Origin of the sequence: Methanosarcina sp. KYL-1 (genome assembly GCF_024372725.1) — an archaeon.
Taxonomy (GTDB): domain Archaea; phylum Halobacteriota; class Methanosarcinia; order Methanosarcinales; family Methanosarcinaceae; genus Methanosarcina.
Genome location: NZ_VOUA01000005.1, coordinates 57,672 through 159,157, shown reverse-complemented (window position 1 = coordinate 159,157; position 101,486 = coordinate 57,672). Strand labels below are relative to the sequence as shown.

The window sequence follows — 101,486 nt, the reverse complement described above, 5'->3', positions numbered from 1 at the left end:
TTAATTCAATTTTAGGGGCATATCTAGGCTTACATGGTGGAAAAGACATACGGAGGCAGTTTTTATCCCATATAAAGGTATCGAACAGCCTCGTTTATGAGGAGATGAAAATTAGCGAAGTACTGAAGTAGGTTCCTGAATGTGGCAAAATTACTCGCCATTTCAAGCTGATTTAATCTTTTTATGTTTTGAGTATCCTTTATGTAATCTGAGATGCTGTCCCCAACTTTCTTGAGGGTATCCAACCTCTTAGCACTCATGTTTCTTACCTCTGTCAAATAATATTCTAATAACTGCCAATCCCCGTAGACCTGCCTCGCTTTATTGTCGAGGAAATATTTCACAATAGAATGACCTTTTAGAAGATTTATGTAAACAGAATTCCCTTTATTTTTGTATTCATCTCCTTCCTTGATTTTGTCCCAGTTAAAATAGCCCCTTCTGACAATTTTCATCCATTCTGAAAACTGCTCTGACTGTTTAACAAAAGCCAGAAACCTGAACACAGGAGTAGGAACTCTATAGATATCAAGATCAGGTCCCTGGTTATAATTTGTAAAATGGTACATGCTTATAGAGGGGTTCTCTTCAACCCATCTTTCTTCATATTGGAGAATTATGTCCTCAATTATATGGAAAAGGGCATTAACAGGATTTTTATAACCTTCATCAAAACAACCTCTGTAGCTGTTTGCTGAAATTTGTTTCTGAATGTCCTTTATCGCTTTTTCTGCCCAGTAATGCATCACTTTTTCCGAATTTGAGTGGAGAAGCAAAAGCTTCCCGCAAGCGTAAAAAACTAGAGGTGAAAACTGGACAGCAAGAGTACAGGAAGGGCAGTAATCAGCCCCAGGCTGCCCGTAAGGGAAGAAATTAATCAATGTGCCAGAACCGATGAGAGGGATCTCAGTTTTTGTTCGTATCTCCTGCACATCATGCCTTCCACAGGCTATGCAGTTTCCGGACTCTCCACCTCCATCCAGAAGCTCAATCTGCCCTATCAACTGTTCTAAAGACTCAAGCAGCTTCTGATCCTTATTTTTGACAGAAGGATTGGTAACAGCATTATTCGGAAAAACTGAGTAAAGACTCTTTGCCCATTCTGAAGTAAGATATATGTGAACAACATCACGGGATAATTCGCTCAGGTCTTTTAAATCAATTTTTTCAGGCTTTTTTTTGCCTGACCACTCGCATATAGCCCAGATGCCAGCATCAACGAACGGGTTCCCGGTAAATGTATAAAGTGAACTCTGCCCCATTATAGATACTTCCATACTCAGAAAAATCTTCGCTTTCCATAAAAGGAAATGATAATTTCATATAAAGAAAGACTATTCAAATAAATACGTTTTGTTTTCAATCAAAACTTAAACAATTTAAGAACCTGCATAAATCGAATCTTTCTATTTAGATGAGTCATTGATCCCTCTAAGGTCTGATTTTAACGCTTCCACAACCCGGAAGGACGCCTGGATGAAAAGTTGTTTCAATCCCTCTAAGGTCTGATTTTAACAGTCGTTTTGAACTTCCTAATGAAGGAAGCATCCCGGGTTTCAATCCCTCTAAGGTCTGATTTTAACCTTTACGAATTCGCCGGGGTCTGCTATGCTGGATACGTTTCAATCCCTCTAAGGTCTGATTTTAACCCTATCCAGGTGTCTCCTGGAGATCTCAAAGAGTTTCGTTTCAATCCCTCTAAGGTCTGATTTTAACGGAGTGGTTTCTGGACCATATATCTTTCCAATATCAGTTTCAATCCCTCTAAGGTCTGATTTTAACGGAGAGCCATATGACTTCATGAAAGAGCCGGTGCCGGTTTCAATCCCTCTAAGGTCTGATTTTAACCCGACTGATCCGTGGGCATGAGCACACAATTATCCCGTTTCAATCCCTCTAAGGTCTGATTTTAACGCGGCCCTGGCAGCCTCGTATGCATCCCGGAGGCGTTGTTTCAATCCCTCTAAGGTCTGATTTTAACGATGAAACGGGGCTGTCTGCGGACCTGGTAGATGAGGTTTCAATCCCTCTAAGGTCTGATTTTAACCCGTCTGCTCCGGAGGGCTCAGTCTCGGCCGTGCTTGTTTCAATCCCTCTAAGGTCTGATTTTAACAATTACTTTCGCTGTAGCGGCGTTTGTATCGTCGTTGTGTTTCAATCCCTCTAAGGTCTGATTTTAACGCAGATCGTAAGTCAGTAGACCCTCTGTGAAGTACGTTTCAATCCCTCTAAGGTCTGATTTTAACTTCATCACGAGTCCACTCAAATCCACTGCAAAAAAAGGTTTCAATCCCTCTAAGGTCTGATTTTAACTACCACCCCACGCAGCATGGGCCTGAACGCTTCGTCGTTTCAATCCCTCTAAGGTCTGATTTTAACGTGGATCCCGCCGGCACATACATCCAGCTGATCGTGTTTCAATCCCTCTAAGGTCTGATTTTAACCACGTTCCTGTGAACCCCCGCATTTTTCCAAAATGGTTTCAATCCCTCTAAGGTCTGATTTTAACGCTCGATTCAAAAACGTTCACACTCTCAAATGTGGTAGTTTCAATCCCTCTAAGGTCTGATTTTAACAATAGTATGTTTTGTTCTCCATCTGCTGTGATGTATGTTTCAATCCCTCTAAGGTCTGATTTTAACAAGCCTCTCGATGAAATCACCGTTTCCCCTGAGCCCGTTTCAATCCCTCTAAGGTCTGATTTTAACATAAATTGAATAGGGGAAATGCAGCATTAAGGCGATGTTTCAATCCCTCTAAGGTCTGATTTTAACGCTGATAAGATAAAAAAGTTCTTCAAGGAATACTGTGTTTCAATCCCTCTAAGGTCTGATTTTAACCTGATATTGATTCGTTTTCGTTGTAGATATTGAAACGTTTCAATCCCTCTAAGGTCTGATTTTAACAGGGTATAATCGATTATATTGTTTGCACTGGACAGTGTTTCAATCCCTCTAAGGTCTGATTTTAACCTTTTTCAAATTTCGTGTATAGGTCCTGGGTAAAGTGTTTCAATCCCTCTAAGGTCTGATTTTAACTCAGGGCTGAGTCATATATGCGAAAATCATCTATTGTTTCAATCCCTCTAAGGTCTGATTTTAACCTTTGTTCAGGTACCTTACTCGCCGGAGATGGACAGCGTTTCAATCCCTCTAAGGTCTGATTTTAACGCAAGTGCGACGGATTATTATGTTTCTCCAACGGGAACGTTTCAATCCCTCTAAGGTCTGATTTTAACGATAATTTCCTCTTCGGAACAAGAGGACTTAACCAACGTTTCAATCCCTCTAAGGTCTGATTTTAACGTTGTGATTTTACATGCCACAAATTGACAAAGAAAAGTTTCAATCCCTCTAAGGTCTGATTTTAACCACAAAACGAAGCACTAGCAGAAAAAATAAAAAACCACGTTTCAATCCCTCTAAGGTCTGATTTTAACTTTTTCTAACCTCCCCCCGTGCCATCCGATACCAAGAGTTTCAATCCCTCTAAGGTCTGATTTTAACGCTATAAGCATAGTGGGAGAAATGCAATTATGTATATGTTTCAATCCCTCTAAGGTCTGATTTTAACAGTGCAATTTCTAGGCTTTCGAGATCCTCGTTAATGAGTTTCAATCCCTCTAAGGTCTGATTTTAACGAGGTTGTTCAGTGTTGATTCAGTGTCATACACCCACGTTTCAATCCCTCTAAGGTCTGATTTTAACATGGACCGCACACCCTTGAATATACATATAACGCAAGTTTCAATCCCTCTAAGGTCTGATTTTAACTTTATTAGACCCCTCTGCTCCAATAGGGGTGTTTTGTTTCAATCCCTCTAAGGTCTGATTTTAACGTGGACAGATGGGCCGACAGCTTCCAGGGTTGAAGGTCGTTTCAATCCCTCTAAGGTCTGATTTTAACCGGGATGCTTCCAGGGTTGCTGCTGCTTTGATTTCGGGTTTCAATCCCTCTAAGGTCTGATTTTAACGTAAACATTGCCCATTTTGTGGGCGTACTCTCTCTAGTTTCAATCCCTCTAAGGTCTGATTTTAACTCTACTCCTTTTTACTTGTTTATTAGATACTATGTATGTTTCAATCCCTCTAAGGTCTGATTTTAACTTTGTATACTTCTTTCAAAGCCGGATATGTTAAAAAGAGTTTCAATCCCTCTAAGGTCTGATTTTAACCCCAGATCGACCAGGACCAACCCGGACAGATTGCGTTTCAATCCCTCTAAGGTCTGATTTTAACGTGAGTAATAAACACCTTCTCCTGATTCAGATTGCATGTTTCAATCCCTCTAAGGTCTGATTTTAACCGTCGGTGACGATAATATACTTTATAACATGACTGTGTTTCAATCCCTCTAAGGTCTGATTTTAACAGGGCTTCTTTAAGAGCCTGGACTAACTCCTGATTTAGTTTCAATCCCTCTAAGGTCTGATTTTAACGGTTATACATTTGGAGTGAAGCACGGCAGGGGAAAAAGGTTTCAATCCCTCTAAGGTCTGATTTTAACCCTTCCTCACATCTCCTCATTGCCGACTTGTAATGAAGTTTCAATCCCTCTAAGGTCTGATTTTAACACCGTTATAATCCAGAACATACAGTGTTCTATTTCTGTTTCAATCCCTCTAAGGTCTGATTTTAACTCCCCGCTTTCGAAAACTCCCGAATCATTATAGTACCGTTTCAATCCCTCTAAGGTCTGATTTTAACTATGTTGAAAGACCATTTTAAAACATCGAATCTGTTAAGTTTCAATCCCTCTAAGGTCTGATTTTAACAGTCATTCAATACGATACAATATGTTTCAAGGAGTTGTTTCAATCCCTCTAAGGTCTGATTTTAACAATTTTATTATTGCTGCTATGGCGATAATTGAGATTAGTTTCAATCCCTCTAAGGTCTGATTTTAACGATATATGCGAAGTTGATGATGAAGAAACTGTATGGGGTTTCAATCCCTCTAAGGTCTGATTTTAACGTTGTCACATGGGCCGCAGAACTTTATGCCGGGGATGTTTCAATCCCTCTAAGGTCTGATTTTAACACAATACACGGCGACAAATGCGGCTGTCCATATTGTGTTTCAATCCCTCTAAGGTCTGATTTTAACGCTGAGGATGCCCCGTACAGAATGACGGTGAGGTCTGGTTTCAATCCCTCTAAGGTCTGATTTTAACTTTCAATGCCGCCCTTAAAGTCTGCGCCATAGCTGTGTTTCAATCCCTCTAAGGTCTGATTTTAACTCCGAGTACCCTGGAAAGAACACCCCTTCGACACCAGGTTTCAATCCCTCTAAGGTCTGATTTTAACATTTACTTCGGATGCATGGCATACATAATTAAATATTGTGTTTCAATCCCTCTAAGGTCTGATTTTAACATAGTAAAGCTGGAAGAAGTGTGGGCGTTCGGCATAGTTTCAATCCCTCTAAGGTCTGATTTTAACCGGGCTGAGCCGGTTAAGGTGGTTGTTCCGGAGCAAAGTTTCAATCCCTCTAAGGTCTGATTTTAACGGTATCCCCCCGAGTTTCCTTACTTCCTTCTCAAGCGTTTCAATCCCTCTAAGGTCTGATTTTAACTGTGATACGTTCCCGCAATACATCTTCCCTTTTCTCGTTTCAATCCCTCTAAGGTCTGATTTTAACTGTGTACTAGCAAGCAGCCAGTCCAAAGGATCTTACGTTTCAATCCCTCTAAGGTCTGATTTTAACTTTAACGAGTGAGATTATGACAGAGAAATCAAAAGAGTTTCAATCCCTCTAAGGTCTGATTTTAACCGGGTGCTCCTGTATCGAATGCGGTTGGAATAACGAGGTTTCAATCCCTCTAAGGTCTGATTTTAACCTGCCCGCTTTTCCCTGCCCCCCAGTGCCGCTGAAAAGTTTCAATCCCTCTAAGGTCTGATTTTAACATTGCCCTACGAGACTATCTAAGATATCCGAAGTTTTCACGTTTCAATCCCTCTAAGGTCTGATTTTAACAATAGCTAGTTTTTCCTCTTCGTATCCGTAAATGTGGTTTCAATCCCTCTAAGGTCTGATTTTAACTCCCCGTCTTTTTAGAGCTCATGGGTCAGGTGAAACCCGTTTCAATCCCTCTAAGGTCTGATTTTAACCGGCAGGATTGAACCTCATCACGTTGCTGTAGCCTCGTTTCAATCCCTCTAAGGTCTGATTTTAACGGTAGGTTTCAGATTCAAAGTAATAGGGGTACCAATGTTTCAATCCCTCTAAGGTCTGATTTTAACGTTCTTTATCCGTCTCGATCCCTTCAACGGGATAAAGGTTTCAATCCCTCTAAGGTCTGATTTTAACTGAATGCTTGAGAGGGGATTACTTATATATTGTATTAGTTTCAATCCCTCTAAGGTCTGATTTTAACGATCAGACGTGAAAATACAGTATATAGAATATATACGTTTCAATCCCTCTAAGGTCTGATTTTAACAATATCCTGACATCCCCGGTGAGTGGCTCCGTCCAGGGTTTCAATCCCTCTAAGGTCTGATTTTAACCTGAAAGCACCTACCGGAAGCACCGGGGCTCTTCCGTTTCAATCCCTCTAAGGTCTGATTTTAACTGATTAACAACTCTTTTGGCGGTCCCAACGTTGCCCCGTTTCAATCCCTCTAAGGTCTGATTTTAACTTTGTACTTCTTCGCTACCCTCTTCAGGTCAGACTCCGTTTCAATCCCTCTAAGGTCTGATTTTAACTTGCGGACATCGGAGGTCTCCAGGAAGTGAAGGACGTTTCAATCCCTCTAAGGTCTGATTTTAACGTTCAATGGGATCTGAACAAATGCAAAATCCTACATCGTTTCAATCCCTCTAAGGTCTGATTTTAACGATATTTTTAAGGCTGCTCAGAAAGGAGCAAAATATGTTTCAATCCCTCTAAGGTCTGATTTTAACAAGTATTCTAAAACTCCCGAGATAATCCAATACAGAGTTTCAATCCCTCTAAGGTCTGATTTTAACTTTGTAGAGGTACGCAGGCTCCATAGTCACAAGGAAGTTTCAATCCCTCTAAGGTCTGATTTTAACTAAGAAATTTACCCCGGATTTTATGGTAGTCGGATGCAAAATCCATTAATAAGGAGATGGAAAATTCGGGGATAATGGTGCTGTTTTTGAATATATGTAATTGGGTTCTGCACCATATAAAAGTATCCGTTTTTGGAGGAAGATTTGATGAGGGGATTCGTGGATCGTTCTTTCAGGAGGAGATATATAAAGATCCACGAAAAGATGAGAAATACAGAAAGAAGAGATGGAACCCATCACTTAAATATATAAACGGAAAAATTTAATGTTGAGTTAAGGAAATTACTGGAGGAGTTTGGCCAGACAAGGTTCAGAATATGTTTCCCGTATCAGCTTTAGGGGTTCCGAGCTCTTCTATTCCAAGGTATTTTCTGTCTTTTGAGCTGTAGAATATAATATGGTCTGAGTTATCATTGATCAGCTCTTTAAGCCGGGACCTGACTTTCATTAACTCAGCTTTCGTGAGTTCTCCTTCAAATACACTGTTCTGGACCCAGTTCATGTACTGCCTGAGAAAGGTCCTGACTTTGTTTACCCTTTCGACTCCCACATCATACACTATGACCACGTACATCTTATCACCTCATCCACATGTACATACCATTCTGTCCGGCTTACTGAACTGCCCAGAAATGAATCTTACCACCACATAACAAGAGGCTTGTATTCCTCTGCCCCAATGACATGCTTAGAAAGCTTATAGAGCTCTAACCTGATAAGGCGCTTGTACGAGACGTTTCTGCCCAGGCCTTTGTGCTTGATTGTGGTCTTGAGCTTTTCGTCGTATTCTGTCAGGAAGATTTTCTTGCCTTTTTCGCTGAGCAGCATGTTTCCGATTTCTCCCCTAAAACAGCTGTCGTCCAGCATGTTTTTGTTTACCAGCTTAAAAATGATCCTGTCTACGAGAATAGGCTTGAAGATCTCACTTACGTCCAGAGACAGGGAAAACCTGCGTTCGAAGGGCTCATGCAGATAAGAAATCGTGGGGTTTAGCTGGGTATTGTAGATCTCGGAAAGGGTAGTTGAGTAGACAAGGGAGTTTCCGAAACTTATCAGAGTATTCATTTTATTTTCAGGAGGGCGGCGGGTTCTTTTTATTATCCGGTATTCCTCGGGTAAGATTTCATCAAGTGCGTTGTAATAAAGTTCCCGGATTTTGCCTTCGACCTGCATCATGGAAGGGACGGTTTCTGCACCGTCCAAGCGGGAAAATTCGGATTCTATAGAAGCTACATAACCTTCAACTGTCTCCCTGATTTCCTCCTTGCTCCTTGCATAATACCTGAGGTTCTTCAGGATATTTCCGCAGGCACCCTCGATAAATTTCCCTGCAAGACACAGCCGCCTTTCAGGGTCAATGTAATGTTCAGCCTGCCGGATCACCAGGTCTCCGCTTATCAGGGTTTCCCGCGGGTACATTGAACCCTCGTAGAAGCCGTAATAATTAAAAAAGTGAATAGGTATGCCTTCCTTTGAAAGGTACGAGACCACACCGGATGAAAAAGAAAGATTTCCGTAAGCAAATATCGAACTTATTTTATTTATTGGCAGGATCTTTCTGCCGTCCTTATTTTCAAAGTAGACCGTGTTTTCTTTCCTTTTCAAAATCCCGTCCTGTAAAATATAAAAGTCTTCTCGGATTCTTTTACCCCCTTTGTCTTCTTAAGGTTTCATACTTCATTAGATGGCTTTGTACTTCATTAGACCGTGCTTCGCTGGAAAGTATTCATCAGACTCTTTTCAGGTTTGACCCGCTTAGGTTTGACTCTTTCAGGTTTCGGCTCCACCGCTGTCCCCGCAGAAACAAAATTCCTGGTAAGCACACTTTGGACATATCTTTTTACGCATTGGGAAAGGCATTGGACCAACAACCAGTTTTTTGATATTCTCGATATCTCTTTCTATACCTGTTTCATCTTCGAGGCTCAGTTCAAATTTTTCAGTTTTATTCAATAAAGGATAATTTAAGACCCCGACCGCATCAAAACCTTTTTTCTTGAGGTAGTAAAGGTAAAACAAAAGCTGAGCCCTGTCCGCATCATCCATTTTTTTGCTTTTCTTAACTTCGTGAATCTCAACTTTCTTTCCAGCTTTTACAAAATCAATGCTTATACCGTCAATAGTAACATTTTTTTGATTTTTCCTGTAGCTGTCTTCGTGCAGCACCTTTCCAATGGCCACACTCTCGTTTTCCCTTTCAAGGTTTATATTGTGAGAAAAGAGCCAGAGCTTTGTCGTGCAAATATGATAATAGTTTACCTTGACCCCGGTTATTCGGACAGAGTCAAGAAAAACCTCCGCATTCACATTTGTTTCAGCTTCAGAAATTGAATCCTCCAAATACAAATCCCCCTTTCAAAAATTATATTTGAATCATCATTTACTTTCGACCTTGTTCACCTGAATACCACCCACTTCCAGAATATCCACGCATCCGAAACCCATTGCGTTTTTTTCACCAAGCCCTGCATCATAGGCAAACTCCAGTAGTTTCGGGTTTGCTGACAAAGTAAGGTCCATAAGACTACAGCGTCGGAAATTATTTTCCACTGTCACGCGTTTGGGCTTGAAATTTCTGACACCCAGAACTTCAAAAAAGTCTTTGTCTACTTTTTGCCCATAGAATTCTTCATATCTTGCAAGCAGATTTTTATGCAGGTTCTCATGGAACTTTGAATCCTTTGGATAAAGATCAAACTCAACCAGTCTATCTTCCTGTTTTCTCAGGGTTTTTACATATACTGGAGAAAGGGTCCTGAAAACACACTTATCTTCAAACCTTATAGAAGGAAGTACTTCAATTCTTTCGATCACAAAATTCGTATTGTTCTCTTTATTTCCCAGGAAAAACTCCGGTTCGAGCAAAAGCCCTTCCGCAAAACTCCTTATGAACTCGGGATCAGGAGATGACAGGAAAAAGTGAGCTGCCCGGAAATTCAATCCATTCTTATCCGGGATTCTGTCTTCAAGAATGAGGTTGGAAAACGTATAAAACTTAAACCCCTGCTTGCTGTGAATGGCATTTGCGAGCTCTATATTGGAAGTAGCCAGCTTCAAATAAAGCATCGAGGCAAGCCCATACTGATAATCATAATGAAGCGGACCAGGGGATGCTTTTCTTACACTTATCCTGCATCTCATACAGAACTATTGTAATATTTTGTATATATAGTTGAATGCAGGATCTGAAAAAAATTTGCAATAAATCCAGTAACACCACCTCTCTTAGAGGCTGTCTTAAAATTCAAACCATTTCTACATTTGGATGGTAGGCTTTTTTGGTCTTAAGTTCAGACTGTAAATTAATTACATAAGACTCATTCACCCGATGCATAAAATCAAATGCATTAGACATCATGGTCAAAATTTACACTTTAGACATTTAACGGTTTAACACTACCGATTTTTGATCCAAATCCGTGAGTCCTATTCCAATTGTATAGTCAAATTGAATTTTAAGACACGCTCTTACCCCACCTATTTCCACCCCGCCCTCAAGAGTTTCATATATTATACAAAGAAATAAAAAACAAAATATCTCAAATAAGTCAAAAAAAGACTCAAAATCCTCAAAAAGCCACAAAACTTACTATTAAAAACATCTGAGTGCTCAACCTTTAACATCTTTGAATAAATAGAACAAAATACTTGTGAAAACATTTATGTAATTGGGTCAAGGAGATGGTTCAGCGAACCGGAAATTCCGGCAAGTATGTGAAAAAATTATAAAGGGAGAAAAACGCTCAATCGGGTCAAGGAGAAGGGTAAGGTAAGTCGGAAAACATCGGCTGGCTATGTGAATATTCGGGAGCAAAGGACCAGAGATGCAAGAGGGGTACTGCATCTTAAAAGATCCTTTCTCCCTTATCCCACTCTCTTCTACTTCTACTTTCTTCTACTCCCAACTCTTCATTCATTTTCCTCCAAACTCTGTGATTGCTGATTTCATCTCCTTAGTTTAATCCTTCTGTTACCTTTTTTGCATACTTATGCTGTTTCTTTTGCCCATCTGTTTATCCTTCTGTCCATCGGTTCTTTTGTCCACCGGTTATCCTTCCTTGTCCTTCAACAAGCCCTTTAAGCTGCCTTCATGCATGGTTTCTCAAAGTTTCATATTAAAGCTTCACACTCCATCTCAAGAAATAAGAAACCCGGCCTCCCCATGCAAGCAGCCCGGAAAAAAGCAGAAGCGTCAAAAAACCAAAAATTACGAAAAGCCACAAAAGTTACCACCAAAAATATCTCAGTGCCAACTATTAACACACCTGAATAAATAGAAAAAAATACTTGTGAAAACCATATTTTAATTGGGAGACAGAAAATAGCTTGTATAGACCGGATCTACCGGTAAAATGGGATATATGGGGGGAGAAAGGGAGAGCAAATGCAGTATGGGGGTGCTGTGTTAGTTTGTTTCCTGATTCCTTCTATCTGCCATCTTTCCGCGATAGTTTTTGTCTACTTGTCTATTGCTCATCTGTCTGCTTTCCTCCTTTATTTTTTTATTATCCGAATTTATATTTTATAACCATTTTTTCCATTCCCTTCGCTTATCAATTTAGCTGTCTTTTTCCATCGCCCTGGCCCTCAGGTCTTCAGGGAGTTTTTCGATCGCATACCGGAGTGCAGTCCTGGGCATCTCTTTTTTGTTTTTCATTACGTATTCGAAGACTTCCTGCTGGTGGGGTTTGCTTGCTTCCTTGAGCATCCAGCCGTAGCCTTTCCGGACCAGGTCGTCCTCGTCTTTCAGCAGGTGGTCTGCGATTTTGAAAATGTCTGAAAGGAAATTGCCCCTGCGGGCAGGCAGGACCAGGCTTACGGCTGCAGCCCGCCTGAGCCACCGGTTGTCGGATTTTGTCCAGGCTTTGAGATTTTCGACGTAGGCAGGGAACTGTTCGATAAAGGAGCCTACGGCATGGTTGCAGAGGGTATCACACTTCGCCCAGTTGTTGACATACTTTTCAATCCAGCGCTCAAACATGGGGAAGTCGTCTTCCGAGTAATCTTTTCGTACCAGGTAAGCCCATTCAAAGGCTATGAAAGCTTCTTCGCAGTAGTCCGACTCAAGGAGCTCTTCACAGAGGAAAAAGACTTCTTTTTTGTTTGCTTTGTCTTCTTTGCCTGCTTTACCTGCTTTGCCTGTTTTGTCTGCCCTGGCTGCTTTGACCGTGTTGCTTTCCTGCCCGATTTCTTTGAAATATTTTTTTGCAACTTTTCCCACTGCGGCACTTTTTACCCCGTAGCACTTCACCTCTTCCTTGAAAAAACGCTGGTAACTGCTTTTCGTCTTCTCGTCAACACTCTGCACTAAATCCACCCGAATACTGGAGATGATATCGCCGGTCACATTATATTGTTTATTTGGAGTGTTACATATACTTTATTCACTGCCGGCTGCTGCCCAACTGCCAGCCCGATTATTACCCCGATTTCACCCGAATGTTGCCCGAATGTCGCCCGACTGATTCTATTTTATTGGCCAGGATTTCATGTAAAGTCCGGGAGTCCTTTTCCTACTCCACAGCTTCTGATTCCATTTTTTAATTTGTCGTTGAAAAAATAGAAAAATATTTATAAATAATTCTGAGTAAAATAATTTTGAATTAAAATTTTGAACTTGACAGGACCGGATAGAAGCTTAAGAAACAGGGTTTCGGAAACAGGAATTTAAAAACAAGGAAAAAGGTGAGGAAAATGGCATGGGATGATATTGTCTTTGGGATAGCTACCGGAGGGCTGTACAATATTGGAAAGGCAGCCTACAAGGCAGGGAATGCTGCAGACAGCGCAGGAAAAGCGGCAGAAGAAGCCGGGATGGCCATTGCGGTGATAGGGTCCACCCTTGAGGCTGTGGGAGAGCAGCTCAACTCGCTGCTTGCCGAAGCCGAGGAACTTATAACGATCAGGCGGATGAGCCCGCGGGATGAGGACGAGCTATGGGAAGAAGAAAAAGAACGGCTTTCCGACCTCAGGGAGGAGAAACAGGAAATTGAGGCTGCCCTCAGGGAACTGGGGGTCGAGGACGCGGCACACTTCAGTTTTGACTTCTGGGACATGCTCACGGACTGGAGCAGGATGCTTGAGAGCTTCCGGCTGCTCGCAAGACTTGCGGCAGTCAACACTGAGATTACGGAAATCCTCTACCAGGAACCCGGGGTGCTGACCCAGGGGATCTACAGCGCAAAAGAGGTGCTTGAGCGCTTCAACACCCTGGAACAGCCCCGGATTGAAGATATCCTGGACTCCGTAGATGACAACCTCGAAGTCAGCGAAGAAGTCTTAAAAGAAGTCAAGAAACTTTTTGTCACCAGAAGGAAAGTGCTCATCCCGGAGGCCGGGCTTTCGCCTGCAGTAAAAGAGAAGCTTGAAAGGCTGAAAAATGACAGGGAGTACTTCGAAGCCCTGCTGGGCAGGAAGGACAAACTTGCCCTCCAGTTTGCAGACGCAATAAAAGCACTTCCTGAAAAGGAATTCGAGATCAACAGCAAATGGGTAAAACTGGCCGAGGCAGGACCGGTTATCCCCTGGACTCCCGGAGCCGCTGAAAATGTAACCGACATCCTTGAAGGTGCACATCTTCCGGCAGGCCCTGAGATTTCGGGGCCCGTGGTTTCAGAGTCCCTCAATTCGGAAAGTGCAGGAAAAATCCCGGAGGAAATCCTGAAGGAAAGGCCCGGGGAAACACACGCAGAGAGAGCAGTAGAAGAAGCGGCAGGTGCAGGAAAAGCAGCAGAAAAAATAGCAGGGGAAGTAGCAGGAGAAATAGCAGAAAAAGTAACAGGAAAAGTAACAGGGGAAGTCGCCGATAGAAAAATAGAAAATCTGGCAGGCCAGGTCACAGGGAAGGAGGCAAAGCTTGAAACCAGAACCCTGGAAAGGAATGCACCTGTTCCTGCGGTATCTACTCCAGTGGTATCTGCACCCATGGAAGTACCTGCTCCTGAGGAGGTATCTGCCCCTGACCTGCAGGCAAAAGATGCAGGGCTCGCTCTGAAAAGTGCGGTTCCTGAAAATGTTTCGGAAACCGCGTATGCAAAAATCGACCCGGAAATCCTGAAAGGCCTGAAATTTTCCCTTTCCGGAGCCTCAAAAATCTCTGCAAGGAGCAGGCAGCCCCAGGCCGCAAGGATCTCGGCAAGCCTGAACACGAAGTTTGACGGGTTCCAGAAAAACCTCGATTATTTCAGGGCCCAGACCTCCTTTTATGAACGGCAGGTGCAGAAATTCGAGCGCAGGTCCGATATCCTGAGGTACAGATGGGAAGAAGAGCCGGGCCTCATCCCGCAGACTCTCGAAGAAGTGCACGGAGTGCTTGAGCACCTCCGCACCAAGGAACAGGCAAGAATAGATGCTGTGCTTGACAACCTTAACGAGACCCTCGAAGAAGTGCACGGGGTACTTGAACACCTGCATACCGAAGAGCAGGCAAGAATCGATACTGTGCTTGAAACCCTGAACGAAAACCTGGAAGAAGCCCATGGGGTCCTGGAACAGGTCAGGACCGGGGAACAGCCAAAGGTCGATGCCGTACTCGATACCCTGAACGAAAACCTGGAGGAATCGAGAAAAGCCCTCTCAAAAGTGAACGAATCCCTTGAAACCCTGGACGGAAGCCTCACATTCTTCAAGAAAAACGCTGGCATGATCCAGATGGGCCTGCTGGTGTTCGGAGGGCTCGTGGGCCTGAACCTCTTTTTCGGGCTGATAGTCCTTTTCAGGATGGCTATAGGGCTTTAAAGACCCCAATTACTTTATTTTGCCGGGGCCGGCAGGAGAGAAAAGAGAAAGGCAGGAAAGCAGAGAGAAAAGCAGGAGGGGAAAAAGGAAAAAAACTGAACAGTAAACCTGCCTTCAGAAGCCCTTTCTGCCCCCATTATCCTTCAGATCCCTTTATCTTCTGCTCCTTTTATTCGTCTATGAAGAGGTCGACAAACTCGAATTTGGTTACATCAAAGAGGCCCCTGTCCCCCAGCTTAAGGGCAGGGATCACCAGGAGGGACATGAAGGCCAGGGTCATGAAGGGAGACTCAAGCTGCGTACCCAGCTTCCGGGCTTCAGCGTTTAGTTCCCGGTACCTAGCTGCAACCTCTTCCCCGCTCCGGGTGCTCATCAGGCCTGCAACTTCAAGGGGGAGGTCAAGCAGCCGGCCAGGGGTCCCGGCAACGATGCCCCCTTTGTTTTCCACAAGCCGGTTGACTGCGGCAACAATGTCCTCATCCTTAACGCCAACGGCAATGATGTTGTGGCTGTCATGGGCAATGCTGCTTGCAAGAGCTCCCTCTTTTAAACCGATGTTCCTGATAAAGCCCACCCGGGCAGGGTCGTTCCCGTACCTGCTCAACACGACCAGTTTCAGGAGGTCACGGACAGGGTCCGAAACCAGGTTTCCGTCCTCAACTTTTGGGGTGGCAAGTTCCTGGCCTGTGAGCAGTTCCCCGTCTTCGGCAACGATCACCCGGACTTTGCCGGGGTGGACAGGCAGTTTCACATCCGCAACCGTAATTTTCTCCCTTAAAAACACATTTATCGCAGGGCTTGCTTCGGCTTCAAAAAGGACCTTCCCGGAATCGTAGACGCATTCCCCGCCAATGAAAGTGCGAAGCACCCTGAATGATTCCAGGCTGTCTACAACAATAAAGTCGGCAGGGTCTCCCTCCCGCAGCAGGCCGGAATCAAGCCCGTAGTGCTCCACCGGATTGACAGAGGCTGCCCGGACAAGGTTGTAGAGGTCAAGCCCCTTCTCAAGCCCCCGCCGGATAAGCTTATCGATATGCCCTTCGTAGATCAGGGTGTCCGGGTGGGAATCATCGGTGCACAGCATAACCGAGCCCGGGTACTCGTCGATCAGCCTGTACAGGGCTTCAAAGTTCCTGGCGGCACTTCCCTCCCGGATAAGGATTTTCATCCCGAGCTTTATTTTCTCAAGCGCTTCTTCATAGGAAAAACATTCGTGGTCCGTGGAAATCCCAAAAGCCGCATATTTCTGCAGGTCAACCCCACTCAGTCCGGGGGCATGCCCGTCCACAACTTTTCCGTACTTCTTCGCCGAAGCCAGCTTTGCCATAACCTCGGGCACTTCATAAACCACCCCCGGGAAGTTCATCATCTCGGAAAGGTAGTGCAGGTCTTTCCTGGCAAGCAGCCTGTCAACCGCCTGCGCATCAAGGACCGCCCCCGCAGACTCGAAAGGTGTCGCGGGGACACAGGAAGGGACGCCAAACCAGAACTTAAGGGGAGTTTTCCGGGCGTCCTCAAGCATATAATCGATTCCCTCAACACCCATCACATTTGCAATCTCATGAGGGTCACTTATCACCGCAACCGTGCCCCGGGCAACCGCCATCCTGGCAAAAGCCGAAGGCACTGTCATCGAACTTTCGATATGAACATGGGCATCGACCAGTCCCGGCAAAATAAACGTGTCATTCCCGTGTTCCTTTTCTTCCACGCGGGTGATCTTTCCGTTTTCGACAGTTATTTCACCCTTAAAACGGCGCCTGGCAAGGGCATCAACAACGATTCCCTGATATGTTCTCATGCCTGAGTCATTATTGCTGCAAGTGCATAAAGATTTTCCATTCTACCGAAACATTCCGTTTTCCATTATTAAGGTTCCAGAGATTAAGGTTCCAGAGATTACAGTTTCAGAGATTAAGGTTCCAAAGATTAAGGTTTCCGGATTCTTCCGGCCTATTTACCTCCTGTACCTCCCCCGAAGATAGGGAAGCCCCGAATACCTTTTTCAACTCAAAAAACCGTTTTATTCTTATGCCCGAGGTAACAATCCGCCCCCAGGAGCTCTACGATGCCGAACGCCTCTTTGAGATACTCACGAGCATGGACCTCGAATTCATGGAAGTCCCCATAAAGACCCTGGAAGAAGAAAAACGCTTCCTTCAACTGAATGAGGCTAAAAGGAGAGCCCATTTCGAGTACAACTACACTGTTCTCCTTGACAGGGACCCGGTGGGGGCATGCGGACTCCGGATAGACCAGCATAGGCCCTGGATAGGGGAGATAGGGTACTTCGTGGACCGGGCTTTCCAGGGGCAGGGAATTGCATCGGAGGCGGTCAGGCAACTTGAGGAACTGGGTTTCTGGGAATTCGGACTGCAGAGAATTATGATCCTGATGGACATCCGGAATGAGGCAAGCGAAAGGGTGGCGCAGAAGTGCGGGTACGAAAAAGAAGGGACCCTGAAAAAAATCCACAGGATAGGAGGAAAGTTTTATGACTGCTTCCTGTATGCAAAAACAAGATGAAAACCCGGAAAGGACAGGGCTTTTTTCCTGAAATACTTTTTTTCGGAATGTATTGGAACGATACTGGAACCGCATTAAAGTTGACTGCTTTAGACTAACCCCATTATCTGTATGAGGCTGTTATCATACCAGATGACCATGATATTGTTTATTGTGGCCATTACCCCTAACAATTCTATAATGTGTTTGGTGAAAACCCATTTTCGGGGGAATTTTTTGATTAAGGGAAAGAGTAAGAAAAGGCTGAGAATCAGGACTATTTTTAAGATCAGAAGATAAAAAATACCATACTTTTCAATAATCATGGCCGGAAGAGGGTTAAATTCTCTACCGAAAGGCATAGCATAATAAGTGGAAGCCCAGTCTCCGATTACGTAGAAAACGATGATAAACCGTATCTCATGTAGATAATAAAAGAATGAATCCTTCGAAAACCAAGCTTTCAAGCACACACCCCAGACAAGTCCGTCTTTTTCCCACTGGTAGTTTTATTTTATCGGATGATATAAACGTAAGAAACTAAAATCGATAAAATAATTCTCCGAAGGGATAATCTCCCAAAGTTCCATGATTTTTCAACCCTGATAATGCATCTGAAAAAGGGTTTCTGGAAATTATTTATGTTATTCCGGGTTTACTTTATTTGTATTCCATTTTTATTCCAGAATTTTTTAATATTTATTTCAGAATTTTTTAATATTTATTCCAGAATTTTTTAATTTTTAAATAGACATTTAGAAACTTATGTTGTTTAATTATTTCGAAATTTGCCATTTTTTCGAAAGTTGTTGATTTTATATAACTACATATTAATTTTTAAATTTATCTAAGGAGATATAAAAACATAATTAAAATATAAATAGAGAAACTTGAATAAAAATTGAAAATAAATATTAAAAAATAGAGTTATAAAACTGATATTAAAATCAATAAAACAGAATTATAAGAACAATAACAAGATCACTATAAGAACAATAACAAGATCACTATAAGAACAATAACAAGATCACTATAAGAACAATAACAAGATCACTATAAGAACAATAACAAGATCACTATAAGAACAATAACTTGCGGCCTGAACCTAATTTTATTTCCCGGGCTTCAAAACAGATGATGGCAATGACTGAAAACATACGTAAAATCCTGCAGGAAACTTCTCCGGCCCTGCTGGAACTGAAAAATGTCACGGTTGTCCGGGGCGGAAAGAAGGTTCTTGACTCGGTGTCCCTCTCCATAGAGCCGGGAGAGCATGTGGCAATCATTGGCCCTAACGGCTCGGGCAAATCCTCCCTTATCAAGACTTTTACAAAAGAGTACCACCCCCTGGCAGGAGCCGATGGGCTTGTGTTAAAAATCCTGGGAAAGGAGACCTGGAACGTCTTTGAACTCCGGGAACTGCTGGGGATAGTCTCGGGTGAACTGCAGCAGACCTGCTGCCGGCCAATACTGGCACTGGACGCCGTACTCTCGGGCTACTTCAGCAGCATAGGGATCTACTACAACCACAGGGTCACCCCCGAGATGGAAACAAGGGCCAGAGAAGTCCTCAAGTTCCTGGAAATCCCCTACCTGGCAGACCGGAAAATGAGCGAACTTTCTACCGGGGAAGCCCGGAAGGTGCTTATAGCAAGGGCCCTTGTCCACGACCCCCTGGCCCTTGTCCTGGACGAGCCTGCAAACAGCCTGGACTTAAAAGCGCTGCACACCTTCCGCGAAAGCGTCCGGAAAATAGCCCGCTCGGGAAAGAGCGTTATCCTGGTCACCCATAACCTCCAGGACGTAATCCCCGAGATCAGCCGCGTGGTCCTGATCCGGGAAGGAAAAATCATAAGGGACGGACCAAAAGAAGAAGTCCTGACCGATTCTAACCTCTCAGAACTTTTTTCCCTGTCCGTAAAAGTCCTGGAAAAAGAAGGGTACTACCAGGCCTGGTGCTGAAAAACTGCAGTCTGATCGGGCACTGCAACCTGGTCGGGACCCATGCAGCCTGACCGCTTGCAGCCCGGCTAAAGCCCCTTAGGGGGCAGGCAGACGCTTAAGCCCAGAAAGATGACCGTAAGGTTCCACAAAGAAACCAGAAGCCCGACTCCTGCAATCGTGCCCGTGGTAAAGCGCCAGAGCCGCGGGTAGTGCCTTGTAACCCGGTAGGTCCCAAAAAACAGGCCCATGAAAAGAAATTTCAGGACAAGAATATAGAAGACTCCGTATTTCTCAATCACGAATGCAGTCACAATGTTTACCTCAAAACCATAGTTAAGGGCATAAATCGTAGTTATCCAGTCCCCTATGACGTAAAAAAGGAACACGTAACGTACATCGTATAAGAAAGAAATGAGCTCCTCTTTCTGCAAGCAGTTGAGCATTTACCATCCCCGGTTCCTGAATTCCGAAATCCGGCCCTGGAAAAACGAATTATCTTAACAGAGCCCGGGAAGAAACTCTTAATCCTTCCAGTTTCCATTTTGGCCATCTGAACAGGGCCGTCGGGTTTCCGGCCAATTTTGTAAAATATTTTTGCATGTTAAGATACTTAAGACTAACTATTTTAAAAAGCTTTCTTACGGGTCATTAGAAATAAAAAATCCGGAGGGATCATTAGAAATAAAAAATTCAGAGGAAAAAATACGGATTCCGATGGTTTGTTTGAGGGGGGGATGCAGTATTCATAATATAACTTTGCTTCCTGCTAAGGGTTATTACCCAATTAGTCCAGGATATTTTTTAATAGTAAAATGATGAGCCTATAAACATGACAGTTCTCGGTATAATAGGCTGCAGGATATTTGAGGATGAAATTGTCCATGTTTTTGAAAATGACCCAGAGATTAACAGGATATACCTGGTAGAAAACGAAGAAAACCGGGGCCTTCTGAAAAAGCTTGAAGGTGCGGGGTTTAAACCGGAAGTCATGTCTTACCGTGAAATCAGAGCTGAGCTGAAAAAGAGCAGCGAATTCAGCGTTATTGTCCAGCTCCAGGGAATGGGGCTCCATATAGATCCTGCCCGGCTTAAAAAGGAAACGTACGTAAACGTGAACCTGATATCCCGGCTTGCAGACGGGGTTCTTCTCTTTTATGGGCTCTGCGGGCTGTCATTTTCCAAAATGCAGAAAGATTTCGAGTATATCGGATGCCCCGTAAAGCTGCTTCAGGAAAGGAGCGAAAGCTCACCTGTCAGTCCCCTCGATGACTGTGTTGCAGCAGCCCTTGGAGGCAACACCCGCTATAGAAAAATCCTGAAAAGCCATAGGGACACCTTCTTTTTTACGCCCATGTGGGCTGCGAACTGGAAAGCCGTGTTCGGAGAAGGAGAAAAACTGCTGCAGGACTTTGAATTCACCCCTGCCCACCTCAGAGAACTCGGTTACAGGAAGGTTGCCCGGGTCAGGACCGGGCTTTCATATGAACCCGACTTTGAAAAAAACGTGGAAGAATTCGCAAGGAGATTTGGCCTGGAAATCACCGAACTGGAAGGAGGCACGAAAATCGCAAGGGAATCGTACAGCCAGCTCCGAAACATGCTTATCGGGCCGCTTCAAGCCTGAAATAATATAATTCTAAAGAGCCCGGTACCAAGAGCCCGGTACCTGAAGCGGTCCAAAAAAATCAGTTCCTTTTTTTAAATCCAGATTTTTCTTTATTAGTATCTCGCATCAGTCACTGAAATATACCTGGTGATTCAGCAGTATAATATACCTGGTGATTCAGTAGTATATTTTCATGACCCTCAGGTATATGAAGACGCACGTTAAATAATAATTAGATATTTTTAAAGATGAAAATATTAAAACCCATAAGAGTAGTAAAACCCATGAAAAACCCATAAAGTGGGGCTTAAACGACCTTCAGGGACCTCCTGTCAGCTTTCAGAATAAAAAATAGTGAGTTGCAAGCCAGAGGAGTTAAACATGCCAGTAATGAGTATTATCGGGTGCCGGATGTTTGAAGACGAGATCATGCACCTCATTGAAAATGACCCCGAAATTAAAGAAGTGCTTGTTGTGGAAAACGAGGACTGCGGGGGGATTACGGGAAAACTGACGGACACGGGAATTCCTTACAGGGTGCTACCCCCTGAAGAAATCCCTGAAAAACCCGCCCCGAGCGGGGAAGAGGGGCTTACCCTGCTCGTATACATGCTTGAGCTTGCCCTGCATGCCATCCCCGAAAACCTCAAGAACACCGTCTATTCGAAGGTGGAGCTTATGTCCCGGCACTCGCATGGGATCCTGCTCTTCTACGGGCTTTGCGGAAACGTGCTGGGAAAAATCGAAAAAGACTTGGAGGCCCTGGAATGCCCGATCTCTATCCTCAAAGAAGAAAACGGGGAAATCGTGGATGACTGCATAGGGGCTGTGCTCGGGGGCAGAAAGCAGTACCTTGAAGTCCTGAAAAGCTGCAAGGGCGTGGGTACCTTTTTCCTGACCCCCATGTGGGCTGCAAACTGGAGGGAAATGGTAAGGACCGCAGGTTTGAGCCAGGACCCCGACGATATCTCGATGTCAAAATTCGTCTTTGACTACGCAGGGTATAAAAAAATAGGAAGGGTTGAAACCGGCCTTTTCTATGAGAAAAATTTCGAAGCCTGCGTCCAGGAGTTTGCGAGGCTTTTTGAATTTGAAGTTACGGAAATTAAGGCCACATTAAAACTTGTTGAAAACTGTTATGAAAAAGCAAAGCTCGAAACCTTTGGAAGCCAGAACTGAAAGCCAGAACTGAAAGCCAGAACTGAAAGCCAGAACTGAAAGCCAGAACTGAAAGCCAGAACTGAAAAGCTGGCTTTGCCAGGGTTTCCACATCTCTATTTTTAAGCCTGGTTAATTCCAGAGCCGCTTACCCTGGCTAAGGCTGTTATAATATTCCCGTGAGAGAAGAAAAAATCTGACGGGTTTGGGCTATATAGGGGTGAATGCCGTATATTTATTTAGATTCTTTTTGAAATTAACATCCTTTTTTGATGGATATGTTTTTATATTTCTAAACAAATAAAAAATTGGGGAAAACTGAGCCAAAAAGCAAAAAGGCCTCAGGGGGTTTCAGCCGTGGGAAACAATTTCATCATAATTGCCGGGGAAGAAGCCGGCCCGAAATCGAATAAAATGGGCGGGATCTGGAATGTCATTCACGAAGAAGCGCATACCCTTGCATCCCTTTTCGATTCCGGGGAGCTGAAAGAAGAAGAAGAAGAAGAAGAAAATCCCGAGATCCTGCTTGCCGGCCCCTACTACGGCCACAGGGGAGCAGACTGGAACCGGGGGCTGAACCGGATCACGGACATGGAGGGACTTGGCCCGCTCAGTATCGACGGAAAGCTCAAAGAAGCCCTGAAAATCCTTGAAAATAAGGGGATCAAAATATTTACCGGGGAAAAACAGGTCGGAAAAACGAAGATAGGGTACCTGCAGTTTCAGACTGACAATTTCGGGAGGATCCGGGCTGTGCACAGGGAAAAAGAGGGAACGCTTGAAAACAAGGTCAAATCAGAAGCCTATGAGCTGCTCGGACTTGATTCAATCAAGTACGAAAGTATGGGAAACGGCGCGGAATACACCCATTACCTATCACTTTCCTACGCGATTTCCGAGCTTGTCCGGGTTCTTGTAGGCTCTGCCCCAAAAACCGGGACAGGAATTGAGGCCGGGAAAAACGACACAACGAAAAAAACCATTCCCTGCCCTGCGGTTTCCCTGCACTGTCATGAGTTCGGGTCCTTTTATGCCCTTGCCAGGCTGAAGAAACTGGGAATCCCGGCCTGTACAATAGCTACCCTGCATGCTACCCTTCCCGGGAGGGCCGCCGGGCATAACTCAATCCAGAAAATAAGGAAAAATGACAGCTCCTGGTCCGAGGGGGTTCCGGAAAACCTCGCCGCCCTCGAGGCCCTCGCCTTATATGCAGACACGGTGACTGCCGTGGGAGAATCAACCCGCCAGGAAGCCCGGCTTTTCTACGGGATTTCCGGGATCGTGGTCAGGAACGGGATAACCATTGAATCCGAAAGAATTGACTGGGACAGAAAGGAACGCTGCCTTGAGCAAATTCAGAGATTCCTCTCCGAAAACCTGTACAGGCACTACGGAGGGGAAAGGATCAAACCTGAAAAAATTATCCCTATTTTCACGATTTCCCGGATCGAAGTGGAAAACAAAGGGTATGCGGACCTCCTCGATTCCCTTGTTGCCCTGGAACACATAATAAAAAACAGCATTATGGAAGGCTACCTGGAAGAGGGAATAAGGGTTGTCTGCTTCCTGGTTACTGCCGAAGGCCCCAAAACTAACCTCCCCGAAGATTTCCCAATAAATCTGCCCAAGGAAGTGCTGGTGGGAAACGAACTGAGAGTCCAGCAAATGATAGAAGAACGAGGGCTTGACTGCCCGAAAATGGTAAGAGGCAAGCGCTCGGTTGCAGCAGTTCTCTATCCCCAGATTATCTCGGAGCAGGATGGAGGTCTCTGCATGAAAGTGGAAGATTTCATGGCTGGGTGCTGCGCAGGGGTCTTCCCCTCCCGCTATGACCCCTTCCTGCTCACAGGGCTTGAAGCCGGAAAAGAGGGAACTCCAAGTGTGGTCAGCCGGGTCTGCGGTTTCAGTGATGCCGTAAAAACCATCGAGGCCCTGGGAGAGAACCTGGGGGGAGTGATAGTTGTAGACAACATAGACCTCTCCTATTACGAAACGGTCCTTGAATACGCCCTGGCAGCAAGCTACTTTATCCGGAATTTCGTGGACGACAGGGTGAAGTATAAACTGCTCTGCAGGGAAGCTTTCCTCCTTGCAAAGGACATGGGCTGGGAAAAGCCAACGGAACAGTATTTTGAACTGATAAGCGGCAAAAGGTTCTTCACCCAGGGAAGTTCGACTGCCTCAAAAAAGTAAAAAACTGTAGAAAAGGGTTGGGAAAAGGAATTTGGGAAAAGGAATTTGGGAAAAGGAACTGCAGAAAATGGGGCCCTGGAAAAAGGACTCCGGAAAAAAGATAAAAGAATGAAGCGAAAATTCACTGAGAGGTTTTTTTAATTATGTCAGAGATCCGGAAACATTACTTTCTCCCGGAATACTGCATAATTTCGGAAGAAAGAGCAAAAAGGCCCTCGGACTTTGCAGAGGCTGTAGGGGATTCTGAAGAGTTGGGCCGGGCTAGCTGTGCCTTTTGTGAGGGGGCCGAAGAAATGACCCCACTTGCAACTGCAGTGTATAAGGACGGAAAAATCCTTGTGGACACTGATGAAAAAAGAGTACGTAGCTGGGACTTTCGCTGTTTTCCTAACCGCTACCCTGCCCTCTCCCCGGTTCCTGCCTTTTTTGAGCTTTCCGAAAACGTCTGGGAAACAAGGCCCGGGTTCGGTTTCCATGAAGTAATTGTGGAATCCCCGGTCCATGGAAATAAACTGGCCAATTTTTCCGACAAGGAGCTTTCCGGGCTCATGGGGGTCTACAGGGACCGCACTTCCCACTACCGGGCCCATGAAAATATCCGCTATGTCTCCCTGTTCAAAAACTCCGGGAAAGCCGCAGGAGCATCCCTTAACCACCCGCACAGCCAGCTGCTGGCTCTTCCCCTGCTCCCACCCCTCCTGGAAAAGGAGCTGCACGCCATCCGGGAAGAAGAAAAATGCCCTTACTGCACCCTCCTGGAAAAGGAAAGGACATCCGAACGCCTCATCCGGGAAAACAGCGAATGGACAGCCTTTGCCCCTTACTGTTCCGCGAGCCCCTTTGAGGTATGGGTCCTTCCCAAAAAACACGTCAGCTGGCTGGGGGACTGCAGCGAGGAAGCCCTTTTTTCCCTTGGGGAAATGTTGAGGGACGTACTCCGGGCTTATGAAAAAGTCCTTAAAAACCCGCCTTACAACTACATGTTCTTCCAGCTTTTCGAAACTCCGGAATACCACCTGAACCTGAGGCTGCTCCCGCGGCTCTCCCGAATTGCGGGTTTCGAAATGAACACCGGGATTTACATAAACACCATTTCCCCGGAAAGGGCAGCTTCTTATCTCAAAAGGGAAAGGAGACCCGGGGAATAAACCCTGAAAAGGAAAAGAGATGAAAAAAATAAAGAAACCGAAAGACAAGCAGAAGGACAAAAAAGCTGAAAATACAAAAGAAAAGGCCTGGTCATGTCAAGGAGAGATATAGAAAAAAATACACAGAATAAATTTATCTACGATTAAAAACTAATGAAGTGCAAGGGAGTGGAAGCGCAAGGACGTATATGCGTTTGCATTTTAACTGCACAACCTGCCTGTGTATTTGCATCTTAACTGCACAACCTGCCTGTACCTGGCAGGAGCATAAAGGCAGGGTAATTTCTGGACCTGCCCGAAGACACCCCATGCAGCTTAAAAGGGGTATTAATGCAGGGGAATTAACCGGGACAGCCAGCTTGAAATCAACAATGAGCAAAATATGGCAACCAGGAAGCAGGAACGGCTTAAAATCAGGAGCTTGCAGGTAGAGGGAGAAGCCTGTGGTTCCTTGAGGCAGGGGTGTCCTGAACCTCATTTTGGCAGGGAAGAATAAAGTGAAAAATAAATTTGAAGGAACAAAGTGAGTTTATGAAGAAAATTAGAATTGGAATGTTCTCGTGGGAAAGCCTGTATTCGATACGCGTCGGAGGAATTTCACCCCATGTCTCCGAACTTTCAGAAGCTCTCGCGGCTGCGGGCCATGAGGTCCACCTGTTTACCCGAAGCGATGAAAACACCGATCAGGTAATCAATGGGGTATACTATCACGGGGTAAGCCGGGAGCGGGGCGGAGGAATCGTGGAGCAGATGGACCGGATGTGCGATGCCATGTACTGCAGGTTCCTGGAGGTGAGGGAAAAGGCAGGAGAGTTCGACATCCTCCACGGACATGACTGGCATCCGGTCAATGTCCTCTGCAGGATCAAGGCCCAGTTCGGGCTGCCCTTCGTGCTAACCTTCCACAGCACCGAATGGGGGCGCAACGGAAACCGGCACGGGGACTGGTGGGAAGCAAAAGAGATCTCGCACAGGGAATGGCTTGGAGGATATGAATGTGCTGAAGTGATCACGACCTCGACCATGCTGAAGGAGGAAATCCAGCAGATATACAAAATTCCCGATTACAAGCTATGGGAAATCCCCAACGGCATCAATGTGGGAAAGATAAGGAGAAAAGTAGACGCCGGGAAAGTGAAAACAAGCTACGGGATCCATCCCTGTCTCCCGGTGGTTCTGTTTACGGGGAGAATGTGCTACCAGAAAGGGCCGGACCTGCTTGTGGAAGCCGCAGCAAAGGTCCTGAAGAAACGGGATGCAAGGTTCGTGCTCATAGGAGAAGGGGAAATGCGCTCCCACTGTGAACACCAGGCCCAGAGACTCGGGATCGAAACCTCCTGCAATTTCCTGGGATACGCCCCTGACAATACCGTAATAGACTGGTTCAACGCCTGCGACCTTGTCTGCGTGCCCAGCAGGAACGAGCCTTTCGGGATCGTGGTGCTCGAAGCCTGGGACGCCAGAAAGCCCGTGGTTGCAAGCGATGCGGTTTCTCTCGTGGAAAACTTCAGGACAGGGGTAATCGCACAGAAGGAACCCACGTCCATAGCCTGGGGCCTCAACTATGTCCTCGAAGGGCTCGGGCGCAACCGGATGGGGCAAAAGGGGTACTCCCTTCTCAAAACAAAGTACAACTGGGAAACGATTGCTGAAAAAACACTGGAAGTATATGAAAAGGTAATTTCAGAGGCTTAAGCCAGTAAGTGGGACAAAAAAACGGATGTTGAAAGAAATAGACTACGTTTCCGTGCTCATCCGGGGAATTATCAAAAAGGTTTAAGCGGGCGTGAAGAAGAGTCGCCTGGAAAAAAACGGATAAAGGTTAAGTCCCACTTTCCACACTAAAATTCCAAATTTTCAAATTTTTATCCATCCCTAAAAACCTCATTTAATCTTTTTTCAGGCATATGCACCTAACAGCTCACCTGCATCCGGCCTTCTACATAAAGTGCATCTGGAAGACTAAAAAGATTTGAGGTTCGGCCTTGCAGTTTTCGTTGTTTTTATTCATTCCTGACTTACAAACCGGGTCCAGTAGCATACGGTGTGGGAAAAACGCCTGCATGAAAAGGCAAAAACATAAAAGGTCAGAACAAAAGGTAAAAACATAAAAGGGCACGAACAAAGAGAAAAAACATAAAAAGAAAGTAGAGCTCATGCCATGAGAGCCCTGCTCCCTGCATACGGACCTCAAATTAGAGGATGCGTTATAAAGTAGAAAAGGAAAGGGATAAAGAGCTCAGAAGTCGTCATCACCTTCTTCATCGAATTCCTTGTAGCTGTCACTTCCTACCATTGCAGCTGAGATGGAATCGATTCCGTCGAGCCATTCTGCCACAATCCCATAGGGAAGTTCGGCCATAATCTCTTCAGGCAAGGCGTCTCCTTTGAGCACGGCTGCTCCGCACTGGGCTGTATAATCGAGAGCCATTTCCAGGTCATCCGAAGCTTCGGCTTCGATGGCTGCAGTTATGAGTTCTCCTACGTCTGCACCTTCCTCATAATCGCCCATGAGATAGCACTCAAAGGCAACGACTACCCCCATGAGAGAAGTCTGGACCGAATCGATCATAAGGTCGATGTCTTCGGAAATAGGTTCGACATCTGCAAGTACGATGTCCCGGATTTCTCCGAGAATTTCCAGGGCCTTCTCCGAGGAGAGCATCCCCTTTTCAAAGCGAGCAGTTAGTTTCAGGCATGCAAGGATGACATCGTCAACCATGTTAACGAATATGGCGCTTTCCTTGCTGGGCTCTTCTTCTGACTCCTTGATTTCAAAACCGCTCTCTTTTGCCCGTCCGAGCCAGTTTTCCCAGCGCTTTTGGGTATAGAATTCATAGGGGATCTGGTTCATTTCCTGTTCAGGCACGTATAACACCGCTTCTAACCTTTTTTAATTATTAATTATCAAACTTACTATTACTAAAAGATGTTTATTTAGGTTACCAGGCAAGTTTCACTTTTTTAAGAGAGTAACCGGCCTCACACTGTGCATCGAGGCTTTCCATGACCTCTACAATCTTGCACTTGTCTCCCTTTAAAAGCCCTTCAGGGTGACAGGTCTCATACACACTGCAGCCTCTTTTGCCGCATTTTGGAGACTCATACATAAGCCTTGCCCCGTCAACGGCTTTCCTGGATTCTACGGTAGCCAGGATAGGAGCCCTGCTGACGTCCACGGCAAGCACCCCGCTGTCATGGAGGAAGCATTCGTGGACCTCGTTGTTCCGGATCTTTTCGACCCGGTACCTGCGCCCGGGTTCAAGGTTCAGGCAGGTGTTCTTTAGCCGGCATTTTTTGCATTCCGGCATCTCACCCTTGAATATGAATTCGAGACCTTCTTTTGCAAGCCGTGATCCGATAAGTGTTATTTTGGTATCGCCTTCTGTCATAATATCTCTTCCTTTTGATGATTTTCGGGCCTGTGCCCCTCACGGGCGGTATCCCGTATCTTCTGGTGAATGATGATTATCGTGAGATCGTTTACAATTCCACATCCGGGCGTATTTGAGTTAATCCCGTAAATCTAACCTGAAACGAAACGATCACAAATGAACGGAACCTGCGAAAGCAGGACATTACTACATCATTTTAAATCAATTCGTAAATCCACTGAACCGACATTTAAATTAATTAAACCAATTATTAGATTGATTCTTCCGATTCTTAAATCAACTGAACCGGTTATTGGATTAATTGAACAAGTTCTTAAATCCAGCCCGGATAAATTTTTATATCCAGGCCAAATAAATTTTTAAATTAATTTTGAACTCCAGCTTTAAATCTGTTCTGATAATTTAAACCGATAAATCATTCCCATACATTTATGTCGGTATTTTATTTAAGCAGATATTATTTAAGCAAGTACTATTGCTAGACCCGGCAGCCGATTATTCCCTTTCAGCCTGGGATTCGAAAGGTCACATTAAGGCCTTTATATTCCCTTTCGGCCTTTGTATTCACTTTATGACCTTTGTAACCTTTGCAACCTTCTCGGCAGCCGACCTTGTCAGACCATTCCCGAGGATGGTATAGCGTTCAGGACGGATGCTGTGTGCCTGTAACAGGGCTTCAACTATATATTTATCTTCTATGCCCAGTTCTTCCGCCGTGGACGGAGCGCCTATCTTTTTTAAGGCGTCCCTGATCTCCTGCCAGTTTCCTCCATGCAGATACATCATCATTATGGTCCCGACCCCGCACTGTTCGCCGTGGAGCGCAGGTTTTGGAGCTAGCCGGTCAAGGGCATGGCTGAACATGTGTTCCGAACCGGAAGCCGGGCGAGAGGAACCTGCAATACTCATGGCAACCCCGTTTGAGACCAGAGCCTTTACCACAAGCCGGGCCGAACTTTCGAGTTCCGGCTTGATAGAGTCAGCAGACTCGATAATCACCCGCGCAGCCATGCGGGAAAGAGCTGCCGCATATTCCCCGAAATATTCATTCCTGAGCCTGCTTGCAAGTTCCCAGTCCAGGACCGCCGTGTAGTTGGAAATAATATCCCCGCAGCCTGCAGCAAGGAAGCGGAAGGGGGCTTCCGAAATAATCTCGGTATCCGCAACCACTGCCATAGGGGCCTGCGCCTGCACCGAAGCATTTACCCCATTGTCCAGGACAGAAGCCCTCGAGGACGCAATCCCGTCGTGGGAAGCTGCAGTCGGTACGCTTATGAAAGGAAGCTCAAGCCGCGTGGAAGCAAGCTTTGCAAGGTCTATGGACCTGCCGCTCCCGACCCCGAGGAGGAAGTTCGCCTCAATTTCCAGGGCTTTTTCCATGACCATCTCGACTTCCTCCAGGGTGGCCCTGCAGGTAAGGACGGTTTCCGCACTGCTGCCTGCAGTTTCCAGGAGGTCTGCGACCCTTTTACCCGCAACATTCCGGGTAGTGCTGCCGGTTACGATCAGCGCACTCCCTTTTAGCTTCAGGTCCCTGCAGACATCTCCGATCTCATCCAGGACGCCGTGCCCTACAAGCACATCTCTGGGAAGCTGCATCCATTTTGCGCTGTTTTTGTTTGTGGTCAATTTCATACCCGCTTCATTATTTGATCATGATAAAAGTTTATATATGACATAGTAAGTCGGCTTTATGTGCCCGGGAACTAACCCCTGCCATCCGGTTCCGGGATCGGAACCCTCAATATCACAACCGGCCTGATGAACCTTTTTATCAGGCATCCTGTAGATCGGAACATCACCGGTTTAATCTCCGGCTGCCTGCATCGTCCGGATGCTGCCAGGAATCAATTATCAGTTTGGTCAATATCATTTTGACCAATTATCAGTAAATCAAGTCTTAGTTTGGCCAATTATCAGTTATCAATTCATCTAATTAATTAACTTAATTACTTAATTTATTTGTGTAATCACGCCACATGTTTAAGCGCTGATTGCAACCGAATTTGCACATGGGAATTATAAAAACCTGATTATATAATAAAAGTACACATTTCCTCAGCCAGTTCCGTCCGAATGCCGAATACATACAAACCTTTCCGATTCAAACCTTCCGGTTCACAGTACACCGGGGAGATGGAAGAAACAAACTTAATAAATTCAAGAGATAAGTTCCACTTATGTACACTAAGTATTAATTGTATTAGGATATTGCCATTTTGAACGAGTGATAAGATGAATTTTTCGCTGGATACGATTTCAGATTTTATCAATACCTATTACCTGGACCCCATCAGGACCGATGCCGGATATAACCCGGTAAACACCTTTACCTGGGCGGTGGTGCTGGGAATCTGCATATTCGGAGTATTCAAGCTCCTGGAAAAGCTGGAGGTGAAAATTACCCCCCGCTTTATTGCTTCTGTCCTGCCCTTCGTGCTTGCGGGCTCCTCTCTGCGCGTGCTTGAGGACTCTCCTGCCGGCATCATCAATCCGCCTTTCAGCTACCTGCTTATAACCCCGAACATCTATTTCCTGGTCTTTGCAGTGACCGTTATCTGTCTCTGGATCTCCATCCGGCTTCAGAAAGCAGGGCTTGTAAAGGATTACCATTCCGCCTTTGCAGGTTTCGGGCTCCTTTGGTTTATTGTAAACCTTTTCACCCTGCTGTACTTTGAGGACGTGGTTGCAGCTTACGTGCCCGTCTTCGTACTTGGCGCAGGGACGGGGCTAACCTTTGTTTTCTACAAGATTGCCCGCTACTTCAAATCCGAAATCTTCACTGACCCCCTGAACCTCTCCATCCTCATGGCCCACCTGATGGACGCCTCTTCCACTTACATAGGGGTGGACAAACTGGGCTACTTTGAAAAACACGTTCTTCCCGCCTACCTGATCGAGCTTACGGGCACTGCGCTGGTTATGTATCCTTTGAAGCTTATTATCTTTATAGGGGTCCTCTATGTGCTCGATACCCAGTTTGAGGACGATGATGAGTCCTCCAACCTGAAGATGCTTATCAAAATGGTGATCCTGATCCTGGGGCTTTCCCCTGCAACCCGGAACACTCTCAGAATGATGTTAGGGATCTGAGAGAGAAAAGAGAGAGGGAGAGAAAGAAAAAGAGGGGAAGAAGAGAGAAGAAGGAAAGAAGAGGGAGAGAAAGAAGAGGGAGAGAAAGAAGAGGGAGAGAAAGAAGAGGGAGAGAAAGAAGAGGGAGAGAAAGAAGAGGGAGAGAAAGAAGAGGGAGAGAAAGAAGAGGGAGAGGGGAGAAGAAAACTCAGGAGAAAATCCCGAAAAATCGGACTGGATTCTGAGTTGAAGGCACATGGAGCTGGCAGTAAGATTGAACAGCAGGGAGGAGGTTTGCTGGAGATGAATATGGAGAGAGAGGAAAATTACAATTTACGAGATTCCGATTTAAAGGACTCCGATTTACAGGAGGAGATGGGGAGAGGGGAAGAAACGGAAACCCGGGGAAAAGAGCCGGAAAAAGCAGGACATGGGCCACATGGAGAGGCCTTTTTTACAGGTTCAGGCATGCCTTCAAAAGCAAGGCCTTTTGCGGGGAGCAGCTCCGGAACCGCCGGCTTTTTCGACTACTTTAAGTTTATTCGGCCCTATGTCCTGGTCATAACCCTGGTGTTTTTTGCTTCCGCATTCGCAGGCTATGCCTCTTCCACAAGCTCTCCGGAGATAGGAAAGATGGTTATGGACCAGTTCAATTCCCAGTTCGGGCCACTCCTGCAACTGCACCCCGTTTTAATCATGCTGGTAATCTTCCTGAATAATGCCTTCGTAAGCCTGCTATTCCTGGTGCTGGGGCTTGCCCTGGGAATCCTTCCGGTCCTGTTCATTGCTTTTAACGGCTACGTTGTGGGAGTCCTTTCCAATTTCGTGGCCGAAGAAAGAGGCCTTCTTTTCGTGTTCCTTGCCCTTCTCCCCCACGGAATTGTGGAACTCCCTATGGTCTTCCTTGCCGCTGGAATCGGGCTCCGCCTGGGACACCAGGTATTTTCCGCCCTCCTGGGAAGGCAAACCGAGATTAAAATGGAATTCAAAGAAGGGATCAGGTTTTACTTCCGCTGGATCCTGCCTCTCTTATTCATTGCCGCAGTGATTGAAACATTCATCACGCCCCTGATAATGGAAGTCATTTGAAGAATCGGGAAAAAGGTAAAGCAAAATGCTCCGGGGCTCTTCTACAATATAAAGGGCATACCCTTCAATTTATAAATGATTACTGCTATTAGAAAGGGTTTTAACGGGTAAAACCGTTAATGGAAAAAATCCCTTTACAAACCTGCGGGCAGGCTTAGAAATCAGCACCTAACCCCGCATTCAGTGGGTTTTCTGGTCAAATACCAGCTTCAATATCATAAGCTCCATTCAATATCATAAGCTTCAATATCATAAATATGATTCAATATAATGAAAAAGCTTCAATATCGAAAATAATGTTCGATATTATAAAACTCCAAAATCATAATTAGCTCCTGTAATATCCAGCAATGAAATTCCCCATTGCCATTTACTGAAATATCCAGCAGTGAAATTCTCAATTACCATTTACTGAGAATATCCAGAATGTTATTCACATTACTATCTACTTAAACGATTTAACATCCCCAAATCCGGAAAAAGCCGGGGGACATTATATATGATTGACAGGAAAGAAATTCAGGAAATTGTAGAAGACTATTATGCGTATGCTGATCAGATAAAGGTCGGGACGATTGCCTCCCACTCCGGGCTCGACATCTGCGATGGGGCAGTCGAAGAGGACTTCAACACCCTTGCCGTCTGCCAGGCAGGCAGGGAAAAGACCTACACTGAGTACTTTAAATCCCAGCGGGATTCCTACGGAAAGGTCCGGAGAGGAATCGTTGACGAGGCCGTAATCTATAAAAAATACAACGAAATCCTCCTCCCGGAAAACCAGCAGAAACTGGTTGACTCCCACACGCTCTTTGTCCCTAACCGTTCTTTTACCTCATACTGCAGCATCGACGAGATCGAAGAGAACTTCAGGGTCCCCCTGATTGGGAGCAGGAACCTGCTAAGGAGCGAAGAGAGGAGCGAGCAGCAGAGCTACTACTGGATCCTGGAAAAGGCAGGGCTTCCCTTCCCGGAAAAGCTCGAGTCCCCAAAGGACATCAACGAGCTTGTCATGGTCAAGCTTCCCCATGCGGTCAAGAAGCTGGAAAGGGGCTTTTTTACTGCCTCAAGCTATAAGGAATACCAGGAAAAATCCGAATCCCTCATAAAGCAGGGAGTAATTACCCCCGAAGCCCTTGAAAATGCCAGGATCGAGCGCTACATCATTGGCCCCGTGTTTAACCTGGACATGTTCTACTCCCCAATCGAGCCGAAAATGAGCAAGTTAGAACTCCTCGGGGTTGACTGGCGCTTTGAGACAAGCCTTGACGGGCATGTAAGACTTCCGGCTCCCCAGCAGATGGCCCTCGCAGAGCACCAGCTTACTCCCGAATACACGGTCTGCGGGCACAACTCTGCAACACTCCGGGAATCCCTGCTGGAAAAAGTCTTCGAGATGGGAGAAAAATATGTCAAGGCAACCCAGGAACACTATGCCCCCGGGATTATCGGGCCCTTCTGCCTCCAGACCTGCGTGGACAAAGACCTGAACTTCTACATCTACGACGTCGCCCCGAGGGTAGGCGGCGGGACCAACGTGCACATGTCAGTAGGGCACTCTTACGGCAACTCTCTCTGGAGAAGGCCCATGAGCACGGGAAGAAGGCTTGCCTTTGAGATCAGGCGCGCCCTGGAACTTGAGAAACTTGACATGATCGTCACATAAATTTATTAAGGCTTTCCGGCATTAGTAGATATGAATTGTGCAGGAGACCGTAAACTTTAAAAGTATCCTCGGAATCTGCAGGTTCAAACCACAATAAAAAATTTAGCATTAGAGTAATCCGGATTTCGATTATGCAGGACCGGGACCCGTCCGGGGGACCATTCCGGGGTCCCGAAACTGCTCAAAAACCACCATAATAAATCAGCAAGAATCGGCATAAAATTATATAAAGGACCCACAAAGATCCTTTTCCAGCTCACAATCGTGCCGCAAACTTCGGATTAAGAAGTTATGGATTGGAAAGCTACGGATTAAGAAGTAATTAATTGGATACTGGACATCACGAATTAGAATCACAAATTAGAATCACGGATTAGATTACCAGGACCGAAATTATCAGTATTGGAACCTGCAAGCCCCCGGAATTCAGAAATGCAAAATCCCGCTTACGACCCTATTTCGGAAAAAGACCTGCCTTATAAGATTATCCCATTCTACTGGAGGAAATTACAACTTGAGTCAGCCCTGTGTTAATATCGGCATGGTAGGCCATGTCGACCATGGAAAAACCACGCTTGTTAAAGCCTTATCAGGCGTGTGGACGGATACGCATAGTGAAGAAGTAAAACGAGGAATTTCGATCAGGCTGGGGTATGCGGACTCCACTTTCATGAAATGCCCGAAATGCCCGCTCCCGCAGGGTTACACGGTAGAAAAGACCTGCCCGAACTGCGGAGAGAAAACGGAAGTGCACAGGACCGTATCCTTTGTCGATGCTCCCGGGCACGAGACCCTGATGGCAACCATGCTTTCCGGAGCTGCTATCATGGACGGCGCGGTGCTTGTTATTGCCGCAAACGAAGAATGCCCCCAGCCCCAGACAAAGGAACACCTGATGGCTCTGGACATCATGGGTATGGAAAACATTGTGATCGTCCAGAACAAAATCGACCTGGTCTCAAAGGAAGAGATGATCGAGCACTACCACCAGATCAAGGAATTCGTCAAGGGCACGGTTGCTGAAAATGCGCCCATCATTCCGATTTCTGCCCAGCAGAACATAAACATCGATGTCCTGATCGAAACCCTCGAAGAGCAGATCCCGACTCCGGTCCACAAGGTGGACATGCCTGCCCACATGCTTATTGCACGGTCCTTTGACATCAACAGGCCGGGGACTTCCATAGACGAGATCCGCGGAGGAGTTATCGGAGGCACCCTGACCGAAGGCGTGCTGCACCCGGGAGACGAACTGGAAATCAGGCCAGGGCTCAAGATCACCACTGAAGGTAGCACGAAATGGGTCCCCATCCTTACCACGGTCTCATCCATCCATGCAGGAGCGACCAGGGTGGAAGAAGCAACCCCCGGAGGCCTGCTGGCAGTGGGAACCCTTCTGGACCCGACCCTGACCAAGGGCGACTCCCTTACCGGACAGGTCGCAGGCGCGCCCGGGACCCTGCCCGAGACCAGGCACCAGTTTGTCATGGAACTGCACCTGCTCGAAAGGGTCGTTGGAGTGACCAGGGAAGAAAAGATCAATGAAATCAAGACCAGTGAACCCCTCATGCTCAACATAGGGACCGCCACAACCGTGGGAGTGGTCACAAGCGCCCGGAAAAATGAAGCCCAGGTAGCACTCAAGCGCCCGGTAAGTGCAGCAACCGGGGCAAGGGTTGCCATCAGCAGGAGAATCGATTCCCGCTGGAGGCTTATCGGGGTAGGGGTAATCAAGAGTTGAAGGTCATAATCGATACTAACGGGTTCATGATCCCTGTCCAGTTCGGAGTGGATATCTTCGAAGAACTGAAAAGGCTAGGGTTTGACGAATTTCTCGTACCGGAAGCGGTTGTATTTGAAATTGAAAAGCTCATAAAGCGGGAAAAAGGTTCGGACAAAATGGCCGCAAAGGTCGCCAGGTCCATGCTGGACAGGTGCAAACGCATAAATGTCAGAGGGCCTGCAGACGACATAATCCTGAAGCTTGCGGAAGAAATGGAAGCGGCGGTCCTGACCAACGATATAAGGTTAAAGCACAGGCTTGCTGAAAAGGGGATCCAGGTAGTATCTCTGCGTCAGAAAAACAGGCTGGACCTAGCCTGAAACCCCACCGGGGATTCCTGCAGAGTCGCAATAGATTGTGTTTACGGGTGATTAACAGATGTATAAGATGATGAAACTCGTTGATACGGTCCGCATCCCTCCCACCCTGCTCGGGGAAGATGTGGTGCCCACCGTAAAAAACGCGTTAAGGGAAAAACTTGAGGGGCAGGTTGACAAGAAACTGGGCGCCCTCGTCGCAGTTTGCAAGATCGACGAGATCGGGGAAGGGCATATCCTCGTAGGAGACGGGGCCGTATATTATGACGTGACATTTGAGGCAGTCATGTTTGTACCCGAACTTCAGGAAATCATCGAAGGCGAAGTCGTAGAAGCCGTTGGCTTCGGGGTCTTCATAGGGCTCGGGCCCATGGACGGGCTCCTCCACGTCAGCCAGATCACAGATGACTTCATTTCATATGATGCCAAGAACGCAAGGCTTGTCACCAAAGGCGGGGGTAAGGCCATCTCCGAAGGAGACCATGTGCGGGCCCGGATTGTTGCTGTAAGCATCAATGAGAGAGAACCGAAAGACAGCAAGATCGGGCTTACCATGCGCCAGACTGCCCTTGGGAAACTGCAGTGGCTCGAAGAAGCCCGCAAGAAAAAACAGCCGCATGAAGCTGCAGCCGAAGAGGCTGCCTGAAAAGGAAATTAAACCGGAAAAGAAGAGGATTTGCCATGGCGGAAAGAGTTTGCAGGCACTGTTTAAGGATCCTTGAAGGGCCCTCCTGCCCGATCTGCGGAACTTCGGACCTTGCGGAAGAATGGAGTGGGCTTGTGATTATCCTTGACCCGGAACGCTCGGAAATAGCAAAAAAGCTCGGGGTAGACATCTCGGATAAATTTGCTCTGAAGGTGCGCTGAGTTGAGTGTTCACATCGAACTTCCAAGAGAACTTCGCCCACTTATGAAAAAGCCCCTTGGCACACTCTACACGGGGACGGGCAGGGACACCATAGAGAAGTTTGCCGGAAAGCTCGCAAACCCCACAAAACTTATATCCGTGGGGGATGTTACTACCTTCCACCTGCTCGAAGCCGGGATTGTTCCGGACCTCTGTATCGTGGACAACCGGACCAAAAGGAAACCGGTTTCCGAAGACGTGTCAACCCGGAATAAAGACGGTCTCTACACTGAAGTTTCGGTGGACAACCCTGCAGGAATTATCACCGATGAGTTGATCAAAGCCCTTTCCGGGGCATTTGAATCCAGTACCCCTCTCAGGATCCTTGTCCGGGGAGAAGAAGACCTGGCAACCCTTCCAGTGATCATTATGGCTCCCCTGGGAGCGGTGGTCCTGTACGGGCAGCCCGATGAGGGCGTGGTCTTTGTTGAGGTCACTGAAAAGAAAAAGGAAGAAATCAGGGTCCTTTTCGAAAAGCTTATCGGCCAAAATCAAAATAATGAATTGAATAAGTTACGGAGAATTTTAGATGGACATACGGATTCTTAAAGACAAAAATAACGTACTTTTAAACAGAAGGGAACTGGATTTCATTGTGAAATATGAAGGTTCGACCCCTTCCAGAAGTGATGTCAGGAACAAGCTCGCAGCCCTGTTAAACGCCCCCCTTGAACTGCTGGTCGTCCAGAGGGTCGTCACCGAATACGGTATGCAGGAAGCAAAAGGCTATGCAAAGCTCTATTCAGACGCACAGCGCATGAAGCAGATCGAAAACGAATACGTCCTGAAGAGAAACCCCGCCCCCGGCGAAGAAGCTGAGGAAGAAGCAGAGTAAAGCCTGAGGTGTATGAAAATGGCAGTTAAAGATTACTACAAGGTCGAGGGCGATTCCGTAACGAGACTTAAACAGTTCTGTCCCAGGTGCGGACCCGGCACATTCCTTGCCGAACACAAGAACCGCCTTTCCTGCGGAAAGTGCGGCTACACCGAATTCAAGAAATAACCCGTTTTGCGAATTCATCAAACTTATTTTCCAACCGGCCTGCAGGGGTTTCCTGCGGGCTTTTTTACCTATTTTCAGCTCTTTTTCATAGTTATTTTGAAGTTCAGTCATTTTAAGCCGGATTCAAACCGCATTTAAACCGGATTTTTACTTCAGTATCCGGACTTCCGGGTTTCTATGATTTTGCAGAACCCCATACTCTCACCCTGACTTTCCGCAGATGTTCTTGAAAAAATAACATTTTTCCTGCTATCGCTTTTGAATAATTGCTCAAAAATCTACAATAATTATCTCAACTGAATCCCCGGGAAGCTGGATTTGGAAACCTTCAATGAAGGTACGAGGTCGAAAAGTGTGGGACATTTCAAAAACAAACGTTTGAATAACCAAGGCAATTTTCAGAAAAACCGATAGCGGAAAAAATGACGAAAATTGAAAATACATCTGCGGAAAGTGGGCTCACCGGTCGTGCCTGCACGACCGGCCTTTTCATAGAAATACATCGGAAAAAGCTTGAAAATGTAGCAGGCTCAACTCGATGCCCGGAAGATTTACCCCCAGCAAACGGAAAACCGTTTATGTCTGGAATATTATATTTACATCGTACCGGCAAAGACCTGCAGTGAAGAGAAAGCTGTCAGGCAAGGAGCGGGGTAAAACAATGTCTGAGAAAAACTCAAGGGTAAAAATCATCAGAATAAAGGACATGCACATAGAGAAACTAAAAATAAAGGGTCTGGGGCCAAGACCTTTGATAATAAAGGACCTTACCTTAAAGGATGTCAGGCTGATAATCAGGCTGCCGGCAGAAAAAGAAAATTAAAAAAATTCCTCAGAACACTCCAGCAAAACCTGTGGGTTCACTTCCGAAGGCTAACTTCTCAATAGATAACTTCTCAATAGATAACTTCTCAATAGATAACTTCTCAATAGATAACTTCTCAATAGATAACTTCTCAATAGATAACTTCTCAATAGATAACTTCTCAATAGATAACTCCTCGAAAACTAACCTTCTGAATACCACATTTTTGAAGACCATTCTTTTGAACATACATTTATTAGTTTCATGAATATGCTTTTGTAGAAAACTGGCCGAGTATCCGGAATCAGTAACTCTCTTTTGCACCCATATTTATACCTGCGAGCATATATAATTTGATGTAAATTTTTTTAACCGCAGATTCCAGAGGCCACATGTACTCCCTCTATGCCAGAGCCCTGTACAGTAAAGCCATTGCTCTTTTTTCCCTGAAAAAATATGCCGAAGCCGAGAAACACTTTGAAGAAGCTGTGGAAGAATTCAATACCGTGCTTGAAATAAACCCGGAAGATGCCCAGGCATGGTACTATAAAGGCAACGCCCTGAGTTACCTGAACAGGCCCGAAGAGGCACTGAAAGCTTTTGAAAAAGTGCTTGCCCTTGAGCCGGAAAATATGGAGGCCCTGTACTGTAAAGGGCTTGCCCTTGGCTACCTGAAACGGGCAGAAGAAGCCGTTGAGGCCTTCGGAAAAGTCCTCGAAAAAAAAGAAAAGGATGCCGGGACCTGGCACTACCTGGGACTTGCCTTCCACCAGCTTGGGCAATATGAGAAGGCGCTTTCGGCTTTCGAGAAGGCCCTTGAACTGAATTCCAGAAACCCGGGAGCCCTGTACTATAGCGGGCTTGCCCTGTACTCCCTCGGGAAAAGCAAAAAAGCAGAAGAAGCCTTTGAAAAAGCCCTGGAACTGGAACCGGGGCATGCGGGGGCCTGGGAGGGGAAAGCAAAGGTTTACCTGAGCCTGGGAGAGTTGGAAAAGGCCCTGAGGGCTTATGAAAAGGCCCTTGAGCTGAACCCCGGTTTTTCACCTGCCTGGGCCGGAAAAGGAAAGGTACTGGGAGAGCTAGGGAAACCCGAAGAAGCCCTGGAAACCTTTGAAAAGGCCCTTGCCCTTGAACCCGAAAACGCAGGCTACTGGAGCGAAAAGGGCAGAGTGCTCGGAAAAATGGGAAAATATGAAGAGGCCCAGGAAGCCTTTGAAACTGCCCTTGAGCTTGACAGTTCCCTCCCCGAGGCCCGGCGCAGCCTCGGGAGTGTACTCCTAGCCCTTGCCAGGTATGAAGAAGCGGCCGGTTCTTATAAAAAAACCCTGGAATACGAAGCAGGGGACGCGAGGCTTTGGAAGGGGCTCGGAAATGCCCTTACGGGCCTCCGGAAATATGCCGAAGCCCTGAAGGCTTACGAAAAAGCCCTGGAACTGGAACCGGAAGATTCCGGGACCTTAAGCGGCATCGGAGCCGTGTATTATGAGTCAGGGGAATACGAAAAAGCCCTTGAGGCTTTTGAGAAAGCCCTTGCCCTTGAACCCGAAAATGCCTTCGCCTGGAACGGGAAGGGAAATGCGTGCTGCGAACTCGGGAAGTTTAAGGAAGCCCTGGAAGCTTACGAAACGCTCCTGAGGCTTGACCACGGGAGCCTTCCTGCCCGCTACAACAGGGGAGTTGCCCTTTCCCGGCTTAAACGCCAAAAAAGAGAATATGAGGAAGCCCTTGAAAACCGGCTCCAGATTGCTTTTAAGAAATACCTGGAACTCTCAGGGACGGCCCCGGAAGAAACCATTGATGCCGAAGAGTGGAGATACAGGGGGCTTGCCCTTGCTGCACTCGGGAATTATAAGGAATCCCTGAAAGCCTTTGAGAGTGCATTGAGGCTTGGACAGGGAGACCTTTCTTCCGAGCTGTACAGGGGGCTTGTCCTCATGTACCTCAAAAGATATGAAGAAGCGCTTGAGGCCTTCGAAGCCGCCGAAAAAACCGCAAGCATAGGGATTTCAAGCCAGGCCGGAAGAAAGGCCCTGTTCAAAGTGCTCTGGTGCACTAGAGGCTTTGCCCTTGATGCACTCGGCCTTTACGGAGAAGCCCTGGAAGCCTTCGAACATGCCCGGAAGCTTTCGGGAAACGGAGAGACCTCCTGCCTTGGAAAAGGCATTGTCTTTGCCCACATGGGAGAATGGGAAAAAGCAAGGAAAGCCTTTGGCCGGGTTCTTTCTTCAGATCCGGAAAATATCCCGGCATTGGCCCTGAAAGCCTTTGCCCTCATCCGGATGCAGGAATTCGACAAAGCTGCTGAAACCCTGGAGAAAATTGCAGTCCCGGACACTGAACATGACCTGCTCTCCTGCCTTCAGGGATTTGCCTACTCCAGGCTGGGCAGGTATGAAAGGGCAGTAGAGGCTTACAGGAAAGCCGTTGAGGCAAACCCGAAAAACTTCCATGCCAGAAACGGGCTTGCAGAACTGTATTTCAAACTTGGGAACAGCAGGGGAGCCCTCAAAGAGGTGGAAGCTTCAATAGCCGAAAACCACGAGAATGCTTTTTCGAGGAGCCTGAAAGGCAGGATAGAGCTTGAAGAGCAAGCCTTTGAAGATGCCCTGGAGTCTTTTGGAAAAGCCCTTGCCCTGGACACCGCAGACCCGAAACTCCTGCTCTGGGACGCCTACGCCAGGTACCTCTACGCCGATGTATCCTTCGGGCCGGAAAACCCGCGCTTCAGGCACATGCTTCTCGCTGCAATCGGAAAACTTGAAAAAACCGTCCTTTCCGGGGAAGCTGAATACATAGAATTTAGCGAAGACAAAGAACTCAAATCCCTGTGCCTCTATTTCCTGGGTTTTTTTCACTGGAAAATCCGGTACTTCCACAAAGCTGCAGAAAGGCTCGAAGAAGCCCTGAAACTCGGACCCTCGCAGGAAATAAAAAAGCCTGCAGCCCTGCTCCTTGAAAGCCTCCGCTCAGGCCCCCTGAAGCCTTCCCTGTGGGAATGGTGGCTTGCTTCGAAAAAACACGGCCTGCTCAAAAAAGCAGTTTTTGCAGCCCTCGCCGTCCTTATCTTCAGCCTGCTGCTTTCCCACCCCGCAGCCTCCACCCTCCCGTTCGTATCCTGGCTGGCAGCACCTGCACAGGCTTTTTTCTCCCGCTTTACACCCTTTGGGGCAGTTTCGGTTTCCTGGGCACATTACGGCAGGGAATATGTAATTTTCATTCTGTTTTTGCTCCTTATCCTGCTCTTTCCGGGACTTAGGGCAGCCAGAAAAGGGACTGGAGAGCTCGAACTTGAAACCCTTACCCCGCCTCCTCCGGAGTTCGAGGTGCCTGCATCCCTGCTTGACGAATTTAAAGAGAGGCTTGAAAAGGACCTGCTCTCTCCCGAACTGATGGAGGAACGCATAGAAAAACTGGAGAAATTTTGATCGCTTCGGATAAAACAAAAAAACCACGAGTAAAAACTAAAAACAGCGAGTAAAGCAAACGTATATAAGCCGGCCCCTGCATTATCGAAGGCAGTGACACCAAGCAGAGGAGACGTACTGGAAGGAGGCCGGAAGCCTTGAAAAACACATTTATCCTTGGAATCGAGGGCACTGCCTGGAACCTGAGTGCCGCAATCGTAAACGAAACCGAGATTATCGCTGAGGTCACAGAGACCTACAAACCCGAAAAGGGAGGGATCCATCCACGGGAAGCTGCCCAGCACCACGCAAAGTACGCTGCAAGCGTAATCAAAAAGCTTCTTGAGGAAGCAAAAGAGAAAGGAGTCGAGCCCTCGGACATTGATGGCATAGCCTTTTCCCAGGGGCCTGGCCTCGGGCCCTGCCTCAGGACCGTTGCAACGGCAGCCCGGATGCTTTCTCTCTCCCTTGGAGCCCCCCTCATCGGAGTCAACCACTGCATAGCCCACATCGAGATAGGGATCTGGAGGACCCCGGCAAAGGACCCGGTTGTCCTCTACGTGAGCGGGGCAAATTCCCAGGTCCTTTCCTACATGGGAGGGAAATACAGGGTCTTTGGGGAAACACTGGACATCGGGCTTGGAAACGCCCTTGACAAGTTTGCGCGGGGAGCAGGACTGCCCCATCCCGGGGGACCGAAAATCGAAGCCTGTGCAAAGGACGCAAAACACTACATCCCTCTTCCCTATGTTGTCAAGGGAATGGACCTCTCCTTTTCCGGGCTTTCCACTGCATCCAGCGAGGCCCTGAAAAAAGCCACACTTGAAGACGTCTGCTACTCCTACCAGGAAACGGCCTTTGCAATGGTTGTGGAAGTGGCCGAACGCGCCCTTGCCCACACCGGGAAAAAGGAAGTGCTGCTTGCCGGAGGCGTAGGGGCAAACACCAGGCTCCGGGAGATGTTAAACGACATGTGCGAAGCCCGCGGTGCAAAGTTCTACGTGCCCGAAAAGCGTTTCATGGGGGACAACGGGACCATGATCGCCTACACCGGGCTTCTCATGTATAAGTCGGGGAATGTCCTCTCCCTCGAAGAGTCCAGGGTGAACCCCAGTTTCAGGACTGACGACGTGGAAGTGACCTGGATCCGGGAAGAAGAGATGAAGAGAGTCCCGGAAATCACCCCCGAGGCATTCCTGAAAATCCCATCCGGGGAGATGCTGGACAGCGGGGCCGAAGCCGTCGTCTACCTCGAAGAAGGGCCCGAAGGGAAGAAGGTGCTCATCAAGGAAAGGGTCCCGAAAGTTTACCGGTTAAAGGAAATTGACGAAGGGATCAGGAAAGAAAGGAACAGGACCGAAGCCCGCCTGATCTCAGAAGCCCGGCGTGCCGGGGTCCCTACTCCGATAATTTACGATGTAGAGGATTTCAAGCTCAAGATGCAGTATATCGAAGGGGCTCCCATAAAATACCTTATCAATCCCGAGCTTTCCGAGAAGGTTGGAGAACTTGTAGGAAAACTACACAGCGCAGGAATCGTACACGGAGACCTGACCACCTCAAACCTCCTGCTCGCAGGCGACAAGCTTTACCTCATAGACTTCGGGCTTTCCTACTTTGAAAAAAGCCTGGAAGCCAGGGGCGTGGACGTCCATGTGCTCTTCCAGACTTTTGAAAGCACCCACAGGGACCACGAAGCCCTTATCGAAGCTTTCAACAAAGGATACGGAAGTACTTTTATAGGTGCAGGGGATGTACTGAAGCGAGTTGAAGAGATTAAAAAGAGGGCTCGCTATGCGTAAAATAGTCTTTGTTACGGGTAATAAGGGCAAATTTGCCGAGGTCAGGGACATCCTTTCAGCCCGGGGAATCGAGGTTATCCAGGAAAAAAACGGCTACCCCGAACTCCAGGAAGAGGAACTGGAACCGATTGCGGCTTACGGGGCGCAGTACGTTTCAAATAAACTAAATATGCCGGTGATGGTGGACGACTCCGGCATTTTCATAAAGGCCTTAAACGGCTTTCCGGGCCCTTACTCCCGCTATGTGGAGGACAACCTGGGAAACCTTAAAGTGCTCAAACTTCTGGAAGGAGAGAAAGACAGGGCAGCATATTTCAAAACCGTTATCGGATACTGTGAACCGGGAAAAGAGCCCCTGGTGTTTCCGGGAGTCGTGGAAGGAAAAATAGCATACGAAGAGCGTGGGACCGGCGGCTTTGGGTATGACCCCATCTTTGAGTACCACGGCAAAACCTTCGGGGAACTGGGAGACGCCGAGAAGAACAAGATTTCTCACAGGCGCAGGGCCATCGACAAGTTTCTGGAATGGCTTGACAGCCAGAGCCTGGAAAACTGAAATGCCAGTTATCCAGTTCTCTCAGTTTTTCTTTCAGTCTTTTTCTTCAACTTTTTTTCTTCAAGTTTTTTAATTAAGTTATTAATATACCCGCTCTTTTTTCCAGTTTCTTCTCATTTATTTTCCGGTTTCCCTGGGAGTTTCATCTTCAAGTTTGCGGCTGAGCATGTCAAGAGCTAAACTGAGCTGGTTAAGGCCCATTTTCAGGGCAACCATGATGATCTGGTTGTTCGAAGCATGGCGGAACTGCCTCTTTATCGTAAAGAGGTCCATTATGCACTGCTGGTCAAGCACAAGGGGGGCTTCCAAAAGTTCTTTAGAAGTTGGTATTTTCTCCGCGGCCGCAGATTTTCTGGGCTCTTCTTTCCGGTCTTCCTCCGGTTTTGCCCCGACTGCAGCTTCGGGCATCTGCCCCTGGTAATGTTCCATCTGCTGAAGACAGAAAGTCAGGCAAACGTTTTTTAAGAATTCTTCCACCTCCATATCGTTCAGGGCAGCATACTTTTTGAGATCCTTAAGCTGCTCATCCGAAAAAGGGATGCAGAGCAGGTTTTCGTCACATTCCTCGTTTATTCCAAGCCCTCCATATCTTGATCCTTTAATTTATTTATTTATTTATTTATTTATTTATTTAGCTTCCAAAAATTTCTTAGTATTTCAAGCTTTCCTTCTTTCCTTCTTTAATACTTATCTGTCCTTTATCCTTCAACTTTTCCTTTTGCGCATTTATATACAGAAAATAGTTATATAGAAGAGAAAGAGGGAACTGGGCTAAAATTTTTTTACCTGAGACCACATATTCTTCAGGAGATGAAACGTTTCTTCTCCGACACCCGGGCCGCAGACACGATTCCCCTTAAACTGGTAGTTTACATGGGGCTTCTTGCCGCTGTTTTGCTGCTCCTGGCCCAGGCCTGGCAGGGCGCATCGCCCCTGCTGGAGGAAGCGGAGGTCAAAGCCCAGGTAGAAGACGCCGCTCTTTCCCTTCGCTCGATCCAGGGTGGGTACGCGCGGGAACTTGAAGACAGCCGCAGTCCAGAAGGAAGCATGTGCACCCTTACTTTCTCCCTCCCACCCTCGGTCAGCTACCTGAGTTTCGGGGTTGACCCTGACCCTGACTGCAACGGGAACTTCAGCGACTCGGAATGGACCCTGGAAAACAATACCCTGATTTACCAGTATAAAAACGGGATCAAAAACCGGATTCTTATGGAGGGAGAAACTGTTCGCTTTGCTGCAGGTTTTCCGGACAAAGATGGGAAGTGGGCCCCTGCAAAAAACCCGGGAAACAATGAAACGTCTCCGGCCCCTGAAGCAGAAGGAGTTGTGATCGAATACCCGGTTTCAGGCGAATTCGTCTTCGAACTGGTTTATGAAGACGGAAAAAGGTATACAATGTCTCATTTCTGAAAACCGGAGATGAAATTCATAGGTAGGAAATCAGCACGGCCCGGGCCGGAGCCCCGTCACAGCCTTCGATTTTCAGAGGGAGGCAGATAAAAAAGTAAATCCCGGCCTCCACCGAACTGAGATCCAGGCACTCAACAATATTAATTCGGTTTGAAAGCAGTGTCCTGTGGGCAGGAAGGGGTTCCGAAGCGAGGCTGTCCACTGAAAAATTGTCGATTCCGACGGTCCTGAAACCTTTTTTAACGATCAGGGCCGCTCCGCTTTCATCGAGGTAAGCGGAGTCCTCAAACCCCTCTTCAGCCTCCGGCATTCCATCCCGGGGGCCTGCGGCCTTCAAGCCCTTTTCTCCCCTAAAAAGCCGGCCTTTTGTTTTCAGGAGGAGGACTTTTGCACACCCGAAAACAGCTGCTTTTTCAAATTCGGCTTTGAGAATCTCTTCTTTCAGTGCACCTTTCACAGAAGATAAGTCGAGTACCAGGGCCTCCCCCACCAGGCCTTCGAGCTCCAGTTTATCAACCGCCAGCCCGTTCTGCAGGACGTGGGAAGGAGCATCAACATGGGTACCTGTATGGCTCCCGAAACTGAGCCTGGACACTGCACACCCCTCCTTTTCAAGGGTGCAGACTTTTTCTACGAAAGGCACCGGGTCTCCGGGAAAGACCCGGGTAGAGGGAGAAAGGGGGACGGTAATATCAATGATTTTTCTCCTGATCGGCATGTTTTCCAGGCTTGGCACCTCACTTCAGGTCTCATTCTAATTCCAGGTTTCAGCGAAATCAAGTTTCAGCTAATTTCAGTTCTCATTCCATATAGATGATTGACCTGTTGGTACACTCATCAATACACTTCATGCAAAGGGTACATTTTCCCTGGTCGATTTTTGCAAGTTCGTTTTCCTCGTAGATAGCATCCGAAGGGCAAACGTTTTTGCATTTCCCGCATCTTTTGCAGCCAAAGACCACGACGTATCCACTTTTCTCGGACATTATAACTGAGCATTAGGGCCTGATACATATATTAGTTTCTGATTCCGGCGGATAGAATCCCCTTTTCCGCGGGTCTCCTTACAGGGGGAAAAAAGGGTTTAAAAACATGCCAGAAAACAAGCCTTATATAAGAAAAAAGAATATGCAAGCACAGGCATGGAAAAATACATGGAAGACGAAACCGGCTCATTTTACAATTACCTCTCTGAAGGCTGCAAGCTCTGCCAGGAGGGCGCAAAGATGGTGCTCTTTGTAACAGGCCTCTGCCCGAAAAGCTGTTTTTACTGCCCCCTTTCCGACGAAAGGCGGGGAAAAGACGTGGTCTTCGCAAACGAAAGGCCTGTAGAAAGCGATTCTGACGTGCTGGAAGAAGCGGAGCTTATGGATGCCCTGGGGACAGGGATCACAGGCGGAGAACCCCTGCTGAAAACCGAGAGAGTCCTGCATTACATCCGGCTTTTGAAATCTGCTTTCGGAAGCGAACACCACATCCACCTTTACACCTCCCTGGCCCCTGAAAGGGAAAAACTTAAAAAACTCGCGGATGCAGGCCTGGACGAGATCCGTTTCCACCCTCCACAGGAGAGCTGGGAAGCCCTGAAACAAAGCCCCTATGCTGAAGCTATCCGGAATGCAAAGGATCTGGGAATCGAAACAGGAATAGAGATACCGGCCCTTAGAGGTGCGGAAAAGGCAGCCTCATTCGCAGAGGAAACAGGGATTTTCCTGAATCTTAACGAGCTTGAGTTCTCCGATAATAATTCCAGAGCCCTCCTTGGCCGCGGCCTCTCCCTTGAATCCGACAGCTCAAACGCTGCAGCCGGATCCCGGGAATACGCAAAAGCCGCCTTATGCTCCGGAAAAAAAGTGCACTTCTGTTCTTCAACCTACAAGGATGCCGTCCAGCTCAGAAAAAGGCTCCAGAGAATTGCAAAGAATACGGCAAGGGAATTTGATGAAATCACGGAAGATGGTACTCTCATGTATGGCGTGATTGAGGGAGGAGACCAGGAACTTGTAAAAAAGGTCCTGCAGGAGGCAGAGGTCCCTGAAGAGCTCTTTGAAGCAAAAAATGGAAAAATCGAAATAGCCTGGTGGGTGCTTGAGGAGTTAAAGGGAGTGCTGAAAGAAGAACTGAAAAACGAACTGAAAATGAAAAAGGAAGAAGAAGAAGTTCTGAAGGAAGAGATGAAGGTGTGCGAAGCCAGACTTTCCATAATCGAGCGGTATCCTTTTGAGGGCGGGATGCTTGTCGAAATTATCCCTCTTTAAAAACAAGCGCCTTAATATTACTATTTTCCTGCCAGAATAGCTTCCAAATTGTACATTTTAATTGTTTATAAAATAATTTATTATTTTTGAAAGAAGTTATATATAGAATCATTTTACTCTCTTTATTAAGCTCATATTTGCACCATATTTCCGGCCTTTTTGAAGGCCTTTTGCAAGCCTTATGCAGCCCTGAGAATCAGGTAAGGGGTACCTGGCAGGGAGATAAGGATATCAGGCAGGGGTATCTGGCGAACCAATTCAATTGGCAGCCAGCATGGGGGAATTAGATGCTTGTAAGCATAGTATCACAGAATGTTATTCAATGCGGTACGGTTTCAATGACAACTTCTCCGGGAATGCCGGAATATGGATATATATCGACGATCGGCCTGATCTTACTCTTTTCTTTTAGGGAAGTTATATCTACATCAAAATTATGGGACAAGACTCTGGAAACTTCATTAGATATGGGGATTATTCCACTTTTATACACTTTACTTGCAGTTGTTGTTTTTAAAATGACAGAATATTTGTAATTCGTTTGCATGCAGGTAATACGTTTTAATTTATGACTTCTTTTAATTTATTATGGAGGAAAGTACCGGTGTTTGGAAGGTGCTTTCATTTGTTTTTGCCTGTTATTCAAAGAATTTCAAATACGTTTATTCATATTAGATTCGAGTAAGTATCCAAAAAGAAGGGTATCCTGATTCTTGAGCTTCTTATAGTTGGGCTCCCCCAACATCAACAATCAAACTTTTGTTAGCTCTTAGCGTAAAAAAGATTTTTGCAGATTTTTAGCTTGAGTGCCCCGACTATTTTCTTCAATATTGCCTTTCGTTTCCTTTTTTGGAGACAGCAACTAAATAATGGGAGTTTTCACCATTACTTCTTGATATTTATATTATTAGGCAACATTTTTCGGAAACATTGTTTCCAAAATTATTTATTTTTCCAAATAGTATATCCAATTCAGCCATAACTTTGAGAACAAGATAAGTGAGCAGATTTTAGCTGAAGTTTGCAGGATAAATAATTAGGGGATTATTAGCGCAAATTCGAAGTTGTATCTGGACTTATCTTCCAGAAGCTGAAATTATTTAGGCATCATGTACTGCTTAAGTTAAGCCTTGTCAGTGGAGCATGAATTTATCGGGGGATGCTTCACCTAAGGTTACTGTGATACTTCAGATTCCTGAGAAGGAAGTTGCCATAGGGACAGCTGTTATCGTGGGGACGGCTTTGATGCTCGCAAAAAAGGATGTGGGGCTGGCAATCATTTTGGATGTATTGTAATACGAACAAAGTGTCTGTCAAGATCCGAGTTCTGTTCCCAGGCTGCTGTAGACAACAGAACCTGCAAGAAAAGCGATCGAAACTTACACAAAGCGTGTTACCAGCTAATAGCTTGCCTCCGAAACAGCAAATCGAATCCTTCCAATGGACCTGTCGATCAGCTCCAGAGATAGCGATCCGGGAGCGAGAAACCGATTATAACGTCTGCTGGATGGAACTGCAAAACCTGCAAATACAAAACCTGCAGGAGAGAAAATGATGAGAATGATACCGGGATATGATACCGGGATGAACGTGGATGAAAGTTGAGAAATCACAGGACGGAGGAAGTGAAACGCTTTACAACGCCACAAAAATTCGCTATGGTGCCTCTGACGATTGCCATTGAAAATTGTGATTTCATAATCAATAAGTTCCTCCAACTCTGTAAGGCAGATCGACATTATACGCCGGATAAGGGACATGGGCCAGAATATCAGCCATCACTCCGAGACTTTAAGCAAGATCGGCAGAGATCCCGAAGAGGCCATCGGCCTATTCCGATAAAATAGGGAAGATTTCACAAAGAGCTGCAAGCTGAGAACGATCCGCATTTACGAATTGTACAGGGTCTATGTTATTCAGTGGGTCTTGCAGTCAATTTTGAGACAAAAATTGATGAAACTCAGTTGTGAGAACAAGAGTATGCTCTCCAAGTATTGCTGGAAAGGGTCTATGTTATTCAGGGATCTTGCAGTCAATTTCGGGAAAAAGATTTTGATGAAACGCCGTAGCGGGAATCAGAGTATGCTAAGTATGAGAAATAGTAGTTTATCAATTACAGTTGACCTTGAAGACTGGTACCATATACCATCTGTTTGTGGGTCCAGTTTTTCTGTTTATAAAGATGTAAACGAGTTTTTTGAAAAATGGAACAAAAGATACGATTACTTGAGTGAGCCGACAAGAAAAATACTGGATATTCTTGATGAATTTAACATAACTGCTACGTTTTTTGTTGTTGCGGATGTTGCAGATCATTACCCGGGACTCATAGAATTGGTTTCCGAAAGAGGGCATGAAATTGCATGCCATGGTGCGGACCACGCATGCTGTATCGATCCAAGGACAAAAGAACCTTTGACGAGCATTGAAGAATTTGAGGCAACCACCCTGAAGGCAAAGAAAATACTTGAAAGGATTTCCGGGCAGGAAGTAATTGGATACCGGGCTCCTAATGCATTCGTTGCAGGATGGATGCTTGATTCACTCGAAAAAATTGGATTCAAGTACGATTCATCAGTGACTGTAAATTCTCTGTATAATAAATCAGGCTCTCCTCTTAAAGGTGTTTCTTCTATCCCTTATTACCCAGCTCCAGGTAGTCTGGAACCAACTAAAAACAGGAATTTTGTTGAGTTTCCATGGGCATATTATGATATGGGGATCAAGATCCCGACTTCAGGTGGACCAATGCTGAGGTTTTTAGGTTCTCATCTAATATATAAAGGGCTGAAGCAGAGTTTGAGTAGAGGCCATACGATTTTTTATTTTCATCCAATTGATATTTCTACTGAAAAATTTCCTGCTATTGGGAATGGGAGACCTTTATACTGGATTCTAAAAGGGAAAATCGTTGAAAAAAGGATCCGTTATGTGTTGAAAAATTTAGACAATGTAGACAAAATTCCCCTAAGGGATCTGTTAGGTAATGATTATGGAATTCGAGATTAAACTATTGAGACCAAGAGATGAAAAAAAATGGGAAGACTTTGTCACGAGAAATGATAGCACCACGTTTTATCACCAGATTGGGTGGAAGAAGGTCATCCAGGAGACCTATGACCATGAACCGTACTATTTATTTGCGGAAGATGATGAGGGAGACATAGTTGGCATTTTACCGCTATTTTATATGACCAGTATATTTTTTGGAAGACGGCTTGTATCTGTTCCGTTTGCTCCTTATGGAGGCGTTTGTGCTGTTGATGAGCTTATCGGGAAAGCACTAAATGATGAGGCAATTGATATTGGAAATAAACTGGGAGTAGATTATTGTGAGTTTCGAAGTTTCAAAAATAATAATCATGGAAACCTCATCTTCACAAGAAACTACTCTACTTTTCTTTTAGATGTTTCCGGAGGGCATGATCAAATATGGAACAAAATGAACAGAAATGTTAGAAATAGAATAAGAAAAGGAAAAAAAAGTGATTTAAAACACGAAGTTGATTCAAGCTTAGATGGGGTCTCAAAATTCTACGAGATATATTCGTGGAGTATGAAGCGTCTGGGCACCCCTATCCATGATCAGGAATTTTTTAAAAGCATACTTAAGCATTTCCCTGATAAGACCCTTATTACCAGAGCAAATTTAGGTGACCTCCCGATAGCTGCTTTCTATCTCCTTACATTCAAAGATGTTTTGATTACAGCATGGGGAGCATCCCTGCCTGACTTTTTAAATTATGCTCCTAATGATTTCATGTACTGGAATTGTGTGGAATACGCATCTGAGAATAATATGTTATGGGTTGATTTTGGAAGAAGTCTGGTTAATTCCGGGAACCATGTATTTAAATCTCGTTGGGGTTGTACCGAATTTCCATTAAATTACTGTTATTATCCCCCGACAAAGATCCCAAAACCACCCCAGGATGAATACAGGAAACATGCAAAGATATGGAGTAGATTACCCTTAACATGGACAACCCGAATCGGGCCGAATATCAGGAGGGAGGTGCCGTGATGTATTATATACGTAAATCCCTCACCGAGAATAAAAGTAATAAAGAGTTAAAGTCGCAAATTTAGGACATGTTGCTATAGCATTGATATTGAACGGGACAGGTTAGGAGTCATGCAATGATCTCAATTTCTCAAGCGCCCATTTATCCACAGGAAATTTTGAAAACCGCTTTCACATATTTAACGAATAATTCAACGGGCTGTGCAACATTTCGAGATGAAATCTCTAATTATCTGAATTGCAGGTATGTGAATCTTACAAGTTCCGGTTTTTCCGGGTTGTATACCATACTGAAAGCATGTGATTTAAAAAAAGGTGATGAGGTAATTATTCCTGCATACACCTGTGAAGATATCCCTAGACTTGTTAATGAGATGGGTTTTAAGCTCAAATTTGTTGACATCGAGCCATACACATACAATATAGATCCAGACAACCTTCGTGACAAAATATCAAGTAACACTAAGGTTGTGATTGCAGCCCACATGTTCGGTTATCCTTGCTCCATAGATGAGATCACAGAAATTTCCCATGAGCATGGAGCCTTTGTGATTGAGGACGCTTGCCAGTCATTTGGTGCTGAATTTAAAGGGAAGAAAGTCGGTACTTTTGGAGATGCCGGATTATTCAGTTTGAATATGGGAAAACCAATCACTACGATTCATGGTGGCATTGTTTGTACCAATAACAGAGAGGTTTCATATAAGATATCTGCAATCAATGATACTTTTAAAAAATATGGGATAATACATCAAACAAAAACATTTGCGTACATGATCGGATATTCTCTTTGCAACGTTAACTTTTTTTACTCATCAGTATATAGAATAATGGGGAATAAAAATCTGGGGGAAACACGTTCAACCACATATTCTGAGGTCCAGGGATTAACGTATAAGTATACAGAATTTCAGGCTACTCTGGGCTTACAGCAGCTTTCCAAGTTAGACGTTTATAATAATGCAAGGATTAAAAATGCCAGTTATCTGATGAATAATTTAGACCGGAATGGCTTGTTGTTTCCAGAAGTACCTGAGCATATGAAACCGACCTTTTCACGTTTTCCAATATACTTTGAAAATATAGATAGAGAGGATCGAAAGAACCTGATAAATGCTTTCGTAAGGTCGGGGATAGAAGTAACTCCATACATTACATCCTCACTTCCACAACTGTTCAACGAGAAATCCCCAGACTACACGATAGCTGAAAAAATGGCAAATAAAACCTTGACCATCCCCACTCATCCAAATATTAACAAAAGAAATCTTGACAAAATCATCGATCTACTAAATCATTGGCCTCACTTATGAAATTCAAGAATATCAATATTTGTCAAATATACAAAATTAAATGGGGATATTTTTATGAAAATTCTAGTTGATATTGGTCATCCGGCACATGTTCATTTTCTTAAAAATTTCATATGGGAAATGCAAAAGCGTGGTCACAGAATATATATAAACACTATTGATAAGGATGTCACAATAGATCTTTTGAATAGATATAATTTGAAATATGAAGTTTATGGAAAAAGTGCCAAGGACTTATTGGGGTATGCAAACCTGCTAATTAAAGGGGATTTGAAAACTTACAAAACACAAAGAAAATATGATATAGATATAATCGTTGGCATCGGAAACATATTTGGTGCACACATTTCAAAAATCACAAAAGCAAAATCAATTACTTTTACAGACACAGAACATGCAAAATTAACTAACATGATTACAACTCCATTTACAAATGTGGTTCTTACTCCTTCGTGTTTTAAAAAGGATTTTGGAAAAAAACAAATCCGGTATAATGGCTACCATGAACTAGCATATTTACATCCAAATTACTTTACACCTAATCCCGAAGTTCTAAGTGAATTAGGGTTACATGAGGATGATACTTTCATAATTTTGAGATTTGTATCCTGGAGTGCAGCTCATGATATTGGTCATCATGGAATACAAAACAAAATTGAGTTTGTAAAAGAGCTTGAGAAGTATGGGAAGGTATTAATTACTTCTGAAAGTAAATTGGATGATGCACTTGATAAATATCGTATTAAAACTTCACCAGACAAGTTACATGATTTACTTTATTATGCCAGTTTATATGTCGGGGATGGAGGAACAACAGCAGTTGAAGGTGCCATTCTGGGTACTCCCTCTATTTACGTTTCATCTCTTGTCGGGACAATGGGCAATTTCATAGAGCTCGAAGAGAAATATGGATTGGTATTAAATTACAATGATTCTGATGAAGCCCTCAAAAAAGCAATCGAACTGGTCAAAAATCCAAATTCCAAGAGTGATTGGGGTAAAAAGAGAGAGGGGCTGATAAGAGACAAAATTGATGTTACTTCCTTTATGGTAGAATTTGTGGAGAATTATTTGACTTATGGGAGGGGGCCATGAGCTTGAATAAAAGTATGTTGCTTTGTGTGCATCAGCTAGATAATATGATTTTCGATCCAGCATACAAAAAACGGATCAGGTCTCATTAAAATCCTGCCTTGAAAAAAGAGGGGAAATTGGAAGGATTTCAAACTCGGGGATCTGGATACAATAAACGCATTAAATTAGAAGGGGATATTTTTTGATTCATTCAAACGATAATATATTATTTGTAGTGCATTCATACAATTCTTTCCAAAAAGAGTCTATTAACAGTTTATGCAAGTATTTTAACGAATGCTCTGTTTTAGTCAGGTCAAACCCCATTGCAGAAATTTCTAAATACATCACAATTCCCTACCTGGATATATTTAAACTGGATCACAAAATTGATAAAACCAACATTCCCCCTAATATAAAGGTATGGCCAACCAAGATTATATATGCACCACTTGATGCGCAGTACAAAAGGCTCGGCGAAAAACATTATAAAGCTGTGGAGAACACAATAAACAAGAAGAAAGTAGAATTTAATATAATCCATTCTCACTTCACGTGGTCATCTGGGTATGTTGGTGCAAAGATTAAAGAAAAATATAGTGTACCGTTTGTGGTTACTACACATGGCTATGACATTTATAATTTACCATTTAAGGATGAAGAATGGAAGGAAAGAATAGAATATGTGCTTAACTCAGCAGATCATATAATTACAGTGAGCAAAAGCAACCTAGAATGTATAAGAAAACTAACTGTAAAAACCCCTGTCACAGTTCTGCCAAATGGTTACAGGGATGATTTATTTTATCCAGAGGATCAAAAAAAGTGTAGAAATGCACTAAATATACCCCATGGTAAAAAAATCATCTTAACGGTTGGGAGCCTGCTTGAGATCAAAGGGCACAAATATCTGATTGAAGCTATGGGCGAAGTTGTGAAACGTAGAAACGACGTCCAGTGTTATATAGTCGGTGGAGGGGTTTTAGAAAAAAAATTAAAAAAACAGATTGTATCAAGAGGCTTACAGGATTATGTGAAAGTAGTGGGTAGCAGACCACATGATGAGATTCCCATCTGGTTAAATGCATGTGATGTGTTTGTGTTGCCGAGCTTAAATGAAGGGAACCCAACAGTTATGTTTGAATGCTTGGGATGTGGAAAACCATTCGTTGGTACGAAGGTAGGCGGCGTTCCTGAAATAATCACTTCCGATGATTATGGATTGCTGTGTGAAACTGGGAGAACAAAAGAGCTAGAAGAAAACATTTTGCTAGCACTGAATAAAGAATGGGACAATATTAAGATTAAGGAATATTCAGAACAATTTACCTGGGACGTTATAGCCAGAAAGATAGCAAATATTTATTCCGAAGTTGGGTTTATTAATCTTGACGTCTAATCAACTGGTGGGAATTTATATGGTGGGGGTTCCTTATGCAGATGAAAAAAAATCAAATATTTACATTGTTGTCAATATTCTGCTTTATTCTTCAGAGTAGGAATTTATTCCTGCTCAGGAATGTTCAACCGGTCGGATACGTTGTAGATATATATTCGATGCTTCCACTAAGTTTTTATTTAGGTTTAATAATTTGTTATTTGGTAGCAACATTTTTAGTTTTAAATGGAATGAAAAAAGTGGGTACTCTTATCCTTTGTTTAAACCACTTTGAAATATTGATCATACCTTATATGCTGGGATATTATTCAATGGGTCGTGCCGATGACATGGGCTACATTGGAGAATATCTGCATATTGCAACTTCAGGGCATTTCGGAAGCTGGAATATATATCCTGCCAGTCATATCATTGGTGCTAGCATATCGGTGATTTCTGATTTAGAAGCACATGAAACGTCTTTCATTATTCCAATAATTTTTTCATTTGTGTTTATTTCCGGGATTTACCTGTATTCAAGAGAATTATTTTCCAATTCTTGTATTCATTCCTTAGTACTTGTTTCTTCTTTTATCCTGTATATAGGAATATACAATTATTTGAATGTCCCTCATGCACTTTTTTTTGCATTTATGCCTTTGTATTTATGTTATTTTTACAAATATCTTGGGAGGTATAATGACACCTCATATTCAATAATATTTGTTTTAATGACGTTACTTATACCCTTTACCCACCCTTTTATTGTATATTTCCTGTTTGTTGTTTTTTTATTTCACTTAATACCAAAATACATATCAAGCTCAAATATAGAGGTATTGAAGATTCCAAAAATTAAAGTATATAGTTACTTAATATTAATTGTCTCTTTCATTTTTTGGTATATATATAGTGAAATTATAATTATAAGGTTTGAAAAAAGCTACGTCAGTTTTATAAATCGAATTACAGAACCGGTCTTTGTAGAAACTACCGACAAATTGGCAAAACTTAATTTTGATTTTTTTGATTACATACAATTGTTTAGTTTTTTTTATGGTCGGTATTTAATTCCTACACTTATCATCCTTATTTCGATAATTTACTTATATTTCCGAAAAGATTTGTTAAAAGTAAATACCCTTAAAAACTATCCATATTTATTAACATTTTATTTACTACTGTTGATTATACAAATGATATTATTACTCAACCCGATAATCTCTCATCAGCCGGATAGAGTTATGAATTTAAATTTTGTAGTTTATGCCCAGATACCTCTATTTGCCTGTGCTTTATACCTGCTTTTTTTGGAAAATTCAAAATCTTTGTATAAGCTGTTAATAGTTTGTGGGATCCTTTCGTTTATCTGGACTTTAAGCCTATTTGGATGCCTTGATTCTCCAAATGTATATCGTACAAACGTTGCCCTTACACATAATGAAGTACAGGGAATGGACTGGTTTTATGAAGTGAAAGACGAGTCAATTGTTAGTGCTCCAATGAGCCAGATAAACAGATTTCAGGCCATACTTGGCGATCAAGAAAGAAGATACGGCCAGAATAATACAGCTGACCATTTCGGTTATTTAAATAGCTCGGGAAACTTTATGGATGTCAATTTAGGATTGGGCAAAGGAACATATGTTATTATTTTAACAATAGATGAATTGCTGTATCAAGAAGTCCCTGGCTATAAGGCCGTTGGAAGGTTTACTAAAGAAGACTTTGATAGATTCAGAAATGATAAGTCGGTGAATAAGATATATGACTCAGTTAATATTGAGATTTTTAAATCTTAACTCATAGTAAAATAATCGAGGAAAATGGGAACACACGACTAAAAATGTTTCATTACAGTAAAATTCAGTAAAGCAGCAACACTGCCTAAACATTTATGTGATAGGGGTCCAATCTGCAATTAACTATTATAATTTCAAAGGCCAACCCATGTTCAGCCTAAAATTCAGCAAAACTATGAAAGACGTCCAATGGTCGTTCGTCAGTTTCGCAACAGCCTCTTTTGCACACCTGCTACTTAGAATAGTGCTAGGAAGATCACTGGGCCCTTCAGGACTTGGTCTTTACACCCTGGTCTTTACCATCTACATGTTCGGCATGCAGTTCGCAGCATTTGGCATAGGATCGGCCCTGACCAAATACGTCGCTCAATACCAGGATGATCTGCCAAAGATCAATGAATTCGTTTCTTCCGGAATTCTTGGGTCCATGATAAGCGGATCTGCAATGGGTTTGTTGCTATATACTCTTTCCGAAATTATCTCCATTCATTTCTTCCACAACTCTGAGATGACAAACCTCTTAAAGATCACAGCACTCTGCTTCCCTTTTATCTCCATGCAGAAGGTTGTCATTGGGACTTTGAATGGCCTAAGGGAGATGAAATGGTATGCTGTTGTAAACATTTTCCAGAATGTATCAGTACTGGTGATCTCCATCATACTTGTACTCCGGTTGAACATGGATGTTATGGGTGCGGTACTTGGCTTCGTGATTCCTACAATCCTGGTGGGCATGCTTTCCCTTACATTTATAAGAAACTTTTTAGTTCGACCTTCAAAACTTACAAGTACTGTTCTTAAAGAAATCTCATGGTTTGGGTTCTATGTTGTCCTTGCAAACTCCATTGGAATGATTAATACACAAATCGACAGCTTGCTGATAGGCCATTTCATGGATGAGACAGAGGTGGGGTATTATGAGGTCGCGATCATCTTTATGCAAGGAGTTATCTTATTACCACAGGCATTACAGAGAGTTACAACACCTTCAATAGCAACCTATTATGGAAAGGGAGACTTAAACAAAATCCAACAACTTATCAAAAACACAATGTTCAAATCGTTTGCAATAACAGTTTGTATTTCAGTTATACTTGCAATCTTCGGAAAGTTTTTGATCGTGATGGTCTTCAAAGAGGAATTTCTGCCTGCATATATACCAATGATCACATTGCTTATCGGGTATTCCATTTATTCTACATTTGTATCAATAGGAGGGTGCCTTGCAAGCATCGGAAAAGTTCAGATCATATTCAAGATCAGTGCTGTATGTGCTGCGCTGAATACAATATTGAATATTTTATTAATACCAAGATTCGGACTTATTGGAGCTGCAAGCGCCACATCAATTTCGTTGCTGTTCACAACTTTAATAAATATGTATTACGTAAAGAGATACACTTCCAAAAGATATGCAAAATAAGTGACGAAAGGATTAAAATCTGAAATCCACTAAAGCGGACACCGTTGAATATATTTTATTCAAAGAATATGTTCCTTTTCGACAAATAGTTGCACGGTTTGCTAAGAAAAATACATTTATATAAAAAATTTATATAAGTAAGGCGAGATAAAGTCCTGTTAGAATATTTAAAATTATTAGCATCATCCTCATCTATCCAGAACTCATATGAGACTTTTTCTTATCTTCCGGATTTTCAATTATTTCATATTTTATATTTCATGATGCTCCTGAATATTTCCGAATTATATCTGCAACCTCACTTTATACTGCCCCTGATTTTTGATTTTCCTCTACTGCGATCAAATCTTCGATGCAGACCTCCCAATAGATCAATTATTTTTGATTTACTGCTTCAAAAATGTTCTTTTGGGGTTTAGAGACTTTCGATAAACTCCTTATGCGCGTGCACAGTAGGGATTTAGATCTCACAAAATTAATTTTAATTTGTGAAAACCTTACTGATTTTGTTCTCAAAGAGGAATACAAACGCATTCAATCAATTGAGATAAGCACTCCAAAATTGAATCCATAATTGACTGGAAACCTTTTCGGTCCATAGATTCTATCAACCTTTGAAAAATTCAAATAACTGATCACTAAATGGAAAGAACTCAGATCTGTTAGATCCATAATAAAACATATTTTCAAATTACGAAGAAAGCACACTATATGGAGGACTGCCATATATACACAAGGACATGGGCCTTAAAATACGGTTTTTTAACTTTAATATTAGATGATGTGACCATATATAACAGGATTAATGAAAAAAAGAATCAAAAGCCTTCTATGAATAGCAAGAGAAAGAGGGGGCTATTGTAAAATATTGTCACCAGAACTGATGTTTTGTTCTGCAACCATAAATGCCACTACTTTTAAAATATTTGCACAAATGCAAAATATAAAGATTTAGACCTCAAAAAGCAAATCAGCAAGGTATGCTTCCACAAGCCCTAAAAAATTCATTTTTGAAATCAGCAAAGTCGCCTTCAATCCGTTTGACCATATCTGAATCAATGTAACTCATTTGATTCAAAAAATTATGGCAACTTAATTTGTGTAAAAAGTACCCATTACGGGATGAGGAGACCACACCCTTAAACAGTCAAAAATAATATAATAGATTATTAAAAATTTCAAAAATATACCATAAATATTTTATACTATGCTGAAATAAAAGAATGAAGTCAACTCGGAAAATTTAACTAAAAACTGAATATGGACAAATTTACAGAGTTGATCTTTTAAAGGGAACATCCAACCAAACAGGAGGTATAACCCAGAAAAAGGGAAATAAAGAAATCCTGTTAAATGTAACGAATTTTCATTTAAAATTAATAGGCTGAGGCTTTATATTCAGCCCTTATCAGAAAAAGTACGGTTTAGGAAGTTAGAGCTGAAGAGTGGAGACTTTCTTCAAGCAGCGGGTGCGAACCCAAAAGAAACCGAAAGAAGATCTGAAAAAGATTAGGATCAAACCTTGCAGAAGTATTCAATGTTACAGACAATATTATAGAGATACAATATAAAATTCAACACATAAATATTACAAAAAAACCCTATATGATCCAACCCAAATAAAGGTGATTAAATGTTAAAACGAAAATTAGGAGCCCTATTTCTACTAACAAGTCTCCTCCTAACAGGTATTCCCACTACTTTAGCCGCGCCGGCGGCACCAATCGTTTATGTTGCCGGAGATGGCAGTGGAGACTTTAACTGTGATGGAAAAGATGACCATGTGCAGATAAATGCAGCCCTTAAATTCGTAGCAGACAACCCACAATTTACAACTGTTTACCTTAAAGGCCCCTTCACATACGTTATAGACAGTACCCTTCTCATCGGAGATAATACAATACTCGAAGGTGATTCGGACGCTTGCATTAAATTAGCCGATGAAGCAGGTTGGGCGACGTTGGTTCCCCTGATTAAAAACCGGGATTCGGCCGGAAATGACCATATTACCATCCGGGGTTTTGAGATTAATGGTAACAGCGAAAAACAGATGTCCTTAGGAAGTAGCAGGTTAGGAAGAGGATATTATAATTTAATGCATTTCACCAAGTCCTCCGACATTACAGTAGAGAACATGTATTTGCATCACGGCTGTGGTGACGGTCTTAAAGTGGAAAATGTAGATAATGTAAATTTCATTGACAATACCGTTTACCAGCTTGGTCATGATGCACTGTACTGCATTTATTCAAAAAACATTGTAGCCGCTAACAACGATATTTTTACGCGGACAAACAGTGCACTGAGATTGACAAATTCAAACAACGCAAAACTTCACGACAATCTCATACATTCGGAATATAAGCTTAGCAGCGGGTCTTCAACAGGCCCTGGCATTGAAATACAAAAAACAAATGGCTATACAATGGGAGATATTGAGGTTTTTGACAATGTTCTCCACACGCTGAACGGTGCCGGGATCTGGATGTTTGGTTACGACAACGATAACGTTAAGCGTGGCAGTGATGTGTACATCCACCATAATATATTTAAGAATGTTGGCCAGTACTGGGTAGATACCGGATACAGCAATGCGGGCATCATAATCAGCCAGTTTGATAATACCAGAATTGAAAACAACGTATTTGATAACGGCGGGCATGCCGGAATAAAATTCTGGAAATATTCAAGCCAATATCAGATGAGCGGAACCTTTACAGCAACTGTAAGGAATAACGTTGTTCTCAACCACGATGACCATGAAGCAGCCGGGATATGGGTCCAGGACACGGCTTCGGGCAAATACGCAATTAAATCCGAAAACAACTGTTTCTATAACAATGCAGGCGGCTCGTACTTAGGTCCGGGCATTACCCGATCAAATGATATTCTGACTGACCCTCTCTTTGTAAACCCCTCGAAAAACGACTACCATCTGAAGTCCAAAAGCGGACACTGGGATGGAAAAACATGGGCAGCAGATACAGTAAGTTCCCCCTGCATCGATGGAGGATATACCTCTTCAGATTATTCCAATGAACCTGAAGACAACGGAAACAGAATCAACATCGGAAGATACGGAAACACAAAATATGCATCATTATCCGGATCAAGCGGCACGATTCCGGCCAACAATGCTCCGGTAATGGACTCAATTACCAGTCAAACAGTTGAAGAAGGCAGCACCCTGACTTTCACAGTGAAAGCTACGGATGCGGATGGAGACAGCCTTACATATTCAGCTTCAAACCTCCCTGTGGGTGCAAACCTTAACAGTGAATCAGGTTCTTTCACCTGGACTCCGACAGAGGGCCAAGCAGGAACATACAAAGTGACATTCACTACAAGCGACGGAAAACTTTCCGACTCAAAGGAAGCCACCATTACCGTCGTAGTAAGTGGAGAAAACCCTGTCCCCAATGAAGAGATATATGACAACCGCCTCCGTGAAGCTTCACCTGATGCAGTAATAGGAGACAACAACTACATCGATATTGGAGAAATAAGCGGGAAGGGAAGGTACAGAGATGTCTTATGGTTTGACCTGAGTGCATACAGCGATGCGGAGACAATAGACAAAGCAACTCTTTCACTCTTCTGGTATTATCCGAAAAGTAATGTGAGGCCGGAGGACACCATAGTGGAAATTTACAGGCCTGAGGAGTGGAACCCGAACTACGTGAGCTGGAACAACCGGGACCTTAACAACCCGTGGGACAATGCAGGAGGAGACTGGTATGATAAGAACAACATCTCCCAGGGCAGCACCCCCTATGCAACAATTACCTTTAATGGAAGTGACTTCGCTGACGATGGTTACCACGAGCTGGATGTAACCGACCTTGTGAAAGAATATGTTAGCGGAGAGTACGAGAACGCCGGATTCCTGATAAAAGACCGCAGTGAAAGCGGAAACTATATAGCTTTCTACAGCAGCGACTACGAAATCGAAGGATGCAAACCGAAACTTGACATAACACAGAAAAAAATAACTGAACCTGTCACCCTCAGTGACCTTCAGGATAACCGCCTCCGTGAAGCTTCACCTGATACAGTCTTCAAGGACTTGCGCTATATAGATCTCGGAGGAAGAGACAAAGTCGGTGCATACAGAGGCCTGCTCCTGTTCAACTTAAGTGAATACGACAGTGCGGAGACTATCGAAAAGGCTAACCTTTCCCTTTTCTGGTACTACCCTGCCGGGACAGAAAGGCCAGAAGATACCATTGTAGAAATCTACAGGCCTGAAACCTGGAACCCCGATTCTGTGACCTGGAACAACCGGGACCTTAATAAGCCGTGGGAAAATGCCGGAGGAGACTGGTTCGATAAGGACGGTGTCTCCCAGGGAAGTGCTCCTTACGCAACACTGACCCTCAAGGGAAGTGACGTACCTGGCAATGGTTACTATGAGCTTGATGTCACCGACCTTATGAAAGAATACGTAAGTGGGAAGTACGAAAACACCGGATTCCTGATTAAAGCCCGCAATGAAAGCGGAAACTACATAGCCTTCTACAGCAGCGATTGCGGAATCGAAGGATGCACACCGAAACTCAACATAACACAGAAACCAGTTTCGGAACCTGTTGTCCTTAGTGATCTTCTGGACAGCCGCCTTCGTGAAGGGTCCCCTAATACGGCCTTCAAGGACGTGAGGTATATAGACCTCGGAGGAAGGGACGGAGTTGGTGCCTACAGAGACCTGCTCTTATTCGACTTAAGCGAATACGACAGTGAGAAAACTCTCGAAAAAGCTACCCTTTCTCTCTTCTGGTACTACCCTGCCGGAATTGAAAGGCCAGAGGACACAATTGTCGAAATCTACCGGCCGAAAGTCTGGAACCCGGATTACGTGACCTGGAACAACTGGGACCTTAACAACCCGTGGGACCATGCAGGTGGAGACTGGTTTGATAAGAACAACGTAGCTCAGGGCAGCACCCCCTACGCAACCCTTACCCTCAATGGAAGCGAGGCCCCTGACAACAGTTACCATGAACTGGACGTCACCGACCTTGTGAATGAGTACGTAAGCGGGAAGTACGAAAACACCGGGTTCCTGATTAAAGCCCGCATAGAAAGCAAAAACTACGTGGCATTCTACAGCAGCGACTATGAAGATGAAAACCAGAGGCCAAAGTTAATATTGGAAAAAGCATAAAATTTTCGCAGTATCAGACATTAATAAACCGAAAAAAAACCGCACAGATGGAGAAATCCTTCCTGTGCTGCTAATTTTTAGAGTTAATTTTTCCTCAGCAGATTTTTATTGTTGGACTATTTTGCAGGAATTTTCTTCAAAAACAATATTTATCAAGATGGCTTTTTTGAGACACCCTAACTTCTTCCATTTATCACATATTACACCGAATAGTTATCGGCCAACTGGAATTTTTGCGGCAATGTCACTTGAAAAAGAAATTGAATCATTGAAAAGTGGCTCTGTAGAAATCCTCTGGAATAAATCCTCCTGAAAATACTCTGGAATAAAGAATCTGAATTAATTTGAACTGAATGGCCTGATATTCTATTACGTACTAATTTTCGGCCTCTTGCAGTTGATTTAGATAGGTTTTCTACAAAACCGGAAAAGCATAAGCTTCCCAACCAACAGATAACCTTTTTTGAACTAAAAAACATATCATAATAGCTTTACTTTGAGATGTTGGAAAATACAAGAGGGAAAACTTATGGGTATTAGTTGGGATTCAAAAATAAAGAGATATATTGTAATTTTTATTCTTTTGATAGCAATCTCTGCCAGTATTATCTTTAACCCAACTACAATCTTTAATAACCCAACTACAAAGGAGCTAACAGTATATGTTGCTGGAGATGGCAGCGGAGATTATAATTGTGACGGCACTGATGACCATTTGCAAATAAATGAAGCTCTTAATTTTGTAGAAGAAAACCCTGAATTCACAACCGTATACCTTAAGGGGCCCTTCAAATACGTAATAAACGACACCCTTCTTATCGGTGATGACACAATACTTGAGGGCGATTCAGATGCATGTATTACGATACCCAATTCGGCAGGTTGGGCAAAAGCGATTCCCCTGATTAAAAACCGGGATTCATCTGGAAACAAAAATATTACGATTCAAGGTTTTGAGATTGATGGTAACAGCGAAGAACAGATGTCATTAGGAAGTAGAAGGTTGGGAAATTCATATTATACAATGATGTATTTTAGCAAGTCCACTAACATCAAAGTGCAGAATATGTATCTGCATCATGGTTGCAATGATGGATTGAAAGTAGAGTATTCAGACAATGTCATTTTCGAGAACAATATTGTATATAAACTTGGGCATGACGTAGTTTATTGTCTTTATTCGAACAATATTATAGCCGCTAACAATGATATTTTCACGAGAACAAACAGTGCTCTTAGATTATCAAATTCAAACCATGCAAAATTTTACAACAATATCATACATTCAGAATTTAGTGGGTATTCAACAGGCCCCGGCATTCAATTACAAAAGACAAATAACTACTTAATGGATGATATAGAGATTTTTAATAATGAGATACATACGCTTAACGGCGCTGGCATTTTTATGTATGGCCATGATAAGAGAATACGTGGCAGTGATGTGTACATACATAATAATATATTCCGTGATGTTGGACAATATTGGAAAGATACGGGATACAGTAATGCGGCCATTGTAATAAGTCAGTTTGATAACACCAGGATTGAGAATAACGTGATTGATGATGGTGGACATGCCGGGATCAAATTCTGGAAATACTCGAGCCAATATCAAATGAGTGGAACTTTTACAGCAACTTTAAGAAATAACATTATCCTCAATCACGATGACCATACTGCGGCAGGAATATGGGTTCAGGATGACACAGCAAATAAATACAAAATTGTATCTGAGAATAATTGCTTTTACAACAACAGAGGTGGTTCATATGCAGGTCCAGGCATCACCCAATCTAATGATATTCAGGCCGACCCTCTCTTTGCGGACCCCTCAAAAAACGATTACCACTTGAAGAGCGTTGCAGGACGCTGGTCTGAAAACGGATGGGTATTTGATGATGAAACAAGTTCATTGATTGATTCCGGACATTCAATATCAGATTACCGGAATGAACCTGAATCAAACGGGGACCGGGTCAATATTGGACGATACGGCAACACAAACGAAGCCTCCAGAAGCATTTCCAATTAACCTGCAGTCTTCCGAAGGCTCAGACAAGACGGTGATCTTTTAAAGATACCTGCGTGGCAGCGGTGGAGCAGTAATCCAGCGTACACAAGACCCTGTGGGTGCAGATAATGTGACGCTGATAGTAACAGTTGTCGAAGCAAATACATACTGATGCTGAAAATTGGCATCAAAACAGAAGGAGAAGGAAACTTCAAAATCTCAAGTTAAAGCTTGATGAAAGATTGCAGCCTTAGAAACTCGCTTCAAACCAAAACAGTGGAAAAGAAGTAAACCTCCTTCTACGGACTTTTTTGTGTTAAAAACCTAAAACCCGGAGTCGCCGCAAAAAGAGCAGAAAGAAAACCTGAAGATAAGAAGGCCGTTCAGGGACTGCTCTTGAAATGGTTGATGATCCTTAGTATACTGAGAAGTAGCTTTCTGCAAAATCAGGTCATACAGGTTTGCAATCCGGAAAACAACTTGTCAGTTATAGAAGGAATTCTAGCAACTTTCAGCGAGAAACACCATATACCCAGATACGTTACCTATTTTTTACCATCAGCGTACCTTGAAACAAATGTACTATTATCTATTTTAATTTTTATTTAAAAAAATATCTATCTTGTCAAAAAATATATTAATCAATTTCATATTTGGAGAAGATAATGAGGGCATGAAAAAACGACCTCCGTAGATACATATTGATCATTCTGTTTGATTATGTTTTGCTTGCAGATACCGGAAATATGTGACTTTAACCTGCAAAATTAAGGCACAGTAGCAAACAGATTAAAAATCTGAGAGTTATACCAAAAATATTTTATAATATGCTGGAATAAAAGAGCGAAGTCAACTCGAGAAATATAACCAAAGACTGAATACAGATGAATTTACAGAGTTGATCGATTGAAGGGAACAATCCAGCCAAACAGGAGGTATAACCCAGAAAAAGGGAAATAAAGAAATCCTGTTAAATATAACGAATTTTCATTTAAAATTAATAGGCTGAGGCTTTATATTCAGCCCTCATCAGATAAAATACGGTTTAGAAAGTTAGAGCTGAAGAGTGGATACTTTCTTCAAGCAGCGGGTAAGAACCCAAAAGAAACCGAAAAAAGATCTGAAAAAGATTAGAATCAAACCTTGCAGAAGTATTCAATGTTACAGACAATATAATAAAGATATAATATAAAATTCAATAAATGAATATCCCAAAAAAACCCTATATGATCCAACCCAAATAAAGGTGATTAAATGTTAAAACGAAAATTAGGAACCCTATTTCTACTAACAAGTCTCCTTCTAACAGGCATTCCCACTACTTTAGCCGCGCCGACGGCACCAACCGTTTATGTTGCCGGAGATGGCAGTGGAGACTTTAACTGCGATGGAAAAGATGACCATGTGCAGATAAATGAAGCCCTTAAATTCGTAGCAGACAACCCACAATATACAACTGTTTACCTTAAAGGACCTTTCACATACGTAATAGACAGTACCCTCCTCATCGGGGATAACACAATACTTGAAGGTGATTCGGACGCCTGTATTAAATTAGCCGATGAAGCAGGTTGGAAGACGTTGGTTCCCCTGATTAAAAACCGGGATTCGGCCGGAAATGACAATATTACCATCCGGGGTTTTGAGATTGATGGTAACAGTGAAAAACAGATGTCCTTAGGAAGCAGCAGGTTAGGAAGAGGATATTATAATTTAATGCATTTCACCAAGTCCTCCGACATTACAGTAGAGAATATGTATTTGCATCACGGCTGCGGTGACGGCCTTAAGGTGGAAAATGTAGATAATGTAAATTTCGTTAACAATACCGTTTACCAGCTTGGCCATGATGCACTGTACTGCATGTACTCGAACAACATTGTAGCCGCTAACAACGATATTTTCACGCGGACAAATAGTGCTCTAAGATTAACAAATTCAAACAACGCAAAACTTCACGACAATCTCATACATTCGGAATATAAGCTTAGCAGCGGGTCTTCAACAGGTCCGGGTATTGAAATACAAAAAACAAATAGCTATGCAATGGATGATATTGAGATTTATAACAATGTCCTGCACACGCTGAACGGTGCTGGGATCTGGATGTTTGGCTACGATAACGATAATGTAAAGCGTGGCCAAGATGTATACATTCACCACAATATATTCAAGAATGTTGGCCAGTACTGGGTAGATACCGGATACAGCAATGCGGGTATCATAATTAGTCAGTTTGATAATACCAGAATTGAGAACAACATAATTGATAATGGCGGACATGCTGGAATTAAGTTCTGGAAATACTCAAGCAAATATCAAATGAGTGAAACCTTTACAGCAACGGTAAGAAATAACATTATCCTTAACCAGGACGACCATGCAGCGGCCGGGATCTGGGTTCAGGACACGGCTTCGGGCAAATACGCAATTAAATCCGAAAACAACTGTTTCAACAACAATACAGGCGGTTCATATGTAGGCCCGGGAATCTCACAGTTAGATGATATTCTGAGTGACCCCCTCTTTGTAGACCCCTCGAAAAACGATTACCACCTGAAGAGTGCTTCAGGACACTGGTTTGAGAACGAGTGGGTATTTGATAATGAAACAAGCCCACTAATTGATGCCGGATATTCTCTGTCAGATTACCGTAATGAACCTGAATCAAACGGAGACCGGATCAATATTGGACGATACGGCAACACAAACGAAGCCTCCAGAAGCATTTCCAACTAAACTACAGTCTTCCCCACAGGTTCATACCAGACTGCGATGCTTTGATGGACACACAGGTAGGAGTCGATATGCAAATACATACCTCTGATACTGCCATTGTCATCAAAACAGAAGCTGAGAGGGAAAAACCAAAACATTACATATAATAATCTACTGTTGGAATATTCAGGTTGCCTTATAAAATACTGTTGGGTCGGCCCGATCCCAACACATTAAAATTTATTCCACGTTTCTGCAATCCTATTTGAACGTTTTTCAGATACATAATATAAAGGAAGTTCGGTAGGGCCATAGATCTGGGTCTTTTTGCCGAGACTGCGTTCCTTTTACACCTTTTGCTTGATGATATTGTTGAAGGTAGCATAATTTATTTTATTCGTATACAATAACTCAATCAGTGTGTTCTCGTATATGAATTTGGGTTTTGTAGAAGTTAATTTATTTCATTATCCTATAGCATCTTTTTTATCTATCTTCTTTGTTTGTATATTCCCGCTTTCCGCAGATGTCTTTTCAATTTTCATACTTTTTCTTGCTATAGTTTATCTCTGAAAACTGCCCTGGTAAGTCTAAAATGTGTTTTTGAAATGTTCCACACTTCTCGGCCCTGTGCCTTTCGGTGAAAGTTTCCAACTTCTATTTTCCGAAGATTCAGTTGAGATAATAATTGTGAATTTTTGAGCAATTATCCAAAAACGATAGCGTAAAAAATGTTCTATTCGAGATGACATCTGCGGAAAGTCACCTACGTATCCGATTTGTAGTATTTTTCTCCGATGAGTTTAAGACTTTAATGGATTCCTCATCCAGGATTAATGCCTCTATCTTATTTCCTTCAATTTTATTTCCTTCAATTTAAATCATTAACTCTATGACTCTCCTGACAGAAGAAGCACATCAAATATACCGGCAATAAGACCATAGCAGCCAAGATGATTAATGGATTCAGAGCTAAGAGAGCATTCATTATAACTTCAGTAATGAGATAGTTAGCATATTAGCCAGATGGAAGTTTTTGATTGATGTTACCCAGACTTTAGCGGGTTGAGTTTCACTACAATGGTGAGGCTCAATCAACAATAAAATTCAAAATTTGGGGAAAAAATCTAGCGTACACCGAATAATTAATTTGATTTTCTGGACTGCCCGATAACATAGCTGCCTAAAGGTAGACGATTCAAAAGGCATACACTGGTGTAACTTAGCCCGGTAACCATGATGGTATATAAAGGATAAAAAATGAAAGATTTAGGGGTTACACCAAATACATTCAGTAGAGCAAGTATACAATATAAAAAAACACCATGGATCAAGTATATTCCAAAAGAGTATTCTCCAAATCGATGAATGGTAACAGAATAAACAGTATTTTGCCGGGTTAATTTTCTAGCAATGGTAATAAGGATCAAACAAATTGATGAGTAATATATAGGACTAATAAAGATCAATATTAAGGAAGAGTAGGGATGCGTTTCATTAAGAGATCCATAGTATATCTCGAAAGTCAAATAAGAGCTGACAACAGTTAAAATTATAATAATAGATAACACGACTATGTTTATTTTGTATTTTGAAATCATGCTCATTATGGCTTCAAAATGTTGAGAAAAGTAAATTCCCGCTATAAAATAGAAGGTATAAGACGGCAAATAAATATAATTTATAAATTGAAGGTTCAAAGACGCCCTATTATTTAAGTCAAGAATATAGATTTCCCAGATTACCTGGGTAAAATAGGCGATGAGCATTAACAACATGATACTATTTTTTTGAGAATATTTAGTATAGACTTTTATGATGAAGGGATACAAAAGATAAAATTGGATAATTAATATAATAAACCACAAGTGAAAACAGCTACTCCCGGTTAATAATTTGAATAGAATAATACCTATAGAAAGTCTTTCAGAAACACCACTTACCGAAGGCAATCCCAGCAAACTTGCATATAAAGTGTGAAACTCTTTCATTATGAGATAAACAAATGAAAAAATCAGATATTGAGGTACTATAGATTTCATTCTTTTTTTGACAAAATTTATTTTATGAATATTTTCACGGTATTTGAGGCTTAAAACAAACCCGGATATGAAAATAAACATCGGAACAGCAAAGTGAGAAAAGACACCTATTACCAGGTTAATAATAACAGTTAGATTTGGAGTAGAAACTTTACTGAAATAACCTGATGTATGAATTGCAATAACTGCAAGAATGGAAAATCCTCTTAAGTAAACAATTTCTTCTATATGAGTCAGTTTATCATTTAATGATGACATGGTACATCCTCATTTAATGATGGCATGGTACATCCTTCCACACTCCTTTTTGTTTTTTCTCAATAACTAATCGAAAAACTTCCAAAATCAAATTTTTATCTCACCAACAGCACCCTTTCGTGGGGCTGAGTCGCTGGGAAGATCTGATGAAACAGCATCATTCGATTTATTCTGATGGAGATGGGAGTCATCCTTTTGTGTATGGTTTTCAGCAGCTGCCCCCCAAGGCCCAACATCAAGCTTTTTTATGACTCGAGCCGGAAAGCCAAGAGCAAGACTATTTGGAGAGATATCGCGACTAACTACAGATCCGATTCCTATAATGGAATTTTCTCCAATTTCGACCCCCTGAGTGATTATACAGCCCGGATTAATAGAAACCCCATTTCCTATATTTATGGGAGCTGTGCTTCTTGGATAAGCATCTCTTGTGGTTAAACTGCCTCTTGTGTGGGCAGATAGTATACACCGGTCACCAATTTCAGCATAATCCCCTATTGTAATTAATTCAGGGTGAATCCTGTCAAAAATAACATCATAACCTATGTATACATTCTTCCCGACATTTACACCCCGCATCTTATGCAGTTTCGCTCTCCAGGAAGGAACAGGAAAACTTGATGCAAGCCGCTCCAAAAACCAATTTTTAAGAAATTTTATTCCAAAAAGGACTTTATTGCTATTATAATAATCAGCCACTTCATTATAAGTAACCCTATCTCTGTTAGATATCACAGTAGTGCCCCCATCTTGCCGTAAAAATCCCAACTCACTTACCATTACTCTTCTAGCAATAAATACCTATTTCCTGTGCCCAACCAAAATTAATAGTGGACGATATTAAAACAAACGATGGTTTTGAAACAAACATTTTTACCGGTTTTTACTCCTGCTGGCAATCTTTACAAGCAATGATTTTTTGATTTCTACCGCATCATTCGGGCACAACTCGCGGCAACAATAGCACAGGATGCATTTTTCGTCGTCTATACTAAGTACCCCATCCACTTCTTCGATGGCATTTGCCGAACAGTTCAAAACGCATGCTTTACAAAGCGCACAACTTGAAGTGTTGATAAATGGCTTTACAGTAAAATGCCTTCTAAGCACCCTTCGAAGGAATGGCGGTATGATGGCAGTGACCCCTCCGGCTGGTTTTTTGAACCTGACCTGTACCTCCTCCAATGGTGTTCCTACAAGTTCAGGATGCCCGGTGCCGAGTCCCCTTGCAAGTGCAGCCCGGTTTGTCGGGATCTTCAATGGGTCGAACCCTATGAGTTCCGATGCCACCACATCCAGTGCTACACAGTCATAACTTGCCATAATTACTCCTGCATATGCCGGGGTACCCCTGGAAGGGCCGTCCCCCTCCATCCCCACCACACCATCCATGACTGCAAGATGAGGTTTGATAAAAGAATATATATCTACAACCGCTTCCCCAAAAAGGTCGCGGTCTTCCAGGAAATGCGCTTGTTTGCGGTTTTTTCGAGGCACAGTGCCAAAAAAGTTTTTGACCGCTCCTGTGTAAAGTGTAAGCTCATGGGTCTTGAGTTTTGGAAGTGAGATAATTACGTCAGCCTCAAGTACGGCCTTCGAAATGTACAGACGCGAAAACTGCCTGGCATCGGGAATATCAACCTCGACAAAACCTGATTGCTCGAAATTGATGAGCTCAGCCCCGCAACCGGAAGCTGCATCTTCGATTCCTGATACCCTGAATGCTTCTGCGGTGGCAGTGGAATCAGGCCTTGTAACTCCGGAGCCATCCCCTATAACCGGGATACCCCCAAGCTCTGAGACCAGTTCACACATCGCAGATACCACTGCCGGGTGGGTGGTGACGGCATCTTCCGGAGGCCTGATGGCAAGTACATTAGGTTTGAGCAGTACGCGGGAACCCTGAGCTATAACCTTATCAAGGCCACCGATAAGTTCAATTGCTTCTTCGATTGAACCTCTTACGTTTGAATAATCGCAGCAGCGAACGATGGAAACTCTGGAGTTCATGGTCACACATCGGATTAAAATTTTGAACCATTTTATAAACCCGTTTCAGAACCCATTTTTTGAATCCCTTTTCATGGAATTTTTTATGGATTTTTTTTCAATTCTGCACCACTTCATGAAAGGATGCAAAATCTATGACAGTACGATGTAGATAACAATCACATCATACGGCAACCATCCACCACAATGACCTCACCACTGACATAACTCCCAAGGTCCGAACCCAAAAACAATGCTACCTTTGCGACATCTTCGGGCTTACCAATCCGTCCAAGGGCGATATTGGCTATGATTTTTTCTCGAATTTCGGGTTTGAGGCCTTTGATCAGGTCAGTCTCAACAAAACCGGGGGCAATAGCATTGACTGTGATCCCATATCTGCCCAGTTCCTGTGCAGCAGATTTTGTAAATCCAACAACACCTGCCTTGCTGGCAGAATATACAGTCTGCCCGGCATTTCCGTTGAGCCCTATGGTGGACGATAGATTAATGATTCTTCCGGACCCCTGCTTCCTCATAATATTCGATGCGTACCTGGTACACAGAAACGTCCCCTTCAGGTTGGTCTCTATGGTACGGTCAAAAAGTTCCGTATTGCTCAGCATCAGAAGGTTATTTTGCATGATTCCTGCATTGTTTACCAGCACATCGAGCCTGGAATGTATCTCCGTAAGAGACCGGAACATTTCTCTGACATCGTCTTCGGATGAGACATTTGCCCTGATCATTGAAGCATGAAGCCCTTTTCCACAAATAAGCTCCAACAGTTCAACTGCCTGCTCCTGACTCTTGTTGTAGTTTATGATCACATGTGCATGGTTCTCTGCTGCCAGCAAGGCTATAGCTCTTCCGATTCCCCGGCTTGCTCCTGTGACCAGTACAACTTTGCCTGTAAGCATTTTCCGCCCTCTGGCTCACCTCTCGAGAACATACTGCAACTTACTATTGCAACTTACTTCCCCACATAGCAGATCGGTGGGACTGCCCGCACATATTCGGTGGTATCTTTTATTCTATCAATATGTCTTTGAGCCTTGAGTATGGTCTCTCTGGACAGTTCGGTGTTCTTTTCAATAACCTCTACAGGTAGTTCATGTTCCCAGGCATACAGTAATTGGTCCATGATATGAATGGGCATGCGCCAGTAGAAGTCCTGGTCAGAGGTGTAATGGCTCCAGGTGTCAGCACTTGGAGGCCGCTGTATAATCGCTTCGTTGACATTGAGATATTTTGCCAGAGCATAAACCTGGGTCTTATAGCAATCCGCCAGGGGTTCAATATCAACGCCCCCGTCTCCGTATTTCACAAACTGGCCCAGGACCATTTCGGTCTTGTTGGTTGTTCCGCAAACGGCGTAGTTCATCTTCTCAGCATACATATACTGGACAATCATTCTGGACCGCTGCTTGACATTCTGCAACCCGATCAGTTCCAGATAATCTTTTGCCTTCAACCTGTACTTTGCAACTTCTTCGCCGTCCTTTATCAACTTTATATACGGAACGTTTAACAGTCCCTGATTCAGGAAATCGGGCAGTACCAGCGATGTTTTGTGTATCCCGGAGTCATATTCCGGACAGGTTCTCTTTATGATCTGTTCTTTCTTATCATAGATATCAAGTGATTTCAATATTGGAGAGATCGAAACCTCTTCATACGCCACTCCGAGGCTTTCACAAACCTCTGCCCCCAGGGTTTTGCTGGAAGGAGCCGATTCTTTTTCAGGAAGGAGCAAGCCGTACACATTGTCTTTCCCCAGTTCCCGTACGCAAAGAGTAAGGGCTACAGCTGAATCAATGCCTCCTGAAACCCCCATAACTACTCCTTTTTTCTTAAAACCCGAAACCTGGTCTTTGATAAATCCTCTGAGCCTTAAGGATAGATTTTCAATGTCTCCATTCAGTTTATCCACTATCTGCACATTCAGTTCATCCATTATTTGCATTATTTTCCCCCCTACAACGACTAGAAAATAAGATTATAGCAATAACATGTTTGAGTCCCCAACCTGTAATTTAAGTTTATTTGCAGCTTCCTCTATCAGCGGCTGTGAAAGCTCATGATGAAGTTTTTCCAGTCCTTCCTCCCTGGACATATCCCCACTTCGGACAAGTCCTGCTATGTCAAAGGCATATGGATGGAACCCGTATTTTTCCAGATGATTATAACAGGCAAAGGAGTTCAATGTACAGTTGGTTGAATTGCTGTCATTGATATCCGGAGGGTTCCATCCTATCTCTACAAGGGTCTTCAGGATTGCATCTTCGTTATAATCCCACAGGCATAGTGGATGCAGGATGCTTGGGGCATCTTTGCCCATGTTCCCAATAACTGAATTTTTAATGAGGAAACGCTCATCCCTGTCATCTATGCCCATATTTTGAAGTTGCTTCTCAAAAAGGTTCCTTGATAACTGTATAAATTTAGAGGTCAAATTGATTATGGGATGAGGGGCCTGCCCGGCCGTAAAGGCAAACATAATGAAAGGCGCGTTCTGAACGATGGCCTGTTCTATCAATTTCTGTTTGATTATACTGATGCAGGTGTTGCATATGTCACTTGCCCGGTATTTGGCAAACTTCGAGAACGCATCGCTGGATTCAGCAGCCTTTCGGAACGTATCGTACAGTATCTCCTTTTCCACAGCCAGTTTGAAATAGTCGGATCCTGTGATTTCACACATCTTCCTGGCATTTGCTATTGCATTATCGGATGTAAACCCATTATCGAACTGTACAGCCAGGACCTTCAGGAAGGGGTATTCATTTTTTAGTTTATAAAGAGTGTATGAAGAATCCTTCCCCCCGGAAAGTGCAAAAATAACGTCGTACTTGCTTCTTCCCCCACGTTCCTCAAAGAGTGTTTCCATCCTGGCCAGGCACTCATCCTTCTCCTGTGAGGAAAGGGGAGTATACGTCTCGCAGAAATGACAGAGCCCGCTGCCCTCATTGATAATTATTCCCGGAATGCTCGAATCCAGAACACATTTTTTACATACTACTTTTGACATTCTGGTATTCCTCCATAATAGATCGATTGGATATTTTCCCATTCTCTGTCAGGGGAAGATTGTCGATGAAAAGTATCTCCGTAGGATACAGGTAACCGGGAAGGTTCTTCCTGCAAAACGAAAACAGAGTATCGATTTCCGTCCCTGCTGTCGGTATGACCATAAGGCTGATTGCAGTCCCCAGGAGCTCGTGGGAAACAGGTACAACAAAAACCCTGGAGACATCATTGTTGTTCTCGATAAGTTTTTCAACTTCTCTTGGATTTACACGATGGTCCCCTATTTTTATAAGGTCGTCCTTGCGGCCCAATAGTCTGAAATAACCATTGGGCAATTTTTGTGCAAGGTCCCCCGTATGCATCCACCCATCGATTATTTTTTTCTCAGTGGTGATTGCATCATCCAGGTAACCTAATAGGATATTTTCGCCCCTGGCAACCAGTTCACCTGTGATGTTCGGTTCTACTGACCTGTTGTCATCCCCGAATACTTCCAGCATGACCCCGGGAATCGGTCTACCTATTGTGTCAACGAACTCATCAACGTCCTCCGGCGGCAGGTATGCCAGCCTTGCCGTGGCTTCGGTCTGACCGTACATTGGCAGGATCTCGATGTTAGAGCATAAATCCCTCATATTTTTGACTGTTGCCAGATCCATACCCCCACCTGCAGATGCAGCAGTCCTGACATTCCCAAACGCCACTCTGAACCTCTCAGGATACCGGAGGAGTATACGATAAGTACTGGGCACTCCATAGAATATGGATACTCCTGATTCTATCAGGCTGAAAGTAGATTCCATAAAATTCATGGTCCCTATTCCGATGGATCCGCCAGCCATCAGGTGGGAATCGATAATGGAATTCCCAAAAGCATGATGTGGGGATATTACCAGTGCTGCTTTATCATTAGATTTTATACCAAGTACATTTATTATCGATTCTGCATTTGATACCAGGTTTCTGTCACTTAACATGACCCCTTTAGGAGTGCCTGTCGTACCTGATGTATACAGCACCAGCCTCAATTCGGGATTATTTGTTTCTGTTGCGATCCTTTTACGCCGGGTCTCTACGGAAGTATCATTTGAAAAAACGAGCACAGTTCCAAAACGCTCAAAAAAATCCTCCCCAAACCTTGAATACTGTGTTTCTGTTGCAATTATGTTGTTGATATGAGCAGTATCAAGGATCCTTTCCAGACTGAACTTCGGCATTTCAATTGGCAGAGGTATCGCAATGTTGTCCGAACGGTATACCGCCATTAGCATCTTAATATATTGTATGCCGGACTCTGCCAGTATTGCAAATCTGCAATGTCCAAAATCCATAAGTGAAGAAGCAATGGTGTTTATATCCTCATCAAGACACCTGTAGGAGATGGATTTTTTCCCCTCTTCCAGAGCAATTTGAGGAGGAGTTTTTCTGGCGTATTCTGCGATATAGGCATCAATCCTCATAATTTTCACTTCGTCAGTTTAACTATAAGGTCATTGATCCCCTGCAACGAGTCAAAATTTTCCGGCGTCAACATGTCTTCAGGAATTTCTATAGAATACTTTTCACAGATATGGTCCATCAATTCAAGCAGCCCGATCGAATCCATGATGCCGTTCTGTGTCAGTGAGTCGCTGGAATTTAAACTGGATTCCCTGTCAATAAAAGAGTTGTCCTTCAGATAATCAAGTATATCATTCATTATCTGTCCCATGTAACCTTAACCCCCTGCTTTATTTAGCGGACCAATGAGCCCCCGGGATCAATGATCGCAGTGGACCAATGACCACAGTAGACCAATGGTCGCGATTAATAAACACCTTTACGGTAAGAATATCCCCATTATTATTTACGTATAATCGATTATTTATATTGTTCCCTGCTTCATTTTACAACCGTCCCTACCAAAACTTATGAATTAAAAACCGGAAGGATAAAACAAGCTACGGCGAGACTTTTCCATATAAACTCATACCCCCTGTTCCACCCGATCATGAATAAATCGGGCTTTAATAACTTTAAATGTTGAAAAACCGCACTCCATTGCACTTAAATTTGTATCTATAGATTAATGCCTATTTCATGTATTAAATTCCCACTCTTTTTTGCTTAATTTTTTGCCTGTAAGGAAAGGCTTGTATAGTTAGAGATAAGCATGTAACATAAGGTACCAAAAAATAAATAGATATTGAAATAAAATTTCTGAAATAATTTTTGGAATAATGTTTCTTGAAAAGTTCAAAAAAATAGATCTTAATTTTTTATGATGATACAAAATTGAAAAAATTGTTCTTTACAGGAATTATCTTTACAGGATTTATCTTTACAGGAAGGAAATTTTCTGAAGCCGGCAGATCTTGAGCGTATACCGATTAGAATCAGTAATTATAGCAAGAATATATATATTGTTTATAATATAACTTGAACTGCAGACATTGCTAAAATCCATTTCTTTATTGAAATTGGAAAAAATACTTTTATTCGAAAACTTACAATACGCTTCTTTCAGGGTCCACGTCGTTAAAAGGTCGAGATTGCTTCCGGACTTATCGGCATCTAAAGGTTTTGTATACAGATATTTTGAAATGTTTGAAAGAGACAGCATTCTTTTAAGCTCCATATCAACCCCGACCTCAACCTTTGATATTGCAAGCGCGACAATATTTCCAGTATATGAGATGCATATGTGCAATTCTTCATGGCCACGCACATGGACTTTTCCATATTCGTCCTTATACGTAACTATATCGGAGACGGACCGTTCATTAAGGAGGCGGCACAGAATACATTTCAGGACCAGTCTGGATGCAGTATACCTTTTCTTGAAATGCCTGGTTTGTAACCTCTCCAGATATTCCTTTTCGATGCCGTCAAGGTGTTCCGTACTCAGTGTGTTGTAGCTATCCAGATCAATCAGAAAGATAAGAACATCATTTTGCTCCCATAAGTGGGGCACATGTTCCAGAGAAGTGGTGGATGGTATCTTTATTTTGGTTTGCATGCCAGTTCACGAGCTGTCTACTACAATAATCCTGATATAAGAGAAATAAAGGTATGAATCCATAGTTTTCAAATACTTGAAGAGAGCAATCAAAGGGCTCGCCTGTGCCGGAGGTAATTTCCAAGTATAAATGCCGCTATGATGAAACCAATAAATTCGGTGATGAAACAGGGGCAAAGAGACGGAACATACCCGATTCGGAACATTTTAATGAAGTAATCAAACACGTTGCCTGTATAAGAGCCAACGGGAAACTCCCAGCCAAAAACCGGCCAGAAAAAAACATGAGGTGTTGCCCACATTCGGTCTTCAAGCAGGTGAAGAAAACAAGCTCCAGACACCAGAAACACACGTATATCTTTGCTCTTCCCGTATTGATAATAACCCAGCAAAGCAATAAAAAAACAAAATGCAAGCGTATGCCCCAGAAGACGGCCATTTGCAATGCTCTCGGCAAAGATCACCCTGCCTATTGGTTTATCAAGAAGGTCGGGCAGCAGTGCTCCAAGAGCTATGTAGAAGTAAGCAAACCTGCCTCTGAGAGATGGAACGATTCGTTCAAGTAAGATGAATATCCCAACTGTTACCCCAATATGACCGAAAATTAACATTATAAACCCATCTAATTTATCCCTGAATAAATCATTATTTAAGCAAATTTATCTTAATTTTAACAGGACCTAACAGCAGAAAGAAGTGGCTATTTATGCCTGTGTATTGAGAATTTAAGGATATAACTCAAAAATTGCCCCCCAAAAGAACTGTATACCCCGAACTTGTACATCAATTTAATAAGAAGTAATAGTTAAAAAAGAGTAAATAGTTTTGGGATTCGAGTTTCTAAGAACTGTTTCTGAAAAAGTTACGACGACCGGGTATAACTGGCATTCATGAAAAATACCTTTGAAAACTTAAACTCCCTGAACGTTGGTTTTGGACCCACGGGGTATACTGCTGCGACGAGAAAGCTTCATGTGCCGCATCCTCAGAAGCATGGACGTTGTTCCGGAATCCAGCCCGTAGACAGACTATTTTTGGAAGATTATTTTTGAGATCAATTATCTTCAAATATTTCAGTGGCCCTTGAACCTCAGAGACACAGGTTTTCCGGAGGTATTTTTTGTAGATCCTATAATAAATAGACCATATAGCAATGGACTGCCGTAATTTTGCACTTCCGGTTAATTAAAAAGTTCGGAGTATTCTGTTCTCAGGGAATTCTTCACGCCTTTCTATACTCCAATATAAATAATCCAAAAAAAGTAATCCTAAAATATATAAACGATAAGGATATAGGGTATTCGATTCTCACTGCCCTGAAAGGCGTGTCGCATACCTTTATAGCTTAGAATCAAATAGTAATGTGTAATATAATCCAGAATCAATAATAATTCAAATTATCATTAACTGAGGTGTCAGAAACTGCAAACAACGGAAGAAAGGGTAAGAGCGAGATTGATTAAGTATCTCGGCAGGGACGAGAGCGGGATACGCAAGGTTGTGCTCAATCTCTTCCTGACCGGAGGCAAGTTCACCACCGGTGAAGTTTATGAGTTCCTCGACAGAGGAAACTTCGAAGTAAGCTACCGGGGAGTGTCAGCCATGGTCGGGCTAATGAACACGAGGTTAGGTATCCTGAGCATAAATGTTACAGGAGACCACAACGTCTATTCCCTGAAAGACAACTACAAAACAGTCGTCGGCGCCGTGCTTGAAAACTACTGAGCCGCAAGTTGCGAAGTTACTTTCAATCCTGTTTTTGTGATGACTTTTTGAAGCCCTGTTTTGTCCTGCAAAGACGCCAGCGAAACAGGGGCAAAACTTCAGGTGCTGGGCATCCCCGGCCTCTTAGAGATGAAGGCCGAAATGATAGAAAGGCTGCTGCCCTGAAAAATTAATTTGTGCCCTATTGAAAAGGGGTAATTTTTTAGTGCTTTTATTGCTTTATTTATTAAGATGGCATTATCGAGGTTTTTTCAGTAGAACCCGGAAGATCAAACATTTACAAGAAACGAACATTTACAAGAAATAACACTTACAAGAAATAACACTTACAAGAAATAACACTTAATAATATTGAATATGTTTTTGATAACATGAATACCAGATAGAATATATTTTCCTCAATTATAGATTCATTTAATAAAATTAGTTTTCCGAAGGTTTATCAACAAAAGAAAGATTAAATAATTTAAACAGAAAGACAATAAGCCCACAAAGGAGAAGAATATATAAAGATCATTAAGTCACTATGCATTAGAGTTACCATGCATTAGAGTCACCATGCACTAAAGTCGCTATGTATTCAGGGGGAAAGCACATAAAGAGCGTGAAAAAGGGATTATGGAACCCGGGAATCTTCAGGGCCGGGCTTCGTTTCATGAAAAAACGGATCTTCCGCTTATTTTATCGGGAATATGAGCGGAGGCTCGAAAAGGAAATCCAGAATTCAGAAATACCCTCCCACATCGCCGTGATCATGGACGGAAACCGCAGGTATGCGGGGCAACTGGGGAAAGCGCGCAGCTACGGGCACTCAATGGGAGCTGAGGTTACAGAGCAGGTTATCGAATGGTGCTATGAAATAGGAGTGAAGCAGCTAACTCTCTATGCCTTTTCCACCGAAAATTTCCACCGACCAGAAGAAGAGGTGGACGGGCTTTTCAAGCTCATAAACGAAAAGTTCCTGAAAATTTATTCAGACCCCAGGACTCACAAGAAAGAAATGCAGGTCAGGGTGATAGGGGACAGGTCAAAACTGCCCGTTTTCCTGAACGAGTCCATTGAAAAGATAGAGAAAGCCACCCAACATTATGGAAAATTTAACCTTAACGTGGCCATTGCATATGGAGGAAGACAGGACATTACCCAGGCAGTCAAGGAGATTGCATACTGTATTCAGGAAGGAAATCTCTCCCTTGAAGAAGTGGATGAAGACCTTATCTCAAGACACCTTTACCCGGCCCCCGGTGTATCGGTTCCTAACGTAGACCTTATCATCCGCACAGGAGGGGATGAGAGAGTTTCCAATTTCCTGCCCTGGCAGGCGAACGGGAGCGAGTGTGCAGCTTACTTTTGCGCTCCTTTCTGGCCAGAATTCAGAAAAATCGACATCCTCCGCTCAATAAGAGTCTACCAGGCCCGAAAAGCTGAAAAAAGGAAAGAGCATTCATACCGGTTCTCAAAAGTTGTGAATATGTTCAGAACTGGCAAATACGGGGAAAAACTAGAGGAGTTGGGAAAACTGCAGCCCTTGAAAAAGCAGGGCGTATCTTGAAAACTCCTGAGGGCACAGGTTAGCTGGAGAGAACATTCATATCCTTCAGGTCCCATAAATCCATAATAATATTGTAACAATAGAGTACCGAAAGAAATGAAGTATTGAAAAAATGAAGTATTGAAAGAAACAAAATTCCGAAAACGGGGGAAATTCGGAAATACGCGTGGGGAGCTCTTCACTGCAAAGAGTGTAAGGACGTTATGGACTTCCGGGGGGATTAATGGAATGAAGTACAGGGATTTTATCCGTTCCCTGATCGGACTGTTTTCAAAGATGCCACCCCTTCCCTTTGAAGAACATGCAGGAAAAGGGGTTCTTGCAGCCTGGAAACTGAAAGAAGGAGTGGAAGCGTACTGCGCCGGGAACATGGAACTCGTAGAGCTCAAAAGCTCCGAGGTTGACCTGCTGGAAACAGAAGCCGACGCTATAAAGCAGGAAATAAGGAAAAACCTCCCTTCATCCTTGCTACTGCCTGTGGATTCAAAAGACCTTCTGTTTTTTTTAAATCAACAGGACGAAATCCTGAACAAAGCCCAGAGTGCTGCATACTGGCTTACGCTAAGGCCCGATAATCTTCCCGAAGACATGAAAAGAGGTTTTCTAAGGCTTGCAACTGCCACCCTGGAGACCATCAGTGTCAATGAGAGGCTCCTGTCCGGTTTCTATGGATTTCTCAACAAGCCCGGAGGGCAGGATAATATAAGAGAGATCCTTACTCTCGTCCCACAGGTAGAAAAACTAGAACATGAAGTGGATCTTATCGAAAGCGAGCTTTTGAAAAAAATCTTTGCAAACGAAAAGACTTTCGGAGGAGCAGGGATCTGCCACCTTACGATTCTTGTTGATAAAATAGGGGATGTTGCCGACAGGGCAGCTGCCGCTGCAGATACCCTCAGGACCATGCTGCTCCGGCGCTGAAAAAATCCGAAGGAAGAAACCCAAAAAACGGCTCCCGGAAATACCGATATATTGATATTCAGGGGGAGACTATCTAAAATGGGGAATTTTAAATACACCTGATTTTTCAGCTTAAAGGGTCATTGGAACAGGAGATTTGTTGTTAGGGGAATTTGTTGTTAGGGGAATTTGTTGTTAGGGGAATTTGCTATCCATCAAAATTTGAGCAGGATGAGACAATCAACCGGATAGACAAACTTGATGAATTGACAGGATACTGGTAGATCAGCCGTTGAAGTATGGGGTAGTTGGAATGGACGTTAATTTTGAACAGTGGAATCCCCATTCCTGCAGGGCCTGCCTTATGGGGATCAGGGGATCGGAGGATACTGCACCTGTAAATCCGGAACAGGGTAACTCCTATGGGAAAAAAAAGTTCGAAAATGTTGATTATCTGACAATGGGGCTTTTGGAGAGGGTAAAGAACATGCTGAAGGGCGGAGATGCCTGTGCCCGGAACGAGAAAGAAGCCGGAGAATCACCAGACTCCCGGGCTTGCAGTGTTGAAGGGATTGAGATCCTGAGGGAAAAAACTCCGGGTTTTGTGATGATTTCGGCCCCGGAACTGAAGACAGCCCTGGGTTCCGGGAACCCTCCCCTGATTCTGGATGTGAGAGAAGCAAAGGAACTTTCCGGAAACCTCGGGCATCTGGAAAATTCTATTAACATTCCGGTTTCAAACCTGGAAAGCAGGCTTTCGGAACTTGATGGAATTAAAAATAGGGAAATCGTTGCTGTTTGCCGTTCGGGCGTAAGGGCTGCAAGCGCTGCCCGGACCCTGACCCGAGCAGGTTTTGAGAAGGTAAAAGTCCTGAAAGGCGGGATGCTAGCCTGGAAAGAACTGAAGACCTGAAGGAATAGCCGGAGGGATCAAACTGGAAAAAGAAAAGATACAACCAAACCGCCTGATCAATGAAAAAAGCCCCTATCTCCTGCAGCATGCATACAACCCTGTGGACTGGTATCCCTGGGGAGAAGAAGCCTTTGAAAAAGCAAGAAAGGAAAACAAGCCAATTTTCCTTTCCATTGGCTATTCCACCTGCCATTGGTGCCATGTAATGGCGCATGAATCTTTTGAGGACCATGAAGTTGCAAAGCTCATGAACAGGGCTTTTGTTTCCATAAAAGTGGACAGGGAAGAGCGGCCTGACATTGACAACATTTACATGACGGTCTGCCAGATCATCCTGGGGAGAGGAGGCTGGCCCCTTAACATTATTATGACCCCGGACAAAAAACCTTTTTTCGCAGGCACCTATATCCCGAAAAAAACCAGGTTCAGCCAGACCGGGATGCTGGAACTGGTACCCAGGATACAGGAAATATGGGAGAGGCAGCATGAAGAGGTGCTCGACTCAGCAGAAAAGATCACGGCAACCATCCAGAACATGGTCACAGAGTCCGCAGGAGAAGGATTGGGAGAGGCAGTTCTGCAGGAGGCCTATGAAGAACTCCTTGATTCATTTGACAGGAACTACGGAGGTTTTGAACGCGCCCCCAAGTTCCCGGCTCCCCATAAACTCTTCTTTTTGCTCCGATACTGGCGGCGCAGCGGGAACCCGGAAGCCCTCCATATGGTGGAACACACCCTGGATTACATGCAGAGAGGTGGAATCCACGACCACCTGGGCTCGGGCTTTCACCGCTACTCCACAGACGACATGTGGGTAGTCCCCCATTTTGAAAAGATGCTCTACGACCAGGCCCTTCTTGCAAGTGCATATTCGGAAGCCTACCAGGCGACCGGAAATGAACTGTACAGAGAAACAGCCAGAGGGGTCCTCGATTATGTGCTAAGGGACCTGACCTCTCCTGAAGGCGGGTTTTACTGCGGAGAAGATGCGGATGTGGAGGGGGAAGAAGGCAGGTATTACCTCTGGACCTTAGAAGAAGTGCAGAGCACCCTGGACCCCGAAGAAGCCGACCTGATAATAAAAATGTTCAACCTCAAGGAAGAAGGCAATTTTGAAGAGGAAATCAGGGGAAAGAAAACGGGAGCCAACATCCTTTACATGGCCCGTTCCCCCGGTGGGCTTTCAGCCAAACTCAACGTCCCTCCTCAGGAAATCGAAGACAGGGTAAAACTTGCCAGAGAAAAACTCCACGAAGCCCGGAAAAAGCGTAAAAGGCCTTCCAGAGACGACAAAATCCTTACAGACTGGAACGGCCTCATGATCGCAGCCCTTGCAAAAGGATTCCGGACTTTCGGAGAGGAAAGATACCTGAAAGCTGCCGAAAAAGCCGCGGATTTCATCCTGAAGACCCTGTACAGTCCCCAAAAAAGGCTGCTTCACAGGTACAGGGACGGAGTTGCGGGTATTGCCGGGACTGCAGACGATTATGCTTTCCTGGTCCACGGGCTCCTTGAACTCTATGAAGCCGGGTTCGAACTTCGCTACCTGAAAGCAGCTATCTCTCTTAACCGGGAACTTCTTGAGCATTTCTGGGACACAACCCAGGGTGGGCTTTTCTTCACCGCCGACGACAGCGAAGCCCTGATCTTCAAGAAAAAAGAATTTACGGACGCAGCTATACCCTCCGGCAATTCCATAGAAATGCTCAATCTCCTGCGCCTTTCCCGTATTACAGCCGACACTGACCTTGAAGAAACGGCCGAAAGGCTGGAACTCGCCTTTTCAAAACTTGTACAAAAAATACCTTCAGGCTACACCCAGTTCCTTTCGGCCCTGGACTTCAGGACAGGCCCTGCATATGAAGTGGTCATTGCCGGGAAGCCCGGAGATCCGGATACAAAACATATGCTGGAAGAGCTCCGGACTTACTTCATCCCGAACAAGGTCCTGATATTCAGGCAGGAAGGAGAAGAAGGAGAAGCACTCGACATCACAGAACTGGCACCGTATACGAAAATGCAGGTGCCCATCCAGGGAAAAGCCACAGCATACGTATGCAAAAGCCACGAATGCCAGCGCCCCACCACCGAGATCAGGGAAATGCTGAAAATGCTAAATGTATGACACTGAAAATGCAGAATTAATGGAGCCAGGCAATAATGGGCGTAACCAAACGAACTGATTCTACTAACTGGTTCACTAAAACAAGTTCACTAAAACAAGTTCACTAAAACAAGTTCACTAAAACAAGTTCACTAAAACAAGTTCACTAAAACAAGTTCACTAAAACAAGTTCACTAAAACAAGTTCACTAAAACAAGTTCACTAAAACAAAGGGGTATGGAAATGAAAGAATACACAGCTGAAGAACTTGCTGCATACAATGGAAAAGATGGGACAAAGATGTATGTTGCCTACAAAGGCAAAGTTTACGATATATCGGACAGCTACCTCTGGGAAGATGGTGCCCATCAGGGGCTTCACGATGCCGGACAGGACCTTTCTGAGGTTATGGACGATGAAGCCCCACACGGCCCGGAAGTCTTTGAAAATTATCCGATTGTGGGGACCCTGAAGGAATGATTCGTTATCATGAAAAATTAAAGGAAAAGTACAGGAAAAGTACAGGAAAAGTACAGGAAAAGTACAGGAAAAGTACAGGAAAAGTACAGGAAAAGTACAGGAAAAGTACAGAAAAGTACAGGAAAGCTTGCAGAAAATCTATAACATGAAGGAATGGTTAGCATGAAAGATGAAATTGCATCCCTTCTTTCCCACGAACTGGAAGAGCAGGAAGGAAAAGCTCCTGTGGAAAGCATCGGGCTGGATAAAGTGGAGCTGCTCGGGAAGCTGAGAAAGCTTTTTGAAACCCAGCCCCTTGCAGTGCTGGCAACACAGAGTGAAACGGCCCCCTACGTGAGCCTTGTAGCCTTTGCCTCGGACGAGAAGCTGAAATATATCCTCTTTTCAACCACGAAAGCCACCCGGAAATACGAAAACCTCTCGGCAAACCCGGTAGTTTCCCTGCTTATTGACAACCGGAAAAATACAATCGAGGACTTTCGGGATGCCGTAGCCGTAACGGCCATGGGAAAGATTGAGCCTGTAGAGGATTTCGAGCGCAAGATAATGGAAAACATCTACCTTATGAAACACCCGCACCTTGTGGACTTCCTGCACTCACCCACGAATGCGTTCCTGAAAATCCACGTTGAAAAATACATCGTTGTGACCCGCTTCCAGCACGTTGTGGAAGTTTCGGTCTAACTATTTTACGATTTCAGTTTTTTATTTTTGAGTAGGGGGGTCGGCTACGGGGAGGTTGCTCATTCCCATCGAGGAGCTCAGGGGAAATTCCGGAAAGCTGTGCGGGGGAAAAGCTTCGGCTCTGGGTTTCCTGCACCGAAACGGCATGATCGTGCCTCCGGGAACCTGCATTAGCACCACAGCCTATAACGAGTACGTGGACAGGACCGGGCTTAGGGGCAGAATCCTCCTTGAGATGAACCGCAAGCCCTTTGAGGAGATGCGCTGGGAAGAGCTCTGGGACCTTTCGGAAAAAATCAAGCTCATGTTTGCCCGGACCCCTCTCCCTCCGGAGATGGAAAAAGAACTTGAAGCGGAACTTTTCCGCCGCTTCGGGAAAAAGGCGGTTGCTGTCCGTTCCTCTGCCCCTGGAGAAGATACCGCAAAAACCTCTTTTGCCGGGGTGCATGCCTCATACGTGAACATCCGCGGGACTCCTGAAATCCTCCGGCACCTCCGCCTGGTCTGGGCTTCCCTCTGGTCGGACACGGCCCTCCTTTACAGAAAAGAGATGGGGCTTGACATTTTCAACAGCGCAATGGCTGTCCTGGTCCAGGAGACCGTGGAAGGAAGGAGCTCAGGCGTAGCCTTTGGGATGAGCCCCGAAAACAAATCAGAAGCCGTGGTAGAAGCCGTTTACGGCCTGAACAAAGGGCTTGTGGACGGCACCGTGGAACCTGACCGCTGGACCCTTTCCAGGGAGACAGGAGACATAAAAACCCACATGCCGGCAGAAAGGGAAAAAACTGTTGTAGCCGGGAATGAAAGCAGGGGAGAAGAAGGAACTGAACTGAAAAACCTGCCCGAGGCACTGAAAAAGAAACCGCCTCTTACCCCGGAAGAGGTCCTGGAAGTCTATTCACTTACCGGAAAAGCAGAGGCCCTTTTCGGAACTCCTCAGGACGTTGAGTGGACCTTCCGGGAATCAACCCTCTACACCCTGCAGTCTCGGCCGATCACCACGCTCCTGCAGGAGGACAGGGACGAAAAAAGGCGCTGGTACCTGAGCCTCAGGCGCAGCTTCGAAAACCTGAAAGAACTCAGGGCTGCCATTGAGGAAAAGTACATTCCTGCAATGCAGGCTGAAGCCCTTGACCTTGAAAAAGAAAACCTTTCCGCCACCTCTGACCCCGCCCTTGCGGAAGAAATCGAAAAAAGGGCTGAAATCTACCGGAAGTGGCACGATATCTACTGGGAAGAGTTCATCCCCTTTGCCCACGGGGCCCGCCTCTTCGGGAAAGTCTACAACGAAACCGTAAACCCAAAAGATCCCTACGAGTTTGCGGACCTCCTTTCCGGCACGGAGATGTTGAGCCTGGAGCGGAACCGGAAGCTTGAAGAGATGGCAGGGAGGCTCCGGGAAAAACCCGAACTCCTGAAGGGACTTTCAGCATTTAAAGAGAATAAAGATAAAGAAGAACCCGTTCAGGAAAACGAAACCGAACTTGAAAATGAAACCGAACTTGAAAATGAAACCGAACTTGAAAATGAAACCGAACTTGAAAATGAAACCGAACTTGAAAATGAAACCGAACTTGAAAATGAATTCCGAAAAGAACTTGAAGCCTTCATCTCCAGATACGGGGGAAGCTATTCTGAAAGCCCTGAAGCAAAGGAGGGCCTTTACAGGCTGCTCCTTGAAATGGCATCTCGCCCCCTGCTTCCTCCGGTTGCCGGGAAAAAAGACCCGGACCGGATCCGGCGCCTGAAAGAAAAATTCCTGTCCAGTTTCGAAGATGAAAAACAAAAGTTTGCAGCCGAACTGCTGGACCTGGCCAGGGCAAGCTACCGTCTGAGGGATGACGACAACATATACCTGGGAAAAATCGAGGCCGAACTTCAAAGGGCCTTCCTTGAAGGCAGAAAAAGACTGGAAAAAAGAGGCCTGAAAGAACCCGAAATCCCTCCGGCAAGGACATTCCGCGAACCGGCACTGGTAAAAGAGCTGACAAAAGCCCTCTGCAACCCCGCCTATCGCCCCGGACCTGAAAAACTCCCCCGAAAACCTCAAATTCCGGGAACAGCGGGAATAACGAAAGAAAATGTCAGGCCCAGGCAGCTCCTCGGCAACCCCTCAGGGCCCGGGACAGCCGAGGGGCATGCCCGGGTAATCCTGAAAGATTCCGACCTTTTCGACCTCAAGGCAGGAGAAGTCCTGATATGCGACGCTGTGGATCCTAACATGACCTTTGTCGTGCCCCTCTGCGCCGCAATCGTGGAGCGGAGAGGAGGGATGCTGATCCACGGGGCAATTATTGCAAGGGAATACGGAATCCCCTGCATAACCGGGGTCCCTGATGCAACAAAACTCATAAAAAACGGGGACTACCTGTCCGTGGACGGCTACCTTGGGATTGTGACGGTGCTTAAGAGACGGGACCTTTAAGAGAGGGGCAAATTACAAAAAAGGGAAAATGGAGAAGAACAGAGGAATTTTAAAAAGGGAAAATGAAGAAAATTGATAAGGAAACCGAAACAACCGGAATACCGTATTAAAACCGTTATTGCCCCCGCACGCAGTGCGGTTTTTCCCTGTAAACCCTGAAAAAAGAGGAAAAAAAGAAAAAAGCCATCCAGAAAAAACATATTTAAGCTTCAAAGTCCTGAACCCATTAATCATAGATTGCACCGTTTTTCATCCCCGCCAGAGTTCAGCAGCTGGTAGTTCACTATTCGACCTCTGAATGGAACTTTTAGAGAGTTACGCTTTGAAAGGACAGAAAAAGTCTGAGCTTTCACTTTTTTTATTAACTTTCAGGAAAAGGCCGGCCGACACAGCGCCCGGTGAGATTGCGGGGACCCGAAAAGCTGAAGGAGACAAATGCTGGCACGGCAATCCCCGGCAGCCAGTTCCTCCAGAGCCGGCATTAAGTATAACTGCGATAAGTCCCATTTCCCTCTCCATGCTCATAGGACTTACAGGCACTCCCGGCACAGGGAAAACTTCAGTCAGCAGGCTCCTGGAAAAACACAGGGGCTGGAAAGTAATCTACCTCAATGACCTGATCAAACAGGAACACCTCTACTCGGAAGTCGATGAAGAAAGAGACGCAGTCGTAGCTGACATGGAACTTATCAGGGAGCGCCTTTCCGGGATTCTCGAAGGAGAAAATGGGCAGGATACCGGAAAAGAAACTGGAGAAGAAGCCGGAAAAGAAACCGGAAATGGAAATGAAAAGGAAAATATCACCATCATCGAAAGCCACCTTGCCCACTACATAACGGACATTGTAATCGTGCTCAGGGCCTACCCTCCCGAGCTGCAAAAAAGGCTTGAGAAGCGCGGGTATTCCGAAGAAAAGGTAAACGAAAACGCAGAAGCCGAGGCAATTGACGTGATCCTGGCAGAAGCCTTCGAATGGTGCGAAAAGGTTTTTGAAGTAAACACCACAGGCAGGGCAGTGGAAGAGACCGCAGGGGACGTGGAAAAAATCATAGACCATCTCCTGAGCGGAAGAGAAGACGAACTGCAGGAATACAGCCCGGGCTCCCTTGACTGGATAGATTCGATACCCTGAAAAGCTGACCTTACAGAGAAAAGTATTGTTAAGGAAAGTATTGTTAAGGAAGAATTTCAAAGAGAAATATTACAAAGAAAAGTTGCTGTCGCTGGCAGAAACGTTCCGGAGGCGGCTTATCCCGTTAGTTTCCCGGATGACTTCAACTACGGGTTTCGGGACCAGGTGTTCCCACTTTTCTCCTGCGATCATCCGCCTCCGGATTTCGGTTCCGGAATACCTTTCCCGGACATAGAGAGGCGATTCTTTTACACAGAAACCGGCTTCCCGGAAGAGCTGGATGACAAGAGGATTATTCGAGTACACCACGTCAAAACGGGGGGTCCTGGAAGCGACGTGGTGGACCCAGATTGAGTTATATCTTACATCTTCGATCGGGACGACGTAATGGCGGATAGGGAGATTCTCAAGGGCGTTGTAGAGCATCAGCACCCTTTCCCCTGCAGTGAACGGGTCGGTGGCTTCGTGGCTTTTCTGGGCACTTCCGATGCCTATGACGAGTTCATCCACTTCTTCGGCAATCCGGGTTATTACGGCATGGTGCCCGAAATGATACGGCTGAAAACGTCCGATGTAAAAGGCTCGCATCATCCCGGATTCCACCTCGAATTTGTACTTTATTTATCTGATACTCGATTTATCTGATACTCGATTTATCTGATATAACTCTCGGGCTTAGCAAAGGGCTCAGATTGTTTCCTTGCGGATGCCTGCTGCCTCGAAGCTGAATTTCTCACAGACTTCGACATAGTGCTCGGCATTGCCCTTGCGCTTCATATCTATAAGTTTTCCGACAAGTTCAAGCCCGGGCTTCGGGTCTTCGTTGATCTCCAGGTCTTCACGGACGAGGTCGAAATACTTTTCACCGATCTCGGTCCTGATAAAGACTGAGTTCCACCCGTCAGCAGCACCGACCGAACCTACCGAGATGTCGGCAAAAACCGAGGTGTAGTCACAGCAGTGGTGGCAGGGGTTCCTTGCGAACCTGGCGACGTCCTTGATGGGCACGGAGTGGACTTCTCCGTCATTTGTGTAGACCCAGAACTTGCCCTTGGTGAACTCCATCTTCCAGATATCTTCGAGCTTGACCTGAAGGATCTCGGGGACGATCTTTTCAAGCATCACGTCATGGTGGAAACTTTCCATACAGAGCAGACCCACAATGAGCACGATCTTTTCATTTACGTTTTCCCGGATCAGCCTTGCCGCATGGGCCTGGCAGGGCACGCCCACGACCGCAATCCGGTCGTACTTGTCAAAGGCTTCCCTGAGGGCTGAAAGTATGGGGTCTGAGGTATACTTGGTCCCTCTTGTCCGCTCTACATCTTCCTCGCTTGTCAGCAGGACCACTTCGGGTTCCCATTTCTCGTTTCTGGTTATCCCGACGGCACAGTCGATTTCTCCTTTCCTGAAGAGGGCTTTAAGGATTGCAGTGGATGTTCCTCCGTCCTGGCTTCCTTTGGAATCTTTAGCCTTTGCAGCAAAGAAACTGCGCACATTTGCAAGCTCGTCCTCAATGAAACCGTCCACTACGGGACATACCCTGCCGCAAGTGAAGCACCCTTCACAGACCTGGTATCCGGCCCCTTTCTCGTACAGGGACAGATCGTTCGGATCTCGAATTTCTGCCGCCTTCTTCACGGTAACAGCCCCGATAGGGCATACGGCTTCGCATGCCCCACAGGCTGCGCATACGTCATATTCAATGACTTCTGCTATTTTTGGTGGCAATCAGTTACCTCCAACGCCTTGATGTACTTGCCTCAAAGGCAAGATTTTTTTCAAAATGGAATTAAACAAATAAAAAATGTTTATGCAAGATGTATTTAAAAAATTACATCTTTGCAATGATTTCTTTGCCTATAAGCTTTATTGCCTTTTCCTTGTCAGGACCGATCGGGGATCCGGCAACAATCTGGGTAACACCGATTGCCTCAAGGTCCTTGATCCTCTTCATGCAGTCTTCGGGAGTTCCGCAGATAGCGAAGGCTTCGATCATCTGGGGGGTAACAAGCCCGCCCATGAGGGCTCCGAAGTCTCCCTTGGCAATGGCTGCACCGATCTGGGCCTTGGCTTCGACGGGGATGCCGTGGCGCTCAAGGACGAGGTCGGGGGAGCCTGCAACGATGAATGCAACAACTACTTTTGCAGCATTGACGGCCTTTGCGGGGTCCTTGTCAATGGAGAAGCAGGCATATGCGGTAACATCTACTTCACTCGGGTCGCGGCCAGCTTTCTCGGCACCCTTCCTGATCTGTTCCACAGCGACTTCGAAGTCCTTCGGGTGGGAAGCGTTGATCAGGACACCGTCGGCAATCTCACCGGCAAGTTCGAGCATCTTCGGGCCCTGGGCACCCATGTAGATGGGAACCTTTCCTGCATTGAAAGCGAGCTTTGCGCCTCCGAACTTGACCATTTCGCCGTCCATGGAGACCTTCTGGCCTGCGAGGAAACCTCTGATTGCCTCGATTGCTTCCTTGGTGGTAGCGAGGGGCTTTTCCCAGGCGATGCCCATGGCATCGAAGGTTGCTTTGTCTCCGGGTCCCAGGCCGAGGACTGCCCTGCCGCCCGAGATCTCAGCGACTGAAGCGATGCTTGATGCGGTGATTGCAGGGTTCCTGGTGTAGGAGTTTGTAACACCGGAACCGATCTTGATGCTGTTGGTGTTCAGGGCGAGAACGGTAAGGGTGGAATACACATCACGGTTGTTGTAGTGGTCAGTGATCCAGACGTAGTCGAATCCCTGCTGTTCTGAGAGCTTTGCGTAATATGCGATCTTTAAGGCTGGATCGCTTGGCACAAATTCGATTCCGAACTTCATCTTTGATTACTCCTAATTATTGTTTACTGGCCTAAATGGGCATGTTTTTCATACGAATTGAAATATATTCCCTTCGAATTATAATTGATGTCCATTATAATAGATATAAATTATAATCCCAGGCTAGAATTCACATAACTGTATTTAAGAATCTATATATAATTAACTGTATTAAATGAATAGTATATATACAGTTCTATAAAATTCACATCCCGCCTGCTCTACATCAAAGACAGATTAGAACCTTACCCATTCAGTAAGAGAAATGAGCGAACTTAAAAACCTTTTCCAGAGGAGAGCATTCAGAAAGCCGATTCCGAAGAGGGACGCTTTAGGGGCTGAAAAAGAAAAACTAACTTTTTTTTAAAGACGTGTCCAGTCCGGACTGAGGAAAAGTTTTATATTATAAGATGAATGGCCCCCGAAATCCGCATGCCCCCATGAAAAAAATGGAAAAAGAAAAGGACCGAAAAGAAAAGAAAGGAACCGAAAAGAAGAGAAAGGAACCGAAAAGAAGAGAAAGGAACCGAAAAGAAGAGAAAGGAACCGAAAAGAAGAGAAAGGAACCGAAAAGAAAGGGATCATAAAACCTCAAAAACCGCTACTTGATGAATGAAAATATGTAGAACCCTTCGTCAATCCCGGGGTAAAATAGGCACTAACTTTCTGAAAAATCCCTATAATTATATACGAAGAATGGTCATTATATGGATAATTAACAAATAATCAGAGTGGCGTCTAAGGGAAACAGGACCGTGGGGACGGTCCTTGTAGAATGCTTATAGAAGAGTTGAATTTGTAAAAAATAAACTCTAAGAAGCGGAAAGGAGGTGGAAGAGCCATGGCTGTATCGGCTGCAGGGGAAAAGTACCGTTGCGAGATTTGCGGCAACGAAGTAGTCGTAACGAAAGTCGGCGGTGGGACACTTGTCTGCTGCGGGGAAGACATGACCCTTTTAAAGGGAGAGTAAGAGGAGCATGAAAAACCCGGAGACTTGAAAATTTTCATGAGACGCCGGGTCCTAACTGCGAATGGAAAATATTTCATGGGACATGGGGGTTGAACTGTAAAAGAAAGACCATTTTTTAGAAAATAGTGTAAGAAAATATTTTTGGAAAATATTGATGATCAGGCATCTTTAGAAGTTAACCGATAAAGAAGTTGACCAACAAGCATGAATTAAAACCTGAAAATTGGTGACCAAAGATACAAACTTTTATACAAACTTTTTGATCCAGGGGGAAATCGATGAAATGTTATGAATGTGCCAGAGAAGGCAAGGATACGGACGCAGTTGCGATTTGTATTGTATGCGGAAGAGGGGTATGTAAAGCCCACCTGATCCACGAGGAAACCCCGGCATGGGAAGGGGACTATCCGATCGAGCTGAAACCTGACAGGGAACACATCAAAAGGATTGTCTGCGTTCCCTGCCATGAAGCATTGAAGGAAAACTGCCTGTTTGATGAGGTCTGTTGAGGTGGTTATGATGCTGAAATGTTACGATTGCCTTGAAGAAAATAAAGATTCTGAAGCCGTGGGCGTCTGCATCATTTGCGGGAAAGGACTCTGTATGGAGCACATCAAGCAGGTGGAATTTCCCATGAAAGGAGGGGGATACCCGCTTCCCCACAAGACGCTTAAGAAGGGGCTGCCCAGGATGATGTGCAAGGAATGCGTCGATACTATCCTGGAAGACGGATTCTGCGTCTGAAAAAGCTAGACCGTGAAAAGCTGCGGATTGAGGGCAGGAACAGCCCTATTGCCGCATTTCAGGTTTCAGAGAACATATATATCGAATTAGATAAATATTCAACCAACAGACAATAGCTGTTACAATAGCTGTTACAATAGCTGTTACAATAGCTGTTACAATAGCTGTTAATTACAAAGTGGTGGAGGTCAGAAGAATGGCAGAACACGAAGAGATACTGGAAAGTATGGGAGAAAAAATGGGGTTCACCCCCCATATTCTGGAAACACTTGGAGAACTCGACCCAGAATTCCTGCACAAGTACAGGAGATGCGACCACAAGATCCTGACAGACGGAGCCCTGCCGGCAAAGGTGAAGATCCTTATGGCCCTGGCAGTTGTGGCTTCAAAGCAGTGCGAGTCCTGCACCGTGGCCCAGATGAAAAGTGCACTTAAGAACGGGGCAACCAAAGAAGAGATAATGGAAACCCTGGACGTAATCTTCATAACCTCCGGAGCCCCGGCGGTGGCTGCCTGCAGGGATGCCCTGAAGCTTCTGAAGGAAAAATAAAATCAGGAGCGGAGGGGAACATAGTGCCAGAAGGGAAAATCAACAAACCGGTAGACCCAAAAAACCTGACCGAAGGCGAGAAAAAACACATCCCTGTGATATCTGTGCCAGAGTCTATCGTTGCCGGGAAACTCTTTGACGTGACCGTGCAGGTGGGAAGCATACCCCACGTAATGGAAGAAAAGCACTACATTGAATGGATCGAACTCTACCTTAATGACAAAAAGGTAGGAAGAGCAGAACTCTCCCCAAAAAATGAAAAAGCTGAAGCCACGTTTACGGTGGAAGCCGAAAAAGCCCTGGCGGGAAAAGAGGGGAAACTGCGCGCTCTTGAACAGTGTAACATACATGGGCTCTGGGAAGAGTTCATGGACATTAAAATCAGCTGAGGTAAATGGACATTAAAATCAGCTGAGAAGAAACGAAAAGCGGGTCATGAATAGCAGGACCCGCGCACTCAATTTAGGAGGCGCTTATTATGAGCGGCATCCGGAAGGTGAGGGCTTTCTGGGCAACTTTTACTGTACTTTTGCTCCTTATTGCAGGGAGTTTTGCAGCGGCTGAGCAGAGTGAACCAGGGGATTTCGTATCTGCCCAGTTTTCAAGATCCGGGCTCTGTTCGAACTGTCATGGGAACAGTTTCGGGGAATGGGACGGCTCAATGCACTCAAACGCGGACAGGGACTTTTTTTACCAGGCAATGCTGCAGGAGTATTCCATAGATGCAGAAGCCGGAGGCCTGCCTGAGGGATTTTGTTCCCGCTGCCATACCCCCATAGGACTGGTTTCGGGAGAGATCCCGCCCCTTGACAGTTCGGGCCTGAGCGATGTTGCAAAAGAAGGAGTCCAGTGCGACTTCTGCCATTCGGTCGCTGAAAGCGAGGGGATAGGAAACGCACCCTACGTGCTCGAACCAGGAGACGTGAAATGGGGGCAAAGGACCGATTCCGAATCTCCCTCCCACGGGACCGAAGCCCACGAGTTTTACAATAACTCCGAGTACTGCGGCATGTGCCACAACATCTACCACCCTGCAAACAACCTGACCCTTGCTGCCACGTATACGGAATGGAAGGAAAGCCCGTATGCGGAAGAAGGCACCACCTGCCAGGCCTGCCACATGACCCCGGGCATTGTAGGCTTTGAAGAAAATCCCGGAAAAGCCGCCTCAAACGGCCCGGATAGGGAACATGTGTATACCCACTACTTTGTTGGCGGGAACGCCTTCGTAACGGATGTACTGGGAGAAGGCAGGCATGAGAAACGAGCAATCGAGTACCTTCAGCATGCAGCAAGCCTTCAGGTAAAAGCTCCCGAATCTGCCGAGCCCGGAGAGGCCGTGGAAATGGAAGTAGAGATCACGAACTCGGGAGCCGGGCACAAAATCCCCAGCGGGGTTACGGAAGAAAGAGAAATCTGGCTTGAGCTTATTGCAACGGATGCCGGAGGAAAGGAACTCTATCATTCGGGAGCCCTGGATGAAAAGGGAAAAATCGACTCTGGGGCCACCGTGTACCATACGGTCTTTGCCGATGCCGAAGGAAACCCCACAGTAAGGGTATGGGAAGCAGAAAGTATCCTTTCCGACAACAGGATAGGCCCCCAAGCCTCGGCAGTCGAGAAACATTCCTTCGTGATGCCCGAAGGGGCCTCAAACCCGATCATTGTGACGGCAGTCCTTCACTACCGCTCAGCCTCCCAGGAACACATTGACGAGCTCTTCGGGGAAGGAACCTACAGCGTGCCTGTGATAGACATGGCGGCATACCCTGAAAAAGCAGAAGCTTCAACCCCGGGTTTCGGGGCAATTGGGACCCTTGCAGTCCTTGTCCTGGGAATTATATACAGGAAATTAAAAAAGTGAAAGGAGAATGAGAAGGGCAGAAGCCGGAAAATGCGGGGATTCACACTAAAATATTAAAGATCTCCCTCACATAAAAAAGATCTTTCACACTAAGAGATAAATCTTTCACATTAAGAGATAGATATTTCACACTAAAATATATATCCCAGGGCATACATAATTTTTTAAAACAGACGCAGGAGAGCAGATATGACAGAAACTGAAACTAAAACAATAAAAATTCTGGGTATCTCAGGGAGTCCCAGGAATATGGCGACCGACTTTCTGGTGCAGGAAGCCCTGAAGATTGCAAGGGAAAAATACAACGCTGAGACCGATTATTTTACAGCCAAAGGGAAAAAACTGGATTTTTGCATCCACTGCGACTTCTGCGTCCGGAAACAGCAGGGCTGCATCCACAAGGACGATATTGCAGCCGAACTGTACGATAAAATGATCTGGGCGGACGCCTGGATAATAGGGACTCCCGTCTACCAGGGCAATGTCAGCGCCCAGACCAAGACAATCATGGACAGGTGCAGGGCCGTTGTTGCCAGGGACCCGAAAGTCTTCCTCAACAAAGTGGGGATGGGAATTGCCGACGGAGGAGACCGGATCGGGGGGCAGGAACCGTCCATCCAGACCATCCTGAATTTTTACGTAATCAATGAGATGATACCCGTAGGGGGAGGCTCTTTCGGAGCCAATTTCGGAGCAACTTTCTGGTCCAGGGACCAGGGGGCAGAAGGGGTTTCCGAGGATTCCGAAGGCATGCGCAGCCTTAGAAAAACCCTGAAAAAGCTTATTCAGACAGCCCAACTCGTGAAAAAGGCTTCTGAGGTAGAAGAAACGGAAACGCCGAAAGAAGAAACGAATAAGCCGGAAAAAGGATGAGCCCCGGGTAATGCAGGTTGCATGATGCATAATGCATGATGCATAATGCATGATGCATATCACTGCCGGTTGAAATCAAGAACCGATTGAAACTGCATGAAGCATATCACTGCTGGTTAGACTCAAGAACCGGTTGAAATCGAAAACCTGACAGTGAAAAGTTTACTATAATTTACTATAAAGATAACTTTCTGAACATTCAGACCATTGAATTAAAAGTGCCTTAAGGAGTGATTTATTTTGGTAGAACCGATACAAAAGAAAATCAAAAGGATAGCATGGGGTATCACAGGCTCCGGAGACCAGATGATCGAGACCTACAACACCCTTGTGGACATTAAGAACAGAACCGGAATCGAAACGATGGTCTTTCTCTCCAAGGAAGGGGAAACCGTGATGAAATGGTACCACCTCTGGGACAAGATCCAGAAAGACTTTAATAATTTCAAGACGGATGCCGGGCCCAACTCTCCTTTCATTGCAGGCCCCCTGCAGATGGGGTATTATGACTTCCTGCTGGTCGCTCCGGCTACGGCCAATACCGTTGCAAAGATCGTGTACGGGATTGCGGATACCCTGGTAACGAATGCAGTAGCTCAGACTGCCAAGGGTTCAACTCCCATCTACATCCTCCCTGTTGACCAGAAGCGTGGCACGGTAAAGACATCAGCTCCCAGCGGCAGGACTTTCGAACTAAAGATGAGGGAAGTGGACGTAACGAATTCGGAAAAACTTGCCCGGATGGAAAACATCACTGTGCTCTCCACCCCCTTCGATATATATGACATAGTGGGGCTTGAGAGGCCGAAGTAAACGTGATGAGAATAAAGGAAGACGTGATCTGAGAATAAAGGCACGGCGGACCAGTAGAGAAGACTGCAGACATAACTTGAATAAATTTTTAAAGATTACGTGGGGGAAGAAGAGTGAAGTATGTCTTTCAGGAAGTAATTGACGAGGTAAGCAGGCTTAAAGACCTCGAAGAAGCCATAGCCCTGGCATCTGAGAGGGAAAAAGAAGCAAGAGCTTTCTATCTGGAAAAGGCGGCCTCTGCGGAAGACGTCAAGCTAAAAGACCTCTATACATATCTGGCAGGTGAAGAAGCAAAGCATCTCGGCTACCTGGAAAAATACCGGGAAACAAAGCAACTGCCGGAAGTGGAAATAGAAGTCCCCAGCGGACAGTCTTTTACCCCGGAGTTCGTGGAAAAAGAAACCCGGCTCGGGGCAATAGGCATCCTCCTTGCAGCCATGCGGCATGAAAGGAAAAGCGAATACTTCTACTCGGAACTGGCAAAGCAGGCAGGAGACGAGGCCCGGAAAAAGTTCTTCGAGATGCTGGCAGGGTATGAACGGGTCCACTATGAGTTGATTGATAACTACCTTGAAGCTGTCACCGAATTCCGGATGCAGACCTGAAAAGCCTAAAGGAACACAAATTGAGGGGAAGAGGGGAGTTCACATGGAAAACAAGGAAACAGGCGAAGCCGTGGAACTGGCCGAAGGGATCTACTGGGTAGGGGCAATCGACTGGAACGGAAGGGACTTTCACGGATTTACAACTCCGGGAGGAACAACTTACAACTCCTACCTGGTTGTTGGAGAGAAAACCGCCCTGATTGATACCGTAAAGGAACCTTTCGCAGGGGAGATGTTAAAGCGCATAGGCCAGGTCATTGACCCTGAAAAGCTGGACTATATCGTGGTAAACCACATGGAACTGGACCACG

Annotated in this window: 84 protein-coding genes and 1 CRISPR repeat array (1 of these 85 only partly in view); of the genes, 55 read left to right on the top strand and 29 right to left on the bottom strand. The window is 44.5% G+C overall.

Translation table 11 applies throughout. The annotated features are described in order from the left end of the window. Positions 1–62 precede the first annotated feature (62 nt). Positions 63–1,277, bottom strand: coding sequence for a type I-B CRISPR-associated protein Cas8b1/Cst1 (gene cas8a1, locus FTO70_RS06365; protein ID WP_255334902.1), 1,215 nt, complete (start codon positions 1,275–1,277; stop codon positions 63–65). Positions 1,278–1,419: 142 nt separating this feature from the next. Beyond that, a CRISPR array of direct repeats spans positions 1,420–7,038; the repeat unit is 30 nt; unit sequence GTTTCAATCCCTCTAAGGTCTGATTTTAAC. A gap of 56 nt (positions 7,039–7,094) precedes the next feature. Here cas8a1 and FTO70_RS06360 point away from each other — a divergent pair. Continuing rightward, positions 7,095–7,304, top strand: coding sequence for a hypothetical protein (locus tag FTO70_RS06360; RefSeq protein ID WP_255334901.1), 210 nt, complete (start codon positions 7,095–7,097; stop codon positions 7,302–7,304). A gap of 44 nt (positions 7,305–7,348) precedes the next feature. On the opposite strand, the gene cas2 is transcribed toward FTO70_RS06360, so the two are convergent. From cas2 to FTO70_RS06335, 5 genes are all read right to left on the bottom strand, one after another. Then, on the bottom strand, positions 7,349–7,612 hold the full coding sequence (gene cas2, locus FTO70_RS06355) for a CRISPR-associated endonuclease Cas2 (RefSeq protein ID WP_255334900.1): 264 nt from the start codon (positions 7,610–7,612) through the stop codon (positions 7,349–7,351). 65 nt (positions 7,613–7,677) lie between these two features. After that, entirely contained in the window at positions 7,678–8,661 is a 984-nt protein-coding gene (gene cas1b, locus FTO70_RS06350) for a type I-B CRISPR-associated endonuclease Cas1b (protein WP_255334909.1), read from the bottom strand. Between the two features lie 147 nt (positions 8,662–8,808). Continuing rightward, positions 8,809–9,378 (bottom strand): CRISPR-associated protein Cas4, encoded by a 570-nt coding sequence (gene cas4, locus FTO70_RS06345; RefSeq protein ID WP_255334899.1) that lies wholly within the window; start codon positions 9,376–9,378, stop codon positions 8,809–8,811. A 36-nt stretch (positions 9,379–9,414) separates the two neighbouring features. Further along, a complete protein-coding gene (gene cas6 / locus FTO70_RS06340) occupies positions 9,415–10,179 on the bottom strand; it encodes a CRISPR-associated endoribonuclease Cas6 (RefSeq protein WP_255334898.1) in 765 nt (254 codons plus the stop codon). A 1,417-nt stretch (positions 10,180–11,596) separates the two neighbouring features. Further along, positions 11,597–12,346, bottom strand: coding sequence for a DNA alkylation repair protein (locus FTO70_RS06335; RefSeq protein ID WP_255334897.1), 750 nt, complete (start codon positions 12,344–12,346; stop codon positions 11,597–11,599). Positions 12,347–12,732: 386 nt separating this feature from the next. Here FTO70_RS06335 and FTO70_RS06330 point away from each other — a divergent pair, with 386 nt between their 5' ends. Then, positions 12,733–14,775 carry a hypothetical protein gene (locus tag FTO70_RS06330; RefSeq protein WP_255334896.1) on the top strand — a complete coding sequence of 681 codons (2,043 nt, stop codon included), beginning with the start codon at positions 12,733–12,735 and terminating at the stop codon, positions 14,773–14,775. 169 nt (positions 14,776–14,944) lie between these two features. Here FTO70_RS06330 and ade read toward each other — a convergent pair whose 3' ends face one another. Then, positions 14,945–16,576, bottom strand: coding sequence for an adenine deaminase (ade, locus tag FTO70_RS06325; RefSeq protein WP_255334895.1), 1,632 nt, complete (start codon positions 16,574–16,576; stop codon positions 14,945–14,947). Positions 16,577–16,806: 230 nt separating this feature from the next. On the opposite strand from ade, the gene FTO70_RS06320 reads away from it, so the two are divergent. Then, positions 16,807–17,301, top strand: a complete 495-nt coding sequence (locus FTO70_RS06320) for a GNAT family N-acetyltransferase (protein WP_255334894.1) — start codon at positions 16,807–16,809, stop codon at positions 17,299–17,301. A gap of 89 nt (positions 17,302–17,390) precedes the next feature. Here FTO70_RS06320 and FTO70_RS06315 read toward each other — a convergent pair whose 3' ends face one another. Next, positions 17,391–17,753, bottom strand: coding sequence for a DUF5658 family protein (locus FTO70_RS06315; protein WP_255334893.1), 363 nt, complete (start codon positions 17,751–17,753; stop codon positions 17,391–17,393). 670 nt (positions 17,754–18,423) lie between these two features. On the opposite strand from FTO70_RS06315, the gene FTO70_RS06310 reads away from it, so the two are divergent. After that, complete coding sequence (locus FTO70_RS06310) at positions 18,424–19,242, top strand: ABC transporter ATP-binding protein (RefSeq protein WP_255334908.1); 819 nt, start codon at positions 18,424–18,426, stop codon at positions 19,240–19,242. A gap of 68 nt (positions 19,243–19,310) precedes the next feature. On the opposite strand, the gene FTO70_RS06305 is transcribed toward FTO70_RS06310, so the two are convergent. After that, positions 19,311–19,667, bottom strand: a complete 357-nt coding sequence (locus tag FTO70_RS06305; RefSeq protein WP_255334892.1) for a DUF5658 family protein — start codon at positions 19,665–19,667, stop codon at positions 19,311–19,313. Positions 19,668–20,053: 386 nt separating this feature from the next. On the opposite strand from FTO70_RS06305, the gene FTO70_RS06300 reads away from it, so the two are divergent. From FTO70_RS06300 to FTO70_RS06280, 5 genes are all read left to right on the top strand, one after another. Continuing rightward, entirely contained in the window at positions 20,054–20,848 is a 795-nt protein-coding gene (locus FTO70_RS06300; protein WP_255334891.1) for a DUF1638 domain-containing protein, read from the top strand. A gap of 363 nt (positions 20,849–21,211) precedes the next feature. Further along, positions 21,212–22,009, top strand: a complete 798-nt coding sequence (locus FTO70_RS06295; protein ID WP_255334890.1) for a DUF1638 domain-containing protein — start codon at positions 21,212–21,214, stop codon at positions 22,007–22,009. A 336-nt stretch (positions 22,010–22,345) separates the two neighbouring features. After that, a complete protein-coding gene (locus FTO70_RS06290; RefSeq protein ID WP_255334889.1) occupies positions 22,346–24,181 on the top strand; it encodes a glycogen synthase in 1,836 nt (611 codons plus the stop codon). 143 nt (positions 24,182–24,324) lie between these two features. Then, entirely contained in the window at positions 24,325–25,329 is a 1,005-nt protein-coding gene (locus FTO70_RS06285; RefSeq protein WP_255334888.1) for a DUF4921 family protein, read from the top strand. Between the two features lie 531 nt (positions 25,330–25,860). Beyond that, positions 25,861–27,024 (top strand): glycosyltransferase family 4 protein, encoded by a 1,164-nt coding sequence (locus tag FTO70_RS06280; RefSeq protein WP_255334887.1) that lies wholly within the window; start codon positions 25,861–25,863, stop codon positions 27,022–27,024. A gap of 544 nt (positions 27,025–27,568) precedes the next feature. Here FTO70_RS06280 and FTO70_RS06275 read toward each other — a convergent pair. From FTO70_RS06275 to FTO70_RS06265, 3 genes are all read right to left on the bottom strand, one after another. Then, positions 27,569–28,198, bottom strand: a complete 630-nt coding sequence (locus FTO70_RS06275; protein ID WP_255334886.1) for a DUF2150 family protein — start codon at positions 28,196–28,198, stop codon at positions 27,569–27,571. A gap of 73 nt (positions 28,199–28,271) precedes the next feature. Beyond that, a complete protein-coding gene (locus tag FTO70_RS06270) occupies positions 28,272–28,721 on the bottom strand; it encodes a UPF0179 family protein (RefSeq protein ID WP_255334885.1) in 450 nt (149 codons plus the stop codon). A 567-nt stretch (positions 28,722–29,288) separates the two neighbouring features. Further along, positions 29,289–30,359: an NAD(P)-dependent glycerol-1-phosphate dehydrogenase gene (locus tag FTO70_RS06265; RefSeq protein ID WP_255334884.1), complete on the bottom strand. Its 1,071-nt coding sequence runs from the start codon at positions 30,357–30,359 to the stop codon at positions 29,289–29,291. A gap of 600 nt (positions 30,360–30,959) precedes the next feature. On the opposite strand from FTO70_RS06265, the gene FTO70_RS06260 reads away from it, so the two are divergent. From FTO70_RS06260 to FTO70_RS06210, 11 genes are all read left to right on the top strand, one after another. Continuing rightward, the gene (locus tag FTO70_RS06260; protein WP_255334883.1) at positions 30,960–31,817 is read left to right on the top strand and encodes a DUF63 family protein; all 858 of its coding nucleotides are present in this window, start codon (positions 30,960–30,962) and stop codon (positions 31,815–31,817) included. A 282-nt stretch (positions 31,818–32,099) separates the two neighbouring features. Next, on the top strand, positions 32,100–32,885 hold the full coding sequence (locus FTO70_RS06255) for a stage II sporulation protein M (protein ID WP_255334882.1): 786 nt from the start codon (positions 32,100–32,102) through the stop codon (positions 32,883–32,885). 499 nt (positions 32,886–33,384) lie between these two features. Then, on the top strand, positions 33,385–34,548 hold the full coding sequence (locus tag FTO70_RS06250; protein ID WP_255334881.1) for a formate--phosphoribosylaminoimidazolecarboxamide ligase family protein: 1,164 nt from the start codon (positions 33,385–33,387) through the stop codon (positions 34,546–34,548). Positions 34,549–35,062: 514 nt separating this feature from the next. Continuing rightward, positions 35,063–36,289: a translation initiation factor IF-2 subunit gamma gene (locus tag FTO70_RS06245; RefSeq protein ID WP_255334880.1), complete on the top strand. Its 1,227-nt coding sequence runs from the start codon at positions 35,063–35,065 to the stop codon at positions 36,287–36,289. Next, complete coding sequence (locus FTO70_RS06240; protein WP_255334879.1) at positions 36,286–36,651, top strand: PIN domain-containing protein; 366 nt, start codon at positions 36,286–36,288, stop codon at positions 36,649–36,651. The genes FTO70_RS06245 and FTO70_RS06240 overlap by 4 nt, the downstream gene beginning before the upstream one ends. 58 nt (positions 36,652–36,709) lie before the next feature. Further along, on the top strand, positions 36,710–37,294 hold the full coding sequence (locus tag FTO70_RS06235) for a DNA-directed RNA polymerase (RefSeq protein ID WP_255334878.1): 585 nt from the start codon (positions 36,710–36,712) through the stop codon (positions 37,292–37,294). A 35-nt stretch (positions 37,295–37,329) separates the two neighbouring features. Continuing rightward, a complete protein-coding gene (spt4, locus tag FTO70_RS06230; RefSeq protein WP_255334877.1) occupies positions 37,330–37,515 on the top strand; it encodes a transcription elongation factor subunit Spt4 in 186 nt (61 codons plus the stop codon). Between the two features lies 1 nt (position 37,516). Next, complete coding sequence (locus FTO70_RS06225; RefSeq protein ID WP_255334876.1) at positions 37,517–38,104, top strand: GTP-dependent dephospho-CoA kinase family protein; 588 nt, start codon at positions 37,517–37,519, stop codon at positions 38,102–38,104. Next, positions 38,085–38,390: a 30S ribosomal protein S24e gene (locus FTO70_RS06220; RefSeq protein ID WP_255334875.1), complete on the top strand. Its 306-nt coding sequence runs from the start codon at positions 38,085–38,087 to the stop codon at positions 38,388–38,390. Before FTO70_RS06225 ends, FTO70_RS06220 begins: the two co-directional genes overlap by 20 nt. 18 nt (positions 38,391–38,408) lie before the next feature. Continuing rightward, on the top strand, positions 38,409–38,558 hold the full coding sequence (locus tag FTO70_RS06215) for a 30S ribosomal protein S27ae (protein WP_255334874.1): 150 nt from the start codon (positions 38,409–38,411) through the stop codon (positions 38,556–38,558). A gap of 661 nt (positions 38,559–39,219) precedes the next feature. Next, on the top strand, positions 39,220–39,381 hold the full coding sequence (locus FTO70_RS06210; protein ID WP_255334873.1) for a hypothetical protein: 162 nt from the start codon (positions 39,220–39,222) through the stop codon (positions 39,379–39,381). Between the two features lie 9 nt (positions 39,382–39,390). Here FTO70_RS06210 and FTO70_RS06205 read toward each other — a convergent pair whose 3' ends face one another. After that, complete coding sequence (locus tag FTO70_RS06205; protein ID WP_255334872.1) at positions 39,391–39,612, bottom strand: hypothetical protein; 222 nt, start codon at positions 39,610–39,612, stop codon at positions 39,391–39,393. 143 nt (positions 39,613–39,755) lie between these two features. Here FTO70_RS06205 and FTO70_RS06200 point away from each other — a divergent pair, with 143 nt between their 5' ends. From FTO70_RS06200 to FTO70_RS06190, 3 genes are all read left to right on the top strand, one after another. Further along, a complete protein-coding gene (locus tag FTO70_RS06200; protein WP_255334871.1) occupies positions 39,756–42,788 on the top strand; it encodes a tetratricopeptide repeat protein in 3,033 nt (1,010 codons plus the stop codon). Between the two features lie 137 nt (positions 42,789–42,925). Beyond that, complete coding sequence (locus FTO70_RS06195) at positions 42,926–44,569, top strand: bifunctional N(6)-L-threonylcarbamoyladenine synthase/serine/threonine protein kinase (protein WP_255334870.1); 1,644 nt, start codon at positions 42,926–42,928, stop codon at positions 44,567–44,569. Next, on the top strand, positions 44,562–45,125 hold the full coding sequence (locus FTO70_RS06190) for an XTP/dITP diphosphatase (RefSeq protein ID WP_255334869.1): 564 nt from the start codon (positions 44,562–44,564) through the stop codon (positions 45,123–45,125). Before FTO70_RS06195 ends, FTO70_RS06190 begins: the two co-directional genes overlap by 8 nt. Before the next feature lie 117 nt (positions 45,126–45,242). Here FTO70_RS06190 and FTO70_RS06185 read toward each other — a convergent pair whose 3' ends face one another. After that, positions 45,243–45,554, bottom strand: a complete 312-nt coding sequence (locus FTO70_RS06185) for a hypothetical protein (protein ID WP_255334868.1) — start codon at positions 45,552–45,554, stop codon at positions 45,243–45,245. A gap of 381 nt (positions 45,555–45,935) precedes the next feature. Between FTO70_RS06185 and FTO70_RS06180 the strand changes: the two genes are divergently transcribed. Then, a complete protein-coding gene (locus tag FTO70_RS06180) occupies positions 45,936–46,535 on the top strand; it encodes a hypothetical protein (RefSeq protein WP_255334867.1) in 600 nt (199 codons plus the stop codon). A 16-nt stretch (positions 46,536–46,551) separates the two neighbouring features. On the opposite strand, the gene FTO70_RS06175 is transcribed toward FTO70_RS06180, so the two are convergent. Together FTO70_RS06175 and FTO70_RS06170 are read right to left on the bottom strand one after the other, a co-directional pair. Then, entirely contained in the window at positions 46,552–47,271 is a 720-nt protein-coding gene (locus FTO70_RS06175) for a cyclase family protein (RefSeq protein ID WP_255334866.1), read from the bottom strand. 64 nt (positions 47,272–47,335) lie between these two features. Continuing rightward, positions 47,336–47,521 carry a 4Fe-4S binding protein gene (locus FTO70_RS06170; protein ID WP_255334865.1) on the bottom strand — a complete coding sequence of 62 codons (186 nt, stop codon included), beginning with the start codon at positions 47,519–47,521 and terminating at the stop codon, positions 47,336–47,338. Positions 47,522–47,677: 156 nt separating this feature from the next. On the opposite strand from FTO70_RS06170, the gene FTO70_RS06165 reads away from it, so the two are divergent. The 12 genes from FTO70_RS06165 (at position 47,678) to FTO70_RS06110 (ending at position 69,724) form a co-directional block, all read left to right on the top strand. Continuing rightward, the gene (locus tag FTO70_RS06165) at positions 47,678–48,793 is read left to right on the top strand and encodes a radical SAM protein (protein ID WP_255334864.1); all 1,116 of its coding nucleotides are present in this window, start codon (positions 47,678–47,680) and stop codon (positions 48,791–48,793) included. A gap of 287 nt (positions 48,794–49,080) precedes the next feature. After that, positions 49,081–49,329, top strand: a complete 249-nt coding sequence (locus FTO70_RS06160; protein WP_255334863.1) for a hypothetical protein — start codon at positions 49,081–49,083, stop codon at positions 49,327–49,329. Positions 49,330–50,773: 1,444 nt separating this feature from the next. Continuing rightward, positions 50,774–51,802: a polysaccharide deacetylase family protein gene (locus FTO70_RS06155; protein ID WP_255334862.1), complete on the top strand. Its 1,029-nt coding sequence runs from the start codon at positions 50,774–50,776 to the stop codon at positions 51,800–51,802. Then, complete coding sequence (locus FTO70_RS06150; RefSeq protein ID WP_255334861.1) at positions 51,786–52,817, top strand: FemAB family XrtA/PEP-CTERM system-associated protein; 1,032 nt, start codon at positions 51,786–51,788, stop codon at positions 52,815–52,817. The genes FTO70_RS06155 and FTO70_RS06150 overlap by 17 nt, the downstream gene beginning before the upstream one ends. A gap of 116 nt (positions 52,818–52,933) precedes the next feature. Then, positions 52,934–54,130 (top strand): aminotransferase class V-fold PLP-dependent enzyme, encoded by a 1,197-nt coding sequence (locus FTO70_RS06145; RefSeq protein ID WP_255334860.1) that lies wholly within the window; start codon positions 52,934–52,936, stop codon positions 54,128–54,130. Positions 54,131–54,184: 54 nt separating this feature from the next. After that, positions 54,185–55,225, top strand: a complete 1,041-nt coding sequence (locus tag FTO70_RS06140) for a DUF354 domain-containing protein (protein WP_255334859.1) — start codon at positions 54,185–54,187, stop codon at positions 55,223–55,225. 181 nt (positions 55,226–55,406) lie between these two features. Further along, a complete protein-coding gene (locus tag FTO70_RS06135; RefSeq protein WP_255334858.1) occupies positions 55,407–56,603 on the top strand; it encodes a glycosyltransferase family 4 protein in 1,197 nt (398 codons plus the stop codon). A gap of 35 nt (positions 56,604–56,638) precedes the next feature. Then, positions 56,639–58,384: a hypothetical protein gene (locus FTO70_RS06130; RefSeq protein WP_255334857.1), complete on the top strand. Its 1,746-nt coding sequence runs from the start codon at positions 56,639–56,641 to the stop codon at positions 58,382–58,384. A 175-nt stretch (positions 58,385–58,559) separates the two neighbouring features. Then, a complete protein-coding gene (locus FTO70_RS06125; RefSeq protein WP_255334856.1) occupies positions 58,560–59,807 on the top strand; it encodes a flippase in 1,248 nt (415 codons plus the stop codon). Between the two features lie 1,633 nt (positions 59,808–61,440). Further along, positions 61,441–64,971: a disaggregatase related repeat-containing protein gene (locus tag FTO70_RS06120; protein ID WP_255334855.1), complete on the top strand. Its 3,531-nt coding sequence runs from the start codon at positions 61,441–61,443 to the stop codon at positions 64,969–64,971. Positions 64,972–65,500: 529 nt separating this feature from the next. After that, the gene (locus tag FTO70_RS06115) at positions 65,501–67,006 is read left to right on the top strand and encodes a right-handed parallel beta-helix repeat-containing protein (protein ID WP_255334854.1); all 1,506 of its coding nucleotides are present in this window, start codon (positions 65,501–65,503) and stop codon (positions 67,004–67,006) included. A 1,233-nt stretch (positions 67,007–68,239) separates the two neighbouring features. Then, positions 68,240–69,724 carry a right-handed parallel beta-helix repeat-containing protein gene (locus tag FTO70_RS06110; protein ID WP_255334853.1) on the top strand — a complete coding sequence of 495 codons (1,485 nt, stop codon included), beginning with the start codon at positions 68,240–68,242 and terminating at the stop codon, positions 69,722–69,724. Positions 69,725–70,848: 1,124 nt separating this feature from the next. Here FTO70_RS06110 and FTO70_RS06105 read toward each other — a convergent pair. The 10 genes from FTO70_RS06105 to FTO70_RS06060 all read right to left on the bottom strand — a co-directional run bounded on the left by FTO70_RS06105 (position 70,849) and on the right by FTO70_RS06060 (position 80,631). Beyond that, positions 70,849–72,003, bottom strand: coding sequence for an acyltransferase (locus tag FTO70_RS06105; protein WP_255334852.1), 1,155 nt, complete (start codon positions 72,001–72,003; stop codon positions 70,849–70,851). A gap of 87 nt (positions 72,004–72,090) precedes the next feature. Beyond that, the gene (locus tag FTO70_RS06100; RefSeq protein ID WP_255334851.1) at positions 72,091–72,783 is read right to left on the bottom strand and encodes an acyltransferase; all 693 of its coding nucleotides are present in this window, start codon (positions 72,781–72,783) and stop codon (positions 72,091–72,093) included. A gap of 93 nt (positions 72,784–72,876) precedes the next feature. Continuing rightward, positions 72,877–74,013, bottom strand: coding sequence for a DUF362 domain-containing protein (locus tag FTO70_RS06095; protein ID WP_255334850.1), 1,137 nt, complete (start codon positions 74,011–74,013; stop codon positions 72,877–72,879). Between the two features lie 158 nt (positions 74,014–74,171). Then, the gene (locus FTO70_RS06090; protein WP_255334849.1) at positions 74,172–74,912 is read right to left on the bottom strand and encodes a 3-oxoacyl-ACP reductase family protein; all 741 of its coding nucleotides are present in this window, start codon (positions 74,910–74,912) and stop codon (positions 74,172–74,174) included. Between the two features lie 53 nt (positions 74,913–74,965). Further along, positions 74,966–75,958 (bottom strand): NAD(+) synthase, encoded by a 993-nt coding sequence (gene nadE, locus FTO70_RS06085; RefSeq protein WP_255334848.1) that lies wholly within the window; start codon positions 75,956–75,958, stop codon positions 74,966–74,968. 33 nt (positions 75,959–75,991) lie between these two features. After that, complete coding sequence (locus FTO70_RS06080; protein ID WP_255334907.1) at positions 75,992–77,023, bottom strand: hypothetical protein; 1,032 nt, start codon at positions 77,021–77,023, stop codon at positions 75,992–75,994. Next, on the bottom strand, positions 77,004–78,482 hold the full coding sequence (locus tag FTO70_RS06075) for a class I adenylate-forming enzyme family protein (RefSeq protein WP_255334847.1): 1,479 nt from the start codon (positions 78,480–78,482) through the stop codon (positions 77,004–77,006). The genes FTO70_RS06080 and FTO70_RS06075 overlap by 20 nt, the downstream gene beginning before the upstream one ends. A 5-nt stretch (positions 78,483–78,487) precedes the next feature. Continuing rightward, the gene (locus tag FTO70_RS06070) at positions 78,488–78,733 is read right to left on the bottom strand and encodes a phosphopantetheine-binding protein (protein ID WP_255334846.1); all 246 of its coding nucleotides are present in this window, start codon (positions 78,731–78,733) and stop codon (positions 78,488–78,490) included. A gap of 609 nt (positions 78,734–79,342) precedes the next feature. Further along, complete coding sequence (locus FTO70_RS06065) at positions 79,343–80,020, bottom strand: 4'-phosphopantetheinyl transferase superfamily protein (RefSeq protein ID WP_255334845.1); 678 nt, start codon at positions 80,018–80,020, stop codon at positions 79,343–79,345. Positions 80,021–80,109: 89 nt separating this feature from the next. After that, the gene (locus FTO70_RS06060) at positions 80,110–80,631 is read right to left on the bottom strand and encodes a metal-dependent hydrolase (RefSeq protein ID WP_255334844.1); all 522 of its coding nucleotides are present in this window, start codon (positions 80,629–80,631) and stop codon (positions 80,110–80,112) included. An 844-nt stretch (positions 80,632–81,475) separates the two neighbouring features. Here FTO70_RS06060 and FTO70_RS06055 point away from each other — a divergent pair. The 9 genes from FTO70_RS06055 (at position 81,476) to FTO70_RS06015 (ending at position 91,935) form a co-directional block, all read left to right on the top strand. Then, positions 81,476–81,745 carry a DUF2551 domain-containing protein gene (locus FTO70_RS06055; RefSeq protein ID WP_255334843.1) on the top strand — a complete coding sequence of 90 codons (270 nt, stop codon included), beginning with the start codon at positions 81,476–81,478 and terminating at the stop codon, positions 81,743–81,745. Positions 81,746–82,400: 655 nt separating this feature from the next. After that, complete coding sequence (uppS, locus tag FTO70_RS06050; RefSeq protein WP_255334906.1) at positions 82,401–83,297, top strand: polyprenyl diphosphate synthase; 897 nt, start codon at positions 82,401–82,403, stop codon at positions 83,295–83,297. 228 nt (positions 83,298–83,525) lie between these two features. Continuing rightward, positions 83,526–84,218: a TIGR00153 family protein gene (locus FTO70_RS06045; RefSeq protein WP_255334842.1), complete on the top strand. Its 693-nt coding sequence runs from the start codon at positions 83,526–83,528 to the stop codon at positions 84,216–84,218. A gap of 292 nt (positions 84,219–84,510) precedes the next feature. Next, complete coding sequence (locus FTO70_RS06040; protein WP_255334841.1) at positions 84,511–85,110, top strand: rhodanese-like domain-containing protein; 600 nt, start codon at positions 84,511–84,513, stop codon at positions 85,108–85,110. A 4-nt stretch (positions 85,111–85,114) separates the two neighbouring features. Beyond that, a complete protein-coding gene (locus FTO70_RS06035) occupies positions 85,115–87,235 on the top strand; it encodes a thioredoxin domain-containing protein (protein WP_369694340.1) in 2,121 nt (706 codons plus the stop codon). Between the two features lie 222 nt (positions 87,236–87,457). Beyond that, complete coding sequence (locus FTO70_RS06030) at positions 87,458–87,694, top strand: cytochrome b5 domain-containing protein (protein WP_255334840.1); 237 nt, start codon at positions 87,458–87,460, stop codon at positions 87,692–87,694. A gap of 162 nt (positions 87,695–87,856) precedes the next feature. Next, the gene (locus tag FTO70_RS06025; protein ID WP_255334839.1) at positions 87,857–88,378 is read left to right on the top strand and encodes a pyridoxamine 5'-phosphate oxidase family protein; all 522 of its coding nucleotides are present in this window, start codon (positions 87,857–87,859) and stop codon (positions 88,376–88,378) included. Positions 88,379–88,433: 55 nt separating this feature from the next. Next, on the top strand, positions 88,434–90,803 hold the full coding sequence (locus tag FTO70_RS06020; RefSeq protein ID WP_255334838.1) for a PEP/pyruvate-binding domain-containing protein: 2,370 nt from the start codon (positions 88,434–88,436) through the stop codon (positions 90,801–90,803). 517 nt (positions 90,804–91,320) lie between these two features. Then, a complete protein-coding gene (locus tag FTO70_RS06015) occupies positions 91,321–91,935 on the top strand; it encodes an adenylate kinase family protein (RefSeq protein WP_255334837.1) in 615 nt (204 codons plus the stop codon). Positions 91,936–92,004: 69 nt separating this feature from the next. Here FTO70_RS06015 and FTO70_RS06010 read toward each other — a convergent pair whose 3' ends face one another. The 3 genes from FTO70_RS06010 to mer form a co-directional block, all read right to left on the bottom strand. Beyond that, positions 92,005–92,526 (bottom strand): nicotinamide-nucleotide adenylyltransferase, encoded by a 522-nt coding sequence (locus FTO70_RS06010; protein WP_255334836.1) that lies wholly within the window; start codon positions 92,524–92,526, stop codon positions 92,005–92,007. A gap of 96 nt (positions 92,527–92,622) precedes the next feature. Continuing rightward, complete coding sequence (gene fpoF / locus FTO70_RS06005) at positions 92,623–93,666, bottom strand: F420H2 dehydrogenase subunit FpoF (protein WP_255334835.1); 1,044 nt, start codon at positions 93,664–93,666, stop codon at positions 92,623–92,625. Positions 93,667–93,769: 103 nt separating this feature from the next. Then, positions 93,770–94,756: a 5,10-methylenetetrahydromethanopterin reductase gene (gene mer / locus FTO70_RS06000; RefSeq protein WP_255334834.1), complete on the bottom strand. Its 987-nt coding sequence runs from the start codon at positions 94,754–94,756 to the stop codon at positions 93,770–93,772. An 841-nt stretch (positions 94,757–95,597) separates the two neighbouring features. Between mer and FTO70_RS05995 the strand changes: the two genes are divergently transcribed. The 10 genes from FTO70_RS05995 to FTO70_RS05950 all read left to right on the top strand — a co-directional run. Beyond that, complete coding sequence (locus FTO70_RS05995) at positions 95,598–95,726, top strand: desulfoferrodoxin FeS4 iron-binding domain-containing protein (RefSeq protein ID WP_255334833.1); 129 nt, start codon at positions 95,598–95,600, stop codon at positions 95,724–95,726. 278 nt (positions 95,727–96,004) lie between these two features. Next, on the top strand, positions 96,005–96,235 hold the full coding sequence (locus tag FTO70_RS05990) for a DUF2180 family protein (RefSeq protein ID WP_255334832.1): 231 nt from the start codon (positions 96,005–96,007) through the stop codon (positions 96,233–96,235). 10 nt (positions 96,236–96,245) lie between these two features. After that, positions 96,246–96,470 carry a DUF2180 family protein gene (locus tag FTO70_RS05985; protein ID WP_255334831.1) on the top strand — a complete coding sequence of 75 codons (225 nt, stop codon included), beginning with the start codon at positions 96,246–96,248 and terminating at the stop codon, positions 96,468–96,470. Positions 96,471–96,666: 196 nt separating this feature from the next. Further along, positions 96,667–97,020 carry a carboxymuconolactone decarboxylase family protein gene (locus FTO70_RS05980; protein ID WP_255334830.1) on the top strand — a complete coding sequence of 118 codons (354 nt, stop codon included), beginning with the start codon at positions 96,667–96,669 and terminating at the stop codon, positions 97,018–97,020. Between the two features lie 23 nt (positions 97,021–97,043). Next, the gene (locus FTO70_RS05975) at positions 97,044–97,409 is read left to right on the top strand and encodes a class II SORL domain-containing protein (RefSeq protein ID WP_255334829.1); all 366 of its coding nucleotides are present in this window, start codon (positions 97,044–97,046) and stop codon (positions 97,407–97,409) included. Between the two features lie 89 nt (positions 97,410–97,498). Beyond that, complete coding sequence (locus tag FTO70_RS05970; RefSeq protein WP_255334828.1) at positions 97,499–98,884, top strand: cytochrome c family protein; 1,386 nt, start codon at positions 97,499–97,501, stop codon at positions 98,882–98,884. Positions 98,885–99,073: 189 nt separating this feature from the next. Further along, the gene (locus FTO70_RS05965; protein ID WP_255334826.1) at positions 99,074–99,757 is read left to right on the top strand and encodes a flavodoxin family protein; all 684 of its coding nucleotides are present in this window, start codon (positions 99,074–99,076) and stop codon (positions 99,755–99,757) included. Positions 99,758–99,997: 240 nt separating this feature from the next. Further along, positions 99,998–100,570 carry an archaeoflavoprotein AfpA gene (afpA, locus tag FTO70_RS05960; protein WP_255334825.1) on the top strand — a complete coding sequence of 191 codons (573 nt, stop codon included), beginning with the start codon at positions 99,998–100,000 and terminating at the stop codon, positions 100,568–100,570. Positions 100,571–100,683: 113 nt separating this feature from the next. Further along, positions 100,684–101,175, top strand: coding sequence for a ferritin family protein (locus FTO70_RS18020; protein WP_255334823.1), 492 nt, complete (start codon positions 100,684–100,686; stop codon positions 101,173–101,175). Positions 101,176–101,218: 43 nt separating this feature from the next. Continuing rightward, positions 101,219–101,486, top strand: partial view of an FprA family A-type flavoprotein gene (locus tag FTO70_RS05950; protein ID WP_255334822.1) — the 5' end (the start) only. 935 nt of this gene lie beyond the right edge of the window; the window shows 268 of its 1,203 coding nt (coding positions 1–268); its start codon is at positions 101,219–101,221; the stop codon falls past the right edge of the window.

Bases quoted from the DNA above. Each gene is read 5' to 3' on its own strand.
- cas8a1 (WP_255334902.1), bottom strand. From the start codon at position 1,277: ATGGAAGTATCTATAATGGGGCAGAGTTCACTTTATACATTTACCGGG.
- FTO70_RS06360 (WP_255334901.1), top strand. From the start codon at position 7,095: ATGGAAAATTCGGGGATAATGGTGCTGTTTTTGAATATATGTAATTGG.
- cas2 (WP_255334900.1), bottom strand. From the start codon at position 7,612: ATGTACGTGGTCATAGTGTATGATGTGGGAGTCGAAAGGGTAAACAAA.
- cas6 (WP_255334898.1), bottom strand. From the start codon at position 10,179: ATGAGATGCAGGATAAGTGTAAGAAAAGCATCCCCTGGTCCGCTTCAT.
- FTO70_RS06330 (WP_255334896.1), top strand. From the start codon at position 12,733: ATGGCATGGGATGATATTGTCTTTGGGATAGCTACCGGAGGGCTGTAC.
- ade (WP_255334895.1), bottom strand. From the start codon at position 16,576: ATGAGAACATATCAGGGAATCGTTGTTGATGCCCTTGCCAGGCGCCGT.
- FTO70_RS06320 (WP_255334894.1), top strand. From the start codon at position 16,807: ATGCCCGAGGTAACAATCCGCCCCCAGGAGCTCTACGATGCCGAACGC.
- FTO70_RS06310 (WP_255334908.1), top strand. From the start codon at position 18,424: ATGACTGAAAACATACGTAAAATCCTGCAGGAAACTTCTCCGGCCCTG.
- FTO70_RS06305 (WP_255334892.1), bottom strand. From the start codon at position 19,667: ATGCTCAACTGCTTGCAGAAAGAGGAGCTCATTTCTTTCTTATACGAT.
- FTO70_RS06300 (WP_255334891.1), top strand. From the start codon at position 20,054: ATGACAGTTCTCGGTATAATAGGCTGCAGGATATTTGAGGATGAAATT.
- FTO70_RS06295 (WP_255334890.1), top strand. From the start codon at position 21,212: ATGCCAGTAATGAGTATTATCGGGTGCCGGATGTTTGAAGACGAGATC.
- FTO70_RS06285 (WP_255334888.1), top strand. From the start codon at position 24,325: ATGTCAGAGATCCGGAAACATTACTTTCTCCCGGAATACTGCATAATT.
- FTO70_RS06280 (WP_255334887.1), top strand. From the start codon at position 25,861: ATGAAGAAAATTAGAATTGGAATGTTCTCGTGGGAAAGCCTGTATTCG.
- FTO70_RS06270 (WP_255334885.1), bottom strand. From the start codon at position 28,721: ATGACAGAAGGCGATACCAAAATAACACTTATCGGATCACGGCTTGCA.
- FTO70_RS06265 (WP_255334884.1), bottom strand. From the start codon at position 30,359: ATGAAATTGACCACAAACAAAAACAGCGCAAAATGGATGCAGCTTCCC.
- FTO70_RS06260 (WP_255334883.1), top strand. From the start codon at position 30,960: ATGAATTTTTCGCTGGATACGATTTCAGATTTTATCAATACCTATTAC.
- FTO70_RS06255 (WP_255334882.1), top strand. From the start codon at position 32,100: ATGAATATGGAGAGAGAGGAAAATTACAATTTACGAGATTCCGATTTA.
- FTO70_RS06250 (WP_255334881.1), top strand. From the start codon at position 33,385: ATGATTGACAGGAAAGAAATTCAGGAAATTGTAGAAGACTATTATGCG.
- FTO70_RS06235 (WP_255334878.1), top strand. From the start codon at position 36,710: ATGTATAAGATGATGAAACTCGTTGATACGGTCCGCATCCCTCCCACC.
- spt4 (WP_255334877.1), top strand. From the start codon at position 37,330: ATGGCGGAAAGAGTTTGCAGGCACTGTTTAAGGATCCTTGAAGGGCCC.
- FTO70_RS06220 (WP_255334875.1), top strand. From the start codon at position 38,085: ATGGACATACGGATTCTTAAAGACAAAAATAACGTACTTTTAAACAGA.
- FTO70_RS06215 (WP_255334874.1), top strand. From the start codon at position 38,409: ATGGCAGTTAAAGATTACTACAAGGTCGAGGGCGATTCCGTAACGAGA.
- FTO70_RS06210 (WP_255334873.1), top strand. From the start codon at position 39,220: ATGTCTGAGAAAAACTCAAGGGTAAAAATCATCAGAATAAAGGACATG.
- FTO70_RS06205 (WP_255334872.1), bottom strand. From the start codon at position 39,612: ATGTTCAAAAGAATGGTCTTCAAAAATGTGGTATTCAGAAGGTTAGTT.
- FTO70_RS06200 (WP_255334871.1), top strand. From the start codon at position 39,756: ATGTACTCCCTCTATGCCAGAGCCCTGTACAGTAAAGCCATTGCTCTT.
- FTO70_RS06190 (WP_255334869.1), top strand. From the start codon at position 44,562: ATGCGTAAAATAGTCTTTGTTACGGGTAATAAGGGCAAATTTGCCGAG.
- FTO70_RS06185 (WP_255334868.1), bottom strand. From the start codon at position 45,554: ATGGAACATTACCAGGGGCAGATGCCCGAAGCTGCAGTCGGGGCAAAA.
- FTO70_RS06180 (WP_255334867.1), top strand. From the start codon at position 45,936: ATGAAACGTTTCTTCTCCGACACCCGGGCCGCAGACACGATTCCCCTT.
- FTO70_RS06170 (WP_255334865.1), bottom strand. From the start codon at position 47,521: ATGTCCGAGAAAAGTGGATACGTCGTGGTCTTTGGCTGCAAAAGATGC.
- FTO70_RS06165 (WP_255334864.1), top strand. From the start codon at position 47,678: ATGGAAAAATACATGGAAGACGAAACCGGCTCATTTTACAATTACCTC.
- FTO70_RS06160 (WP_255334863.1), top strand. From the start codon at position 49,081: ATGCTTGTAAGCATAGTATCACAGAATGTTATTCAATGCGGTACGGTT.
- FTO70_RS06155 (WP_255334862.1), top strand. From the start codon at position 50,774: ATGCTCTCCAAGTATTGCTGGAAAGGGTCTATGTTATTCAGGGATCTT.
- FTO70_RS06150 (WP_255334861.1), top strand. From the start codon at position 51,786: ATGGAATTCGAGATTAAACTATTGAGACCAAGAGATGAAAAAAAATGG.
- FTO70_RS06145 (WP_255334860.1), top strand. From the start codon at position 52,934: ATGATCTCAATTTCTCAAGCGCCCATTTATCCACAGGAAATTTTGAAA.
- FTO70_RS06140 (WP_255334859.1), top strand. From the start codon at position 54,185: ATGAAAATTCTAGTTGATATTGGTCATCCGGCACATGTTCATTTTCTT.
- FTO70_RS06130 (WP_255334857.1), top strand. From the start codon at position 56,639: ATGCAGATGAAAAAAAATCAAATATTTACATTGTTGTCAATATTCTGC.
- FTO70_RS06125 (WP_255334856.1), top strand. From the start codon at position 58,560: ATGAAAGACGTCCAATGGTCGTTCGTCAGTTTCGCAACAGCCTCTTTT.
- FTO70_RS06120 (WP_255334855.1), top strand. From the start codon at position 61,441: ATGTTAAAACGAAAATTAGGAGCCCTATTTCTACTAACAAGTCTCCTC.
- FTO70_RS06115 (WP_255334854.1), top strand. From the start codon at position 65,501: ATGGGTATTAGTTGGGATTCAAAAATAAAGAGATATATTGTAATTTTT.
- FTO70_RS06110 (WP_255334853.1), top strand. From the start codon at position 68,240: ATGTTAAAACGAAAATTAGGAACCCTATTTCTACTAACAAGTCTCCTT.
- FTO70_RS06105 (WP_255334852.1), bottom strand. From the start codon at position 72,003: ATGTCATCATTAAATGATAAACTGACTCATATAGAAGAAATTGTTTAC.
- FTO70_RS06100 (WP_255334851.1), bottom strand. From the start codon at position 72,783: ATGGTAAGTGAGTTGGGATTTTTACGGCAAGATGGGGGCACTACTGTG.
- FTO70_RS06095 (WP_255334850.1), bottom strand. From the start codon at position 74,013: ATGAACTCCAGAGTTTCCATCGTTCGCTGCTGCGATTATTCAAACGTA.
- FTO70_RS06090 (WP_255334849.1), bottom strand. From the start codon at position 74,912: ATGCTTACAGGCAAAGTTGTACTGGTCACAGGAGCAAGCCGGGGAATC.
- nadE (WP_255334848.1), bottom strand. From the start codon at position 75,958: ATGCAAATAATGGATGAACTGAATGTGCAGATAGTGGATAAACTGAAT.
- FTO70_RS06080 (WP_255334907.1), bottom strand. From the start codon at position 77,023: ATGTCAAAAGTAGTATGTAAAAAATGTGTTCTGGATTCGAGCATTCCG.
- FTO70_RS06075 (WP_255334847.1), bottom strand. From the start codon at position 78,482: ATGAGGATTGATGCCTATATCGCAGAATACGCCAGAAAAACTCCTCCT.
- FTO70_RS06070 (WP_255334846.1), bottom strand. From the start codon at position 78,733: ATGGGACAGATAATGAATGATATACTTGATTATCTGAAGGACAACTCT.
- FTO70_RS06065 (WP_255334845.1), bottom strand. From the start codon at position 80,020: ATGCAAACCAAAATAAAGATACCATCCACCACTTCTCTGGAACATGTG.
- FTO70_RS06060 (WP_255334844.1), bottom strand. From the start codon at position 80,631: ATGTTAATTTTCGGTCATATTGGGGTAACAGTTGGGATATTCATCTTA.
- uppS (WP_255334906.1), top strand. From the start codon at position 82,401: ATGAAAAAACGGATCTTCCGCTTATTTTATCGGGAATATGAGCGGAGG.
- FTO70_RS06045 (WP_255334842.1), top strand. From the start codon at position 83,526: ATGAAGTACAGGGATTTTATCCGTTCCCTGATCGGACTGTTTTCAAAG.
- FTO70_RS06040 (WP_255334841.1), top strand. From the start codon at position 84,511: ATGGACGTTAATTTTGAACAGTGGAATCCCCATTCCTGCAGGGCCTGC.
- FTO70_RS06030 (WP_255334840.1), top strand. From the start codon at position 87,458: ATGAAAGAATACACAGCTGAAGAACTTGCTGCATACAATGGAAAAGAT.
- FTO70_RS06025 (WP_255334839.1), top strand. From the start codon at position 87,857: ATGAAAGATGAAATTGCATCCCTTCTTTCCCACGAACTGGAAGAGCAG.
- FTO70_RS06015 (WP_255334837.1), top strand. From the start codon at position 91,321: ATGCTCATAGGACTTACAGGCACTCCCGGCACAGGGAAAACTTCAGTC.
- FTO70_RS06010 (WP_255334836.1), bottom strand. From the start codon at position 92,526: ATGATGCGAGCCTTTTACATCGGACGTTTTCAGCCGTATCATTTCGGG.
- mer (WP_255334834.1), bottom strand. From the start codon at position 94,756: ATGAAGTTCGGAATCGAATTTGTGCCAAGCGATCCAGCCTTAAAGATC.
- FTO70_RS05995 (WP_255334833.1), top strand. From the start codon at position 95,598: ATGGCTGTATCGGCTGCAGGGGAAAAGTACCGTTGCGAGATTTGCGGC.
- FTO70_RS05990 (WP_255334832.1), top strand. From the start codon at position 96,005: ATGAAATGTTATGAATGTGCCAGAGAAGGCAAGGATACGGACGCAGTT.
- FTO70_RS05985 (WP_255334831.1), top strand. From the start codon at position 96,246: ATGCTGAAATGTTACGATTGCCTTGAAGAAAATAAAGATTCTGAAGCC.
- FTO70_RS05980 (WP_255334830.1), top strand. From the start codon at position 96,667: ATGGCAGAACACGAAGAGATACTGGAAAGTATGGGAGAAAAAATGGGG.
- FTO70_RS05970 (WP_255334828.1), top strand. From the start codon at position 97,499: ATGAGCGGCATCCGGAAGGTGAGGGCTTTCTGGGCAACTTTTACTGTA.
- FTO70_RS05965 (WP_255334826.1), top strand. From the start codon at position 99,074: ATGACAGAAACTGAAACTAAAACAATAAAAATTCTGGGTATCTCAGGG.